The organism is Bradyrhizobium sp. CCBAU 11357 (genome assembly GCF_028128865.1).
Classification (GTDB): domain Bacteria; phylum Pseudomonadota; class Alphaproteobacteria; order Rhizobiales; family Xanthobacteraceae; genus Bradyrhizobium.
Genome location: NZ_LBJW01000111.1, coordinates 1 through 111,277 on the forward strand (window position 1 = coordinate 1; position 111,277 = coordinate 111,277).

Annotated in this window: 110 protein-coding genes and 2 tRNA genes (1 of these 112 cut by a window edge); 78 read left to right on the plus strand and 34 right to left on the minus strand. The window is 65.1% G+C overall.

Translation table 11 applies throughout. The features are described from left to right. Positions 1-802: 802 nt before the first annotated feature. Entirely contained in the window at positions 803-2,824 is a 2,022-nt protein-coding gene (locus XI05_RS32055; RefSeq protein WP_271509393.1) for a YgiQ family radical SAM protein, read from the minus strand. A 225-nt stretch (positions 2,825-3,049) separates the two neighbouring features. Between XI05_RS32055 and XI05_RS32060 the strand changes: the two genes are divergently transcribed. Beyond that, complete coding sequence (locus tag XI05_RS32060; protein ID WP_172784656.1) at positions 3,050-3,187, plus strand: hypothetical protein; 138 nt, start codon at positions 3,050-3,052, stop codon at positions 3,185-3,187. Here the strand turns inward: XI05_RS32060 and XI05_RS32065 are convergent. Together XI05_RS32065 and XI05_RS32070 are read right to left on the minus strand one after the other, a co-directional pair. Further along, entirely contained in the window at positions 3,184-3,858 is a 675-nt protein-coding gene (locus tag XI05_RS32065) for a GntR family transcriptional regulator (RefSeq protein ID WP_271509395.1), read from the minus strand. The genes XI05_RS32060 and XI05_RS32065 overlap by 4 nt on opposite strands. Positions 3,859-3,865: 7 nt before the next feature. After that, positions 3,866-5,278, minus strand: coding sequence for an FAD-binding oxidoreductase (locus XI05_RS32070; protein ID WP_271509397.1), 1,413 nt, complete (start codon positions 5,276-5,278; stop codon positions 3,866-3,868). A 178-nt stretch (positions 5,279-5,456) separates the two neighbouring features. On the opposite strand from XI05_RS32070, the gene XI05_RS32075 reads away from it, so the two are divergent. The 7 genes from XI05_RS32075 to XI05_RS32105 all read left to right on the plus strand — a co-directional run bounded on the left by XI05_RS32075 (position 5,457) and on the right by XI05_RS32105 (position 15,515). Further along, positions 5,457-6,341 carry a dihydrodipicolinate synthase family protein gene (locus XI05_RS32075; RefSeq protein WP_271509399.1) on the plus strand — a complete coding sequence of 295 codons (885 nt, stop codon included), beginning with the start codon at positions 5,457-5,459 and terminating at the stop codon, positions 6,339-6,341. A gap of 181 nt (positions 6,342-6,522) precedes the next feature. Next, entirely contained in the window at positions 6,523-8,862 is a 2,340-nt protein-coding gene (locus XI05_RS32080) for a TonB-dependent siderophore receptor (RefSeq protein ID WP_442869343.1), read from the plus strand. 2 nt (positions 8,863-8,864) lie between these two features. Further along, the gene (locus XI05_RS32085; protein ID WP_271509402.1) at positions 8,865-10,061 is read left to right on the plus strand and encodes a PepSY-associated TM helix domain-containing protein; all 1,197 of its coding nucleotides are present in this window, start codon (positions 8,865-8,867) and stop codon (positions 10,059-10,061) included. 76 nt (positions 10,062-10,137) lie between these two features. Beyond that, a complete protein-coding gene (locus tag XI05_RS32090) occupies positions 10,138-11,370 on the plus strand; it encodes a rhodanese-like domain-containing protein (RefSeq protein WP_271509404.1) in 1,233 nt (410 codons plus the stop codon). Between the two features lie 303 nt (positions 11,371-11,673). Then, entirely contained in the window at positions 11,674-12,918 is a 1,245-nt protein-coding gene (gene serA, locus XI05_RS32095; protein ID WP_271509406.1) for a phosphoglycerate dehydrogenase, read from the plus strand. Positions 12,919-13,028: 110 nt separating this feature from the next. Continuing rightward, on the plus strand, positions 13,029-14,048 hold the full coding sequence (locus tag XI05_RS32100) for a patatin-like phospholipase family protein (RefSeq protein ID WP_271509408.1): 1,020 nt from the start codon (positions 13,029-13,031) through the stop codon (positions 14,046-14,048). A gap of 3 nt (positions 14,049-14,051) precedes the next feature. After that, the gene (locus tag XI05_RS32105; RefSeq protein WP_271509409.1) at positions 14,052-15,515 is read left to right on the plus strand and encodes a GntP family permease; all 1,464 of its coding nucleotides are present in this window, start codon (positions 14,052-14,054) and stop codon (positions 15,513-15,515) included. Positions 15,516-15,711: 196 nt separating this feature from the next. On the opposite strand, the gene XI05_RS32110 is transcribed toward XI05_RS32105, so the two are convergent. The 3 genes from XI05_RS32110 to XI05_RS32120 all read right to left on the minus strand — a co-directional run bounded on the left by XI05_RS32110 (position 15,712) and on the right by XI05_RS32120 (position 20,357). Further along, positions 15,712-17,433: an ATP-dependent Clp protease adaptor ClpS gene (locus XI05_RS32110; RefSeq protein WP_271509410.1), complete on the minus strand. Its 1,722-nt coding sequence runs from the start codon at positions 17,431-17,433 to the stop codon at positions 15,712-15,714. Between the two features lie 109 nt (positions 17,434-17,542). Next, positions 17,543-19,165: a DHA2 family efflux MFS transporter permease subunit gene (locus XI05_RS32115; protein ID WP_271509412.1), complete on the minus strand. Its 1,623-nt coding sequence runs from the start codon at positions 19,163-19,165 to the stop codon at positions 17,543-17,545. Next, complete coding sequence (locus XI05_RS32120; RefSeq protein ID WP_271509414.1) at positions 19,107-20,357, minus strand: HlyD family secretion protein; 1,251 nt, start codon at positions 20,355-20,357, stop codon at positions 19,107-19,109. The genes XI05_RS32115 and XI05_RS32120 overlap by 59 nt, the downstream gene beginning before the upstream one ends. Positions 20,358-20,498: 141 nt before the next feature. On the opposite strand from XI05_RS32120, the gene XI05_RS32125 reads away from it, so the two are divergent. The 7 genes from XI05_RS32125 (at position 20,499) to XI05_RS32155 (ending at position 28,213) form a co-directional block, all read left to right on the plus strand. Further along, positions 20,499-21,107, plus strand: coding sequence for a TetR/AcrR family transcriptional regulator (locus XI05_RS32125; RefSeq protein WP_271509416.1), 609 nt, complete (start codon positions 20,499-20,501; stop codon positions 21,105-21,107). A gap of 45 nt (positions 21,108-21,152) precedes the next feature. Beyond that, a complete protein-coding gene (locus XI05_RS32130) occupies positions 21,153-21,620 on the plus strand; it encodes a MarR family winged helix-turn-helix transcriptional regulator (RefSeq protein WP_271509418.1) in 468 nt (155 codons plus the stop codon). Continuing rightward, positions 21,617-22,387: an enoyl-CoA hydratase gene (locus XI05_RS32135; protein WP_271509419.1), complete on the plus strand. Its 771-nt coding sequence runs from the start codon at positions 21,617-21,619 to the stop codon at positions 22,385-22,387. The genes XI05_RS32130 and XI05_RS32135 overlap by 4 nt, the downstream gene beginning before the upstream one ends. A 121-nt stretch (positions 22,388-22,508) precedes the next feature. Beyond that, positions 22,509-24,590, plus strand: coding sequence for a methyl-accepting chemotaxis protein (locus XI05_RS32140; RefSeq protein WP_271509421.1), 2,082 nt, complete (start codon positions 22,509-22,511; stop codon positions 24,588-24,590). 127 nt (positions 24,591-24,717) lie between these two features. After that, positions 24,718-25,656, plus strand: coding sequence for a dihydrodipicolinate synthase family protein (locus XI05_RS32145; RefSeq protein ID WP_271509424.1), 939 nt, complete (start codon positions 24,718-24,720; stop codon positions 25,654-25,656). Between the two features lie 479 nt (positions 25,657-26,135). Next, on the plus strand, positions 26,136-27,536 hold the full coding sequence (locus XI05_RS32150) for a selenium-binding protein SBP56-related protein (protein ID WP_271509426.1): 1,401 nt from the start codon (positions 26,136-26,138) through the stop codon (positions 27,534-27,536). An 83-nt stretch (positions 27,537-27,619) separates the two neighbouring features. Then, positions 27,620-28,213 (plus strand): hypothetical protein, encoded by a 594-nt coding sequence (locus XI05_RS32155; RefSeq protein WP_271509428.1) that lies wholly within the window; start codon positions 27,620-27,622, stop codon positions 28,211-28,213. Between the two features lie 123 nt (positions 28,214-28,336). Here XI05_RS32155 and XI05_RS32160 read toward each other — a convergent pair whose 3' ends face one another. Genes XI05_RS32160 through XI05_RS32170 form a run of 3 tightly spaced genes read right to left on the minus strand, consistent with a single transcriptional unit; the run spans position 28,337 to position 30,915 of the window. Next, positions 28,337-29,035: a DUF1045 domain-containing protein gene (locus tag XI05_RS32160; RefSeq protein ID WP_271509430.1), complete on the minus strand. Its 699-nt coding sequence runs from the start codon at positions 29,033-29,035 to the stop codon at positions 28,337-28,339. 18 nt (positions 29,036-29,053) lie between these two features. Beyond that, positions 29,054-30,247: an alpha-D-ribose 1-methylphosphonate 5-triphosphate diphosphatase gene (locus tag XI05_RS32165; protein ID WP_271509432.1), complete on the minus strand. Its 1,194-nt coding sequence runs from the start codon at positions 30,245-30,247 to the stop codon at positions 29,054-29,056. After that, complete coding sequence (locus tag XI05_RS32170; protein WP_271509433.1) at positions 30,244-30,915, minus strand: chloramphenicol acetyltransferase; 672 nt, start codon at positions 30,913-30,915, stop codon at positions 30,244-30,246. The genes XI05_RS32165 and XI05_RS32170 overlap by 4 nt, the downstream gene beginning before the upstream one ends. 175 nt (positions 30,916-31,090) lie before the next feature. Between XI05_RS32170 and phnC the strand changes: the two genes are divergently transcribed. From phnC to phnE (XI05_RS32190), 4 genes are all read left to right on the plus strand, one after another. Continuing rightward, on the plus strand, positions 31,091-31,900 hold the full coding sequence (gene phnC / locus XI05_RS32175) for a phosphonate ABC transporter ATP-binding protein (RefSeq protein WP_271509435.1): 810 nt from the start codon (positions 31,091-31,093) through the stop codon (positions 31,898-31,900). A gap of 65 nt (positions 31,901-31,965) precedes the next feature. Beyond that, positions 31,966-32,901, plus strand: coding sequence for a phosphonate ABC transporter substrate-binding protein (gene phnD / locus XI05_RS32180; RefSeq protein WP_271509437.1), 936 nt, complete (start codon positions 31,966-31,968; stop codon positions 32,899-32,901). 74 nt (positions 32,902-32,975) lie between these two features. Further along, positions 32,976-33,860, plus strand: coding sequence for a phosphonate ABC transporter, permease protein PhnE (gene phnE, locus XI05_RS32185; RefSeq protein WP_271509439.1), 885 nt, complete (start codon positions 32,976-32,978; stop codon positions 33,858-33,860). Next, on the plus strand, positions 33,857-34,702 hold the full coding sequence (gene phnE, locus XI05_RS32190; protein ID WP_271509445.1) for a phosphonate ABC transporter, permease protein PhnE: 846 nt from the start codon (positions 33,857-33,859) through the stop codon (positions 34,700-34,702). Before phnE (XI05_RS32185) ends, phnE (XI05_RS32190) begins: the two co-directional genes overlap by 4 nt. A 136-nt stretch (positions 34,703-34,838) precedes the next feature. Here the strand turns inward: phnE (XI05_RS32190) and phnF are convergent, their stop codons facing one another. Then, positions 34,839-35,567 carry a phosphonate metabolism transcriptional regulator PhnF gene (phnF, locus tag XI05_RS32195; RefSeq protein WP_172785180.1) on the minus strand — a complete coding sequence of 243 codons (729 nt, stop codon included), beginning with the start codon at positions 35,565-35,567 and terminating at the stop codon, positions 34,839-34,841. 119 nt (positions 35,568-35,686) lie between these two features. Between phnF and phnG the strand changes: the two genes are divergently transcribed. The 9 genes from phnG to XI05_RS32240 are packed head-to-tail and all read left to right on the plus strand — an operon-like array spanning position 35,687 to position 42,693. Beyond that, positions 35,687-36,163 carry a phosphonate C-P lyase system protein PhnG gene (phnG, locus tag XI05_RS32200; RefSeq protein WP_271510065.1) on the plus strand — a complete coding sequence of 159 codons (477 nt, stop codon included), beginning with the start codon at positions 35,687-35,689 and terminating at the stop codon, positions 36,161-36,163. Between the two features lie 4 nt (positions 36,164-36,167). Next, on the plus strand, positions 36,168-36,776 hold the full coding sequence (gene phnH / locus XI05_RS32205) for a phosphonate C-P lyase system protein PhnH (protein WP_271509448.1): 609 nt from the start codon (positions 36,168-36,170) through the stop codon (positions 36,774-36,776). A 4-nt stretch (positions 36,777-36,780) separates the two neighbouring features. Further along, positions 36,781-37,896 (plus strand): carbon-phosphorus lyase complex subunit PhnI, encoded by a 1,116-nt coding sequence (locus XI05_RS32210; protein ID WP_271509450.1) that lies wholly within the window; start codon positions 36,781-36,783, stop codon positions 37,894-37,896. Further along, complete coding sequence (locus XI05_RS32215) at positions 37,893-38,789, plus strand: alpha-D-ribose 1-methylphosphonate 5-phosphate C-P-lyase PhnJ (RefSeq protein WP_271509453.1); 897 nt, start codon at positions 37,893-37,895, stop codon at positions 38,787-38,789. The genes XI05_RS32210 and XI05_RS32215 overlap by 4 nt, the downstream gene beginning before the upstream one ends. After that, complete coding sequence (phnK, locus tag XI05_RS32220; protein WP_271509455.1) at positions 38,782-39,579, plus strand: phosphonate C-P lyase system protein PhnK; 798 nt, start codon at positions 38,782-38,784, stop codon at positions 39,577-39,579. The genes XI05_RS32215 and phnK overlap by 8 nt, the downstream gene beginning before the upstream one ends. Before the next feature lie 22 nt (positions 39,580-39,601). Next, positions 39,602-40,300, plus strand: a complete 699-nt coding sequence (gene phnL / locus XI05_RS32225) for a phosphonate C-P lyase system protein PhnL (RefSeq protein WP_271509457.1) — start codon at positions 39,602-39,604, stop codon at positions 40,298-40,300. A gap of 12 nt (positions 40,301-40,312) precedes the next feature. Continuing rightward, positions 40,313-41,461: an alpha-D-ribose 1-methylphosphonate 5-triphosphate diphosphatase gene (locus XI05_RS32230; protein ID WP_271509458.1), complete on the plus strand. Its 1,149-nt coding sequence runs from the start codon at positions 40,313-40,315 to the stop codon at positions 41,459-41,461. Further along, positions 41,458-42,069, plus strand: a complete 612-nt coding sequence (gene phnN, locus XI05_RS32235; protein ID WP_271509460.1) for a phosphonate metabolism protein/1,5-bisphosphokinase (PRPP-forming) PhnN — start codon at positions 41,458-41,460, stop codon at positions 42,067-42,069. The genes XI05_RS32230 and phnN overlap by 4 nt, the downstream gene beginning before the upstream one ends. Before the next feature lie 12 nt (positions 42,070-42,081). After that, a complete protein-coding gene (locus tag XI05_RS32240; protein ID WP_271509462.1) occupies positions 42,082-42,693 on the plus strand; it encodes a pyridoxamine 5'-phosphate oxidase family protein in 612 nt (203 codons plus the stop codon). Positions 42,694-42,892: 199 nt separating this feature from the next. On the opposite strand, the gene XI05_RS32245 is transcribed toward XI05_RS32240, so the two are convergent. Further along, positions 42,893-43,624: an SDR family NAD(P)-dependent oxidoreductase gene (locus XI05_RS32245; protein WP_271509464.1), complete on the minus strand. Its 732-nt coding sequence runs from the start codon at positions 43,622-43,624 to the stop codon at positions 42,893-42,895. 394 nt (positions 43,625-44,018) lie between these two features. Between XI05_RS32245 and XI05_RS32250 the strand changes: the two genes are divergently transcribed. Together XI05_RS32250 and XI05_RS32255 are read left to right on the plus strand one after the other, a co-directional pair. Beyond that, positions 44,019-44,240 carry a hypothetical protein gene (locus XI05_RS32250; RefSeq protein WP_271509466.1) on the plus strand — a complete coding sequence of 74 codons (222 nt, stop codon included), beginning with the start codon at positions 44,019-44,021 and terminating at the stop codon, positions 44,238-44,240. A 21-nt stretch (positions 44,241-44,261) separates the two neighbouring features. Next, positions 44,262-45,215: an aliphatic sulfonate ABC transporter substrate-binding protein gene (locus tag XI05_RS32255; protein ID WP_271509468.1), complete on the plus strand. Its 954-nt coding sequence runs from the start codon at positions 44,262-44,264 to the stop codon at positions 45,213-45,215. Positions 45,216-45,229: 14 nt separating this feature from the next. On the opposite strand, the gene XI05_RS32260 is transcribed toward XI05_RS32255, so the two are convergent. The 4 genes from XI05_RS32260 to XI05_RS32275 form a co-directional block, all read right to left on the minus strand. After that, positions 45,230-45,733 carry a DUF6496 domain-containing protein gene (locus tag XI05_RS32260; RefSeq protein ID WP_271509470.1) on the minus strand — a complete coding sequence of 168 codons (504 nt, stop codon included), beginning with the start codon at positions 45,731-45,733 and terminating at the stop codon, positions 45,230-45,232. Positions 45,734-45,801: 68 nt separating this feature from the next. Continuing rightward, a complete protein-coding gene (locus XI05_RS32265) occupies positions 45,802-46,584 on the minus strand; it encodes an alpha/beta fold hydrolase (protein WP_271509472.1) in 783 nt (260 codons plus the stop codon). Positions 46,585-46,588: 4 nt separating this feature from the next. Next, positions 46,589-47,884, minus strand: coding sequence for an O-acetylhomoserine aminocarboxypropyltransferase (locus XI05_RS32270; protein ID WP_271509474.1), 1,296 nt, complete (start codon positions 47,882-47,884; stop codon positions 46,589-46,591). A 258-nt stretch (positions 47,885-48,142) separates the two neighbouring features. Continuing rightward, the gene (locus XI05_RS32275) at positions 48,143-48,943 is read right to left on the minus strand and encodes an IclR family transcriptional regulator (protein WP_271509476.1); all 801 of its coding nucleotides are present in this window, start codon (positions 48,941-48,943) and stop codon (positions 48,143-48,145) included. Positions 48,944-49,075: 132 nt separating this feature from the next. Here XI05_RS32275 and XI05_RS32280 point away from each other — a divergent pair, with 132 nt between their 5' ends. Genes XI05_RS32280 through XI05_RS32305 form a run of 6 tightly spaced genes read left to right on the plus strand, consistent with a single transcriptional unit; the run spans position 49,076 to position 53,690 of the window. After that, on the plus strand, positions 49,076-50,041 hold the full coding sequence (locus XI05_RS32280) for a Bug family tripartite tricarboxylate transporter substrate binding protein (RefSeq protein WP_271509478.1): 966 nt from the start codon (positions 49,076-49,078) through the stop codon (positions 50,039-50,041). A gap of 3 nt (positions 50,042-50,044) precedes the next feature. Beyond that, positions 50,045-50,662, plus strand: a complete 618-nt coding sequence (locus tag XI05_RS32285) for a flavin reductase family protein (RefSeq protein WP_271509480.1) — start codon at positions 50,045-50,047, stop codon at positions 50,660-50,662. Between the two features lie 52 nt (positions 50,663-50,714). Then, entirely contained in the window at positions 50,715-51,575 is an 861-nt protein-coding gene (locus tag XI05_RS32290) for a fumarylacetoacetate hydrolase family protein (RefSeq protein WP_271509482.1), read from the plus strand. A gap of 3 nt (positions 51,576-51,578) precedes the next feature. Further along, on the plus strand, positions 51,579-52,382 hold the full coding sequence (hpaH, locus tag XI05_RS32295; protein ID WP_271509483.1) for a 2-oxo-hept-4-ene-1,7-dioate hydratase: 804 nt from the start codon (positions 51,579-51,581) through the stop codon (positions 52,380-52,382). Positions 52,383-52,407: 25 nt separating this feature from the next. Then, positions 52,408-52,803, plus strand: coding sequence for a RidA family protein (locus tag XI05_RS32300; protein ID WP_271509484.1), 396 nt, complete (start codon positions 52,408-52,410; stop codon positions 52,801-52,803). A gap of 11 nt (positions 52,804-52,814) precedes the next feature. Next, positions 52,815-53,690, plus strand: coding sequence for an amidohydrolase family protein (locus XI05_RS32305; protein WP_271509485.1), 876 nt, complete (start codon positions 52,815-52,817; stop codon positions 53,688-53,690). A 118-nt stretch (positions 53,691-53,808) separates the two neighbouring features. Here XI05_RS32305 and XI05_RS32310 read toward each other — a convergent pair whose 3' ends face one another. Next, complete coding sequence (locus XI05_RS32310; RefSeq protein ID WP_271509488.1) at positions 53,809-54,816, minus strand: LLM class flavin-dependent oxidoreductase; 1,008 nt, start codon at positions 54,814-54,816, stop codon at positions 53,809-53,811. A gap of 542 nt (positions 54,817-55,358) precedes the next feature. Here XI05_RS32310 and XI05_RS32315 point away from each other — a divergent pair. The 9 genes from XI05_RS32315 (at position 55,359) to XI05_RS32355 (ending at position 62,000) form a co-directional block, all read left to right on the plus strand. Next, the gene (locus XI05_RS32315; RefSeq protein WP_271509490.1) at positions 55,359-56,501 is read left to right on the plus strand and encodes a hypothetical protein; all 1,143 of its coding nucleotides are present in this window, start codon (positions 55,359-55,361) and stop codon (positions 56,499-56,501) included. A 3-nt stretch (positions 56,502-56,504) separates the two neighbouring features. Then, positions 56,505-56,789: a hypothetical protein gene (locus tag XI05_RS32320; RefSeq protein ID WP_271509492.1), complete on the plus strand. Its 285-nt coding sequence runs from the start codon at positions 56,505-56,507 to the stop codon at positions 56,787-56,789. Positions 56,790-56,859: 70 nt separating this feature from the next. Then, positions 56,860-57,405 carry a hypothetical protein gene (locus XI05_RS32325; protein ID WP_271509494.1) on the plus strand — a complete coding sequence of 182 codons (546 nt, stop codon included), beginning with the start codon at positions 56,860-56,862 and terminating at the stop codon, positions 57,403-57,405. Between the two features lie 11 nt (positions 57,406-57,416). Beyond that, a complete protein-coding gene (locus XI05_RS32330) occupies positions 57,417-58,178 on the plus strand; it encodes a metalloprotease (protein WP_172785154.1) in 762 nt (253 codons plus the stop codon). 126 nt (positions 58,179-58,304) lie between these two features. Then, positions 58,305-58,808, plus strand: coding sequence for a Twin-arginine translocation pathway signal (locus XI05_RS32335; RefSeq protein WP_271509496.1), 504 nt, complete (start codon positions 58,305-58,307; stop codon positions 58,806-58,808). A 13-nt stretch (positions 58,809-58,821) separates the two neighbouring features. After that, positions 58,822-59,460, plus strand: coding sequence for a ferric reductase-like transmembrane domain-containing protein (locus XI05_RS32340; protein ID WP_271509498.1), 639 nt, complete (start codon positions 58,822-58,824; stop codon positions 59,458-59,460). Continuing rightward, positions 59,447-60,343 (plus strand): class I SAM-dependent methyltransferase, encoded by an 897-nt coding sequence (locus XI05_RS32345; protein ID WP_271509500.1) that lies wholly within the window; start codon positions 59,447-59,449, stop codon positions 60,341-60,343. Before XI05_RS32340 ends, XI05_RS32345 begins: the two co-directional genes overlap by 14 nt. A 303-nt stretch (positions 60,344-60,646) precedes the next feature. Then, positions 60,647-61,123, plus strand: coding sequence for a Crp/Fnr family transcriptional regulator (locus XI05_RS32350; RefSeq protein WP_271509502.1), 477 nt, complete (start codon positions 60,647-60,649; stop codon positions 61,121-61,123). Positions 61,124-61,748: 625 nt separating this feature from the next. Continuing rightward, a complete protein-coding gene (locus XI05_RS32355; protein WP_271509504.1) occupies positions 61,749-62,000 on the plus strand; it encodes a hypothetical protein in 252 nt (83 codons plus the stop codon). A 256-nt stretch (positions 62,001-62,256) separates the two neighbouring features. Here the strand turns inward: XI05_RS32355 and XI05_RS32360 are convergent, their stop codons facing one another. The 4 genes from XI05_RS32360 to XI05_RS32375 all read right to left on the minus strand — a co-directional run bounded on the left by XI05_RS32360 (position 62,257) and on the right by XI05_RS32375 (position 65,255). Beyond that, entirely contained in the window at positions 62,257-62,607 is a 351-nt protein-coding gene (locus XI05_RS32360) for a RidA family protein (RefSeq protein ID WP_271509506.1), read from the minus strand. A 358-nt stretch (positions 62,608-62,965) separates the two neighbouring features. After that, positions 62,966-64,288 (minus strand): hypothetical protein, encoded by a 1,323-nt coding sequence (locus XI05_RS32365; RefSeq protein ID WP_271509507.1) that lies wholly within the window; start codon positions 64,286-64,288, stop codon positions 62,966-62,968. A gap of 65 nt (positions 64,289-64,353) precedes the next feature. Beyond that, positions 64,354-64,629, minus strand: a complete 276-nt coding sequence (locus XI05_RS32370; RefSeq protein ID WP_271509509.1) for a hypothetical protein — start codon at positions 64,627-64,629, stop codon at positions 64,354-64,356. A 567-nt stretch (positions 64,630-65,196) separates the two neighbouring features. Then, positions 65,197-65,255, minus strand: a tRNA-Thr gene (locus tag XI05_RS32375). Positions 65,256-65,578: 323 nt separating this feature from the next. Here XI05_RS32375 and XI05_RS32380 point away from each other — a divergent pair. From XI05_RS32380 to XI05_RS32470, 19 genes are all read left to right on the plus strand, one after another. After that, positions 65,579-65,767, plus strand: coding sequence for a hypothetical protein (locus XI05_RS32380; protein WP_271509510.1), 189 nt, complete (start codon positions 65,579-65,581; stop codon positions 65,765-65,767). A 38-nt stretch (positions 65,768-65,805) separates the two neighbouring features. Further along, positions 65,806-67,512 (plus strand): FAD-dependent oxidoreductase, encoded by a 1,707-nt coding sequence (locus XI05_RS32385; protein WP_271510066.1) that lies wholly within the window; start codon positions 65,806-65,808, stop codon positions 67,510-67,512. Between the two features lie 137 nt (positions 67,513-67,649). Continuing rightward, positions 67,650-67,958 (plus strand): EthD family reductase, encoded by a 309-nt coding sequence (locus tag XI05_RS32390; protein WP_271509512.1) that lies wholly within the window; start codon positions 67,650-67,652, stop codon positions 67,956-67,958. Between the two features lie 222 nt (positions 67,959-68,180). Beyond that, positions 68,181-68,690 carry a hypothetical protein gene (locus tag XI05_RS32395; RefSeq protein ID WP_271509514.1) on the plus strand — a complete coding sequence of 170 codons (510 nt, stop codon included), beginning with the start codon at positions 68,181-68,183 and terminating at the stop codon, positions 68,688-68,690. Between the two features lie 82 nt (positions 68,691-68,772). After that, positions 68,773-69,597, plus strand: a complete 825-nt coding sequence (locus XI05_RS32400; protein WP_271509516.1) for an alpha/beta fold hydrolase — start codon at positions 68,773-68,775, stop codon at positions 69,595-69,597. Positions 69,598-69,738: 141 nt separating this feature from the next. After that, the gene (locus tag XI05_RS32405; protein ID WP_271509518.1) at positions 69,739-70,182 is read left to right on the plus strand and encodes a DUF2948 family protein; all 444 of its coding nucleotides are present in this window, start codon (positions 69,739-69,741) and stop codon (positions 70,180-70,182) included. A gap of 145 nt (positions 70,183-70,327) precedes the next feature. Beyond that, complete coding sequence (gene hisD / locus XI05_RS32410; protein ID WP_271509520.1) at positions 70,328-71,623, plus strand: histidinol dehydrogenase; 1,296 nt, start codon at positions 70,328-70,330, stop codon at positions 71,621-71,623. Beyond that, positions 71,620-72,117 carry a UPF0262 family protein gene (locus XI05_RS32415; RefSeq protein WP_172785141.1) on the plus strand — a complete coding sequence of 166 codons (498 nt, stop codon included), beginning with the start codon at positions 71,620-71,622 and terminating at the stop codon, positions 72,115-72,117. Before hisD ends, XI05_RS32415 begins: the two co-directional genes overlap by 4 nt. A gap of 6 nt (positions 72,118-72,123) precedes the next feature. Next, a complete protein-coding gene (locus XI05_RS32420) occupies positions 72,124-72,591 on the plus strand; it encodes an arsenate-mycothiol transferase ArsC (protein WP_271509522.1) in 468 nt (155 codons plus the stop codon). 286 nt (positions 72,592-72,877) lie between these two features. Continuing rightward, the gene (locus XI05_RS32425; RefSeq protein ID WP_172785139.1) at positions 72,878-73,507 is read left to right on the plus strand and encodes a Maf-like protein; all 630 of its coding nucleotides are present in this window, start codon (positions 72,878-72,880) and stop codon (positions 73,505-73,507) included. A gap of 156 nt (positions 73,508-73,663) precedes the next feature. Then, entirely contained in the window at positions 73,664-73,846 is a 183-nt protein-coding gene (gene yacG / locus XI05_RS32430; protein ID WP_271509524.1) for a DNA gyrase inhibitor YacG, read from the plus strand. A 187-nt stretch (positions 73,847-74,033) separates the two neighbouring features. After that, a tRNA-Phe gene (locus tag XI05_RS32435) sits at positions 74,034-74,109 on the plus strand. A 250-nt stretch (positions 74,110-74,359) separates the two neighbouring features. After that, positions 74,360-74,992: a DUF1326 domain-containing protein gene (locus XI05_RS32440; RefSeq protein WP_172785138.1), complete on the plus strand. Its 633-nt coding sequence runs from the start codon at positions 74,360-74,362 to the stop codon at positions 74,990-74,992. Positions 74,993-75,051: 59 nt separating this feature from the next. Beyond that, positions 75,052-75,828 (plus strand): DUF2182 domain-containing protein, encoded by a 777-nt coding sequence (locus XI05_RS32445; protein ID WP_271509526.1) that lies wholly within the window; start codon positions 75,052-75,054, stop codon positions 75,826-75,828. A gap of 353 nt (positions 75,829-76,181) precedes the next feature. Further along, on the plus strand, positions 76,182-78,749 hold the full coding sequence (locus tag XI05_RS32450; protein WP_271509528.1) for a bifunctional diguanylate cyclase/phosphodiesterase: 2,568 nt from the start codon (positions 76,182-76,184) through the stop codon (positions 78,747-78,749). Positions 78,750-78,918: 169 nt separating this feature from the next. Next, complete coding sequence (locus XI05_RS32455) at positions 78,919-79,167, plus strand: hypothetical protein (protein WP_271509530.1); 249 nt, start codon at positions 78,919-78,921, stop codon at positions 79,165-79,167. A 191-nt stretch (positions 79,168-79,358) separates the two neighbouring features. Next, positions 79,359-80,021: an FABP family protein gene (locus tag XI05_RS32460; protein ID WP_271509533.1), complete on the plus strand. Its 663-nt coding sequence runs from the start codon at positions 79,359-79,361 to the stop codon at positions 80,019-80,021. 19 nt (positions 80,022-80,040) lie between these two features. After that, positions 80,041-80,748, plus strand: a complete 708-nt coding sequence (locus XI05_RS32465) for a RibD family protein (RefSeq protein ID WP_271509535.1) — start codon at positions 80,041-80,043, stop codon at positions 80,746-80,748. Positions 80,749-80,757: 9 nt separating this feature from the next. After that, on the plus strand, positions 80,758-82,029 hold the full coding sequence (locus XI05_RS32470; RefSeq protein ID WP_271509536.1) for a flavin monoamine oxidase family protein: 1,272 nt from the start codon (positions 80,758-80,760) through the stop codon (positions 82,027-82,029). Between the two features lie 42 nt (positions 82,030-82,071). On the opposite strand, the gene XI05_RS32475 is transcribed toward XI05_RS32470, so the two are convergent. The 6 genes from XI05_RS32475 to XI05_RS32500 form a co-directional block, all read right to left on the minus strand. Next, on the minus strand, positions 82,072-82,365 hold the full coding sequence (locus tag XI05_RS32475; RefSeq protein WP_172785131.1) for a hypothetical protein: 294 nt from the start codon (positions 82,363-82,365) through the stop codon (positions 82,072-82,074). A gap of 319 nt (positions 82,366-82,684) precedes the next feature. Continuing rightward, complete coding sequence (locus XI05_RS32480) at positions 82,685-83,032, minus strand: DUF3088 domain-containing protein (RefSeq protein ID WP_271509537.1); 348 nt, start codon at positions 83,030-83,032, stop codon at positions 82,685-82,687. 55 nt (positions 83,033-83,087) lie between these two features. Continuing rightward, entirely contained in the window at positions 83,088-83,666 is a 579-nt protein-coding gene (locus tag XI05_RS32485; RefSeq protein WP_271509539.1) for a hypothetical protein, read from the minus strand. Between the two features lie 203 nt (positions 83,667-83,869). Continuing rightward, positions 83,870-85,183 (minus strand): tetratricopeptide repeat protein, encoded by a 1,314-nt coding sequence (locus XI05_RS32490; protein WP_271509540.1) that lies wholly within the window; start codon positions 85,181-85,183, stop codon positions 83,870-83,872. Between the two features lie 14 nt (positions 85,184-85,197). After that, positions 85,198-86,220, minus strand: coding sequence for an aldo/keto reductase (locus XI05_RS32495; RefSeq protein ID WP_271509542.1), 1,023 nt, complete (start codon positions 86,218-86,220; stop codon positions 85,198-85,200). 290 nt (positions 86,221-86,510) lie between these two features. Then, on the minus strand, positions 86,511-86,936 hold the full coding sequence (locus XI05_RS32500) for a PaaI family thioesterase (protein ID WP_271509543.1): 426 nt from the start codon (positions 86,934-86,936) through the stop codon (positions 86,511-86,513). 67 nt (positions 86,937-87,003) lie between these two features. Between XI05_RS32500 and XI05_RS32505 the strand changes: the two genes are divergently transcribed. Both XI05_RS32505 and XI05_RS32510 read left to right on the plus strand, forming a co-directional pair. After that, a complete protein-coding gene (locus XI05_RS32505; RefSeq protein ID WP_442869344.1) occupies positions 87,004-87,633 on the plus strand; it encodes an NUDIX hydrolase in 630 nt (209 codons plus the stop codon). A 56-nt stretch (positions 87,634-87,689) separates the two neighbouring features. Further along, on the plus strand, positions 87,690-88,907 hold the full coding sequence (locus XI05_RS32510) for a hypothetical protein (RefSeq protein ID WP_271509545.1): 1,218 nt from the start codon (positions 87,690-87,692) through the stop codon (positions 88,905-88,907). Between the two features lie 138 nt (positions 88,908-89,045). On the opposite strand, the gene XI05_RS32515 is transcribed toward XI05_RS32510, so the two are convergent. Beyond that, entirely contained in the window at positions 89,046-89,348 is a 303-nt protein-coding gene (locus tag XI05_RS32515; RefSeq protein WP_271510068.1) for a hypothetical protein, read from the minus strand. A gap of 208 nt (positions 89,349-89,556) precedes the next feature. On the opposite strand from XI05_RS32515, the gene XI05_RS32520 reads away from it, so the two are divergent. The 5 genes from XI05_RS32520 to XI05_RS32540 all read left to right on the plus strand — a co-directional run bounded on the left by XI05_RS32520 (position 89,557) and on the right by XI05_RS32540 (position 94,832). After that, a complete protein-coding gene (locus XI05_RS32520) occupies positions 89,557-90,036 on the plus strand; it encodes a hypothetical protein (RefSeq protein ID WP_271509547.1) in 480 nt (159 codons plus the stop codon). 354 nt (positions 90,037-90,390) lie between these two features. Further along, a complete protein-coding gene (locus XI05_RS32525; protein WP_212254020.1) occupies positions 90,391-91,338 on the plus strand; it encodes a TAXI family TRAP transporter solute-binding subunit in 948 nt (315 codons plus the stop codon). Positions 91,339-91,485: 147 nt separating this feature from the next. Continuing rightward, entirely contained in the window at positions 91,486-93,594 is a 2,109-nt protein-coding gene (locus tag XI05_RS32530) for a TRAP transporter permease (RefSeq protein WP_271509548.1), read from the plus strand. After that, positions 93,555-93,968, plus strand: a complete 414-nt coding sequence (locus XI05_RS32535) for a DUF1850 domain-containing protein (protein ID WP_271509549.1) — start codon at positions 93,555-93,557, stop codon at positions 93,966-93,968. Before XI05_RS32530 ends, XI05_RS32535 begins: the two co-directional genes overlap by 40 nt. 57 nt (positions 93,969-94,025) lie before the next feature. Beyond that, positions 94,026-94,832: an SDR family NAD(P)-dependent oxidoreductase gene (locus XI05_RS32540; RefSeq protein ID WP_271509550.1), complete on the plus strand. Its 807-nt coding sequence runs from the start codon at positions 94,026-94,028 to the stop codon at positions 94,830-94,832. Positions 94,833-94,997: 165 nt separating this feature from the next. On the opposite strand, the gene XI05_RS32545 is transcribed toward XI05_RS32540, so the two are convergent. Then, positions 94,998-95,768: a hypothetical protein gene (locus tag XI05_RS32545; protein WP_271509552.1), complete on the minus strand. Its 771-nt coding sequence runs from the start codon at positions 95,766-95,768 to the stop codon at positions 94,998-95,000. Between the two features lie 162 nt (positions 95,769-95,930). Next, positions 95,931-97,508: a cation:proton antiporter gene (locus tag XI05_RS32550; protein WP_172785116.1), complete on the minus strand. Its 1,578-nt coding sequence runs from the start codon at positions 97,506-97,508 to the stop codon at positions 95,931-95,933. Positions 97,509-97,615: 107 nt separating this feature from the next. Here XI05_RS32550 and XI05_RS32555 point away from each other — a divergent pair, with 107 nt between their 5' ends. The 4 genes from XI05_RS32555 (at position 97,616) to XI05_RS32570 (ending at position 102,492) form a co-directional block, all read left to right on the plus strand. Next, on the plus strand, positions 97,616-98,374 hold the full coding sequence (locus XI05_RS32555; RefSeq protein ID WP_271509554.1) for a tetratricopeptide repeat protein: 759 nt from the start codon (positions 97,616-97,618) through the stop codon (positions 98,372-98,374). A 129-nt stretch (positions 98,375-98,503) separates the two neighbouring features. Next, the gene (locus XI05_RS32560; RefSeq protein WP_271509556.1) at positions 98,504-99,889 is read left to right on the plus strand and encodes a tetratricopeptide repeat protein; all 1,386 of its coding nucleotides are present in this window, start codon (positions 98,504-98,506) and stop codon (positions 99,887-99,889) included. Between the two features lie 189 nt (positions 99,890-100,078). Continuing rightward, positions 100,079-101,989, plus strand: a complete 1,911-nt coding sequence (locus XI05_RS32565; protein ID WP_271509558.1) for a propionyl-CoA synthetase — start codon at positions 100,079-100,081, stop codon at positions 101,987-101,989. A 233-nt stretch (positions 101,990-102,222) separates the two neighbouring features. Then, on the plus strand, positions 102,223-102,492 hold the full coding sequence (locus XI05_RS32570; protein ID WP_271509560.1) for a hypothetical protein: 270 nt from the start codon (positions 102,223-102,225) through the stop codon (positions 102,490-102,492). A 105-nt stretch (positions 102,493-102,597) separates the two neighbouring features. Here XI05_RS32570 and XI05_RS32575 read toward each other — a convergent pair whose 3' ends face one another. Then, positions 102,598-103,293, minus strand: coding sequence for a DUF1013 domain-containing protein (locus XI05_RS32575; RefSeq protein WP_172785110.1), 696 nt, complete (start codon positions 103,291-103,293; stop codon positions 102,598-102,600). A 266-nt stretch (positions 103,294-103,559) separates the two neighbouring features. On the opposite strand from XI05_RS32575, the gene ispH reads away from it, so the two are divergent. Genes ispH through rnhA form a run of 3 tightly spaced genes read left to right on the plus strand, consistent with a single transcriptional unit; the run spans position 103,560 to position 105,979 of the window. Next, complete coding sequence (ispH, locus tag XI05_RS32580; protein WP_172785109.1) at positions 103,560-104,528, plus strand: 4-hydroxy-3-methylbut-2-enyl diphosphate reductase; 969 nt, start codon at positions 103,560-103,562, stop codon at positions 104,526-104,528. Between the two features lie 6 nt (positions 104,529-104,534). Then, positions 104,535-105,518 (plus strand): homoserine kinase, encoded by a 984-nt coding sequence (locus tag XI05_RS32585; RefSeq protein ID WP_271509562.1) that lies wholly within the window; start codon positions 104,535-104,537, stop codon positions 105,516-105,518. Further along, complete coding sequence (gene rnhA, locus XI05_RS32590) at positions 105,515-105,979, plus strand: ribonuclease HI (RefSeq protein WP_212254030.1); 465 nt, start codon at positions 105,515-105,517, stop codon at positions 105,977-105,979. Before XI05_RS32585 ends, rnhA begins: the two co-directional genes overlap by 4 nt. 153 nt (positions 105,980-106,132) lie before the next feature. Here the strand turns inward: rnhA and XI05_RS32595 are convergent, their stop codons facing one another. From XI05_RS32595 to XI05_RS32610, 4 genes are all read right to left on the minus strand, one after another. Further along, positions 106,133-106,618 (minus strand): peroxiredoxin, encoded by a 486-nt coding sequence (locus tag XI05_RS32595; protein WP_172785106.1) that lies wholly within the window; start codon positions 106,616-106,618, stop codon positions 106,133-106,135. A gap of 265 nt (positions 106,619-106,883) precedes the next feature. Further along, positions 106,884-108,569 carry a long-chain fatty acid--CoA ligase gene (locus tag XI05_RS32600; RefSeq protein ID WP_271509564.1) on the minus strand — a complete coding sequence of 562 codons (1,686 nt, stop codon included), beginning with the start codon at positions 108,567-108,569 and terminating at the stop codon, positions 106,884-106,886. Positions 108,570-108,757: 188 nt separating this feature from the next. After that, complete coding sequence (locus XI05_RS32605; RefSeq protein ID WP_271509565.1) at positions 108,758-110,245, minus strand: D-alanyl-D-alanine carboxypeptidase family protein; 1,488 nt, start codon at positions 110,243-110,245, stop codon at positions 108,758-108,760. A gap of 191 nt (positions 110,246-110,436) precedes the next feature. Further along, on the minus strand, positions 110,437-111,277 hold the end of the coding sequence (locus tag XI05_RS32610) for a glucan ABC transporter ATP-binding protein/ permease (RefSeq protein ID WP_271509567.1). 956 nt of this gene lie beyond the right edge of the window; the window shows 841 of its 1,797 coding nt (coding positions 957-1,797); its start codon lies off the right edge, out of view — the gene reads right to left on this strand; it ends in the stop codon at positions 110,437-110,439.

The window sequence follows — 111,277 nt, forward strand, 5'->3', positions numbered from 1 at the left end:
CTTGTCGTGACAAATCATAGCACGTTGAGAGGAGCGGGGCGATTTTCATTACGTCTATTGGGGGTGGCCGTCGAGGTCTGCTTCGGGTCTTGGCTGTGTGAAAACGCCAACATGCGCAATCGTGATAGAAGAAGTTATTCGTCCAAGACCGCTTTAATCGCTCAACGCGCAAGCGGATTAAACTTAGAGGTGGGACTGGAAAATACCATTCTTCGCCGCGTTGCGATTTTTGAGTTTTCACACAGCCAGGGTCAAAACGTGAAGGACTCAGGTTTGGCAAATCTGGTCCGCTCTGCCGCGATGAGCGGATCTCCGTCAGGCCCCAGGCAACTTCGCAGGTGGGCCACAAGCCGCGAGCACCTTAAGCGCGGTGCGGCTAGGCAAAGCCGGCGGCGGTATCGCAGGCTCTTGTTGGGCTGCCGGTGATCAAGCGATCAGGAGCGGCGCCGCCTGCAGCGCGTCCAGCCAAGGAATGGATTGCGCGACTTAGTCGTGAGCTCGACGACGCCAGCACTGAGCAACGGAAGGGCTCCTCATCGCGGTCCTTCCGATGCTGTCATTCTGCTCCTGTTTTGCCCGACGAAGCAACGGTTTCGTAAAATCAGCTGAATGCGCAGCGGTCGTTCGAAAAGATCGTGCTCAATCAACAGGCTAAGGCGAGGTCATGCCTCATTCGATCGTGTGCCGTGCTAAGCCGTTGATTTCACAGCCCCCGCCTACTGTGCATGGGGTTGTTTTCGACTCTTTTGTTTGGAAGGGCGCGAAAGCCCCGCCGAACCGCGCCTGATCCGGCTCTCGCGCGCTACTTCATCACCCGCAGGCCCTTGGTCGTGAACTTCTGCGTCCTGCCGCCGGGCCGCATTGGACGCTTGGTGCCGGCGGCCTTGCCGGTGCCGGGCGGTTGGTGCGCAGGCACGAGCTGGTGGGGCTGCGAGCCGATCAGGTCGCGGCGGCCCATCTCGATCAGGGCCTCGCGCAGCAGCGGCCAATTGTCGGGATCGTGGTAGCGCAGGAACGCCTTGTGCAGGCGGCGCTGGCGCAGGCCCTTGATCGCGTCGACCTTGTCGCTGCCGCCGTGGCGCACGCCGCGCAAGGGGTTGACGCCGGTGTGATACATCGCGGTCGCGGTCGCCATCGGCGAGGGCAGGAAGGTCTGCACCTGATCGGCGCGGTAGCGGTTCTTCTTCAGCCACAGCGCGAGGTTCATCATGTCCTCGTCCGTCGTGCCCGGATGCGCCGCGATGAAATAGGGGATCAGGTAGTATTTCTTGCCGGCCCGCTCGGCCGCCTCGTCGAACATCCGCTTGAACTTGTTGTAGGCGCCGATGCCCGGCTTCATCATCTTGTCGAGCGGGCCGCGCTCGGTATGTTCAGGCGCGATCTTCAAATATCCGCCGACGTGATGGGTGACGAGCTCCTTGATGTATTCGGGGCTCTCGACCGCGAGGTCGTAGCGCACGCCGGAGGCGACCATCACCTTCTTGATGCCCTTGGTCTCGCGCACCTTGCGATAGAGCCGGATCAGATCGTCATGCGAGGTGTTGAGGTTCGGGCAGATCTCCGGGAAGACGCAGGACGGCCGGCGGCAGGCCGCCTCGACCTTCGGATCCTTGCACGCCATCCGGTACATGTTGGCAGTGGGGCCGCCGATGTCGGAGATGACGCCGGTGAAGCCGGGCGTCTTGTCGCGGATGCGCTCGATCTCGCGCAGGATCGAGCCCTCCGAGCGGTTCTGGATGATGCGGCCCTCGTGCTCCGTGATCGAGCAGAAGGTGCAGCCGCCGAAGCAGCCGCGCATGATCGTCACCGAGAACTTGATCATCTCCCAGGCGGGGATGCGGGCATCGCCATAGGACGGATGCGGCGCGCGCGCGTAGGGCAGATCGTAGACCGCGTCCATCTCTTCCGTGGTGAGCGGGATCGGCGGCGGGTTGAGCCATAGATCGCGGTCGCCATGGCGCTGCACCAGCGGCCGCGCATTGCCGGGATTGCTCTCCCGGTGCAGCACGCGCGAGGCGCGCGCATAGGCTTCCTTGTCCTGCTCGACCTGCTCCAGCGCCGGCAGGCGGATCACGGTCGCACCCTTCTGGCGCGATGCGCCCTCGTCGGCGGAATCGAGATCGTCGGCGTGCAGCTCGGTGTAGCCGTCCGGGACTTTTCGGAACAGCGCCACGCCCCTGATGTCGTCGAGCGTGCGCGGCGCTTCGCCGGCTGCAAGCCGGTGCGCCACCTCGACCACGGCGCGCTCGGCGTTGCCGTAGAGCAGCAAGTCCGCCTTGGCGTCGGCCAGCACCGAGCGGCGCACCTTGTCGGACCAGTAATCGTAATGCGCGATCCGGCGCAGCGAGGCCTCGATGCCGCCGAGCACGATCGGCACATCCTTGAACGCCTCGCGGCAGCGCTGGGCGTAGACGACCGTGCAGCGGTCCGGCCGCTTGCCGCCTTCGCCGCCCGCCGTATAGGCATCATCGCTGCGGATGCGCCGGTCCGCAGTGTAGCGGTTCACCATGGAATCCATGTTGCCGCCGGTGACGCCGAAGAACACCTTTGGCTTGCCGAGCGCCTTGAACGGCTCCGCCGAATGCCAGTCGGGCTGCGCGATGATGCCGACCCGAAAGCCCTGCGCCTCCAGCAGGCGGCCGATGATCGCCATGCCGAAGCTCGGATGGTCGACATAGGCATCCCCGGTCACCAGCACGATGTCGCAGGCGTCCCAGCCGAGCGCATCCATCTCGGCGCGGCTCATCGGGAGGAACGGCGCCGGCTTGCGCGGGCGGGCCTGGGCCATCAGCGGCCTTTCGGCGGTGATCATCTGGGTGTCCATGGCGCCTACGCATAGGGCGAGGGGCGGGCGAATTCAACCGCTCGCTGTCCGATGAGGCGGTTCCGGCGCCGGTCGGACCGGCCGCAGGAACCAACCGTGCCCCGCGTGCATTCTGGTTACGGGTTCGACGCGGGCCCGGGTTGCGCGCGCCTCCATCGTTTCGGCGTCCGTGACGTCGCCTCTGGCGATGGGGGAATCGTGGGTACGGTCATAGAGAACTTGCTGATGCGGAAGCAGAAGCTGGTGGAGCAGCTCGAAGCGGCGCCGTCGGTGGAGGATCGCGACAGAATCGAGCATCAGCTCGAGCAGATCAACACCGCGCTGGATTTTCTGGACAGGCCGGGGTCGAAGGAGGAGCGCTAGACGCGCTCATCCACCTTCAGCGCCTTGGCGTAGACGATTCCCGAATTCGTGATGTGCGTGGTCATCAATTCGCCGAAGGCGGCGAACTCGCCGCGTGCGAACAGATCGAGCAGCTTGCGGTGCTCGTCGAAGGAGGTGCGGGTGCGCACGTCGATCGGCGAGGTCAAGCTGGTGCGGAGGGCGGCGACGCGGCCGGAGACGAGCTGATAGGATTCGGCGAGATAGCGGTTGCCGCAATGGGCGAACAGCGCCTCGTGAAAAGCGGTGTCGGCGCGGCCATAGGCGATGTTGTCCTTTGCCGCTATGGCCGGCTCCATCGCCGCGATCGCGGCGCTCATGGTCGCAAGTGTGCCGTCGCGGTCGTGGCGGAAGGCGAGCTCGGCGGCCTTGGGCTCCAGCGCGATGCGGAAGGTGCAGAGCGCATGGATGTCGTCCGCACTCGGCGTGAAGACGAAGCTGCCGACCTGCGGCCGGATCACGACGAGTCCCTGCGCCTGCAGCTGGCCCATCGCCTCGCGCACCGGCGTGCGGCTGACGCCGAAGGAATTGGCCACCATCTCCTCGGAGATGGCCGCTCCAAGCGCGAACTCGCCGTCGATGATGGCCTGCCGCAGCCGCTGCATCACCCGCTGCGACAGCGATTTCGGCGTATCGAGCTTGAGCGATCGCATGGTGCGCTCAGATCACCTTGCCGGGATTGAGCAGGTGATCGGGGTCGAGCGCCGCCTTGAGCGTCCGCATCAGTGCGATCTCGGCCTCGCTCCTGGCATGGCCCAGCCATTGCTTCTTCAAGGTGCCGATGCCGTGCTCGGCGGAGACGCTGCCGCCGAGCTCGCGGACGAGACCGTAGATGATCGCGTCCATCTCCTCCTTCGGCTGCTGCGCGACGGCAAGGCCCGCGACCCAGGAGACGAGATGCAGATTGCCGTCGCCGATATGGCCGTAATAGACGCTCTCGCAGCCCTTGATGCCGGAAGCCAGCGCCGCCTTGCAGCGTGTGACGAACTCGTCCATGCGTGCCACCGCAAGGCCGATGTCGTAGGAGATGTGCGGCCCCAGAACCTGGCCGAACTCGGCGCAGATGTCGCGCACGCGCCAGAAGCTCAGCGTCTGCGCCAGCGACTGCGCCACCGCGGCATCCGCCAGCAGCCCGCGTTCCATCAACTCCTCGAGCCAGCTCTGGAAGCGCGGCGCATCGACGCTCTCGTCGGTGCCCTGCGCTTCCACCAGCACGTAAAGACCGTGGCCTGCGGCGACCGGCGGCTTCACGCCGGCGCGCGCCGTGATCACGTCCCAATAATCCGGCCACATCACCTCGAAGGCGGACAGCAGCGGGCCGAGCCCCGAACGCGCCGCATCGAGCAGCGCGATCACGGCCGGGTAATCCTTCAGCGCGCACAACGCGGCCATGGTTGAGCGCGGCTTCGGAAACAGCTTCAGCACGACGCGGGTGATGATGCCGAGCGTGCCTTCCGAGCCGATGAACAGATGCTTCAGATCGTAGCCGGCATTGTTCTTCATCAGCTTGTTGAGGCTGGTGATGATGGTGCCGTCGGGCAGCACCACTTCGAGGCCAAGCACCAGCTCGCGCGTCATGCCGTAGCGGATCACGCGGTTGCCGCCGGCATTGGTCGAGAGATTGCCGCCGATCGCGCAGGAGCCGCGCGAGCCGAGATCGAGCGGAAAGAAGAAGCCGGCCTCGTCCGCCGCCTTCTGGATCGTCTCCAGCGGCGTGCCCGCCTTCACCGTCATCGTCGCGGAGGCGCGATCGATCTCCTCGATGCCGGTCATGCGCTCCAGCGAGATCGCGACCCAGCCCGCTTCCGGCGAAGCGCCGCGGCACAGGCCGGTCAAGCCGCCCTGCGGCACGAACGGCAGATGCGCCTGCCGGCAGGTCGCAATCGCATCGGCAACGCCCTGCGCATCGACGGGACGGATCACCGCCAGCGGCGTCTGCGGCAGGCTCGCGCTCCAGTCGTTGCAATTGCGCGCGGGCACATCGGTGCCAACGAGCACCGCGGCCGCGCCGAGCCGGTCGCGCAACGCGCCGAGCAATTGGTCGGGATGCTCAATGGGGCTCACCATGTTCATGCGAGACCTCCTCTAGGATTCGGCTGCGCCGCATGCGCGCCGCGACGTGGAAAGGGTTTGCACCCGCCTTGTATGTAAGGTACAAGATGGAAAGTAAAGCAAAAACAAGGCTACGCCCCGCAGAGAAGATCGTTCGGGATCAGAGGCTTAGCTGGCGGCCGCAACAAAGGGTGGTGTGATGACGGAGGCGATTCGCGGGTTCTGGGTGGCGTCGGCGACGCCGCTGGCAGCGGACGGCAGCGTGGACGCCGCAAGGCTGGCAGCACACGCCAAGCAGCTGTTCAGCAAGGGCGTTGACGGCGTCGTGCTGTTCGGCACCACCGGCGAAGGCACCTCGTTCAATGCCGCCGAACGCATCGCGACCGTTGAAGCCGTCCTCAAGGCCGGCGTGGCGCCGGAGCGCATCGGAATCGGCGGCGGCTTTCCCGCCATCAGCGACAGCATCGCGCTGACGCGCGCCGTGCTCGGGCTCGGCCTGCGCCACGTTCTGTTGCTGCCGCCCTATTTCGACCGCAGCGTCACAGCCGAAGGCATCGAGGACGCCTTCGCTGCGATCATTGACGGCGTCGGCGACGATCGCCTGCGCGCCTATCTTTATCACATTCCGCAGATCTCGGGCGTTGCGATCCCGACCCATGTCGCTGCGAACTTGCGCAAACGTTACGGCAGGGTGGTCGCCGGTCTGAAAGACTCCAGCGGCGACTTCAAGCAGTTCCAGGCGTTCCGTGCCGCCGCGCCGGAGCTTGCCATCACCGTCGGCAACGAAGCCGATATCACCCGCGCGATCGCCGCCGGCGGCGCCGGCACCATCTGCGGCATGGCCAACATTGCGCCGGACCTGGTCAAGGCGATGGTTGACGGCAAGGACGTCGAAGCGCGCATGCAGGCGGCGATCGACATCGTGGTGAAATCGCCGTCTTTCCTCACGACGCTGAAGGCGATCCTTGCGGCGCAGACCGGCGATGCAAGCTGGCTGCGCGTGCGACCGCCGCTCCGCGCCTTGGCGGACGGCACCGCGCTCAAGCGAAGGCTCGACGAACTGGTGACGCCCGCCATCGCGTGAGATCGCGCTGGCGTCCCGACACGTTGCCGCCATCGCTGCGGGGGCAATCGGTGATTGTTGCCCCGCGCTTCACGGTGTTTAGAACGATTCAACACTAGAGCGATTCAAGCTCGGCTACGGTTCTCTTCGATTGCGGCGACTGTTACAGGCGCACACTTCAGCGTTCTTGACTTGAAGTGGAATCAAAGTGCGTGCCTTCGTGGATGGCTGCGTCAGCGGCCATCGAACCCGTGCCGGCAAGAGCCGAGCAGGTCTTCTCATCGGTGCGGCCGTGCTGCTTGCCGAAAGCCCCTCCAACACCACGAGCGCTCAGGCGCAATCGGCTCTGCCGCCGGTGACGGTTGAAGCGCCGGCGCTGCGGCCGAAGCCGGCCCGTGCATCGGATCAGTCGTCGCGCCGCAACCAAGCCGTCGTGCGCCGCCAGCCCAGTCGCAATTCCGCACCCACGGCGCCGACATTGTCGGAGCGCGCCGCCGCCGAAGCCGCCGCGCAACAGGCGGCCAAGCTCGGCTATCGTGCAATGCCGAGCGCGACCACGCTGCGCAGCGGCGCCTCGCCGCTCGACACCTCGCAGTCCGTCAACGTCGTTCCTGCGCAAGTGTTGAAGGACCAGCTCCCGCGCAACATCGACGACGCTCTCGTCAATATATCCGGCATCACCCAGACCAACACGCTCGCCGGCACACAGGACGCCGTGATCCGCCGCGGCTTCGGCGACAACCGCGACGGCTCGATCATGCGCAACGGCATGCCGCTGGTGCAGGGCCGCAGCCTCAATGCCGCGGTCGAGAGCGTCGAGGTGCTGAAGGGGCCGGCCTCGTTGCTCTACGGCATCATGGATCCGGGCGGCATCGTCAACACCATCAGCAAGCGGCCCGAGCTCTATCAGCACGGCTCGGTCACGCTGCTCGGCTCGGCCTACGCGAACAACCGGAACGGAGCCGACGGTACGCTCGACATCACCGGTCCGATCGGCGACGGCGGTCTCGCCTATCGTTTCATCGGTTACGGCGTCAGCGAAGATTATTGGCGCAATTTCGGCCGTCACCGCGAGATGCTGGTGAACCCCTCGCTGGCCTGGTACGGCGACACCACGACGGTCCAGCTCACCTATGAGCACCGCGAGTTCATCTATCCGTTCGACCGCGGCACCGCTTTCGTCAACGGCGCGCCGCTGGCGATCCCGAAGACTCGCCGGCTCGACGAGCCCTTCAACAACATGTGGGGCACCTCCGACCTGATCCAGGGCTCGGTCGAGCAGAAGCTGGACGACAATTGGAAGGTCACGGCGGCCTACAGCTACAACACCGAGACCTACAGCGCCAATCAGCTTCGCATCACCGGCGTCAACGCCAAGACCGGCGTCGAGACCCGCAGCAACGACGGCACCAGGAACTCGCTGAGCAACGCCAGCTACGGCACCTCCTATCTGCAGGGTGACGTCTGGGTGGGTGGCTTCCGCAACGAGATCCTGTTCGGGGGCGAGGCGCTGTATCGCACGATCGACCGCCACGATTTGATCCGCCAGGCGACCCCGAGCTTCAATTTTTACAACCCCGTCTACGGATTGATCACACCGGGCACGACCGTTTCGGCAACGGACAGCGAGCAGACCGACAAGCTCGGCACCCGTGGCTTCTTCGCCCAGGACACGTTCCACGTGACCAGCTGGCTGTCGGTGGTCGGCGGCGTGCGCTGGATGGAATACGAGCAGCTCGCGGGAAGAGGCCGGCCTATGTTCGTCACCAACACCAACCTGTCGGGCGATAAGGTGCTGCCGCTCGGCGGCGTCATCTTCAAGCTGAACGACCAGCTCTCCTACTACGTGAGCTACACGCAGTCGCTGAAGCCGACCTCGACCATCGCGCCCTTCACCGGTGCTCCCATCGGCTTCGTCGTCGACTCCACCATTCTGCCCGAAGAGGGCACCCAATGGGAGACTGGCGTCAAGTTCGATGTCAACAAGCGGCTGTCCGGCACTCTTGCGGTCTACGACATCGAGAAGAAGAACGTGCTGGTCTCCGACCCTTTTACTAGCGGTACGGTCTTGGTACGAACGTCCGCGAAGGCGCGGTCGCGCGGCGTCGAGTTGGACGTGACCGGCAAGCTGAGCGATCAGTGGAGCATGATCGGAAGCTACGGCTATACCGATGCCCGCCTGGAGAACGATCCCATCAACGGCAACGCCAAGTTGCTGAATGCTGCGATGAACACGGCTTCGCTCTATCTCGTCTACGATTTCGGCGATACGCTCCCCGGACGCCTGCGGCTCGGCGGCGGCGCGCACTACGTCGGTGACCGGCCGGGCGACTCCGCCAACAAGTTCTTCTTGCCGGCTTATACCGTCGCAGATGTCTTTGCGACTTACGACACGAAGATCGACAATCTGCCGGTGACCTACCAGTTCAACGTCAAGAACCTGTTCGACAAGGTCTACTATACGTCCAGCACCGGAAACGCGCTCAATGTTGCTATCGGCGATGCGCGCCGGGTGTCTCTCTCGGCTGCGGTGAAGTTCTAGCGATGGCAGTGCGGCCGGGGCACATGATCAAAGCTGTCCTGCTCCAGGTCCATTCCATCGCGGGCCTGGTGCTCGCGCTGCTGCTCGCCCTGATCGCGCTGACCGGCGCGATCATGAGTTTCGAGGACGAGATCGTCGATCATCTCAACACCGGCATCATGCATGTAGCACCGCGCGAGATGCCGGCGCTGATGCCGGACGAGCTGGTCGCGCGGCTGATGGCGGGGCAGGATTTCGGCAAGGTTTCGGCTGTTTCGCTGTCGAGCGATCCGGCCGCCGCCGTGCGCGTCCGCTTCGCGCGCGACGAGCAGGGCGCGCGGCCGAACTCGCTCTATGTCGATCCCTATGATGCGCGCGTGCTGGGTGCGCCGCGCGGTGAGGCGTTTTTCGCGACAGTTCGCAAGCTGCATCGCTGGCTGCTGATATCAGGCGATGCCAAGGGCTGGGGCCGCCAGATCACCGGTGTGGCCGCGCTCGGCCTGATCGTCATGCTGGTCTCGGGTCTCGTGCTGCGCTGGCCACGTCGCGCGCGCAGCGTGAAGATGTGGCTCAAGCCCAATCTCGGTCTCAGCGGGCGCGGGCTGCATCGTTCGCTGCATGCGGTCATCGGCACTTGGGTGCTTCCGGTCTATCTGGTGATGACGCTCACCGGGCTCTGGTACTCGTTTGACTGGTACAAGGACGGCGTCGTCTGGCTGCTGTCGCGTCCAGAAATCTCTGCTGCGAAGATGCAGCCAAAAATGTCCGCGAAGGCGCCGCGTGCGGCGGCCCGTTCCGAGCCGGCCCGGCCGATCGGGTTCGACCTGGCCTGGACGACGTTCCGGCGTGAGGAGGGCGACCGCTTTGCCAGGGCTTTGCTGACGCTGCCGCCCAGCCCGGGCACCGCAATACGGATCCGGTCGTGGGGGAAGGATTCGACGCTCGACACCACGCGCGACGAATTCCGCATCGATGCCGTCACCGGTCAGGTCGCCTCCGCCGAACGTTACGCCGACAAGACGTTCGGCGAGAAGATCATCGCCAACGTGCTCGATATCCATCGCGGCGCGGTGCTGGGCTGGCCCGGCAAGCTCGTCTTCATGATTGCCGCGGCCCTGATGCCGCTGTTCTCGGTCACCGGCATTTTGCTCTATCTGTCGCGCCGCAAGCTGCGGCGCCCGGCGCAGGCGCCGTTGGGCCGGCTCGTTCCGGGCGAGTGAGTTGCTGCCGAAGAGGCTAGCCAACACCTCGACAATCGTTCAAAAGCCCGTGGCACGTCCTTGTCAGGTTCACGCCATGAAGCTTCCCACCGTTACCCCCGCCGATATCCGCCGCGCCTTGCTCTTGCGCAAAGAGATCGCGCTGCTCGATCTCCGATACGAGGCGGCCTTTGCCACCGGCCATCCGCTGTTCGCCGCAAACATGGCTGCGGACCGGATTGCAGTTGAGGCCGAGATGCGGCTGCCGCGCAAGGACGTTGCGATCGTGCTCTATGATGACGGCGAGGGGCTGGTCGCGACCGGTGCCGAGCGTCTGGCTGCACTCGGCTACACGAATGTCAGCGCACTCGACGGCGGGCTGACGGCGTGGCGCGATGCGGGCTTCGAGGTGTTCGAGGACGTCAATTCCTATTCGAAGGCCTTCGGCGAACTGGTCGAGTCGCGTCGTCACACGCCCTCGCTCAGCGCCGACGAGGTGGCAAAGCTGATCGCCGACAAGGCCAACATCGCCATTCTCGACGTCCGCCGCTTCGACGAGTACGCGACCATGAACATCCCGGGCTCGGTCAGCGTCCCCGGCGCGGAGCTGGTGCTGCGGGCAGGCCAGGCCGCGCCTGATCCCGACACCACCATCATCGTCAATTGCGCCGGCCGCACCCGCTCCATCATCGGCACCCAGTCGCTGATCAATGCCGGCGTGCCCAACAAGGTGCGGGCACTGCGCAACGGCACGATCGGCTGGACGCTGGCGCGGCATGCGCTCGATCACGGCGCCGATAGGCGCGGCGCGATCGGCCCGTTCGAGGGCGGGCCGGCCAATGCCCGTGACGTCGCCTATCACGCCGGTGTCCGTCATATCGGCGTGAACGAGATGGCGGCGCTGGTCGCAGAGACCGATCGCACGCTGTATCGCTTCGACGTGCGCGATGCCGAGGACTATGCGGCCGGGCATCTCCCCGGCTTCCGCCACTATCCCGGCGGCCAGCTCGTGCAGGAAACCGACATGGCCGCACCGGTGCGCGGCGCGCGCATGGTCCTGACCGACGACAGATGCGTCCGCGCTGACATGACGGCGTCCTGGCTGGCGCAGATGGGCTGGGAGGTCTATGTGCTCGAGGGCGGCTATGACGGAGCGCTGGAAATCGGTCCACCGCTGGTGATGCCGAAGCCCGATCCGGCCCACCGCTACCGCCGTCCCTATGAAGGCACCGATGTGGCCGAAGCTGCGATGCAGGCCTATCTCGATTGGGAATACGGCCTCGTCGAGCAGCTCCGCCGCGATGGCACGCACGGGTTCTATGTGATTTGACGCTGACGGAGGGGGCGAACCCGTCTCCGTCACCCTGAGGTGGCCGCCTCTTCGGCGGCCTTCGAAGGGCGACGGCCCGGCTGCATCGGGGCGTTCATCCTTCGAGGCTCCCGGCGCGATGCCGGGCATCGCGCCACTCGCACCTCAGGATGACGGGCAGCGTTGGGGATGCGCGGATAACGGGTGTGGTACACCAAGCATATCCATCGCTCCGGCCATCTTCTCCCCGTATCCAAGCCCTATTGTGCTGCGTATCGCCCGCGGTCTATGAGCTGCGGCAAAGCTGCCATTTACGGAGATGCCATGTCCGCCCCAGGCCAAAGCCCTGAGCGAAGCGCCAAGGCGCTGCTGCTCGAAGGCGTCAATGATAGCGCTGTCGATCTTTTCAGGAGCGGGGGCTTCAGCAATGTCGAAAGGCTGACCAAAGCGCTGGACGGCGCGGATCTGCGGCGCGCGCTCGAGGGCGTGTCGCTGCTCGGCATCCGTTCGCGCACCCAGATCACCGATGAGGTGCTGGGGGCGGCCGACCAGCTTCTCGCTGTCGGCTGCTTCAGCGTCGGCACCAACCAGGTCGATCTTTCGGCGGCGCGCAAGCGCGGTATTCCCGTCTTCAACGCGCCGTTCTCCAATACGCGCAGCGTCGCCGAGCTCGTCATCGGCGAGATCGTGATGCTGCTGCGGCGGATCTTTCCGCGCTCGGTGTCGGCGCATTCCGGGGGCTGGGACAAGTCGGCGGCCGGCAGCCGCGAGGTGCGCGGCCGCACGCTCGGCATCGTCGGCTACGGCAATATCGGCTCGCAGCTTTCGACCTTGGCCGAAGCCATGGGCATGCGCGTGATCTATTTCGACCGCACCGACAAGCTTCGCCATGGCAACACCGAGCCGGTCGAGAAGCTGGAAGAGCTGCTGGCGCAGAGCGATGTCGTCAGCCTGCACGTGCCGGAGACGCCGGAGACCGCGGGCATGATCGGCGAGAAGGAGCTCCGGGCGATGAAATCAGGCTCGTTCCTGATCAACAACAGCCGCGGCACCGTCGTCGATCTCGATGCGCTGGCGCGTGCCTTGCGCGATGGCCATCTCGCCGGTGCCGCCGTCGACGTCTTTCCCGTCGAGCCCTCGTCGAACGCCGATCGTTTCAACAGCCCCATTCAGGGCATCGAGAACGTCATCCTTACCCCGCATATCGGCGGCTCCACCGAAGAGGCGCAGGAGCGGATCGGCGGCGAGGTCGCGCGCAAGCTGGTCGACTATTTCATCACCGGCTCGACCATGGGCGCGGTGAACTTCCCGGAAGTGCAGTTGCACTTGCGTCCCTCCGGCGCGCGCTTCAGCCATGTCCATCGCAACGTGCCGGGCATGCTGCGGCGGCTGAACGAGGTCTTCCTCCAGCGCGACATCAACATCGCCGCGCAATATCTGGAGACCGCCGGCGATCTCGGCTACGTCGTGCTCGACGCCGATCTCGGTGGTCAGGACTCGGCGGCGCTGCTCCAGCAGATCCGCGCGCTCGACGGCACGGTCGGCGCGCGGCTGGTATTCGAGCACTAGACTGCCACCACGTTCCGGTTGCATTGTGCGGCCACTGCTCCCACACTGCGGTCGAATTCGACGTGTTCCAATCAGGTCGAATTTGAGCTTCAGTTGCGTGAGTGTCCGCCATGGAACGGGACGCCGTACTGATTGATCTCGCGCTTCAGGGCGGCGGTTCGCACGGCGCCTTCTCCTGGGGTGTGCTTGATCGCCTGCTGGAGGAAAACTGGCTCAGCATCGCCGCAATCTCCGGAACCTCCGCAGGCGCGATGAATGCGGCGGTGCTGGCGGACGGCTGGACCGCCGGCGGCGCCGAGGGCGCGCGTGAGGCGCTCGACCAATACTGGCGCCGTGTTTCGAAGGCCGCGGCCTTCAGCCCGCTGCAACGCTCGCCGCTCGACCGCTTGATGGGGCGCTGGACCCTCGACACGTCGCCCTTCTACATCCTCACCGATTTGATGTCGCGCGTGCTGTCGCCCTACGATCTCAATCCGACCGGCTACAATCCGCTGCGTGCGGTGCTGGCCGAGAGCATCGATTTCGAACGCCTCGTGCGCTCCCCGATCCAGCTGTTCATCACCGCGACGCGGGTGAGCACAGGGCGCGGCCGTATCTTCCGCAACGCGGAGATCACGGCGGATGTGCTGCTGGCATCGGCCTGCCTGCCGACCATGTTCCGCGCCATCGAGATCGACGGCGAGCCCTATTGGGACGGCGGCTTCGCCGGCAACCCGACGATCACGCCGCTGGTCCGCGAAAGCGACGCGCACGACACCATCCTCGTCCAGATCAATCCGACCGAGCGGCTGGAGGAACCGCGGACGGCTGCGGAGATCCTCAACCGGCTCAACGAAATCTCGTTCAACTCGCCGCTGATGAAGGAGCTGCGCATGATCGCGCTGCTGCGCCAGGCCGCCGACCCCGGCAGCGGCGAGGGCGCGCGCTGGGCGAAGATGCGGACACACCGGATCAAGAGCGACATGCTGGCGAAGTTCGGGGCGTCCTCGAAGCTCAACGCGGAGTGGGAGTTCGTCTCGATGCTACGCGCTGAGGGGCGCATGGCCGCGGACGCCTTCCTCTGCGAGCACGGCGCGGATATCGGCCGCCGTTCGACCGCCGATCTCGGCGTCCTCCTGTCGGAGTGTTGAGGCATGGGTCTCCTCGGTCTCCTCGGCCTCCTCGTCGGGCTCGCTCTGCTGGTCCTGTTCGCCTTCCGCGGCTGGAGCGTCCTGCTGCTCGCGCCGTTCGCCGCACTCGTTGCGGCGCTGTTCGGCGGCGAGCCGCTGCTCGCGAACCTGACCCAGGTGTTCATGGTGAACGCAGCGGGATTTCTGGCGCAGTTCTTCCCGATCTTTCTGCTTGGCGCCGTCTTCGGCAAGTTGATGGACGACAGCGGGGCGGTGACGTCCGTCGCCGGCTTCATGGCTGAGCGCCTCGGCGAGCGGCGCGTGATCCTGGCGGTCGTGCTTGCCGGCGCGCTGGTCACCTATGGCGGCGTCAGCCTGTTCGTAGCGTTCTTCGTCATCGTTCCCATGGCCCGTTCGCTGTTTCGCGCCGCTTCGATTCCGCGTCGCCTGATCCCGGCTGCGATCGTGCTGGGAACGTCGACCTTCACGATGTCGGCCATGCCGGGCACGCCGTCGATCCAGAACGCGATCCCGATGCCGTTCTTCGGCACGACGCCGTTTGCAGCACCAGGTCTCGGCATCGTCGCCTCCCTCATCATGCTCGGCGCGGGATTGTGGTGGCTGCATCGCGCCGAAGCATCTGCGCGCCGCACCGGAGAAGGCTACGGCGATGACGTTGAGGACTCGGCCGAGCGCGCAGCCGCCGACGAGCTCGTGCGCGAGCGCGCGACGACCGCCCGCGAGTTCGACCCGGCGGAGCTACAGCACGGTCATCGCAGCAAGCGGCCTTCGCCGGTGCTGAACGCCATCGCGCCGCTGGTCGTCGTCGTGACTGTCAATCTCTTGATGTCGCTCCTGGTGTTGCCGCGGCTCGATGTCAGCTATCTCGCCGAGCAACGCTTTGGTGATACCACGCTTGCAGCTGTTGCAGGCGTCTGGTCGGTCGCGGTTGCGCTGGCTGCCGCCATCGCCACCACCATCGCGCTGAACTGGGCGCGCCTGGCGGCGCTGCGCCGGACCATGGACGCCGGGGCCAATGCGTCGGTCCTGCCCGCGTTCAGCGTCGCCAGCCTCGTCGGGTTCGGCGCCGTCGTCGCCTCGCTGCCGGCATTCACGATCGTGCGCGACTGGGTGCTGGCGATCGAGGGCGGACCGCTGGTCTCGCTCGCCGTCGCGACCAACATCCTGGCCGCGCTGACCGGGTCGGCGTCGGGCGGCCTCACCATCGCCCTCGACGCTCTCGGCCCGACCTATGTCGAACTTGCCGCGCGCAACGGCATCGACCTTGCGTTGATGCATCGCGTGGCGGTGATCGGCGCGGGAACGCTGGACATCCTGCCGCACAATGGTGCGGTGGTCAGCCTGCTCGCGATCTGCGGCCTGACTCACCGCGACAGCTATTTCGACATCGTCATGGTGGGCATCGTGACCTCGCTCCTGGCGCTGACGGCCGTGATTGCCCTCGGCAGTGCGCTGGGGTCGTTCTGACGGAAAGCCGGCGTCAGCGATTGACGGACGGGCGAAGGTTGCACGCGTTCCCTGTCGTCCGCGCGCTGCCACTGTGCCGCTGGCCGGCCTGGCCGCACGACAAGTCGGGACCGGTGACGGAGGCGTCGAGCTATTTCTGCGCGCAGTGACCCTTCACCTCTCCCCGCGAAGACGCGGAGAGGGAGACATGCTCCGATCATCCCGCCGCCATCGCCTGCGCGCCGCCGAGCAGTCGCGCATTGAGCCGGCCGCCGGAGAACAGCATGTCATCGAGGGCTTCGTCGATATCGGCGGAAATGACGGAATTTCCGCCATCGCGCGCGAGGCTCGCTTGTGCCAGGCGCCGCATCAATTCCTTGATGAATGCGCAACTCGTGCCTTCGCTGCGCCTGGCGGCTTCGGTGACGACGGCGTCGTCGAGTGGCAGTCCCTTGCCGTAGAGCCGGACCAGTTTGTTGCGGCCGGTCTCGTCGGGAAGCGGCACTTCGATGGCCTGATCTATGCGACCGGGGCGGCCCGCTAGGGCGCCTTCGAGTTGCTGAGGCCGATTTGTTGTCAGCACGAACAGGATGTCAGCGTCCTGCTTCAAGCCATCCATCTCGTTAAGTAATCGGTTGAGCAGCGGTTCTTCGCAGCCGCTCATGTTCTCGCGCTGCCGCGCGATGAGATCGACGTCTTCGATCACAACCATGGCCGGTTGCAGGAGGCGAGCGAGATTCATATAGGCGCCGAGCAGGCCGATTTGCTCCGCAGTGATGATCAGCGTGGTATGACCGGGCAGATGGGCCGCGAGATAGCGGATGGTGTGAGTCTTGCCCGTGCCGGGTGGGCCGTAGAGTAAGATACCCTTCCGGGTCGACTGTCCGAGGCGGCGCAGCACGTCCCGCGTGCCCACGAAGTTCAGGACGTTACGATCAAGTAGCCGTAACGTCTGTCCAGGCAGGATCACCTCGTCACGACTGACGGAAGGAAGCCGGTGCACTGTGATCCCGCGCGAGCGCCCACGGTAGTCGGAATCGGCATCGAGAGAGAGAATCTTGCCGCGGTAGGTGCGCGCGGCCTGAACGGCGTCCTCCAGCGCGCTGAAGCACTGCTGGACAAGCGCTGAGCCTGCGGCCCCGGCCGGCGCCATGATTTCGATCCGCACGCCGATCTCGCGGCCGTATTCACGATGAATGGCCAGAAGCACCGCGTAGCGGAGACCAGCGGTTGCGCAAAGCCAAAGACCATTGTCGAGGCACTTGGCTGGTGTCGGTTCGCCGATATCGACGTCGTTGTACTGAAGCGGTGCGATCGTCGCCGCGAAACCGTCGTTCTGCATCAATCTCGACATGGATAGCGTCTCGTAGCGGCGGTCCTCGGCGATACCGAATAGCCGGACCGGAGACGCAAATAATCGGTCGATTGCGGCCTGGACGTCTGCCCGCATGTGGCCAGGAAATTGGCGTACCGTGGTCACCAGCTGACTCCGCGGCACATCGGCGAAGTGCCAATTCAAGACACCGAACGTGTAATTGAACTCCTCCGAGGGGAGGTCCTGCGATGCGCTTGCTGCTGCGAGTACGCAATCGGCGCACAGCCACACTGTGCGGTCCACCAATTGTGCTTCCGACTGCGCGATCGGTCGGCCGCAAAGCTCGCAGCAGGGCTTCGACGTTTCGCTTGTGATCAGGAGTGGGTGGCCGGCGGCAGCGACACGACGCCTTGCAGATTCCAGCAGGGCGCCTGCGACCGGTGGTGGGTAGGGACCGCAGGCTGCCGCGCCATGCCTCTCCATGTCGGCAATCACGGAGGCGGCTTCGCTTTCCGACTTGCCGAAGACGCGACGCAACAGGTCAACGATGAATTCACGCGGAGTATCTTCGTCAGCATGCAGCACGAGCTGAGCCGGCACGGCCTCGACCTGAGTATCGCTCATGAAGTGTCCCCTTGAGCAACCTATAATTGATATGAACAAATAGGGAACACAAAAGGACGCGGCCGTCAAGCGTGACGGCCGCGTCGATTTGGTCGTACGTTTTCGAGCTCTAATGCGCGCCACCCCCGCCGGCCGCCTTCACGCGCCGCGTCAGCAGCACCGCGATCGCGGCGAGGACCAGCACCACGCCGATCACGGCAAAGGTGTCGGAATAGCCCATCACCAGCGCCTGGCGCTTCACGGTCTTGCCGAGCGCGATGATGGCCTGCTCGCGTGCGGCGTTGGGGTCGGGGACGCCGTGGGCCATGAAATAGTCCGTCATCTGCGCGATGCGGGCGCGGACCTCCTCGCGGCCGAGCGTGACCGAATGGCCGATGATGTTGGAGTGGAACTGCTCGCGCTTGGTGACGATGGTGGCGAGCACCGCGGTGCCGATGGCGCCGCCGAGGTTGCGCATCATGTTGGAGATGCCGGAGGCCGCCGCCGCATCCTGCGGCGCGACGCTGCCGAGGCTGAGTGCCGAGAGCGGCGCGAGCGTCAGCGCCTGGCCGACCGCACGCACGATGTTGGGCATCAGGAACTGATCGCCAGAATAATCGAGCGACATCTGGATGTTCATGAAGGAGCTCGCGGCGAACAGCAGCAGGCCCACGGTCGCGACATAGCGGCCGTCGAAACGCTGCATCAGCTTCGGCACCAGCGGAATCAGCAGAAGCTGCGGCAGCCCGGTCCAGGCCAGCACGTTGCCGATCTGCTCGGCATTGTAGCCCTGCACTTGGCCGAGATAGGCGGGCAGGAGATAGACCGAGCCGAACAGCGCGAAGCCGAGGAACACCGCCGCGATGGTGCCGATGCCGAAATTCCACTGCGTCAACAGGCGCAGGCGCAGCAGCGGCTTCTCCACCATCAGCTCGTTGACGATGAATAGCGACAGGCTGATCGCGGCGATGACCGCGAGCCGCACGATGAAAGGCGACCCGAACCAGTCGTCCTTGTTGCCTTCTTCGAGCACGGCTTGCAGCGAAGCGAGGCCGATCGCCATGGTCGCAATGCCGAACCAGTCGCCCTCGCGCAGCAAAGCGAGGTTCGGAGGTTGGCGCTCCAGCGTGAAGAACAGCGTGGTGACCATCACCGCCGTGGGCAGCACGTTGACGAAGAAAATGGTCTGCCAGCCGTAATTCTCGGTGAGATAGCCGCCGATGGTCGGCCCGATCGCCGGTGCGAAGGTCACGGCGAGCGAGAACATGGCAAGGCCGATCGGCTGCTGGCCCTTCGGCAGCCTGGTGAAGACCAGCGTGAACGCCATCGGGATCAGCACGCCGCCGAAGAATCCTTGGAGGCCGCGCATCGCGATCATCGACGGCAAATCGTGGGTAAAGGCGCAGGCGACCGAGAAGGCCGCGAACAGGCTCGCGAAACTCAGGATGATGTTGCGGAACGAGAACACCCGCGACAGATAGTCGGTCAACGGAATGACGATGATCTCGCCGATCAGGTACGACGTCGAGATCCAGGATCCGTTGTCGGCGCCGGTGCCGATGCCGCCCTCGATGTTGAGCAGCGAGGCGTTGGTGATCTGGATGTTCAGGATCGCCATGAAGGCGCCGATCATCGCCGCGAACACGGCGATCCAGATCGTGGCGCTGGCCCGATCGGAGTCGGCGGCGACGCGCTCAGGCGTCGCGACCGGAATTGCTTGCGCTGGCGTCGATATTGAGAGGCTGTTTGACATTGCACGACCCTCCGGAAACGGGTTTTGCTTTGGGCGTCGCTGCCGCCTGAGCGGCCGGCGCTGAGCGCGTTGCGATCGTCGGGATCACGGATATGCCGGGCCGCAGCGCGATCGGAGGCGCGGTCCCGGCGTCCAGCGCGATCTTCACGGGAATGCGCTGCACGATCTTGGTGAAATTGCCGGTGGCGTTGTCGGGCGGCAGCAGCGCGAACTCCTGGCCGCTGGCCGGCGCGATGGAATCGACGTGACCATGCACGACTTGGCCCGGGAAGGTGTCGACCTCGATCTCGACGCTCTGACCGGCGCGGACATGCGTGAGCTGGGTCTCCTTGAAATTGGCGACGACATAGGCGCCCGTGGCCGGCACGATCGACATCAACTGCGTGCCCGCCTGCACATACTGGCCGACGCGCAAGGTGCGGTTGCCGACGACGCCGTCGATCGGCGAGACGATCGTGGTGTAGCCGAGATTGAGCTCGGCCTGGTGCTGGACCGCGGCTGCGCGTGCGGCGGCGGCCTTGGCTTGCACGATCTCGGCCTTGAGTAGATCGACCTGCTTCTGTGCGGAGATGAGGTTGGCGTTGTCGCGCGCGATCGCGGCGTCCGCGCCGGCATCGCGCGCCTGCGCCTGCTGCGCATTCTGCACGCTGCCATAACCGGTCCTGGCGAGATCCGTGTAGCGCTTGTTCTCCTGCTGGGCGAAGATCTTCGCGGCGGTGTCGACATCGATGGTCGCTTTCGCGGCGGCGATCACGGCCTCCTGAACTTCGAGCTGGGCCTGCTTGCTCGTCACCGTCGCGTTCGCGGCGGCGACGTCGGCCCTGGCCTGATCGAGCGCGACGCGGAAATCACGATCGTCGATCCGGGCCAGCACCTGGCCTGCCTTCACATGCTCGTTATCGCCGACCTGCACCCGGTCGAGATAGCCGCTGACCTTCGGCGCAATGGTGGTGTTGTCGGCCTTCACATAGGCGTCATCGGTGGAGACGAGGAAGCGCCCGACCGTCCAGTAATCGTAGCCGTACCAGCTCGCGCCGGCGAGCGCGGCGACGGCCGCTCCCGCCAGCAACAGCTTGCGAAAGTTCAGCTTTCGGCGCGGGGCGGGGACCGGCGCGGCGGGCAGGATGCCTTCGGGCGGGTTGGTTGGCACCACGATGGTTTCGCTCTTCGATGGGTTGGTACGCACGGTCATGGCCGGCTCCGTGAATTAGGAAACTTGACGATTTCCAAAATAGGGCTAGCTTGATGACTGTCAATGGAATGACAGGCATCATCTAAAAACATGGCTCAGGCAAAATCGTCATCAGAAGGCCGCCCGCGTGGGCGGCCACCAGTGCGCACCGACGATGAGACGAAGCGCATTGTCATCGAGGCGGCGCGGCACGCCTTCGCAGTCGATGGCTACGCAGCAACCAGCACCGAAGAACTGGCGCGTGACGCCGGCATCTCCACCAAGACTCTCTATCGGCTGTTTCCGGGCAAGGCAGCGCTGTTCGAAGCGATGTGCGCGGACCGGCTCGATCGGTTGCTCTCCGACGTCAATCTTCAGGCCGACAATCAGGCCGACATCGAGACGAGCCTGGCTGCCGTGCTTGTCGCCTGTGCCGATCTCGCCCTCGATCCCGAGGTCGTGGCACTCCAGCGTATGGTCCTGCAGCAATCGGCCACGTTCCCCGACCTTGCCGCGAATTTCTACAGGGATGGCATCTCCCGTACCGTGGCGGCGCTCGCGGGCTGGCTTCGCGATCAAGTCAAGAAGAAGCGCATCACGCTCGATAACGTCGATGAAGCCGCTGGAATGATGATTGGCATGATGGTGTCGGCGCCGCAGCGCGCGGCGATCTACGCCGGCCTGACACTGCCCTCGCGCAAGGAGATCGAGAGGCGGGCGCAGACATGCGCCGCAATTCTGCTCGACGGTTGTCGCGCCGCGTCGGCCTAGCGGTCCTGATTTGACAATCGGGATCCGTTGGGCTAGATATTTCGCATGCGAAATAACGGAGCCACAGCGAGGCACCATCGGCTGATCTACCTGCTGAGTGTCGCCCATCGCCGGCTGCAGCGCTGGATGGCGGCGCGGCCCGAGAGCGAGGTGACGCCGGCGCAGGCCGGGCTGCTCTTTATCCTCGGCAAGCAGGATGGCGCGCTGATGGGCGAGGCGGGTGCGGCACTCGATCTCGGGCCGGCCGGGATTTCCGGCCTCGTCGACCGCAGCGCTGCGGCGAGGCTGGTCGAGCGGCGGGCTGACCGCGAGGATGGCCGTGCCTTTCGCATCTGGTTGACGCCGAAGGGGCGCACCGCGCTGGCGCAGGCGAAGACTGGCGCGGCCGAGATCAATGCGGCGCTGACGGAGGGATTCACGGCCGCGGAGATCGACATCGTCGCGCGCTGGCTGACGAGCATTCAGGACAAGTTTCCAAGAAGTTCAGACGAACAAAACGGAGCAGACCAATGACCGAGCATGTCCGGATCGAGAATAGCGGCGGAATTCTCACCCTCACGCTGGCGCGTCCCGACAAGAAGAACGCGCTGACCGATGCGATGTACGGCAAGCTCGCCGACACGATCGAATCCGCCGAGCGCGACCCGTCCGCCCGCGTGATCCTGATCCGCGGCGAGGGCGACATGTTCACCGCCGGCAACGACGTCGGCGAGTTCGCGGCCGTCGCGGCCGGCAAGTCCGAAGGCAGCCGCAACGTGGTGCGCTTCATCCAGTCGCTGGCGCGCTGCACCCGGCCGCTGGTCGCGGCCGTGCAGGGCCGTGCCGTCGGCGTCGGCACCACGATGCTGCTGCATTGCGACCTCGTCGTGCTCGCCGACAACGCGCAATTGTCGACGCCGTTCGTCAGCCTCGCGCTGGTGCCGGAAGCCGCCTCCAGCCTGTTGATGCCGGCGCGCATCGGCTATGCCCGCGCCTACGAGATGTTCGCGCTCGGCGAGACCGTGCCGGCCACGGCCGCGCTGGAATGGGGCCTCGCCAACCGCGTGGTGCCGCTGGACAAGCTCGATGCCGAGGCGCTTGCGCTGGCGCAGCGTCTCGTCCGCCAGCCGGCCGGGGCCCTCATCGCCACCAAGCGGCTGATGCGCAACGGCGAGGCGCTGGTCGCGCAGATGCAGGCCGAAGGCGAGCAGTTCGCGCAGCGCCTGCGCACCGCCGAGGCGCGCGAGGCGTTTACGGCGTTTGCGGAGCGCCGCCCGCCGGATTTCACGAAGGTGGCGTGAGCCGGCCGCCCCGGACGGGGCCGGCAACTCCAGGGGCGCTTATCATTTGATATAAACCTTAACGAAACTTTGGCATGTGGCCGTGCAAGATGCCCGCTCTCGCGAGTTGGTCTTTGGGTCCATGTCCATTCTTAAGAAATCGGTAAGCACGCTTCTCCTGGTTCTGATGACGCTGCTGGCGGCCGGCGCGCTGACCAGCACGGCCATCCAGATGGTCGGGGCTTTCGGCCGCTATAGCGACAGTCTGGAGACCGAGCGGCTCGCGAATGCCGACAAGTCGATCTTCCATGGCGTGGTTGCCCTGCGCAGCAATCGCGGCGATGCCCAGAGCGCGCTGCTCGGCGAGGACGATCCGCGCGCCAAGCTCGGTGCCGCCGAGAAGGCGGAGCAGGCCGGTTTCGACGCCATCAGCGCCGCGCTCTCCACCGTCGAATTCGCTAGCCGCGACGAGCTCGCCGGCACGCTGAAGCAGCGCTGGAGTGAGGCCGCACCAAAATTCCAGTTGTTCTACGACGAGGCCAAGCTGCCGCGCGCCGAGCGCAAACTGGAGCGCACCGCACCCTGGTACGATGCGGTCACCAAGGTGATCGAGACCGCCAATCTCGCCTCCACCGCGGTGTCGAACCGCGCCTGGATGAACGATCCTTACATCGCCCGCATGATCCAGGCCCGCCGCCTCGCCTGGCAGGTGCGCGACCGTTACGGCATCCAGTGCTCGACCCTGCGGCCGAACGTCAACGCCAGCAGGCCGCTCGACGACACCCAGAAGCAGACCGTGGCCGGATGGAACGGCGTCGTCACCGCCGGCTGGAGCGGCATGGAGGAGCTGCTGGCTGCGCCTGACGTGCCGGCCGAACTCGTCAACACGGCCAAGGAGGCGAGGGCCAAGACTGACGGCGCCCTCAAGCAGATCGGCGAGCTCACCAAGGGCTTCGACGGCAGCGGCCGGCCCGCGATGCCCGCCTCGGAATGGAACGCATTGTGCCAGTCCCCCTTCGGCTCCATCGTCGCGGTCGCGAGCAAGGCGCTCGACCTGTCGATCGCGCGCGCTGAGGCGGTCCAGGCCAAGGCGTTGACCAATCTCATCGTGCAATCCTTCGCGTTCCTGCTCGCGCTGGCCGTGACCCTCGCCGGCGTGTTCGTGGTGCGCAATCGCCTGATGCGGCCGGTGCGCGCCATCCTCGACGCCATCGCCCGCATCAGCGCCCGCGACTATGCGACGCCGGTGCCGCAATCGCGGCATCCCGACGAGTTCGGCACCATGGCGGCTGCGCTCGAGAGCCTGCGCGAGAGCGCGGCGACCGCGGAGCGGCTCGGCCGGGAATGCGAATCGCAGCAGGCGCTTCAGCTCGCCCGCTCCGGCACCGTCGATGCCGCCTGCCGCAGCTTCGACGATACGGTGCAGGCCGTGATCCAGAGCGTTGCGGCCTCGACGCGCGAGCTCGACGCCACCGCAAGCGGCGTGCGCTCGCTGGTCTCGGAATCGAGCAACCAGACCGCGGCGGTCTCCTCCGCCGCCGAGCAGGCCACCAACAATCTCGAGACCATTGCCGCCGCGACCGAGGAGCTCTCCGCTTCCGTGGGCGAGATCTCCGCGCAAGTGCAGTCGAGCGCGCGCGAGGCCCGCGAGGCCGTGGCCCAGGCCGAGCAGACCAATGCGACGGTCGAGATTCTCGATCAGACGGCCAGCCGCATCGGCGAGGTCGTGAAGATGATCAACGCGATCGCCGCCCAGACCAATCTGCTGGCATTGAACGCCACCATCGAAGCCGCGCGCGCGGGCGAGGCCGGCCGCGGCTTCGCCGTGGTCGCGGGCGAGGTCAAGAGCCTCGCGACGCAAACCGCGACCGCGACGGAAGAGATCTCGCGCCAGGTCGAGGAGATCCAGGGCGCCACCGGCCAGGCGGTCGCCGCGATCCGGTCGATCGGCGGGGCCATCGGCGGCATCGACGAGAAGATGACGGCGATTGCCGCCGCGGTCGAAGAGCAGCGCGCGGCGACGACGGAAATCTCACGCAACTTCCAGCAGGCGGCCCAGGGCACCCGCGAGGTCACCGACACGATCGGCAGCGTCGCCAGGCTCAACCAGGAGACCGGCAATGCCGGGACCGTGCTGTCTGAGTCCGTCAAGAAGATGTCGGCGGATGCCGATCGTCTTCGCGTCGCTGTCGAGGGCTTCCTGGGCGCCGTGAAGAGCGCCTGATTTTCGCACTCTTTCCATCGGACGTCGCGCGGGCATTGCCGCAGCCCGGCACTGCGGGTACATCTGTGCCGCCTCGCTCCCGCGAGGGCAGCGACAGACGCAAGACACATCAGGGATGGAGAGTTCGATGCCGGTCACCCCACACAAGGCCCAACGCCCCTATCGCGGCGTGTTCCCGGTCGCGCCCACCATCTTCGACGAGCGCGGCGAGCTCGACCTCGAGGGCCAGCGCCGTTGCATCGATTTCATGATCGATGCCGGCTCGCACGGCATTTGCATCCTCGCCAATTTCTCCGAGCAGTTCGTGCTTACCGATGCCGAGCGCGATACGGTGATGCACACGGTGCTGGAGCATGTGGCCGGCCGGGTTCCCGTGATCGTCACCACCACGCATTTCAGCTCGGCCGTGTGCGCGGCGCGCAGCAAACAGGCCGAGGCGGCCGGCGCCGCCATGGTGATGGTGATGCCGCCCTATCACGGCGCGACCTTCCGCGTCCCCGAGAAAGGCATCGTCGAATTCTTCAAGGTGCTCTCCGGCGCGATCAGTATCCCGATCATGATCCAGGACGCGCCGGTGGCCGGCACGCCGCTGTCGGTCGAGTTACTGGCGCGGCTGTCGCGCGAGTTTGCCAACATCCGCTATTTCAAGATCGAGGTGCCGGGCGCGGCCTCGAAACTCCGCAGCCTGATCGAGGCGGGTGGCAAGGACATCGAAGGCCCCTGGGACGGCGAGGAGGCGATCACGCTGCTCGCCGACCTCGACGCCGGCGCCACCGGCGCCATGACCGGCGGCGGTTATCCCGACGGCATCCGCCAGATCATCGATCCCTATTTCGCCGGAGATCGCGAGAAGGCGAAGGCCGCCTACGAGCGCTGGCTGCCGCTGATCAACTACGAGAACCGCCAATGCGGCCTGATCGCCTGCAAGGCCATGATGCAGGCCGGCGGCGTGATCAAGTCGGAGGCGGTGCGCCATCCGCTGCAGCCGCTGCATCCGGCAACGCGGGCGGGTCTGCTGGAACTGGCCAGGGAGCGCGACGCACTGGCGCTCAGGTGGGGGAAGTAGAGCCACATACCCCGCGGCCGTAGGGTGGGCAAAGCGAAGCGTGCCCACCACCTGTTGCCATCGCGAAAAGTGGTGGGCACGGCGCTCCGCGCCTTTGCCCACCCTACGAACGCTACGCTGGGGGACATAGGTCTCTCCCCGTCATTGCGAGGAGCGAAGCGGCGAAGCAATCCAGACTGTTTCCGCGGAGACAGTCTGGATTGCTTCGCGGAGCTTGTCATCGGGCCGCGCTTCGCGCGGACCCGTTGGCTCGCAATGACGGGGGCGCTCATTTCGCCTGAAGGCGTCGAATTAACGCAATTCCGCCAGTTTCCCATAGCCCGGCGATGGCATATTGTACGCTCGCCAACCGGCTCTGCGGAGAATCCCAAGACATCGCGTAACAAGACATCGCGTAACAAGCCATCGCGCAACAGCTCTTCTTTTGCCACTATCCCGAGCCAGGTTGGTGCAAACCGACAGAACAGGGAGGCAGTGCCATGACGATGAGGCCGGATCCCACCTTTCACGCATCGCCCAAGCTTGCGATGGAGGCGCCTGCGGAGAACTTTGCTTACACCTTGCTGCTCAGTCCGGATTTCTCAAAGCCGGACGCTCTCGCGGTCATCGACGTCAAGCCGGGATCGCCGACCTATAGCCAGATCGTCCACACCGTCACGATGCCCAACAAGGGCGATGAGTTTCATCACTTCGGCTGGAATGCCTGCTCCTCCGCTCTGTCGCCGCTCGCCGGACACGCCTTCATCGAGCGGCGCTATCTCATCATCCCCGGGCTGCGCTCGTCGCGGATCTACGTCATCGACACCAAGCCCGATCCGACCCAAGCCAAGATCCACAAGATCATCGAGCCAGAGGAGGTCTTCAAGAAGACCGGCTACTCGCGGCCGCACACGATCCATTGCGGGCCGGACGGCATTTACGTGAGCACGCTGGGCGGCGGCGGCAAGGACGGCACCAATGGACCTCCGGGTGTCTTCATCATGGATTGCGAGACGTTCGAAGTGCTTGGACGATGGGAGATCGACCGTGGCCCGCAGACGCTGCATTATGATTTCTGGTGGAATCTGCCGCGCGACTACATGGTGACGAGCGAATGGGCGTTGCCGCCGCAGTTCGAGAACGGGATCGTCCCGGAAGATCTGCTTGCGAACAAATATGGCCATCGTCTCCACTTCTGGGACCTTCGCGCCCGCCGCAACGTCCAGACCATCGACCTCGGCGCCAATCATCAGATGGCGCTGGAGGTGCGGCCGGCGCACGATCCGGTTCGCGAGTACGGCTTCGTCGGTGTCGTGGTCGACACCACCAACCTCGAAGCATCGATCTGGACCTGGTGGCGCGAGGACGGAAAATTCCATGCCGAGAAGACGGCGACGATCCCTCCCGAACCCGCCCCCAAGGAGAAGCTGCCGCCGCTGCTGCAGGGATTTGGCGCCGTGCCGCCGCTGGTGACGGACATCGACCTGTCGATGGATGACCGGTTTCTGTATGTCTCGTGCTGGGGGACGGGTGAGATGCGCCAGTACGACGTCAGCGATCCCAGAAAGCCGAAGCTTGCGGGCTCAGTCCACATCGGCGGCATCGCGCGGCGCACGCCCCATCCGAACGGCAAGGCCTTTGCGGCAGGTCCGCAGATGGTCGAGATCAGCCGCGACGGCCGGCGCGTGTACTGGACCAATTCGCTCTATTCCACCTGGGACGACCAGTTCTATCCCGACGGGGTTCCGGGCGTGGAAGTCATGGCGAATGTCGGTCGCAACGGTGGCCTCGAGCTCGACAAGAACTATTTCGTGAGTTTCCCCGACGGATATCGTGCGCACCAGATCAGGCTCGAGGGCGGCGACTGTTCGACGGACTCCTTTTGCTACCCGTCGGTCTAGATGGGACGCATGCGAGCCCGGCTCTTGGCTGGCTGTGGCTCGCGCTTGTTGCGAGCGGTCTCTACCACGGAGTCAATCCCGGAATGGGATGGCCGCTCGCCGTTTCGGCCGGGCTCCTGGACAAGAGCCCGCGCGCGCTCTTCCATGCATTATGGGCTCTGGCGGCCGGGCATCTGCTGGCAACACTTCTGGTGCTGCTGCCGTTCGCCTTCCTGCTCGTGCTGGCCGCGTGGCAGCGCCCGATCCAGATCGTCGCGAGCCTTCTCGTCATCGGCTTTGGCGTCTATCGGCTGATCGACCGGCGTCATCCGCGCACGCTGGCACGAATTCCGCCGACGCAATTGGCGCTCTGGTCATTTGCCGTCGCCATCGCTCACGGCGCCGCCTTGATGCTCGTGCCGATCTATCTCGGGCTCTGCCAGGCCTTCGAGCTCGATGCCGGCCATGAGGCGGCGGGCGCGCTGATGAAGGCAAATCTCGGGATGGCGGTGCTGGTGTCCCTGGTGCACGTTGCCGCCATGGTCGGCGCCGGCGGATGTCTGGCGTGGCTGGTCTACCGTCATCTGGGATTGAGGTTCGTCTCGCGAAGCTGGTTCAACCTGGATGCAGTCTGGGCGACCAGCCTCGTTGTGGTTGGCGCGGTGGCGCTCGCTTTCAATCTTGCGAGCTGGCGCTAAATTAGGCTGAGTATGTCTTTCCAACGTCATTGCGAGCGAAGCGAAGCAATCCAGACTTTCCCTCTGGTAACAGTCTGGATTGCTTCGTCGCTTCGCTCCTCGCAATGACGGGGGAAGTAGTGACTATCTCGCTAACGCCCACTCGCCGATGATGCGGAAGCGCGCCTTCGCGTTGTCTTGCTTGAACAGCGCGATGCGGTCGACCGTCAGCGCGTCGAGCTTCAGCGCCGCAAAACGCTCCCGCAGCATCTGCAGGATCGGCCCGCGCCGTTCCGCATCAAGTCGCCCCGTCAGCGTCATGTGGAAACGGAATTCTTCCATCACATAGGGATAGCCCCAGCGGTCGAGATAGTCGCGCTGCCGCTCGCTGAGCTTCTCCGGCTTGCGCCGGGCGCGATCTTCCGCCGTCAGCGCGGCGCGAAACGGGTCGAACTCGCGAACGCAATCGGCGGCAAGCTGCGGCAGAGCGTCGACCGGCGCGGCCGGAATAACAGCAATGAAGCCGCTGATGGAATCCACAATTGGCGAGATCACGGGATGCGGCCGCGCCTCGGCGGCGAAGGCCGCGCAGGCAGCCTTCAGATCGGCTTCGGTCTTGCCAGGCGACAGCGCCATCGGCGCCTTCAGCGTGGCGTGAAAGCCGTATTTGCGGGGATCGGCGCTGACCTCGCGCCAGTCCGTCGCGACATGCAGCGCTTGTTGCGGAAACGGCAGCTCGTCTCCGGTGTAAGCGTCATAGCCGAGCAGTTCGGCGCCAAAGCGGCAGAGGGCGCTGTCGCTGCCGGCGGCAAAATAGATCGCGTAGCGGGGGAAACCTGTCATTACCTCAGCATAACCAATTCATGCCGCAACGATAGCCTCGCGCGGCGTTGCTGCCGTGGTGAGCAGCCGCGTCGCGTCGGTGAGATGCACGAGCTTGCCGCCTGAGATCACCGCGATCAGCCGGGGCCGCAGCTCCACGCTGTCGTCGACGAGGAGAATGTCAGCGCGGCGTCCCTCCGCGAGCAGGCCGCGATCGGTGAGGCCGGTTGCGTGCGCCGGACCGGCGGAGACCAGATCCCAGGCCTGAGCCAGCGGTACCACGCCATCGGCGGCCAATCGGAACGCGGCGAGCAGCTGCGCCGGATAGTAATAGTCCGACGCCAGCACCGAGCAGAGCCCTTTGGCGATCATGTCGGAGGCCCTGGTCCAGCCGGTGTGGCTGCCGCCGCGCACGACGTTCGGGGCGCCATAGACGATGGCATCGCCGTGGCTGGCCGCAGCCCGCGCCGTTTCCTCGTTGATCGGAAATTCCGCGATCAAGGCGCCGAGCTCGCGAAAGTCCCGGCGCATCGCCGGGCTCGCGTCGTCATGCGAGAGCATCCGCACCTCGGCTGCGCGGGCAAAAGCGGCCAGCCGTGATACCGAAGCCGGCACCTCGGCGGCGCGCGAGACCACACGCTCGACCAGCTTGTCAAAATCCTCGCTCGACAGCCCGGTGCGCTCCACCATGCGGTTGCGCTTGCGCGGCTTGGCCATGTCGGCGACCGTGCCGTCCATGTGATCATTGAAAGCGAACAGGTCGACGCGGCCCTCGCTGAGCCATTGTGCGATCTCGGCCTCGGCATCGAGATTGTAGGTCTCGTGCCGCAGGTGGAAGCGGGTATCGGCGGCGAATTGCGGGCGCTGCCGCTCGATCGCCTCCATCAGGCCGCGCGCATTGTCGGCGCTGCGCAGGCCCGGCTCCCAGGAGCAGGTCGTGGCGTGAAACACGGTGGTGATGCCATTGCTGATCGCCTGGCGGTCGCTGTCGGCGAGCGCAACGTCGATCGGAAAGTCGACGCCGGCGCGCGGCATCATCTGCCGCTCGAAGGCATCGCCATGCAGATCGACGATGCCGGGCAGCACCAGCAGGTTACGGGCATCGAGCGCCAGCCGCGCCCGGCTGCGAGAGGCATCGAGCTCCGCAATGTCCGTTCCGGAGACGAGAAGAGAGGTTTCGGCGAGCTCGGCGCCGATCAAGGCCCGGCCGCCTTCGATGAATATGTCTGTCACGCGACCGCGCTTCGTTTGCTGGCAGGGGAATTGGCGAGTGAGCTTGCCCGTGCTTCGTATGTCGAGAGGAAATCTTCAATCCCGAGCTTGCGGAAATGGGGCAGCGCCTCGCGCAATTTGTCGTGATCCCAGTCCCACCAGGCAAGCTTTGCAAGGCGTCCGGCGATCTCCTCCGAGAACCGCCGCCGCACGATACGAGCTGGATTGCCGGCGACGATGGTGTAGGCCGGCACGTCCTTGGTGACGATCGCGCCGGCGGCGATCACCGCGCCGGTGCCGATGTTGCGGCCCGGCAGCACGATCGCGCCATGGCCGATCCAGACGTCATGGCCGATATGAACGTGATGATGGCGCCGCCAGTCGAAGAACTCGACATCGTCGCTCTCACCCTCGAAATAGGCGCTGGAGCGGTAGGTGAAGTGCGCCTGCGTGGCGCGATGCATCGGATGGTTGCCGGGATTGATCCGGGTCATCGCCGCGATCGAGCAGAATTTTCCGATGGTGGTGTAGGTGATCTGCGCGTCGTTCACGACATAGGAGTAATCGCCCATCGCCACTTCATGCAGGATGGTGCGGGCGCCGACCTCGGTATAGGCGCCGAGCCTGGTCTCGTGCAGCTTGGCCGAGGGATCGACGGTCGGCTGAACCGAAAGAGCTTTGGCGGCCATGTTGCATCCGAAGTGCGAGGGCGGGGCGTTTTTCTTCGAGTGGCTGGATGACGATGTCATGACAACGAGATGACAGGGGATGACGTGCGTAGCATCGCCGCACCGCAGCGCGTGTGTCACACAAGTGTTAAGCACGGGCGTTAGCGGTTGGCTCCAGCTACTCTGGAGCCCCTGTATGCTGGTGGTTGAAGGCCTGACGTGTCGCTTCGGCGCGAAAGCCGCGGTGGACGACGCTTCGTTTCAAGTTTCCCCCGGCGGCTTCGTCGGTGTGATCGGGCGATCCGGCGCCGGCAAGTCGACGTTGCTGCGGGCCATCAATCGCCTCGTGACGCCGACCGGCGGACGCATCCTGTTCGACGGCGTCGACGTCACCTTGCTGCGCGGCAGGGAGCTGCGGCAGTGGCGCGCCCGCTCGGCGATGATCTTCCAGCAGTTCAACCTGGTCGGCCGCCTCGACGTGCTCACCAATGTTCTGATGGGTCGTCTCGCGACGATGCCCGCCTGGCGCTCGCTGTCGCAGGCCTGGCCCGAGCAGGACAAGGCGCTGGCGATGTCGGCGCTCGAGCAGTTCGATATCGCTTCGCTCGCTGCCCAGCGCGCCGACCAGCTCTCCGGCGGCCAGCAGCAGCGCGTCGCGATCGCCCGCGCGCTGGTGCAGCAGCCCGACATCATCCTCGCCGACGAGCCGATCGCCTCGCTCGATCCGCGCAACACCAAGATCGTGATGGATGCGCTTTTGCGCATCAACAAGCATTTCGGCATCACGGTGCTCTGCAATCTGCATTCGCTCGATCTCGCCCGCACCTATTGCGACCGCCTGATCGGCATGGCCGCGGGGCGCGTGGTATTCGACGGCGCGCCGGCCGCGCTGACCGATCACGTCGCGCGCGAGCTCTACGATCTCGAAGCTGCCGACGTCGTGGGTGGCCTGCCTGTCCCGGCGCCCGAGGGCGTGCCGGCGCTCGGAACCGCCGCGGCCGCTTAAAGCGGCGTCGCACCTGTTCAATTGCCAGTTTGCGTCAACCGACCCCAACCGATGAAGAGGGTATCATGATCACTCGCAGATTAATCCTGGCCGGCGCCGCTGTGCTCGCTTTCACCGCCTCCGCCTCGGCCGACGACTGGAAGGCCAAATACCCCGAGCTGACCTTTGCGGTCGTTCCGGCCGAGAACGCGTCGGGCGTCACCGAGCGCTGGGCACCGTTCATGACTTATCTATCGAAAGAACTCGGCGTGAAGGTCACGCTGCGCATCGCCAACGACTATGCCGCGGTGATCGAAGGCCAGCGCGCCGGCAATATCCACATCGCCAGCTACGGCTCGGCCGCGTTCGCGCGTGCCCGCCTGACCGGCGTCAAGTCCGAGGCCTTCGCCAACGACATCAACGCCGACGGCTCGACCGGCTACTACTCCGTGTTCTTCGTCAAGGCAAGCAGCGCCTACAAGAAGATCGACGACCTGAAGGGCAAGAATCTCGGCCTCGTCGACCCGAACTCGACCTCCGGCAACAACGTGCCGCGCTTCGAGCTCGACAAGATGGGCATCCACGATGCCGACGCCTATTTCGGCAAGGTCGTCTTCACCGGCAGCCACGAGAACGCGATGCTGGCGCTGGCGCAGGGCACGGTCGAAGTCGCTGCCAACCAGTGGACCAGCGACGACGATTCCACGCTGGCGCAGATGCTGACCAAGGGCATGCTGAAGAACGCCGACGGCTCGGCGATGAAGAAGGACGATTTCCGCATCGTCCACAAATCCGCGCCGATCATCAACGGCCCCTATGCCTACAATTCCGACCTGCCGGAAGACGCCAAGACGGCCATCGCCAAGGCGTTCTTCGACGCGCCGGCCAAGGACAAGGCCGCGTTCGACCGTCTCTCCGACGGCCAGAAGAAGGGCTTTCATCCCGCCACCACCAAGGACTGGGATGGCACGATCGAGCTGATCAAGTTCGTCGACGCACTGCGTAAGAAGAAGGCGTCCTGAGTCTTCGGGACGATGCACCCTGGGCCGGGTCCCAAAGACCCGGCTCTTTCTTTGACGGGACCTGTTTCGACCTCATGACGACAGCGGTTTCGATCCTCCCCGAGCAGCAGCTCGCAGCGCTCAACGCGGCCTATCGACAGGCGGTTTCGCGCAGGCGGCTTCGTCTCCTGTTGGGAGCGGGCGTGTTTGCCGCCGCGCTGGCTCTCGCCGCGGTCGGCGCCGAAGTGAATTTGCGCACGCTGTTCACCTATTTCGGCAACTTCGTCAGCTATTTCGACCGCATCCTCACGCTCGACAGCGGTCAGCGGGTCTGGACCGATGTCGGCGAGTGGTTCTGGGGCTGGCGCAAATGGCTGAAGATGCTGGCTGAGACGCTGCTGATCTCCTATGTCGGCACGCTGATCGGCGCGACCTTCGCTTTCGCCCTCAACTTCTTAGCGGCCGAGAACACCTCGCCCGCGCCCTGGCTGCGCTTTACCGTGCGGCGCCTGCTCGAATTCGCCCGCACCGTTCCCGGCATCGTCTTCGCGCTGGTCTTCGTCATCGCCTTCGGGCTCGGGCCGATGGCGGGCGTGCTGGCGATTGCGATCCACTCCACCGGCGCGCTCGGAAAACTGTTCTCGGAGATCGTCGAGAATGCCGACATGAAGCCGGTCGAGGGCATCCGCTCGACCGGCGCGAGCTGGCTCTCCTGCATGCGCTTTGCCATCGTGCCACAGGTCACCGCCGGCTACGCCAGCTACGCGCTGCTGCGCTTCGAGATCAATGTCCGCGAAGCCTCCGTCATGGGCTTCGTCGGCGCCGGCGGCATCGGCCAGGAGCTCGTCGTCGCCATCCGCAAGTTCTACTATTCGGACGTCAGCGCCATCCTGCTCACCATCGTCGTCACCGTCTTCATCATCGACATCACCACCGGCTGGCTGCGCGGCCGTCTGTTCGGCAAGGAGGCTCGGACGTGACGCCGCAGGAGGTCGACACCGCGCAGATTCGTGCGCGCTATCCCGATGTGTTCGATCGGCCGGCCTCGGCGCGGCTCGCGGCGCCCGCGATGATCGTCGCGGCACTCGCGATCCTGATTTACGGTCTCGTCGATCTCGATTTCTCGCCGTCGCGCTTCTTCGCCGGCCTCAGCCAGCTCGGCTGGATCAGCCTGATGATGATCCCGCCGGATCCCGGCTCCTCGCTGCCCGTCTATCTGAAGGCGCTCGGGGAGACGCTCTCGATCGCGCTGCTCGGAACCACACTGGCGGCGGTGTTCGCGCTGCCGGTGAGCTTGCTGGCCGCGCGCAACATCGTGCCGTCGAGCATCCTGCGCTTTCCTGTCAGGCGCTTGCTGGATTCGATCCGCGGCGTCGACACGCTGATCTGGGCGCTGGTGTGGATCAACGTCGTCGGCCTCGGCCCGTTCGCCGGCGTGCTCGCCATCGCGGTGTCGGATTTCGGCGCCTTCGGCAAGCTGTTCTCGGAGGCGATCGAGGGCGCCGACCAAAAGCAGGTCGAAGGCATCCGCGCCTCCGGCGGCAGCGCGCTGCACGAGATCCGCTTCGGCCTGCTGCCGCAGGTGCTGCCCGTGATTGCCGGGCAGGTGCTCTATTTCATCGAATCCAACACGCGCTCGGCGACCATCATCGGCATCGTCGGCGCCGGCGGCATCGGCCTCCAGCTCGCCGAGCAGATCCGCGTGCTGGAATGGCAGAAAGTGTCGTTCCTGATCCTGATGATCCTGGTCGCGGTCGCCGCGATCGATTTCATCTCGGGCAAGCTGCGCTTTGCGATTATTGGGCGGCGAGCTGTCGCCTGATCGCAGGTCTCGTAGGGTGGGCAAAGGCGCGTCAGCGCCGTGCCCACGAACTTTCTCCGACCTGGTGAAAAATCGTGGGCACGGCGCAAGTGCGCCTTTGCCCACCCTACGGCTCCGGTGTCGTGGAGAGGGTCCCCTACGACTCCACCAAAAACTCCACCCGCTCCGCCGCAAACCGCGAATGCTTGGTCACCAGCGGCCTGCCCGTGAGATCGTGGTCGGTGGCGTCCACCACCAGGATCGGCCGCCCCAGCGCTAGATCGAGACGTGCCGCATCGGTCGCGTCCACGATGCCCGCGGTGATTCGGGTTGCGCCGCGGCGATAGTCGCGGACGCCGAAATGCTCCAGCAGCTTCGTCATCGAGCGCGTCGCCGCGAACACGGCGCCGGCACCCGGGAACAGGTCCGCCGACAGCCAGGTCGTGGAAACGCAAATCGGCGTACGGTCGGCAAGGCGGATCGCCTCGATCCGCACCAGGGGCGCGCCGGTCTTCAATCCCAGCTCCCGCGCGAGCTCGCGCGTCGCGACGTCATCGGTCGCCTCGATCAACCGGCCATGCGGCTCGCGGCCATCCGCGCCGACGATCTCGGAGAAGCGCGTGCGCGAGCGCAAGGGATAGGCGAGCTTCTGCGCCTCGACATAGGTTCCGCTGCCGCGCTCGGCGCGCACCAGGCCGCGCTCGGCAAGGGCGGCCAGCGCGCGCCGCACGGTGTGGCGATTGACGCGATAGGTTTCGGCGATCTCCATCTCGCCCGGCAATTTGTCGCCGGCCGCAAAGCGGCCGTCGGCGATGCCGCGCTCGATGCCGTCGGCAACGAGGCGCCATAGCGCGACGCCCGACGAGGCTGTGTCCTGCATGCTCATGTCGCGGGAAACCTACTCCAGAAATCACAGCATTGTCACGAAACAGTCATGGCGCGTCCTTATGAAGTTGTCTATTATCATAGACAACTTCGATGCGGCAAGTTCTGTCAAAAGGTTCGGTGGACCAGGTGACCCAGCACAACAACCAGCAAGCCCAGCGCAAGGCCGCAATGGCGGTGCTGGCGCACGCGGAGGCGGGCGAGATCGCCGCTCGCCTCCGCGACTTGGCCTCGGACCTGCCTTTGCCGGACCATCAGGATCTGCGCACGCCGGAGAGCGGCCTCGTCATGCTGCGCGGGCGGGTTGGCGGCGACGGCGCGCCGTTCAATCTCGGCGAAGCCACGGTGTCGCGCGCCGCGGTGCGGCTTGCGAGCGGCGAGGTCGGGTTCGGCTACACGCTCGGCCGCGATAGTGAGAAGGCGCGGTTGATCGCACTGTGCGATGCGCTGGTGCAGTCCCGCGATTTCGGCGGAGCGGTGGAGCGCAACGTTATCGCGCCGTTGCGCGAGCAGCTTATGGTCAGGCGCAAGCAGGCGGCGGAAGCGACCGCTGCGACGAAGGTTGATTTCTACACCATGGTGCGCGGTGAGGGGTGAGATCATGACCACGATTGCGGAACTGCCGCCGGGTTTCGCCGACAAGGTGCTGTCGGCGCAATCGACCTTTCGCTCGGTCATGGACGCCATGGCGCGGCCGGGCTCGGTCCAGCGCATCGTGCCGATGGCCGGGACGCCTGATACGATGATGCGCGGCACCGCCGCGATCGCGCTGACGCTGTTCGACCACGACACGCCGCTCTGGCTCGATGCGCGGATGGCGGAGAGCGCGGACGTGACGACGTGGCTCAAGTTCCACACCGGCGCGCCGGTCGTGCAGGATTCATCGATCGCCTCGTTCGCGCTCATCGGCGAGGGCGGTGCGCTGCCTTCGCTCGAGCGCTTCGCGCTCGGCACGAGCGAGTATCCGGACCGTTCGACGACCGTGATCATCCAGGTCGACAGCCTCGCCTCCGGGCGGAGCTTCGAGCTGCGCGGCCCCGGCATCGATGGGGTCGCCACGCTGCGGGCGTCGATCAAGCCTTTCGACCTGTTCGAGCGCCTGCATATGAACGAAGCGCTGTTTCCGCGCGGCATCGATGTGGTGCTGGTCGCCGATGACGCCGTGGTCGCGATCCCCCGCACCACGCGCGTCGTGAGCAAGGGAAGCTGAAAGCATGTATGTCGCAGTCAAAGGCGGCGAACGCGCCATCGAGAACGCCCATCGCCTGCTCGCGCATAAGCGGCGCGGCGACCAAGACGTTGCGGAAATCTCCCTCGATCAGATCGCGGAGCAGCTCGGCCTTGCCGTCGATCGCGTCATGAGCGAAGGCTCGCTCTATGACCGCGAGCTCGCTTCGCTTGCGATCAAGCAGGCGCGCGGCGATTTGATCGAGGCGATCTTTCTGGTTCGCGCCTTTCGCGCCACGCTGCCGCGTTTCGGTGCCAGCGAGCCCGTCGACACCGGCGCGATGCGGGTGCAGCGGCGGGTGTCGGCGACCTTCAAGGACATTCCCGGCGGGCAGATTCTGGGTCCGACCTTCGATTACACGCACCGCCTGCTCGATCCCTCGCTCGCCGAAGGCTTTGTGCCGGAAGCTCCAGCGATAGCCGAAGCCTCGACTGCGCCGACCCCGCGCGTGACCGACATTCTCGGCCGCGACGGGCTGATCGAATCATCGCCTGAGGCCGCGGACGGCGCCAGCGTCGGCGATCTCACCCGCGAGCCGCTGAATTTCCCCGCGGATCGCGATTTGCGTTTGCAAAATCTTGCGCGCGGTGACGAAGGCTTTCTGCTCGCGATGGGCTATTCCACCCAGCGCGGCTACGGCCGCAACCACCCCTTTGTCGGCGAGATCCGCTTCGGTGAGGTCGAGGTCGACTTTGTCGCGGAAGACGTCGGCTTCGCCGTGCCGCTCGGCGCGATCGAGCTGACCGAGTGCCAGATGGTCAACCAGTTCAAGGGCTCCGCGATCGAGGCGCCGTGCTTCACCCGCGGCTATGGCCTCGCCTTCGGCCAGAGCGAGCGCAAGACCATGTCGATGGCGCTGGTCGATCGCGCGTTGCGCGCCCGTGAGCTCGGCGAGGAGGCGCTTGCCCCCGCGCAGGACGAAGAGTTCGTGATGTCGCATTCGGACAATGTCCAGGCGACCGGCTTCGTCGAGCACCTGAAGCTGCCGCACTATGTCGACTTCCAGTCCGAGCTCGGCCTCTTGCGCAAGCTGCGCCAAGAGTTCTCTAAAGCGTTCGCCGAGGCCAACACGCCCGATGCCATGAAGGAGGCCGCGGAATGAACGCGCCCGCCTACAACTTTGCCTATCTCGACGAGCAGACCAAGCGCATGATCCGCCGCGCGATCCTGAAGGCGATCGCGATCCCCGGCTATCAGGTGCCGTTCGCCAGCCGCGAAATGCCGATGCCCTACGGCTGGGGCACCGGCGGCGTGCAGGTCACCGCCGCGATCCTCGGGCCCCAGGACGTGCTGAAGGTGATCGACCAGGGTTCGGACGACACCACCAACGCGATCTCGATCCGCAAATTCTTCGCCAAGACCGCGGGCGTTGCGACGACCACGGCGACGGACGAGGCAACCGTGATCCAGACCCGCCACCGCATCCCGGAGACGGCGCTGAACGCGAACCAGGTGCTGGTCTACCAGGTGCCGATCCCGGAGCCGTTGCGCTTCCTCGAGCCGCGCGAGACCGAGACCCGGCGCATGCACGCGCTCGCCGAATACGGCCTGATGCATGTGAAGCTCTACGAGGACATCGCCCGCTTCGGCCATATCGCCACCGCCTATGCCTATCCGGTGAAGGTCAATGCGCGCTACGTGATGGACCCGTCGCCGACGCCGAAATTCGACAATCCCAAGATGGACAATAGCCCGGCGCTGCAATTGTTCGGCGCCGGCCGCGAGAAACGCATCTACGCGATCCCGCCCTACACCCAGGTGGTGTCGCTCGATTTCGAGGATCACCCGTTCGAGCCCTACCGCTTCAATGCGCCCTGCGCGCTGTGCGGGGCGGAGAATTCGTATCTCGACGAGATCGTGACCGACGACAAGGGCGGCCGCATGTTCGTCTGCTCGGACACCGATTATTGCGAGGGCCGCCAGGCCGCTGGCCACCACGGCAGCCTCAGTGCCGCGCCGTACAAGGAGAAGGCACAGGAGGCCGCGAATGGCTAATCAGGATTTGCTCGACAACGACGAGCCGCTGCTGGTCGCAACATCCCTCAGCAAATCGTTCGGCCGCATCAATGCCTGCCGCGATGTGTCGTTCTCGCTGTATCCCGGCGAGGTGCTGGCAATCGTCGGCGAATCCGGCTCGGGCAAGTCGACGCTGCTGCAGATGCTGTCGGGCCAGCTCACGCCGACCGCAGGCCACGTGTCGTACCGGATGCGCGACGGCGTCACCCGCGATCTTGCGACGCTGGGCGAAGCCGAACGGCGCTTCCTGTTCCGCACCGACTGGGGTTTCGTGCACCAGGATCCCGCGCAGGGCCTGCGCATGGCGGTCTCCGCCGGCGCCAATGTCGGCGAGCGGCTGATGGCGGTGGGCTGGAATCATTACGGCCGTATCCGCGACACCGCCTCCGACTGGCTCACCCGCGTCGAGATCGACACAGCGCGCATCGACGATGCGCCGCGCACCTATTCCGGCGGCATGCGCCAGCGCCTGCAGATCGCCCGCAACCTCGTCACCGAGCCGCGGCTCGTGTTCATGGACGAGCCGACCGGCGGACTTGACGTCTCGGTGCAGGCGCGCCTGCTCGACCTGTTGCGCAGCCTCGTCGCCGAGCTGAATCTCGCGGTCGTCATCGTCACCCACGATCTCGCGGTGGCGCGCCTCCTGTCGCACCGCGTGATGGTGATGAAAGGCGGCCGCGTCATCGAGACCGGCCTGACCGATCAGGTGCTCGACGATCCGCGCGAGCCCTATACCCAGCTCCTCGTCTCCTCGATCCTGCCGCCATGAACTTTACGATATGAGCCCTCCAATGACCGCCATGATCGACATCACCGACGCCGGCAAGACCTTCACGATGCACCTGCAGGGCGGCATCGAGCTGCCGGTGGTGCGCGGCGTGACCTTCCAGGTCAATCCCGGCGAGTGCGTCGTGCTGTCGGGCCCATCCGGCGCCGGCAAGTCGTCGATCCTGAAGATGATCTTCGGCAATTACCGCTGCGACAGCGGCCGGATCAGCATCCGCCATCGCGGCAAGGTGGTCGATCTCGCCACCGCCGAGCCGCGTCAGGTGCTCAATATCCGCCGTTCCACGATCGGCTATGTCAGCCAGTTCTTGCGGGCCGTGCCGCGGGTTGCGACCATCGACGTCGTCGCGGAGCCGCTGATCGTGAACGGCATGAGCCGGACTGATGCACAGGCGCGCGCCGGCGAATTGCTGCATCGCCTCAACATCCCCGAGCGACTTTGGCAGCTGCCGCCCGCGACCTTCTCCGGCGGCGAGCAGCAGCGCGTCAACATCGCGCGCGGCTTCATCTCGGACCTGCCGATCCTGCTGCTCGACGAGCCGACGGCCTCGCTGGATGCCGCCAATCGCGCCGTGGTGGTCGAGCTGGTCGCTGAAAAGAAACATCAGGGCGTCGCCATGGTCGCCATTGTCCATGACGACGAAATCCGTCATCTGATTGCCGACCGCATCGTCGACGTCACCAGCTTTGCCGCCGCGGCCTGAAGGAATGGGGAAATGAAGAAGGAATCCGTGATCGCCAATGCCAGGATCGTGCTGGCTGACCGGGTGATCGAGCAGGGCTGGCTCGCGCTTGCCGACGGCCGCATTGCGGAGGTCGGCGAGGGGAGGGCGCCCGCGGGCGCCGAGGATGCCGGCGGCGATCTGATCATGCCCGGCCTGATCGAGCTCCACACCGACCATCTCGAAGCGCATTACGTGCCGCGCCCGAAGGTGTTCTGGAATCCGGTCGCCGCCGTCATCTCCTATGACGGCCAGCTTGCGACCTCGGGCATCACCACCGTGTTCGATTCGCTCCGGGTCTGGCGCGAGGACGGCGCCGAGGAGGTCGACGGCCGCGCCGGCGTGCTCGCCGCCGCGATCACCAATGCGCGCGAGGCCAACCTGCTGCGCGCCGATCACTTCCTGCATCTGCGCTGCGAGATCCCGATGCCGAGCGTGGTCGAGGAGGCCAAGGAGCTGATCGACCGTCCCGACGTCAAGCTGATGTCGCTGATGGACCACACGCCGGGCCAGCGCCAGTTCCGCGACGAGGTCAAGCTGCGTGACTATTACCGCGGCAAGGGCGGCGGCAAGACCGATGCCGAGCTCGACGAATTGTTCGCAAAGCGTTTCGAATATCAGAGGCTCTATGCCGCGGCGAACATGCGCGAGATCGTGGCGCTGGCGCATCAGTACAACATTCCGCTGGCGAGCCACGACGACACCACCGAGGAGAACGTCGCGGACGCCGTGCGCGACCGCGTGTCGGTCGCGGAATTCCCGACCACGCTGGAGGCCGCACGCGGCCTGCACCAGGCCGGCATCGATATCCTGATGGGCGCGCCCAACGTCGTGCGCGGCGGCTCGCACTCCGGCAACATCGCCGCGGTCGATCTCGCCCGCGAAGGCCTGCTCGACATCCTGTCGTCGGATTACATCCCGTCGAGCCTTTTGATGGCCGCGCTGCAATTGCCCGAGCATGTGCCCGCGATCAGCCTTCCGGCAGCGGTTCGCACCGTGACGAAAGCGCCCGCCGAGGCGGTCGGCCTCACCGACCGCGGCGAGGTCGCGACCGGCAAGCGCGCCGATTTGATCCGCGTCCATGTCGCAGGCCACGTTCCCGTGGTCCGCAGCGTCTGGCGCGACGGACACCGCGTGGCATGAGCGAGGCCATGACCACGGCCGAGGGCGAGACGGGCGCGATCGGCCCCGGCCGGCTCGTGCTCGTGGTCGGCCCCAGCGGCGCCGGCAAGGATACCTTGCTGCGGTTGGCGCAAGCAGCCTGCAGCGACGATCCCGACATCGTCTTCCCGCGCCGCATCGTGACGCGTGCGTCCTCGGCCGATGAAGACAATATCGCGGTCAGCCCCGACGAATTCCGCCGCGCGCGCGAGCACGGCGACTTCGCCGTGCACTGGGAGGCGCATGGGCATTCCTACGCGCTGCCGCTGGAGATCAACGACGACATCCGCGCGGGCCGCACCATCGTCGTCAACGTCTCGCGCACCGTGATCGAAGCCTTGCGCCGGGCTTATGCCGAGGTCGTGGTGGTCGCGATCACGGCGCCGCCGGACGTACTGACGCAGCGGCTTGCCGCGCGCGCCCGGAAAAGTGACGGCGACATCGCCGAGCGGCTGTCGCGCAGCGTCGACGACGCGTCGGCGCAGGCGGATGTCACCATCCTCAATGCCGGCAGCGCGGATTATCACAGCCGCCAGCTGGTACGCGTGATCAGGAATCAAGGCTGGCAAGACGAGTTGTCGGCGCGATAGAGAGAGTGTGGAATGACGGTGATCGAAACGATCGAACAGCTGGAAGCCATCTACGGCGCCACCAATGACGCCTCGACCGTGAAAGTCGCCGACCACGTCACCCCGCTCTACCGCATCTTCATCGAGAAGGCTCCGTTCGCCGCGCTCGCCACCATCGGCCCCGAGGGCATCGACTGCTCGCCGCGCGGCGATCTGTCTGGCTTCGTCCGCATCCACGACCCCAAGACGCTGATGCTGCCGGACCGCCGCGGCAACAACCGGGTCGATTCCTTGCGCAATATCGTGCGCGACCCGCGCGTGTCGCTGATGTTCCTGATCCCCGGCTCGGGCAATGCGGTGCGGGCCAACGGCCGCGCGCATCTGTCGATCGATCCGGAGCTGCTGGCCTCGTTCAAGGTCGAAGGGAAGGCGCCGCGCAGCGTCATGGTGATGAACGTGGACGAGATCTACTTCCAATGCGCCCGCGCCATCGTTCGCGCCGATCTCTGGAATCCCGACAAGCGCGTCGATCCGAAGACGTTGCCGACGCCGGGGCAGATTCTTGCGGAGATGAGCGACAACAAGGTCGGCGGTGCGGAGTACGACCGGATCTGGCCCGAGCGCGCCGCCGCGACGATGTGGTGAGCCCGCGCTCTCTCGTCAGGCGGTAGCGGCGAGACGGATGGGCGGCTATTTTTCCGCGAGTCCAAAATCGTAGGGTGGGCAAAGGCGCACTTGCGCCGCGCCCACGAATTCTCACCAATCACACGCGAATGGTGGGCACGCTTCGCTTTGCCCACCCTACGGCACTCCCCGAGCTTTGACGAAAGCGCACGCCACGCCCCTAATTAAACGCCATCCCGCCGCTCAGCGCGATGGTCTGTCCGGTCATGTAGGCATTGTCGACCAGCAGCATCACGGCCTTCGCCACCTCATCCGCCGTGCCGAAGCGGCCGAGGGGGATGCGGCCGACGAGCTGGAGCTGGCCGCTCATCATGTCGGTCTCGATCAGCGATGGCGCCACGGCGTTGACGGTGATGCCCTCCTTCACCAGCCGCGCCGCATAGCCGCGCGTCAGGCCCTCCATGCCTGCCTTTGACGCATTGTAGTGCGGGCCGATCGAGCCGGCACCGCGCGCTGCGCCTGAGGAGATGTTGACGATGCGGCCCCATGTCCGCGCGCGCATCGATGGCAGCACCGCCTGCGTGCACAGGAAAGCGGATTTCAGGTTGACCAGGATGGTGCGGTCGAAATCATCCTCGGTCAGATCGTCGACGCCGCGCGTGATCGCAATGCCGGCATTGTTGACCAGGATGTCGATCGGCCCGAGCCCGGCCGTGACACGCTCGACCATATCAGCCACGGCTTCGCGCTGCGAGACGTCGGCGGCGACCACGATGGCGCGGCCGCCCTGCTTGCCGATCTCGCCCGCCAGCTGCTCGGCTTGCCCGATTCTCTCGCGGCAGTTGATCGCAACCGCTGCACCTGCTTCGGCCAACGCACGACAGACAGCTGCGCCAATGCCGCGCGAGCCGCCGGTCACGAGCGCCGTGCGCCCCTTCAGAGCAACCGCCATGCCTGGAACCTCCCAAATCAGGGCCTTGTGAATGCATCGAGCGTAGCATGCCCGCCTTTCGCGCGCGTTGAACTCATCGCGAGATGAATCCGTCTGTCCGTGCTTGCGGCGGGAGAAGCGCCCGAGCGCGCGCGCCATAAATATGGATAGCCATTTCATTGACCAATCCTGCCGATCGCTCGATATTCGAGGCATCGAAAACTGCTCATCGAGCCTGAAGCCGCATTATGAGAACCGATCGCCAGCGCAATTCCAACGACATGCATGCGTGCATGACGCGGCGCTGTTTCTCGGCGGCCACGGGCGCCTGTTGTTGCTGCTGACCACGTCCTAGCAGCACCCCACACCGAAAATCCCAAGACAGGAAACGCCGAACTTCGGCGAACGAGCAGTCATGTCCCAGATCCAGTCGAACGCCTACATCATCGAGATCCACGACCGCGCCGCCGGCATCATCACGCGCGATGAACGCGGCTTCCGCTTCTTCTCCTCCGAGCGCTTGTTCGACAGCCTCGAAGGCCGCCAGTTCCGTTCGGCCCGCGAGGCCGAGCGCGCCGCCCGTGCGGTGTTCTCCGAGCGTAGCCGTCGCGCGAGCTCGCAACTCTTTCCCAACTGATCCCACCGAAAGGACCGCGTTATGATCAATCGACGACACATTCTGGCAACGACGCTGTTGCTTGCGACGGCCCTGGCTGCACCCGCCCATGCTGAGGACAAGCCGGCCGAGATCCGCATCGGTACGCAGAAGGGCGGCTACTTCCCGGCGGTGCGCCAGCGCCAGACGCTCGAGAACGCCTTCAAGCCGCTCGGCATCGAGATCAAGTGGATCGACTTCCAGTTCGGTCCGCCGCTGCTGGAGGCCATCAATGTCGGCAGCGTCGATTTCGGCTATGTCGGCGACTCCCCGCCGATCTTCGCGCAGGCCGGCGGAGCCAAGATCCGCTACGTCGCCGCGGTGAAGTCGGACGGCAACACCCAGGCGATCATCGTGCCGAAGGATTCGCCGATTCGCTCGCTCGCCGATCTCAAGGGCAAGCGCGTAGCCTTCGGCAAGGGATCGAGCGCGCATAATCTGCTGGTCGCTGCGCTCGAAAAGGCCGGCCTGTCCTGGTCCGACATCACGCCGGCGCCGCTTGCTCCTGCCGATGCGACCGCGGCCTTCGTGAAGGGCTCGGTCGACGCCTGGTCGATCTGGGATCCCTATCTCGCGCTCGCCGAATTGAAGGAGAACGCCCGCGTCATCGCTTTCGACAAGGACGTACACAAGCCGAATGCCTTCTATATCGCCAACACGGATTTCGTCGATAAATATCCTTCGTTGGTCGCGAAGCTCAACACCACCTTCGCCTCCGAAGGCGTCTGGGCCAACGAACACCACGAGGACGTCGCCAAAGCCCAGGCAGACGCGACCGGCGTCGACATCGAGGCCGTCAGGCGTTTCGTGGATCGCTCCAACTTCCGCGTAGTGCCGCTCGACGCCGAGGTGGTCAGGAGCCAGCAGGCGGTCGCCGATCGCTTCGCAAAGCTGGGCCTGATCCCGAAGCCGGTCAACGTCTCCGACATCGTCTGGAAGTGGACGCCGGGTTCTTGAACCGGCGCGACTGATCAGCTCCGGCGGCGCGCCCTGGTGCGCGCCGCCTTCCTGGCGGCAGCGGAGCGGACCTTGGCGCCTTTGGTGCGGCTCGCCTTCCGCGCCGCGGCCGAGCGGGACGCTGCGGTTCGGCGGCTTGCGGCACGTTTGGCCTGTTTCGACAGCGCGCCGCGCGAGGCCGTGGAGCGCGGCTCCTTCTTCAGGACGTTCGTGACGGCGCGCGATACTTTCGGCCGACGCTTCGGCGTGCGTTTGCCCTGGCCGACCTCATAGGCATATTTGGCGCTGCGGCGCGTCGCCTTCTTGGTGCGTCCCTTGCGCGGTGGCGGCAGATCGACGCCGGCCCGGCGCGCCTCGGAGAGGCCGATCGCGATCGCCTGCTTGGTCGAGCGCGCGCCGTGCTTGCCTTTTCGGATCCTGTCGATCTCGTCCTTGACGAATTCGCCGGCCTGCGTGCTGGCCGACTTGCCGGCGCGCTTGTCTTGCCTCGCTTTGCGAATGACTTCCTGTCTCGGCATGGTCGAGTTCCCCTTCTTGAGTGAGAGGGATGTCTGACCGCAACGCGCAAGACAGGAGATCGATCCGTTTAGTTCCGCAGCGCCGCCAGCAACTCGTCCGGCCGCTCGGCCATGATCATGTGGCCGGCGCCGGGCACCACGACGGTCTTTGCATGCGGGATCGCGGCGGCGAGCGCCTTGCCCGCCTTGGCCGGCGTCATCATGTCCTTTTCGCCCAGGATCAGCGTCGTCGGCATCTTCACGCTCGCTGCAGCGGCAAGCGCATTCGCATAGGAGTTGCAGGCCGACAGATCCCTGAACAGCACGCCCGGCTCGCATGCCCTGAGCACCGCCTGCGCGCCGCCATGCATCCATAGGCCCGGCGCCAGGCTGCCGCCGAGCTCCGCGTTGAAGCCGAGGCCCCAGATCGAGACCATGTCGTTGGCATCCTGCGAGTTGGCTTCGGCGGCCTTCAGGAGATCCGGACCCACCGTCATGGTCGCGGCAGTACCGATCAGGCTCAGCGCTGACACCTTGTCCGGATGCCGCGCCGCCGTTTCCAGCGAGATCAGCGAGCCCATGGAGTGGCCGATCAGATGCGCCTTCGCAGCGCCCGCCGCTTCGAGCAGCGCTGCTGTCCAGTCGGCCATCTCCGCGATGCTGCCGAGCGAAGGCCCAGTAGAGCGGCCGTGGCCGGGCAGGTCGGGCGCCAGAACGGAAAAACCGTGATGGGCAAACCAGCGCGTATGCAGCGCCCAGGTCGAATGATCGAAGCCGGCGCCGTGGATGAAGACGACCGCGGGCAGGGATTTGTCAAAGTCGCGGCCGCCGGTTGCGACAAACACGTCGGTGCCGTTGACGGAGAGCTTCATGGTGTCAGGCCTTTTGCGAGATGCGCAGCGCTTGATTGAGGTCGTCGATGATGTCGCTTGCGGTCTCGATGCCGACCGAGAGCCGCACCAGCTCCTCGCCGATGCCGGCGGCCTTGAGCTGCTCGGCATCCATCTGCTGATGCGTGGTCGAGGCCGGATGGATCACCAGCGTCTTGGCGTCGCCGACATTGGCGAGATGGCTGATCATGCGCAGGGACTCGATGAACTTGCGCCCCGCCGGCCGGCCACCCTTGATGCCGAACGAGACGATCGAACCGGCGCCGCACGGCAGCAGCTGCTTTGCCAGTTGATAGTCCGTGTGATCTTCGAGCGAGGGATGCAGCACCCAGTCCACCGCCTTGTTGGCCTTCAGCGCTTCCAACACCAGATGCGTGTTGTGCATATGCCGGTCCATGCGCACGCCGAGCGTCTCGACGCCCTGGAGCAGCTGGAACGCGTTGGTCGGCGACAGGCAGGCCCCGAAATCGCGCAGGCCCTCGGTGCGGGCGCGCATGATGAAGGCGGCTGTGCCGAACTGCTCGTCGAAGACGATGCCGTGATAACCGCCATAGGGTTCCGTCAGCACGCCGAACTTGCCCGATGCGCGCCAGTCGAAGCGGCCGCCGTCGACGATGGCGCCGCCGATCGCGATGCCGTGGCCGCCGATCCATTTCGTCGCCGAATGCATGACGATGTCGGCACCCAGCTCGATCGGGCGGCTGAGATAGGGGGTGGCAAAGGTGTTGTCGATCAGAAGCGGAATCTTTGCCTCATGTGCGATCGCCGCAACCTTCGGAATGTCGAGCACCTCGAGGCCAGGATTGCCGATGGTCTCGCCGATCACGAGCTTCGTGTTCGGCTTGATCGCCGACCGGAATGCGTCGTGATCGCGCGGTTTCACGAACGTCGTGGTGATGCCGAAGCGCGGCAGCGTGTGCGCCAGCAGGTTGATGGTGCCGCCATAGAGCGAGCTCGACGCCACGATGTGGTCGCCGGCATTGAGCAGCGTCGCGATGGCGAGGTGCAGCGCCGCCTGGCCGCTCGCCGTGCAGATGGCGCCGACGCCGCCTTCGAGCGCAGCGAGCCGCTCCTCCAGCACGCCGGTGGTCGGATTGGAGATGCGCGTATAGATGTGGCCGGCGCGCTCCAGATTGAACAGCGCCGCGGCGTGGTCGGAATCCTGGAACACGTAGGACGTGGTCTGGTAGATCGGCACCGCCCGGGCGCCGGTCGTGGGATCCGGATGCTGGCCCGCATGCAGGCTCAGGGTCTCGAAGGCAGGCGGTTTCGGCGCGGGCATGCGTGGCCTCGTTGGTCGGTCGGTGATCGCGGCCGTTGTGCCATAAAACTATGTGCCAAGTCAGCCCATTGACAGCGCGACAGCGGCAGTGCGCCCCCTCGCCCCGCTCTTACGGGGAGAGGGTTGGGGTGAGGGGCTCTCTCCGCGAAAACGGTGGCAGTTAGACTCGCGGAGACTCCCCTCACCCGGAATTCAAGCTTCGCTCGAATTCCGGCCTCTCCCCGCAAGCGGGGAGAGGCGAAGAAGGGGCTCGCAGCGCTAGCCCCCGATCGCCTGCTCGATGATCCGGGCTTCCCGCAGCAAGATCTCCGCGACCTCCTGCTCGCGGCGGGGGCCGAGCCGCGTGCGAACGGCGGAGACTGTCATCGCCGCAGCCGGTTGGCCGTCCGGCGTCTTGATCCAGGTCGATATCGATTTCGTCCCCTGCACCAGGCCGGTCTCTCTCAGGCCGTATCCGAGCCGCCGCGCGGCGGTGACCTCGCCGAGCACGGTCGCGACGTCGGTCCGGTAGGCCTCGAACCGCTTCTCGTTGGCCGCGACGATCTTCCGCGCCTCCTGCGCCGACATCGCGGCGAGGATGGCAACGCCTGCGCTGGAGACGCCGAGCGGCCGCCGCGCGCCGACCTCGATCGACAGCACCTGGATCGGATAGACCCCGATCCGGCGGTCGACGCACAGCGTGTCGTTGCCGGTGCGCACGGTCAGGAACAGCGTGTCGCCGATCTCGGCAGATGCGCGCTGCAGCGACGGAGTTGCCGCGACCAGGAGCCGCGAGGGCCGGGGACGCGCCAGCGCCAGCTCCGGCACCTGGTTGCCGATCGCGTAGCGGCCGCTCCTGCCGTGCCGCTCGACGATGCCTTCCTCGATCAGCACGTGGACGATGCGATGCACGGTCGGGCGGGTGAGGCCCGTGGTGCGGACCACCTCGGCCAATGGCACACCGTCCTCGCGCCCCGCGGCAAGAATGCGCAGCACCGCGAGCGCACGCCGGATCGCCTGCGCGCCTTGTCGCGGTTCCACGGCGCTGCGGGTGGATTTCGTCGCGCGTCTCTTGTCCATAATATGGACAAGAACGCCACAATTCCCTCGACAGGGCAAGCGCGCATCTGGAGATTGCGCTCCGATCGGGGTGCCATGCACGAAAGTCATCGGCGCCCGATATGGAATTGGAAGCGCCGCCGGGAGGTTAACATGCGATTAATCTGGATTGCCATAGCTGCCCTCACTGCGCTGCTGGCCGGGCCCGCCTCTGGCCAGCAATGGCCGGCACGCAACGTTAAGCTGATCGTGCCTTATCCCGCCGGCGGCAATGTCGACAGCGCCGCGCGTATCGTCGCCGACAAGCTCCAGGAAAAGCTCGGCCAGCCCTTTGTCATCGAGAACAAGGCCGGCGCCGGCGGCATGATCGCGGGCGAGGCCTTCGCCAAGTCGGCGCCCGACGGCTACACGCTGTTCGTCGGCGCCAACGGCCCGGTGCTGTTCGCGACCGAGATCAACAAGCGCGACGCCTATAACTGGAAGAAGGATTTCCTTCCGATCTCGACGATCTCGATGACGCCGCTGGTGCTCGAGGTCCATCCGTCGGTGCAGGCGACCACGCTCAAGGAGTTTCTCGATCTCACCAGGCGCGAGCCCGGCAAGCTGACCATGGCCTCGCCCGGCCCCGGCACCACCAACCATCTGCTCAGCGAGCTGATGCAGTCCAGCCTCGGGCTGCAATGGGTCACGGCGCATTACCGCGGCAACGCCCCGGCGATCAACGATCTCCTGGGCGGCCAGGTGCAGTTCGCGTTCGACCAGCTCACGGTCAGTCTCCAGCACATCAAGGCCGGCCTGTTCCGTCCGCTCGCCGTCACCAGCCCGCACCGATTGAAGTCGCTGCCAGATGTGCCGACCTTCGCGGAGCTCGGTTACAAGGACTTCGACGGCCAGACCTTCACCGGCCTGTTCGCGCCATCAGGCACCCCGGCGCCCATAGTCGAGAGGCTGCACGAGACGCTGGTCGCGATTCTCAAGGATCCCGCCGTGATCGACAAGTTCGAAAAGCTCGGCGGCGAAGCCACGCCGATGACGCCGGACGAATTCAAGGCCTATCTCGAGCGCGAGGACGCCAAGTGGATTCCGGTGGTGCGCAAGGCCAATATCAGGGCGGATTGATCGATGCGGATCGACCCCACCGAGCTCGGCGCCGAGCGCATCTACCGTCTGATGACCGGCATCGTGGTGCCGCGCCCGATCGCGTGGGTGACGAGCTTGTCAGCCACGGGCGTGCTCAATCTCGCCCCGTTCAGCGCCTTCACCTTCGTCTCGCAGAAGCCGCCGATGCTCGCCATCAGCGTCGGCCGCAAGGGCGCCGACTACAAGGACACCGCGCACAACATCCTCGATACCGAGGAATATGTGATCCACATCGCCGACACCCCGCTGATGCAGGCCTTGCACGACAGCTCCGTCGAGCATCCGCCTGAGATCAGCGAGGTCGAGCATCTCGGGCTCGAAACGCTCGCTAGCGAGCGCATCAAGGTGCCGCGGCTCGCCGCCGCGCCGGTCGCGATGGAGTGCCGGTTCCGGCAGTGTCTCGAATTCGGTGACGCCAAGAGCCGGCTCATCGTCGGCGAGGTCGTGCTGTTCCATTTGCGCGATGGCCTCGTCAACGACGGCAAGGTCGAGACCAGGGCGCTCGACCCGATCGCGCGCATCGGCGGCCCGCGTTACGCCCGGCTCGGCGAGATCGTGACGCTCAACAGCGTGTTCCAGACTCCCAAATCGAAAGACTGAGCGCGCGGGGCTCATCGCCGGCCGCCGCCCCAAGATCATCGGAGGACATCCAATGCGACTGCTGAGCTATCTCCTGAACGGCGAGGCGCGCTATGGCGCGGCCGTGGACGGCGGCGTGGTCGATCTGACCAGGCGCATCGGCCGCGACTATTCGGACGTGAAGGCGCTGATCGCAGCCAACGCACGCGCCGACGCGCAGGAAGCCGTCGCGGGACAGCAGCCGGACCATGCGCTCGACCAGCTCGTCCTGCTGCCGCCGGTGCTGGCGCCGGAGAAGCTGTGGTGCATCGGCGTCAACTACGCCGAGCGCAATGCGGAATACAAAGACAATTCGGACCTGCCCAAATACCCCAGCCTGTTCGTGCGCAGCATGTCCTCGATGACCGGCTCCAGCCAGCCGATCGAGAAGCCCAAGGTTTCGGACCAGCTCGACTATGAAGGCGAGCTCGTCATCGTGATCGGGCAGGGCGGTCGCCACATTCCGCGCGAAAAAGCGTGGTCGCACATCTTCGGCATGACCCTGTGCAACGAGGGCACGATCCGCGACTGGCTGCGCCACGGCAAGTTCAACGTCACGCAGGGCAAGAACTTCGACCGCTCCGGCAGCATCGGCCCGTGGATCGTCACCGCGGACGAGCTCGACCCGCGTGGTCCCCACGACATCACAACGCGCGTCAACGGCGAGGTGCGGCAGCAGGACACCACCGAGCGGCTGATGTTCCCGTTCGACTTCCTGATCTCCTACCTCTCGACCTTCGCCACCCTCAAGCCCGGCGACATGATCGTGACGGGCACGCCGACCGGCGCGGGCGCGCGCTTCGATCCGCCGCGCTGGCTGAAGGTCGGCGACGTCGTCGAGGTCGAGTCCAGCCGCATCGGCGTACTGCGCAACACCGTCGCGGCGGAGAGCTAAGTGATGCTGGACACTGCCACGATCGAGCGCCTCGCCGCGCGCCTCGATGAAGCCGAGCGCACCAAATCGCTGATCCCGATGTTCACCAAGGAATATCCCGATTTCAGCATCGAGGACGCCTACGCCGTCCAGCGCGCCTGGACCAGACTCCAGCTCGGCCGCGGCCGCATCATCAAGGGCCACAAGATCGGCCTGACCTCGAAGGCGATGCAGAACGCGGTCGGCATCAACGAGCCCGACTACGGCGTGCTGTTCGCCGACATGTTTTACGCCGATGCCACGCCTGTTCCGTTCGACCGCTTCCTCGCGCCGAGGATCGAGGTCGAGCTCGCCTTCGTGCTGAAGGCGCCGCTGCGCGGACCCGACTGCACCATCTTCGACGTGCTCAACGCCACCGACTACGTCACGCCCGCGTTGGAGATTCTGGAGACGCGGATGCACCGCGTCGACCCCGAGACGGGCAAGACGCGCAAGGTCATGGACACGATCTCGGACAACGCTGCGAATGCTGCGCTGGTGCTCGGCGGCCGGCCGATCCGCCCGATGGATGCGGATCTGCGCTGGATCGGCGCGCTGCTGTTCCGCAACGGCGAGGTCGAGGAGACCGGCCTTGCCGCCGGCGTGCTCAATCACCCCGCCAACGGCATCGCCTGGCTCGCCAACCGCCTCGCGCCGCATGACGAGCATCTCAAAGCCGGCGAGGTGGTGCTGGCGGGATCGTTCACGCGTCCGGTCGACATCCGCCGCGGCGACACCTTCCATGCCGACTACGGCGCCTTCGGTTCGGTGTCGTGCCAGTTCGTCTGAAGCAACAACAAGCAGGGAGCGCACCATGAGCGGTCACACGCGGCGCAAGAGCATCCACATCGGCGGCTTCAAGCACGTCAACCCGATTCCGAACGCCTGCCGTATCGGCAATCTCGTGATGTCCGGTGTCATCCTCGGCCGCGATCCCGCGACCAATGCGATGCCCGAAAGCTTAGATGCCCAATGCGCCAACATGTTCGCGCATATGAAGGCGACGGTGGAGGCCGCCGGCGGCACCACGGACGACATCATCAAGATGACGGTGTGGCTGAAGGACCGCTCACAGCGCGGCCCGGTCAATGTCGAATGGCTGAAAATGTTTCCGGACGAGCATTCGCGCCCCGCACGCCACGCGCTGCCGATGGACAACATGGATGGCGGCGCGCTGGTGCAGTGCGATTTCACCGCCGTGATCGACTGAGGAGCGCTTCTATGCCGACCTATCTGCCGTTCGACCCCAACCCGCGCCGTCCGATCAAGGCGCCGCCGCCCAAGACCATCGACAGCCAGTTCCACGTGCTGGGACCGATCGAGAAATATCCGGAGCGTCCCGGCGCTGCCTATCGGATGCCGACCGCGACCTGGGAAGCGGCGCTGCGCATGCACAAGGCGCTCGGCATCGAGCGCGGCATCATCGTGCAGACCACGACCTATGGCGCCGACCACGCCGTCGTGCTGGACGGGCTCAAAGCGATGGGTCCGAACTATCGCGGCTGCGCCAATGCGCTGGTGTTCGCGGAAGCCAGCGACTCCTATCTCGCCAAGCTGCACGACGCCGGCGTGCGCGGCGCCCGCTTCAGCTTCCGCCAGGAGCTCGGCGCCGTGCTGTCGGACGCCGATTTCGCCCGCGCCATCGCCCGCATCCGCGAGCTCGGCTGGTACGTCAAGATCCAGCCGGAGAAGGACGGCATCGTCTCCAGCGTCGCCAAGTACGAGAACCTTGACGTGCCCGTGCTGATCGACCACATGGCGCGGCCTGACCCCGAGGCCGGCAGGAGCGATCCGAACCTGCGCAAGATGCTGGAGCTGCTCGGAAAGGGCAATTTCTGGGTGATGCTCTCGCTCGGCGAGAAGACCTCGAAGGCCGGCGCGCCTTACGACGACGTGATCCCGATCGCGCGTGCCTATATCGAGGCCGCCCCCGATCGCTGCGTCTGGGCCAGCGACTGGCCGCACCCGGTCTCCGTCAAGCAGCCGCCGAACGACGCCGATCTGCTCGAGCTGATGTACCGCTACGCGCCCGACCAGGCGGAGCTGGAGAAGATACTGGTGCACAATCCGGCCAAGCTGTTCGGCTTTGCGGATTAGACCGAACCCCCTCGGTCGTCATTCGAGGAGCTCTTGCGACGAAGCAATCCAGAGGCTTGCTGCGGTGGCAGTCTGGATTGCTTCGCTGCGCTCGCAATGACGGACGCAATTCTCCCGCTCACCCCACCGGCTGCTTCGCCAACCTGTCCCTCACCTCTGCTGCGATCTCGAACGAGCGCAGCCGCGCGGAATGGTCGTAGATCTGCCCCGTCGTCATCAATTCGTCCGCGCCGGTCTCGGCGATCAGCGCCTTCAGCTTCGCTTCGACCATATCGGGCGAGCCGACCGCGGAGCATGACAGCGATTGGCCCACCATGGCCTTCTCAGCCGGCGACCACAGCGCCTCCATGTCGTCCACCGGCGGCGGCAACGGGCCGGGCGTGCCGCGGCGCAGGTTGATGAACTGCTGCTGCAGCGAAGAGAACATCCGCTGCGCCTCCGCGTCGCTCTCGGCCGCGAACACGTTGACGCCGACCATCGCATAGGGCTTGTCGAGCTGCGCCGAGGGCTCGAAGCGCGCGCGATATTCGCGCAGCGCCGGCATCATCATCTGCGGCGCGAAATGCGAGGCAAAGGCGAATGGCAGGCCGAGCATCGCCGCAAGCTGCGCGCCAAACGTGCTCGAGCCCAAAATCCACAGCGGCACCTTGGTCCCCATGCCGGGCACGGCGCGGATCGCCTGGTTCGGCTGCACGTCGCCGAGCAGCGCCTGCAGCTCCAGCACGTCATGCGGAAATTTCTCGGACGTGGTGGCAAGGTCGCGCCGCAGCGCCCGCGCGGTGAACTGGTCGGTGCCCGGCGCCCGCCCGAGCCCGAGATCGATCCGTCCGGGATAGAGAGATTCCAGCGTGCCGAACTGCTCGGCGATGACCAGCGGCGAGTGGTTCGGCAGCATGATCCCGCCGGAGCCGACGCGGATCGTCTTCGTGCCGCCCGCGACGTGTCCGATCACGACCGACGTCGCCGCGCTGGCGATGCCCGTCATGTTGTGATGCTCGGCCAGCCAGAACCGCTTGAACCCCCACCTCTCCGCGTGCTGGGCCAGATCGAGCGAATTGCGGAAGGCCTGCGCCGCGTCGCCGCCTTGGCGAATGGGGGCGAGGTCGAGCACGGAGAAGGGGATCATGGGGAGGGTACCGGTGAGTGGATGCGCATTGGCCCTTCACATCTAGTGCCCGTCCAGGGGAATGTTAGCGCCGCCGCGCAATGGTCGACCATGTCGGTCAAGCATGGATGGATATGGATCGTATTGAAATAGCTGGCGTTTTCAGGCGCCTGGCAAGCGTCCCTGGTGTGGCCGCTGATGCGCGCTGGCCGGGCATAATTGTGGAGCCCCATCTCCCTCTCGCGCAGCAGGAACCTGCAGGCGAGCTACGGCCACGACGACGGTAGGGCCTGCGTGCGTCATTACGACCCGGCCCCCAACCGCGCGGCAGGACCGCCAACTCCGGAATTGTGCGAATTGCCAGTGGCAACCATCGCGAGTTTCATGTTTAGTGACACGTATTGTTTGAAGGCCTGTTTTGTGAACGAAGCCGCATCCTGAGACGCGATTGATTGTCGATGGAGCGGCGATCGTGAGTGAGCACCAGTAAAGCTGGGTTCGCGGAAAATGTTTTGGCAAGGCGTCCTGGCCCCAGGCTGCGCCGCACAATAGAGAGTTGGATCATGGGTGGTCCTCCGGGCGAAGTGGCTCCTCCGGCGAGCGGCACGCCTGCCCCGGCAAGGAACGGTTTCAAGACCTGGACTGTGGTGGCGGGCTTCATCGTTGTGGCAGCCGCGACATTCGCTTTGGTGCGTTGGGCCGAGACTGGCGAGCAGCCCAAGCTCTCGGTCGCAAAGCAATGGAACGAGGCGATCCAGAAACTCGGTTTCGAGCCGGTCTATCCACCCATCGAGGACATCCAGGTCGGCGATGTCTTTGCGATGATCTCCGACGACGCGGTCAGCGATTCGGCGACGGACGAGCCGTTCGCGGGGCGCTCCATCAAATTGCTGCATCTCGATATGACCTCGGAAATCGAGGATGCTTATCGGGCCGTCTATCAATTCCCCGCCACGAATGCCCGCCCTGACCATGACGGACAGGTCTGGCCGCAGACGGTCGCCACCGACTCGCTGTTTAAGCCGCCCGCGACCCGGACCACCCTTCCGCTCGTGCTGTTTCCGCGCTTCACCATCACCAATGTGAAGCGGGCAAGCGGCAGCGCCAGCGCGATGTCCCAGTTGTTGAGCGGCGGATTTGGTGCCGATGCAAGCTCGACCGAAACTGTCGAGGTCAGGTTTTCAGCCACCGAAACCTATGGTGTTCCGGCGGTGCCGGCGGAGCTTCGGCTGCTCGACTTCTGCGAAGATGACGCGACGAAAGGGTTCTGCACGCAGCAAGGGTTGCGCAAACAGCTTTCGATCCTGATCGGCAAGAGGATCGACGACAAGGTGAAGGATCGCAAGACTGGCGTTGAGCGGCCGCGCTTCTCGGTCGAGCTCGCGCTTGTCAGCCGCGTGTTCCTGGCACGCTCGATTCAAACCAGCATGGGCGAGGATGGCGGTACGCGGGGGAACGTGGGGGTGAACCAGCAGGCTGTATTGCCGGCGGCGGCCGCGCAGGCGGCCCCCGTGGCTGCAGGCGCGAGCGGCGACGGCAAGCCGCAATCCCCCGCTCCGGCGCCGCAGGCTGGCCCGAACGGTGCGCCGGGCGGGGCGATCGCGTTCGAGCGCCGCGCGACGTCGAACGTGCTGTTGCCGGATACGCTGCTGCCGCGCCCGGTCGTGGTCGGTTTCAAGAGCGTTCGATTGAAGCCTGTGGAGTGAAGGATGAGCACACGCAAGACACTGATGCTGGCCAGTCTGGCGCTGATCGCGTTTCAGCTGCCTCGCGCTGAGTTGTTCAGCCGGATCGCCGAAGGCTGCAACTGCGACCGAAGCAAGATGGCGTGCAGGATCCAATGCTCCGACATTGGGTCGGGATCCGGTACGGGCGGCGGGTCGAGTACGTTCAGGATTGCTCCTGATGTCGATCGTCCAGTCCCGGAGCGGCCGATCGTCGTGCCCTCGACGGTGCCGGATATCAGGAGTTCGACCGGGCAGATCAACAGGTGATCGGCTCACTGACCGATCGAGATGCCGGTGCATCTGGCGGCTTTGGCTTCGTAGTTTGGGGTGCAGGGGAATGCAGATGATGTCGAAGGGATCGATCCGGTTTTTGATCGCGGCCGTGTTGGCCTGCCTGCTTCAGACGCAGGGGACGCGGACCGCGGCGGCGCAGGCGGACCCGCGGCAAATCCTGACGGCCGTGATCCAGCAATTGCAGACAGGCACGCCGAATTGGAGCTGGTACGGCCCGCAGCTCTGGCAGACGATCGCGATGCAGACGGGCAACAGCGGCGTCTACCCGCAACTGGTCCAACTCGGGCAGGTGACCAATGTCGTGCTGAACGGGCAGACCCAGCTCCCTGCGGGACCGGTCTATTCCTTGGTCGCGCAGCATCAGCAGGGCGTGTCGACCTGGCTCTTGGGCATCAGCCTCTATACCAACCGGATCGAATACGCGAACTTCAACATCGGCTCCACGCCCCAGTCCCTGCCGGCTCCACCCGTGCCGCTCCCGCAAACCGCGGCTCCAACTCCCGGAAGCGTGCCAAATCCGCCGGCGAATGCCCCGCCCCAGACAAGCGGCACCTCGGAGGCCTGTCGAAGATTTCCAAATCTCTGCTAGGGAGACATGCGATGCTGACAAGAAGATGTTGCATCGGCTGCGGCCTTCTTCTCTTCGGCGGCATCGGGGCAGTGGCCGCCGACGCTCGCCACAATCCGGCCTATGGCTGCAGTCTGACCGCGAGCGAAGCCGGCAACATTCTCGGCAACAAGCCTGAGGGGCAGGGCGGCAGCGTGCGCGAGAGGCCGTCAATTCCCAAATCGGGCGACAAAGAATTCGACCGTGCGCTGGCAGAGACGCTGGTCCGGATTTCCGACTGTCTGAACGTCACGCCGAGCTTCGCCTATTTCGACGACTTTGACTCACCGAATGCGTTTGCATTGCGCGAGAAACGCGTGGCCGAGACCGATGGCACGGTGCTGTTCGGCCAACGACTCCTGAAGCAATTGATGGCCGACCCCGAGGCGGGAGATGCGGCGGTCGCCGGCATCTGCGCCCACGAGTTTGGACACGTGCTGCAGTGGAAGGTGGGGGTGGACGAAATTCTCCTGGAGGGGCAGCCCACCGTCAAACGGGTGGAACTGCATGCGGATTTCCTGGCCGGCTACTTCGCAGGCGTTCGCAAGTTGCAGCAATCGAGCTTCAATGCCGCCGCGATTGCGCTGACGCAATTCAACGCGGGCGACAACATGCTCAAGCACCCGAAACACCACGGCACCCCAGAGGAACGCGGCAAGGCGATCGTCAAGGGTTATCAGACCGGACACGACGACAGGAAGTCGCTGTTGGACGCCCTCAATATCGGCGAGAAGTTCGTCAAGAACAACTTCTGACGCGGCTCTATTTGCTTTCACAACAGCGTTATTGCGACCCGGGGCGCCCTTCATCGCAACTGGGCGTCTGGCGTCTGTTGCTGTAGTCTCTTTGGTGCCACTGCACTGCCGCCAGGAGGAACCGACATGACCACGGTCGCACTCACCCGCCGCAATCTCCTCGTCGCTGGCGCCTCCGTCCTGACGACCGGTGTCTTGGCAACCGGCGCTTCCGGCCTCCTGCTGCCGGCCCGTGCCAGCGGCCTCGCGCCGACCGAGTCGATGTCGGGCGGCGCGAACAATTACCGCAAGGGCGCGGCGATCGTGGATCGGATCGGCAAGGGCGGCTTCTGGATGAGCGGCACCGTGCGCCGCGCCGGGGACGGGACTCCGCTGGCCGGGCAGCGCATCCAGATCTGGGCGCACACGGTCGAAGGGCAGGAGCATGAGCCGCAGAGCCACGGCGCCACGCTCACCGACAAGGACGGCAAGTTCCGGCTGGAGATGCCGCAGATCATTCCGATCTTCGGCCAGCCGCACGGTCATCTCGCCTATGACAGCGGCGAGTTCAGGACGGTCTTCCTGCGGCCGGTGATGCGGAGCGCCAAGGAGACCAGCCTCGAGGCGCACTTCGTGCTGCAGCCGGCTTGAACCCGATTTGCAGATGAAGGGATGGAGATCGGCCCGGGCGCCCCTGATCTGGGTCGCCCTTGCCTTGGCGATCGGTGTGCCGGTCGCCGCTGCCGCAGCCAGCGAGCAGCTCGCCTGGCGCGGTCCTGTCTACATCCTCGCCGGTTTCGCCGGGATCATCGCCCTCGGTCTCGTGCTCGTGCAGCCTTTGCTGATCGGCGGCTACCTGCCGGGCTTGTCGGCCTATCGCGGCAGGCGCGTCCATCACTGGATCGGCGGCACGCTTGCCCTGGCGATTCTGGTCCACGTTGCCGGCCTCTGGGTCACCAGCCCCCCCGACATGGTCGATGCGCTGACCTTCTCGTCGCCGACGCCGTTCTCCCCCTTCGGCGTGACCGCGATGTGGGCCATCTTCATCGTTGCGCTCCTGGCTCTGCTGCGAAGGCCATTGGGATTGCGGCCGCGAACCTGGCGCATGATCCATATTCCCCTCGCCATCGTCATCGTCACGGGCAGCGTGATCCATTGCCTCCTGATCGAGGGAACGATGGAAACGATCTCCAAGGCGGCGCTTTGTGCGCTCGTCCTCGCGGCAACGGTGAAAGTCATGATTGACCTGAAGGTGTGGCGAAAGCGGCGGCTGCTGCGCAGCGAGGGCATTGCGCGACAGTAATCCGCCCGATCAGCTCCGGGACTTCCCCCGTCCCATCTCTTGTGTGCAGAATGGCGCGCGCCAGGCATCGTCATCAGGCCGGGAGGATCTCGACATGGCAGAGCAGACCATTCACTTCGACGACGGTGCCGCCTACGAGCAGATGATGGGAATCTGGAGCCGGTTCGCTGGCGAGATATTCCTTGATTGGCTGGCACCTCCTCCCGGCTTGCGGTGGATCGACATCGGTTGCGGCAACGGCGCCTTCACCGAACTCCTGGTCGAGCGCTGTAGCCCCGTCGAGGTCCAGGGCATTGATCCCTCGGCAGAGCAGCTTGCCTTTGCGCGCACGCGACCTGCGGCGCGCGTGGCAAAGTTTCACCAGGGCGATGCGATGGCACTTCCTTTCGCCGATGGCAGCTTCGATGCGGCTGCGATGGCGTTGGTTCTCGTGTTCGTTCCGGATCCCGCCAGGGGCGTCAGCGAAATGGTGCGGGTCGTCGTCCCCGGCGGTACGGTCATGACGTATATGTGGGACATGTTGGGTGGCGGCTTTCCGCTCGACCCGATCTACGACGAGATGAAGGCGATGGGCATTCCGGCAACGCGCCCGCCACGGATGAACGCCTCCCGCATGGACGCGTTGCGCGACCTGTGGCGAGGAGCAGGTCTCGAGGACGTGCAAACGCGAGAGATCACGGTGCAACGGACGTTTTCAGGTTTCGACGACTTCTGGGCAATCAGCCTGAAGTCTCCAGCGCTCCGGCCTGCCGTCGCCGCGATGAAGCCCGCAGACCTCGAGACGCTCATCGCGCGGGTGCGTGCGGCCCTGCCGGCGCATGCGGACGGTCGCATCACCTGCAGTGCGCGCGCACACGCGATCAGGGGGCGCCGGCCCAAATAGCCCGCATTGTGCAGGACGGGTAGAGCACTTCTCGAACTCATCATCTTCGCCACCGAACGAGCCCGATGGGTTTCGCTTCGCGCGGCAGTGGACCAGAGTCGAGAGGTGAAAATCTCTCGCAGCGTTATTGCGAGGAGCCCTTGCGACGAAGCAATCCAGACGGTCTCCGCGAACACATTCCTGGATTGTTTCGCGGAGCCTGTCATCGGGCCGCGCTTCGCGCGGACCCGTTGGCTCGCAATGACGGAACCTGGCTGCGCCGCTTAGCTTGCCGCAGCCATCGACCGGGCGTAACCTCGCGCAATGCTCGTCACGTCCCCCGATCTGAAAGCGTTCCTGCTGGCGACGCCGTTCTTCGGCGGCCTTTCGGACGAAAGCCTCGACCTCTTGATCTCGATGCTGGTCGAGCGCCGCTTCGAGGCCAACGCGACCGTCGTGGCCGAGGGCGAGCCGGGCCGCTCGATGTTCATCGTCAAGTCCGGCCGGCTCGCGGTGAGCAAACGGGACCATGCGGGCGGCGTCATCCCGATATCGCGTTTGGAGCCTGGGGATTTCTTCGGCGAGATGACGCTGATCGAAATGCAGAACCGCTCCGCTACGGTGGTCGCGGAGGCACCGACGGTGCTGTACGAGCTGACGGCCCAAAAGCTCTATGCCTGCTACAAGGCCGACATCCACGCCTATGTGATCGTCCTGCAGAACATCAACCGCGAGCTGTGCCGGCGGCTGCGCCGGGCCGACGATCGCTTCGCGGCACTGCAGAAGAATGGCGATAATTGATAGTCCCGTAGCCCGGATGGAGCGGAGCGCAATCCGGGGCCACTGCCTCGGCGCTGAACGATCCCGGATTACGCTTGCGCTCCATCCGGGCTACGGCACCGCAGAAGAATGGGGACATTGATGGTGCGCAGAAGATAGAGCCGTCGCGAGACCATCATGTTTCGTCACCGAGATCGGCCTGGACGATCTTGGCGTCACGACTTGTCGTGCGCGTACTTCTCCAGGACCAGCCGATTATACTCGTCCCTGACGGCTCGGCGGGAAACATGCCCCTTCCGGTCCTTGGCGATTTTCAGAAGATCAGGGTCGGTCGGTGCCTTTGATTTCCGCCGAAATCTCGCAAAGAGAGGGGTCGTCGGCTCCGACATCCTTCCAAACAGGCGGTCGAACCATCCCATTGTGTCCTCCCGGACAGGGTGCGAGCTGAAAGATTATCACCATGAAATGAGGGGTCAACGTGCCGTGTGACCGCACCTTTCGAAGAGCCGCGACCGCAAACTGATATGGATCGCAATGCTTCTGAGCCGTTGGGCAAAAAAGCAGGCCTTCGGCGCAAGCCCGTCAACCCCTTTCGCGAAATTGTGCTAGAATTCTGCTGGCTTCGATCGACGGAAGAGCATCGACCATGACCCCGAAAGAAACTTATTCGCTCGTCATGGAAAGAGCGAAGCACGGCGCGCTAATAGATCGGCGTGCCCTGACCGTTTACTACATCATCGTGTGGATTGGGATTGTGTGCTCCGTCATCCCAATTCAGTCGGCGTTCTTTCCGCGCGAATATTTCCTGGTCACCGCTGTGGGATTCCCCTTCGTGCCATTGCTGCTAGCATTGGCTATTTGGCAATGGCTCAAGTGGCGGCATCTCCGCCCGACTTGAAACCGAGGCTAGCGACAACTGGGTCGCCCGGGTTTGGGATCCAAAAGCCGGCATCGTGGCGCCTATCAGCCCGTCGGGCAAAACACCACCTCCCGCGCAAACCGCGTCAATCCCATCCCGCGAAAAGATTCCGCTTTCTTCACAGAAGAGGGTCAAGGAACACAGCAAAACTCGGACGCTTGGCGTCGCGAGAGCACGGCTTCATGTGCGAACGCAGGAATGATCGGGCTTGCTCGCTTCGCCCATCGCTCGAGGGTCAGCGGCGGGCGGCGATCGCCGTCAGCTCCAGCTTGACGCCCGGGCCGAGATCCGCAACGCCGATCGCGGCACGCGCCGGCAGATGTTCCGCGGCGAAATAGCGCTTCCACACCTGGTTGAACGCGGCCTTGTCGGCGAGGTCGGCCACGAAGATCGTCACCTGCAGAACGCAGGACAGATCGGAGCCGGCCCCCTCGAGCAGGGTCTTCAACTGGCGCAGCACATCGTCGGCCTGGCCCGCCATGTCGAGCCCGGCATCTTCAGGGACGATGCCGCCGAGATAGAGCACGCCATTATGCTCGACGATCTCGTGGAGCAGTCCTTCATATGGCAGGGAACGTGTGATCACGATGGCATCCGTGGCTGTTGCGGGCGCGCTGGCCAGGCGCAAGGCTTGGTTCAACACGGCTCGCGTCGATGGGGAAAGCTGGTGCTGCCAGACAGGATTGAACTGTCGACCTCTCCATTACCAAGGGGGAGCTTGAGAGTGCAAAAACACTGCTAAAATAAGCCTTTCAGAACTTTGCAGAAAAGCCTTTGCACGAATTTTGTACACCCTAGGGAAGGGTCATGAGTCCACAACGCATTGAAAACAAAAGTAGTTTAAACTGTAGAGCACTCCATTGTCAAAGTCGACTATTTGCGACCGTCGGCCAACCGCTTCGCCAATACCGCGCCCGTAATGTCGAACGCGCGGCTGTTGACTACTAAAAGGGAATGTCGTCGTTTGTGCCGCGCGTGAGATCGCGGGCCACGTACTCACCGCCATGAGTGTTGAGCGTTTCTAGCAACTCCGCTCGGGAGATTTTTTCCGTTTTGTAAATGTGAAGGCAGAAAGCACCGAAGCTGTGCGCGCCCGGAAGATCGGCCTGTTCCGCGACCCTAGCTTTCAGAATGCGCCGAACCTGATCCTGTGTCAGGTCATCGAGGACCGGCTCCAGCGATTGATAATTCGAGTTCGCTATTTCCCAGTTCCTTGAGCTGCAGTACAGGTTGACGCAGGCATCAATGACGATGGGGTGCTTTGTTTGCTGTGCGATGTTTCGCAAGCCGCTCAATGGTAGTCGCCATAGGCGCTCGCGGCTCACTTCTTCCAGGTCCCGCTCCTTGAGCGCGATCGGAATAGCGTGCTCTGCGATGTTGTCGTTCGAGAGACGCACCATTTCTTTCACGCGATTGCGATTGTCGTCTTCGAGCATTTCCCACGTTCGTCCATAGTGCATGAGCAGCCCGAAGAAGTAGAGCAGGTCGGGATCAGATACGCGCCTTCCCATCTTGTTCAAGGCACCCTTGATGCGAGGGCCGCATATATCTGAATGCATTTCGCTCAGCGCGCAAATGGCGCTGAGCGTCCGCCTCAGTCCTTTGAGGTCTGGACCGCCTTCGATGTAGCCATACGTGAGTTGGTCAATGGTGGCGCGGATCACGCTTTCACGGACACGATCTAGACCGATTGATTTGAGCTGCAGCTTTGCGTTGTCTATGTCCAAAGGGAAGTATTGAGAGGTGACAAGCCGCAAGACCTGAGCGGTCGCCGCTCTACCCTGCACCGGCGCCTGTGACAGAACGTGTTGGATCGCGTGCACTAGGTGCGCCCGCGCGAGTTCGCCGCTTGGCGAGTAGGGGGTTTCCATGCCCTGGTAGCTCGGATGCGCACACCTGTTCCGGTCGTCATGCAGCCGCGTCAGGTCCAAGACTTCCATACCCTCAAAGAAGCCGAACTGCGTATTACAAATGTCCACGATACCGCGCTCTAGATCGAGCGACTTTTTAATCGCACCCAGATCGTTCTGAGCGATGAGGGGTTGAAATCGATTTAGGTCGGCGACGATTTGTTGCGCGGCAGGGTCGCCCGACAGCGCGATTTCACGAATCTTGGAAATCAGGTCATAAACTACGGCTACCCAGGTTGCGACGATGCAGGCACGGTACGCCCCTGCCTTGTAGCAGGTTACGGCCTCCACAATGTACTTGCGGCCTTCTTCCGTTCTGCATCGCAAAACGAGCTCATCGAGATCACCCAGACTCATTCCGTAGCAGCCCCAACTAACCGGTTACGTCTCTCAACCTCTCCGAGAGACGCTGTTTTGCAATTCTAAGATGAATCGGAGTGGCCCAGCAGGCCATGTTGCTTGAGAACCTGATGAATTTTTCTAACTTCATCGGGAAAGCGCTGAAGGGCTTCATTCGCGTCGTAGCGAGCCGCCGCCCAGCGGCCAAGATTCTCAGGATAGCAGGCGCCTATACCAACAAAGTCGGCATATACCGCGTGCGCGTTGTCGAATCCGACGACCAAGCGGAGCCAGCCCTTCTGACCCATCTTCTCGTAGTAAAATCCGGGTTCGACTAACGATGGAATCATCTTAGTCAATCTATGGAGTGATCCGCAAAAAAATGGATGACCAATCACAGTGTGCCAAACGTTCGTGTCGCTACACTGCAAATTAGTTAAGTGGTGCTGCCAGACAGGATTGAACTGTCGACCTCTCCATTCATCACACCGATGCTTTCGCACCCGCCTTGCGGCGTTTGTGTGCTGGACCATCCCTTCACCGTCGATCTCGAAAGACCTTTAGGTGCCGCCCGTCTGGCCTCTACACCTTCCCGAATTGCTCGGGCTTGGCTCGGGATTGCCGTCAGTTACCTGGACGGTTTCCCCGAATTTGAGCGGTTACGATTCCGATCGTTTCCAACCGGATGGGCAATAGTTACCAATGGAGTGCTCTACCACTGAGCTACGGCAGCGAGCCACGGGCACCGTCTAACGTGTGACAGCGAGTCTGGCAATAGAGACGCTAGAGGAAAAGAGCGCGGCAAGTACCAATGTTGACTGCACTAATTTTGCACGAGTTTTGATGCGTTTTCATGCTCTGTTCTGCTTTTTTGTGCAGTTTTAGTCAGGAGCGAAAACGAAGAAAGTGCTTATTTTAAAGGGGTTTGAGAGATTCCAAGACTCTCGATAGCTGCATTACCAATGGAGTGCTCTACCACTGAGCTACGGCAGCATGTGCTGGGACAAGAATCGGCCGCCCGAGGGGCCTACCAAGCGGGCCGATATCTGCCACAAGCCCCCCTCCTGTGCAAGCTTGCTAGCCCCGCCAACACGAGAAAATCGGGCCGATATCGGCGCCAAAATGCCCGGTTTCGCCCGAAACGACCGACTTCACGCCGATTCGGGGTCTGATATCCCTGCCCAACTGGTCAGTTGGCCTGGGGCCCGGATTCGATCCATCTCGCGTTTCAAATGGGCGTATCGCGTTGCCTCTTGAGCTGCCACACTTCGATGGCATCCTGCTGCCGGTTGCTGGGATGGAGCCGCGATGGCTGACGAGACTGACAAGAGCGCGAGGCAGGCGAGGGTGTCCCGGGACGACCGGCTGAAATCGGCGCTGCGCGAAAACCTGAAGCGGCGGAAGGTGCAGGCGCGCGAACGCGCCGCAATCACCGACCCCTCGCAGAACGACGATGGTTCCCTAAATGAGGGGGCCGCCGGCAAGACCCGTCGTTGAAGCCGGCTGCTGGAAATTTTGGAGTGCATGCAGTGACCATGGGGCAGGACGAAACACAACGAACCGACCGTGATGCGCAGCTGGTGCGGTTCACCCGCCCCGAGCAGACCTTTCCGGCGCTGACCCCCGCCGAGATCGAACGGATCAGGCACTTCGGCGAAATCCGCACCTATGCGGACGGCGAGTTGCTGTTCGAGACCGGCAAGCCCGGGCCCGGCATGTTCGTCGTGCTCAAGGGCCGTGTCGCCATCAGCCAGCGCGACGGCCTTGGTCACGTCATCCCGGTGATCGACCAGGGGCCGGGGCAATTCCTGGCCGAGCTCAGCCAGCTCTCGGGACAGCCGGCGCTGGTCGACGGCCGCGCCGAGGGCGAGGTCGAGACGCTGCTGCTGCCGCCGGACCGGCTGCGCGCGCTCTTGGTCGCCGAGGCCGACCTTGGCGAGCGCATCATGCGGGCGCTGATCCTGCGCCGGGTCAATCTGATCCAGGGCGGCGTCGGCGGTCCCGTGCTGATCGGACCGTCGAACTCCGTCGGCCTGGTTCGGCTGCAGGGCTTTCTCACCCGCAACGGCCAGCCGCATCATCTGCTCGATCCCGACCGCGAACGCGGCGGCGCCGAATTGATCGCGCGTTATTCGCCCAAGCCCGAAGACTGGCCGCTGGTCGTCACCGCCGATGGCGCGGTGCTGCGCAACCCCAATGAGACCGAGCTTGCGCGCGCCATCGGCATGATCGGCGGCGCCAAGGGCGACCGCATCTACGACGTTGCGGTCGTCGGCTGCGGACCGGCCGGGCTCGCCACCGCGGTCTATGCCGCATCCGAAGGGCTGTCGGTCGCCGTGCTCGATACCCGCGCCTTCGGCGGCCAGGCCGGCGCCAGCGCGCGCATCGAGAACTATCTGGGCTTTCCGACCGGCATTTCCGGCCAGGCCTTGACCGCGCGTGCCTTCACCCAGGCGCAGAAGTTCGGCGCCGACATCATGATTCCCGTCACGGTGAAGTCGCTCGACTGCTCGCGCAAGGACGGCGCATTTTCGGTGGCGTTGGAGGGCAGCGATCCCTTGCGCTCACGTTCGGTGGTGGTCGCGAGCGGCGCACGCTATCGCCGCCCCGACATCGCCAACCTCGACACGTTCGAGGGCCGCGGCGTCTGGTACTGGGCATCGCCCGTGGAGGCACGGCTCTGCGCCGGCGAGGAGGTGGCTCTGGTCGGCGCCGGCAATTCGGCAGGCCAAGCGGCCGTGTTCCTGTCCGGTCACGCGAAGAAGGTGCTGATGATCATCCGCGGCGGAGGCTTGGGTGCCAGCATGTCGCGCTATCTCATCGAGCGCATCGAAGCGACGCCGAACATCGAATTGATGTTCAACACCGAGATCACCGCACTCGAGGGCGACGAGGCGTCGCTGCTGCGGCGCATCCGCTGGAAGAGCCGGCTGTCGGATGACGAGGATTCCGCCGACATCCGCAATCTCTTCCTGTTCGTCGGCGCCGATCCCGCCACGTCCTGGCTCGACGGTTGCGGCGTGACGCTCGATCGCGGCGGTTTCGTCGTGACCGGCGCGCAGTCCGAGCAGAACCAGGGCAAGCTGGTGGCGCCGCTGGAGACCTCCGTGCCCGGCGTCTACGCCGTCGGCGACGTCCGCTCCGGCTCGGTCAAGCGCGTCGGCGGAGCCATCGGCGAGGGTGCGCAGGTCGTCGCCTCCCTGCACGGCTATCTCGGCGACGCCGCAAAACCGGCGCTTTAGGCAAGGACAAGAGCAAGGACAATACAAGGGAATGGCAAGCCGAATCCGGCTTGCCATCTTGCCGACAACTACAGACTATCCCCTCGTCGCGAGGCCAATCGCGCGCGGAAAAAACAAGGATTCAACGGGAGGACTAAATGGCTGAAGTCGTTGTGCTCTACAAGACACCCAAGGATGCTGCCGCCTTCGACAATTACTATGCCGAGACCCACATTCCGCTCGCCAAGAAGCTTCCCGGCCTGAAGAACTACGCCGTCAGCAAGGGGCCGGTCGCCTCTCCCGCGGGTCCTTCCGGAATCCATCTCGTCGCCATCCTCACTTTCGACAGCGTCGCCGACGTTCAGGCGGCCTTCGCCAGCCCGGAAGGCAAGGCGACCGGCGCTGATGTGCCGAAATTCGCCAGCGGCGGCGCCGACATCCTGATCTTCGACACCAAGGACGTGTGAGAGATCGATTCAACTTTCGTTGAATCCTGCAAGCTCCATCCGGGCGACGAACACGAAACTGCCGTCGTTTGTGACAGCGCTGCAAAAAGTTCAGCCATGCGTTTTTCGATTTCGCGCGATGACGCATGGCTGCGCGCCTGCATGTGACGACAACGCAGGTGGCAATCCCATGAGGATCGTAATACTACTCTCGTCACCTCAACGGAGAGTAGGAGAGATGTCATGATCTTTGGGTTGAGTCTGCCCGCCCTCACGCTGATCCATGTCATCATCAGCCTGATTGCCATCATCGCCGGGCTCGTCGTGATGTTCGGCCTGCTCGGCTCGAAGCCGATGCCGGGCCTGACTGCGATCTTCCTGCTGTTCACCATCCTCACCAGCGCCACCGGCTTCCTGTTTCCGTTCAAGGAGCTGCTGCCCTCGCACATCATCGGCATCATCTCGCTGCTGCTGCTCGCCGTCGCCTGCTTTGCGCTCTACGGCATGAAGCTCGCCGGCGTCTGGCGCCCGGTCTACATCGTGACCGCGATGATCTCGCTCTATTTCAACGTCTTCGTGCTGGTGATCCAGTCGTTCCTGAAGGTGCCCGCGCTTGCCGCGCTCGCGCCCGCCGTGCCGCCGGCGCCGCCATCGGGGCCGGTGTTCGCCGTGGTGCAGGGCATCGTGCTGGTGTTTTTCGTCGTGCTGACCATCGGCGCCTGGCGCCGCTACAAGCCCATGGCGTTTGCCTGATTTATCGCGAAGCGCGACGCGCCTTCCGGGTCCGCGCTAACGCGCGTCCCGGAATGATTGGAGCTTAAAAGGAGCCCCCACCATGCCCACCATCACCACCAAGGACGGCGTCGAGATTTTCTACAAGGATTGGGGTTCGGGCCAGCCGATCGTGTTCAGCCATGGCTGGCCGCTGTCGTCGGACGATTGGGACGCGCAGATGATGTATTTCGTCACGCGCGGCTATCGCGTCGTCGCGCACGACCGCCGTGGCCACGGCCGCTCGGCGCAGGTCGCCGACGGCCACGACATGGATCATTATGCCGACGATCTCGCCGCGCTCACCGCGCATCTCGACCTCAAGAACGCCCTCCATGTCGGCCATTCCACCGGCGGCGGCGAGGTCGTGCACTACATCGCCCGCCACGGCGAGAGCCGCGTCGCCAAGGCTGCGATCCTCTCGGCGGTGCCGCCGCTGATGGTGCAGACACCGGCCAATCCCGGCGGCCTGCCCAGAAGCGTGTTCGACGATTTCCAGGCCCAGCTCGCCGCCGGCCGCTCGGCGTTCTACCGCGACATCGCCGCCGGCCCGTTCTACGGCTACAACCGCCCCGGCGCAAAACCGCTGGAAGCCGTAATCGAAAACTGGTGGCGTCAGGGCATGATGGGCGGCGCGAAAGCGCATTACGACGGCATCGTCGCGTTCTCGCAGACCGATTTCACCGAGGATCTGAAGAAGATCAACGTGCCGGTTCTGGTGATGCACGGTGACGACGACCAGATCGTGCCTTACGCGGACTCGGCGCCGCTCTCGGCCAAGCTGCTGAAGAAGGGCATCCTGAAGACCTACAAGGGATTCCCTCACGGCATGCCGACCACGCATGCCGAGACGATCAACGCGGATCTCCTGGCGTTTTTCAAGGAGTGAGGCTTCGCGGACCCTCTCCCCCTCGTTGTGGGGAAAGGGTGGCTCGCCGCGTAGCGGCAAGACGGGCGAGGGCTTAACTTGAGTGGAAATTTCGGGGCTCGCGCGCGTTGAGCCCCATCCACTTCAGGAGAAGCGCCGGCGATGTCGTCCCAGCTCAAACTGATTGCGCTCGACCCCGACGATCTCGCCGTGATCTCGACCCATGTCCAGGACGCCCGTGTCCAGGCATCCGACATCATCTGGCGTCAGAGCGAAAAGCGGCTTGTGGTCGGAATGAGCCGGCTGGACTGGGAGCAGACATTGGAGGGCGAGACCGAGCCGCGCCGGCTGGTCGCCGCACTGCGTTTCGACCGTGTGCTCGCCTGCAAGTCGCGCAACATCGACCTCGCCGCGCCGGACAAGGTGCTGGATCTCGTCGGCATTGAATTTCACCCCCAGGACGGCCGCGCCGAGGAGCCCGGCGGCAGCGCCATGCTTTTGTTCGCCCAGGGCGGCGCCATCCGCCTGGACGTCGAGTGCCTGGAATGCGAGCTGACCGACCTCGGCGCCGACACGCTGGGCACGGGAGTCGAGGGGGAGGGGTGAAGCGGCCGGTATACCAGCGGAATGGGCTCCGGCCCTGGCCGGAACGGCATCTCCCGAGGGTTGACGCAGCTTCCCCGCCGCGCCATTGAGCAGGGACCTGGTGCGCCGACCCGCCCCTCAAGACCAGCCGGAAGCCAAGCGAAACATGCCCGTTCGCCTCGACCGCAGCAGCGCCGATTTTGACCAGCGATTCGCCGCCTTCCTCGCCGCCAAGCGCGAGGCTTCGGCCGATGTGGAGGCCGCCGCGCGCGCGATCGTCGACGATGTGGCCAGGCGCGGCGATGCCGCCCTGCTCGAAGCGACAGCCAAGTTCGACCGCTTGAGGCTGGATGCGTCCTCGTTGCGCGTCTCCGCCGCCGAGATCGAGGCCGCCGTGAAGGCCTGCGAGTCTGCGACGCTGGATGCGCTCAAGCTCGCGCGCGACCGCATCGAGACCTATCACCGCCGCCAGTTGCCGAAAGACGAGCGCTTCACTGATCCGCTCGGCGTCGAGCTCGGCTGGCGTTACACCGCGATCGAATCCGCCGGCCTCTACGTCCCCGGCGGCACGGCCGCCTATCCGTCATCGGTGCTGATGAACGCAGTGCCGGCGAAAGTCGCCGGCGTGTCACGCCTCGTGATGGTGGTGCCCTCGCCGGACGGCAAGCTCAATCCGCTGGTCTTGGCGGCCGCCCATCTCGGCGGCGTCACCGAGATCTACCGTGTCGGCGGTGCGCAGGCGGTCGCTGCGCTCGCGCATGGCACCGCGACCATCGCGCCTGTCGCCAAGATCGTCGGCCCGGGCAATGCCTATGTCGCCGCCGCCAAGCGGCTGGTGTTCGGCAAGGTCGGCATCGACATGATCGCCGGCCCCTCGGAGGTGCTCGTCGTCGCCGATGACACCGGCAATGCCGACTGGATCGCCGCCGACCTGCTGGCGCAGGCCGAGCACGACGCCAGCGCGCAGTCGATCCTGATCACGGACTCGGCACGCCTCGCCGCCGAGGTCGAAAAGGCGGTGGAGGCGCAGCTGAAGACGCTGCCGCGCGCCGCGATCGCCAGCGCGTCCTGGGCCGATTTCGGCGCCGTCATCATGGTGAAGAACCTCGCCGAGGCCATCCCGCTCGCGGACGCCATCGCGGCCGAGCATCTCGAGATCATGACCGTCGATCCCGACGCGCTCGCCGCGAAGATCCGCAATGCCGGCGCGGTGTTCCTCGGACCGCACACGCCCGAAGCGATCGGCGATTATGTCGGCGGCTCCAATCACGTGCTGCCGACGGCGCGCTCGGCGCGGTTTTCCTCCGGCCTCTCGGTGCACGACTTCATGAAGCGCACCTCGATCCTGAAATGCGGGCCCGACCAATTGCGTGCGCTGGGTCCGGCCGCGATGACGCTCGGCAAGGCGGAGGGGCTGGACGCCCATTCGCGCTCGATTGGATTGCGCCTCAATCTGTCATGACAAAGCCGCCCGAACAGGACGACTCGACCAATCGCATCGTCGGCGTCACGCTCGACGAGGACTCGATCGGCCGTTCCGGGCCCGACATCGAGCACGAGCGCGCGATCGCGATCTACGATCTGATCGAGCAGAACCTGTTCGCGCCCGAGGGTGCGGAGGGCAAGGGCCCGTTCACGCTGCATATCGGCATCACCGGCAACCGGCTGATGTTCGACATCCGCCGCGAGGATGGTACGCCTGTCGTGGCGCATCTATTGTCGCTGACGCCGTTCCGGCGGATCGTGAAGGACTATTTCATGATCTGCGACAGCTACTACCAGGCGATCCGCACCGCGACGCCGGACAAGATCGAAGCCATCGACATGGGCCGCCGCGGCATCCATGACGAAGGATCGCGCACGCTGCAGGAGCGGCTGAAAGGCAAGGTGCGGGTCGACTTCGAGACCTCGCGCCGCCTGTTCACGCTCATTACCGTCCTTCATTGGAAGGGCTGATCACGGATGGCTGCGCCCCAACGCGCACGCGATCCGCAATCGGTGCTGTTCGCCTGTGCGATGAACAGCGTGCGCTCGCCCATGGCCGAGAGCCTGTTGCAGCACATGTTTCCGCAAGGCCTCTACGTGAAGTCGGCCGGCGCCAGGAAGGGCGATCTCGATCCCTTCGCGGTCGTCGTGATGGGGGAGCTCGGCCAGGACATCTCGGCCCACAAACCGCAGACCTTCGAGGAGCTGGAGGATTGGGAGGGGCTGAATTTCGACCTCATCATCACGCTCTCGCCCGAGGCGCATCACAAGGCGCTGGAGCTGACGCGAACGCTCGCCGCCGAGGTCGAATACTGGCCGACGCAGGATCCCACCACCATCGAAGGCAGCCGCGACCAGAAGTTAGCTGCCTATCGCGAGGTCTGCGATCAGCTCCTGATGCGCATCCGGCGGCGCTTCGCCAAGGTCGGCGCGGCGAGCGGGTGATCTCGTGCCCCGGACGCAGTGCAGCGCACCTTCGCGATGCGCTGCAGAGCCGGGGCCCATCTCATCGCATGTGCAAGACCGTGGGTCCGGCTCAGCGTCGCAACATTTCATGCCGCGCCGCGTCCGGGACACGAGATCCTCCGTAACACCGGCGTCACAGACCGAGGGCACACGCTTGTCGGAAACCTCGAATCAGCAAAGTCCGGGTTCCCGGGTTGTGAAATCAGCCCCCTTCCGATAGGTTCCGCGCGCAATTTCACCCCTGCCTCATCCCCCAAATCACCTGATGCTCGGCCGCCCCAAATTCGTACTTGCCTCCGGTTCGCCGCGTCGGCTGTCGCTGCTCAACCAGGCCGGCATCGAGCCGGACGCGCTCCGCCCGGCCGACGTCGACGAGACGCCGAAGCGGGGTGAGCTGCCGCGCGCCTGCGCCAACCGGCTGGCAAGGGCCAAGGCCGACGCCGCGCTGAAGTCCGTGCAGCTCGACGACGAGTTGCGCGGCGCCTTCATCCTCGCCGCCGACACGGTGGTGGCGGTCGGCCGCCGCATCCTGCCCAAGGCGAACCTCGTGGACGAAGCCGCGCAATGCCTGCGGCTGCTGTCGGGCCGCAACCACCGCGTCTACACCGCGATTTGCCTCGTCACGCCGCGTGAGGCCTTCCGCCAGCGCCTGGTCGAGACCCGCGTCCGCTTCAAGCGCCTCTCCGAGGACGACATCCAGGCCTATATCGGTTCCGGCGAATGGCGCGGCAAAGCCGGCGGCTATGCCGTGCAGGGCATAGCCGGATCCTTCGTGGTCAAGATGGTCGGGTCCTACACCAACGTGGTCGGCCTGCCGCTCTACGAGACCACGACACTGCTCGGCGGCGAGGGTTTCCCGATCCGTTTCGGCTGGCTCAACTCCACCGCGGTCTGAGCCCAGACGACGCGCCGACAAAAACCTCGAAAACAACCCCATGCACAGTAGAATGGCCCCGCCGGGTCCGCGCAGCGGCGCATGTGCGGCTGCGCCAGGAACCCGTTTCCCGACAGACTCTTGAACCCCGCCACCTCGCGTAAGCTGCCGACACCCATGGACGATCAGGTCACCAAGCCCACCGGCTCGCTCAGAACCTGCCCGATCTGCGGCAAGCCGCAGACGCAGGCCACCCGCCCGTTCTGCTCCTCGCGCTGCCGCGACGTCGATCTGAATCGCTGGCTGAAGGGCTCCTACGTCATCCCCGGCCGCGACGACGAGACGGACGACGTCGAATAATCGACCTATATCAATGCCTTAATGGCCTCACTGAGGCGCCCCGCACCAGCCGCAGCAACCCCCGCCCGATCTTGTGCACAGAAGGGCCGCGCCCGGCGCAGCCACTTGGCGAAGCCGGGTGGACAGGCCGCTCTCGGCCCACTATAAACCGCCCGCTCGATGGGCTTTGGCCCCTCTCTTGGAGCACGCCCAGGTAGCTCAGTTGGTAGAGCATGCGACTGAAAATCGCAGTGTCGGTGGTTCGATTCCGCCCCTGGGCACCATGCCTCTGACGTCGGATATCCCCGAGATGTGGCTGCCCCTGAGGCACTACCCTCGTTCGGTATACGTGGCCGGTGGCCGCTGATATGATCCTCGGACGGTAAACGGCAGCTCGCCACCATTACTTTTTCTGCGATGCCGGCCTTCTGATCGGATCTCGATCCCGCTCGCGCCTTTCGCCTTGCCTCGACAAGAACGCTGAACAAATTCGTCAACGGCTGCCGCGTCCCCGCTCACATCAGGAGATGTGCCATGGCTGCATCGGACTGGCGTCTCGAAGGCGAATGGATGAAGAACTGCAGCTGCGCGTTTGGCTGCCCCTGCGATTTCAACGCACGGCCGACCCAAGGCTATTGCAAGGGATTGGTCGCCATGCGGATCGCCAAGGGACATTTCGAAGGGACCAGGCTCGATGGTCTCTGCTTTGCGATCACGGTCGATTTCCCTGGGCCGCTGCATGAGGGCAACGGGACAATCCAGCCCATCATCGACGAACGCGCCACGGCGGAGCAGCGTCAGGCGTTGTTCGATATCTTTTCCGGCAAGCATTCGGCCGAAGGCACGCTTTTCCAGATCGTCAGCATGATCGTCACCAAGATCCACGATCCGGTGTTCGTGCCGTTCGAGTTCTCCTTCGACAAGGACGGACGCATCGCAAGACTCCTCGCCAGGGGCGTGCTCGAGACCGATGTCGAGCCGATCAAGAATCCGGTGACCGGTGATCCGCACCGCATCCAGGTGGTCATGCCCGAGGGGTTCGAACATCGGGCGGCCGAGGTCGCATCCGCCAACATCCGCTCGACCGGCGCGATCCCGTTCGAGACCCGCGGTACGCATAGCTCGCTCGCCAATGTCGTGCAGACGCCGGAGGGCGTTGCGGCATGATGCGGCGCTGACACCGACACAAACCTCGGTGTCGGCTCCTCATCGCTATGGACAAGTCGATGCGGCGCTCGGTACTGGAACGCTTGCTCCACCGCGACCGGCTGATCGTCGCGATCGGGACCGCCGCAGTGGTGGCGCTCGCCTGGGCCTACCTCGCTGCGGGCGCCGGCATGGACACCGAGATGATGGCCGACATGCCGGACATGGCGCCGATGCCGTGGACGCCATTCTATGGCGTGCTGCTGTTCGTGATGTGGTGGGTGATGATGGTCGCGATGATGGCGCCGAGCGCGGTGCCCACCGTTCTCTTGTATGCGACCGTCAAGCGCAGGCAAGAGACTGCCTCCCGCGCCGCAACCGATAGCTGGACCTTCCTCGCCGGCTATCTCGTCACCTGGGCCGGGTTCAGTCTCGCTGCCGTCCTGGTGCAAGGAGCGTTCGAACGCTTCGGGTTGCTGTCGATGGCGATGGCGAGCACCAGCGCGATGCTGGGGGGCGGCGTTCTGATTGCAGCAGGGCTCTATCAGTTCACGCCGCTCAAACAGGCCTGCCTGCGCTATTGCGAGAGCCCGCTGTTGTTTCTCAGCCGACATTGGCGGCCCGGCACGCGCGGCGCATTCCGGATGGGACTTCGCCACGGCAGCTACTGCGTCGGCTGCTGCTGGTTTCTGATGGTATTGCTGTTCGTCGGCGGCGTGATGAACCTCGCCTGGATCATCGGCATCGCGCTCTATGTCGCCGGCGAGAAACTGCTGCCGTTCGGCCAACGACTGAGTTATGCGGCAGGCGTGCTCCTCATCCTGTCCGGCACGATCGTCGTTGCGCGCGCGATGTGAAAAGCGGTCCAAAGACGGTTAAAATGTGCGCTTTTGACATGCCCATGTGCCTGATTGCTCAAAACCGGCCGACCTCCGTGATGATACGGATGATTTGAGCTGAAGAATTGAGCTAGGTCCAAACAGAAACTTAAGGCTGTTTCAGCTACCTTTGCGCCATGAACGGCACCCGCGCGCCGCCTTCGGCCGCGGGTGTCCCTGTGCAGTCGAGGCGGAGACAAGGCGATGCCAATACTGCGAGCGAGCGCAGTTCTGCCCTGGCGGCCGGAGCGGGGGCGCGCGTCGTGATTCCCGCAGGAACAGTCCACAAAGCCGGAAGAACGATCCTGCGGAATGGTCCGCTGCAGATCGCATTGTTCTTTCTGCCCCTGGTCTGGATCGGCTATTTCGCAATCACCGCGTCTGAGCGGATGGATGCGATCCAGCAAGCGCGGTCGCACGGCAACAGCGTCGCCGAATTGTTCGAGGAGAACACCGAGCGCATCTTCGAGCGCGTGGATCAGTCGTTGCTGGTGGTACGGGCCCTCTACGCCCAGGATCCGCTGGTCTTCAGCCTGAAGTTCTGGTCCGACAAAGCCCGCATCGCCACCGGCGACGTGGTCCAACTCGCTCTGATCGGATCGGACGGATACATGATCGAGACGACGACGGGCTATTCCGGGCCGCCGCTCTATCTCGGTGATCGCGAGCACTTCGTTCATACCATGTCGCAGGCCGACGATCGCCTTTACGTGGCGAAGCCGGTGTTGGGCCGCGCGTCCAAGAAGTGGACGATACAGCTCGCGAGAAAGCTGTTCGACCTCGCGGGGAATCCGGTCGGCGTGGTCGTCGGCTCGATCAGCGTCGACGTCGTCGGCAGGTTCTACGACACCGCAAAGCTCGGCGTCGGAGGAACGCTGATGCTCAGGAACGCGAGCCACGTCGTGCTCGCCTCCCGAGGCGTGGATCAGGGCTCCGTGCTGGGACAAAACGCGCCGAGCCGCGTCGAGGGCGAACTGGGGGACGGCTTCTATGCGCAATATTGGAACGAGAACCGACCGAACCGGAGCGACCGGCTGATCACGGCGCGCAGGTCGCGCGCGTTTCCGCTCATCTTCACCGTCGGCATTTCGGAGCAGGAGATTTATTCCCGCTCCGCGTTCAGGCAGAAGGTCTATCTCGGCGGCGCGCTGCTGCTTACGTTCATCATCCTCGCCGCGACGACATTCCATTGGCGACGGCAGCAGGCGCTGGATCGCGCCCACCGCGAGCGGCGCGATTTCGCCAGCAAGTTCGAGGATGCGCTCAGGAACCTTCCCCAGGGCTTGAGCATGTTCGACGGCCGTGACCGCCTGATCGCGTTCAACGGGCAATGGCTCGAACTCTATGGCCTCGTGCCGGAAGACATTCGGATCGGTATGGATTTCCGGGAGGTGTTCGCGAAGCAGACCGCGGTGCTCGACGTCGAGGCGTACCTCGTCGATTTGAAGAACCGGCTCGCTCAGTCGGAGCAGATATCAAACACCGTCCAGTTTCCGGACGGGCGGGTCGTCTACATCTCCTACGGCCGGCGCGAGGGCGGCGGCTGGGTTGCCACGCATGAGGACATCACCGAGCGCAAGGCGTCGGCGGACCGCATCGAGCGGCTCGCGCATTACGACAGCCTGACCGGCCTTGCCAATCGCAACCTGTTCAAGGAGCGTATCGACGAAGCGCTGGTCCGCTCGCCCCGGATCGAGCCCGCGTTCGCCGTACTCCTGCTCGATCTCGACAAGTTCAAGTCGGTCAATGATGCGCTCGGCCATCAATGCGGCGACGCGTTGTTGAAGCAGGTCGCCGACCGGATCAAGGCGCAGATCCGCGATGCCGATACGGCGGCGCGAATCGGCGGCGACGAGTTTGCCGTGATCGTGGCAGCGGGCCAGGCCTCGATGCGCGACGGCGCTGCAAGCCTGGCCGCGCGGCTGGTCCAGGCCATTGCCGAGCCCTATCACATCGATGGCCATCCCGTCGTGATCGGCTGTAGCATTGGCGTTGCGCTCGTGCCCGAGCACGGCACGCGGGTCGACGAGATCCTTCGCAATGCCGATCTTGCGCTCTACAGGTCGAAGAATGCCGGCCGCAGCTGCTACCACGTCTATTCAGCGGAGCTCAAGGCGGAAGCCGATCAGCGCAACGTGCTCGAGATCGAGCTGCGTGAAGCGATCTGGCGCGAGGAGATAGAGCTCTATTATCAGCCTGTGATCGAGCTTGGCACCGGTCAGGTCAAATCGGTCGAGGCCCTGGCGCGCTGGCATCACGCCACCAGGGGCTACATCCCTCCGGCAGAGTTCATTGCGGTTGCGGAGGCGGGGGGATTGATCGTCGAGCTCGGCCAACAGGTGCTCGCCAGAGCCTGTCGCGATGCGATGAGCATGCCGGCCGACGTCAAGGTCGCCGTCAATCTCTCCGCCCTGCAATTTGCCAGCGCCAATCTCGTCGACACCGTGACGTTTGCGTTGACGCAGAGCGGGCTTCCGCAAACCCGGCTCGAGCTCGAGATCACCGAGAGCGTATTTCTCGCCGACACCGAGGAGAACCTCAGGACGCTCCAGCGCCTCAAGGCGCTCGGCGTCTCCATCGCCCTCGACGATTTCGGCGTCGGATACTCGTCCTTGTCCTATTTGACGGCCTTTCCTTTCGACAAGGTCAAGATCGACAAATCCTTCATCGACAGGATCGATCGCTGCGAGACTGTCGCCGTGCTGAAATCCATCGTGCAGCTCGCAAAGACGCTGAAGCTGTCGATCGTCGCCGAGGGGGTCGAGTCCTCCGAACAGGTCAGGCTGCTCCAATCACTCGGTATACTGCTCGGCCAGGGATTTCACTTCAGCAAGCCCGTGCCGGTTGCAAACCTCTCCTGGCAAGCCCCGACGGCGCGCCGGAAACGGCGGGTGGCGTGAGCTGAATTCCTCCGGCGTTTGTCATCATGGCCGGCCACTGCAGCCCCTTGGGCCCAAGAGAGTTGCTCAACAGTTGGTCCGGCGCCTCCGCCGTCCTGGCACTCCACTTGCTCAGTCATGACCCAACCCCAGGCCTCGGCGGAGAGGCCGTTTCAGGTTGAGGCAAGTGATGCAGGAAGTGTCCCGTTCTGGTGCTGCTGATGAACTCCGGCTCGACGCGTTGATCGCCGATTTATGGTGGCGCGTTCGGCTGATTAATACCGACATTCTCGAGGAGGAAGCGCGCGCCGGGGTGTTCGACCCGGTTCAGCCGACCTATCCCCTTCTCGCGCTCAACCTTCGCGCGCGGCGCGACAATCTGGTCGCGACGATCGGCGTGCTAGAGCAGCGCGCGAAATCGGTGTCCGAAGCGGCCTGACGACGGCTCGCGGGCGCGCCGGCAGCTCAACGACCTGGTCAACCTGCCGGCTGCAGCGCCCGAGGCGGGCGCGGGATGCAATACGCATCATCGCATGGCTCGAATGCCTCCGGCGCTTTGCCGGTAACAGTTGAATTCAGACCGCCGCCGGCCCGTGTTATTGCTGGTCTCTGCAACTCCGCGAGGCCTCCATGCTCCCCATTCCCGCCGATATCTTCACCGAACCCGAGGACGTCTCACCCGACGGCCTGGCCAATCTCGGCCCGCTTCGGCGTCTTGCCGGCACCTGGCAGGCGGACAAGGGCATCGACATCAATCCGAAGGCGGAAGGGCCGGAGCGCCGGACCTTCATCGAGCGCATCCGCATGGACCCGATCGATCCGCAGGCCAATGGGCCGCAGCTGCTGTACGGGCTGCGCTATCACATCCACATCAACACGCCCGAGGAAGACATCACCTTCCACGACCAGGTCGGCTACTGGCTGTGGGAGCCGGCGACCGGGCTGATCATGCAGACCCTGGCGATCCCGCGCGGGCAGGTGCTGCTGGCCTCGGGCAAGGCCGGACCGGATGACAGGGCGATCTCGGTCACCGCCAAGCGCGGCGACACCGCCTACGGGATCTGCTCGACCGATTTTCTGGAGCAGGCCTTCCGCACCGACTCTTATCGCTGCGACATCACCTTCAACGACGACGGCAGCTGGACCTATCTGGTCCAGACCGAGTTGTTCGTGCGCGGCGCGCCGTTCAATCACCACGACACCAACACGCTCCAGCTGGTGGCGCCGCCCAGGCTCAATCCGCTGGCGGCGATCGTGCACGGTCGTGCTGCAGGCGATGGACCCGCGGCCTGAGCGCTGCCCGGAGGATTGCATGAAACCGTACGTCATCTGCCTGATGCACTCCAGCCTCGACGGCCGCACGCATCCCAGCCGCTGGCGTCCGAAAGGCGCGGGCACGGACTGGTTCGAGAAGATCCATGAAGAGCTCGGCGGTGATGCCTGGGTGATCGGCCGCGTCACCGGGTCGGAGTTCGCCAAGGGCAAGCCCTATCCCGCGACGGACGCGACATTTCCACGCGAGAGCTGGTTCGCCCGGCGCGATGCGAAGACCTACGGTGTCGTGCTCGATGCAGAGGGCAAGATCGGCTGGGGACGCACGGAGATCGGCGGCGATCCGATCGTCGTCGTGCTGACCGAGAACGTCCCGGATTCGCATCTCGCTGGCCTGCGCGGCGAGGGCGTGTCCTACATCTTTGCCGGCAAATCCGAGATCGACCTCGCCCTGACGCTGGACATTCTCAGCCGCGAGCTCGGCGTGAAGCGTCTGCTGGTCGAGGGTGGTGGCGTCGCCAACGGCGCCTTCCTGCGCGCCGGCCTCATCGACGAATTCAATCTGATCCTCAGCCCCGCGATCGACGGCGCAAAAGGCGCCCCCTTCGTGTTCGATTCGACGGAGGCGGACGGCGATCGGCGCGCGCCGCTCACCGCGATGACGCTGGAGAGCACGCGCGAGCTCGGCGGCGGCGTCCTGCTGCTGCGCTATCTGATCCAGAACGATCCGCAAGCCGCGAGCCGGTAAGGCGCGGCCATGGCCGACACATCCGAGCATATCGTCATCGTCGGTGCCGGCGCGGCCGGCCTGATGGCGGCGCGCGAACTGGCGCGTGCCAGCCGCAAGGTAACGATCCTGGAGGCGCGCCAGCGCTGTGGCGGCCGCATTCATCCGCTGCCGGCCTCGGAGTTCGGCTATGCCGCCGATGGCGGCGCCGAGTTCGTTCATGGCGAGGCGCCGGTCACGCGCGCATTGCTGCGCGAGGCTGGCCTGGCGCTTCAGGAGATCGAAGGCGAGCAGTGGCGCTTTGACGGGACGAAGCTCACGCGCGCGGCGCGCGACGATTCCCATGAGGCGGAGCTTCAGGCCGTGCTGGGCGATTTGAAGGACGACCTCACGGTCGCCGACTTCCTGCGCCTGCATTTTGCAGGCGACAACTACGCGCCGATGCGCCATTCGATCGAGCGGATGGTCGAAGGCTATGACGCAGCCGATCCCGAACGCGCCTCCACGCTGGCGCTACGCGCGGAATGGATGGACGGCGGACACGCTCCGCAGGCGCGCATCGCCGGCGGCTACTGTGCGATGATCGAATGGATGGCGGCCGACTGCCGCAGGCACGGCGTCACCATCCGCCTCGGCTGCGTCGTGTCGGCCATTGCGGAGGAGGGCGGCGCGGTGATGGTTCGCTGCGCCGGCGGCGATGTGCAGACCTGCAACCGCGCGATCATCACCGTGCCGCTGCCGCTGCTGCGCGACATCGCGCTGCCGGCAGGCGCGCGGGCGAAGCTTGCGGCTGCCAACGACATCGGCTTCGGCAACGTCATCAAGATCCTGCTGCGCTTCGCGCGGCCATGGTGGCGCGAGCGCAAGGCAGACCTTGCCGACATGACCTTCCTGCTGTCGGATGAGGCGATCCCGGTGTGGTGGACGCGCTACCCCGAGCAGCATCCCGTGCTCACGGGCTGGTTCGGCGGGCCGCGCACGGCGGAGCTGGAAAGCCTCGACGCGCAAGCCCTGATCGATGCCGGGCTCGGCTCGCTCGCCGCCGTCTTCGGCCTGCCGCGCGATCACATCGCGCGCGAGCTGGTGGCGTCTGCTGCGACCAATTGGGCGCATGATCGCTTCGCCCGCGGCGCCTATTCGTGGGCGACGCCGCGCGCCCGCGAGGCACAGGCGATCCTCGCGCGTGCCGACGGCTTGGTGCTGTTTTCGGGTGAAGCGCTCTATCGCGGCCGCGACATGGGCACAGTCGAGGCGGCGCTGGCGAGTGGCCTGGAGACGGCGGCCGCGATCCTGCAGAGATAACAAAAGAGGCCCGCATCTCTGCGGGCCTCTCGTCTGTCCCTCTTACCAGCGACCGCCGCCGAAGCTGAACGTCACGCCGGGGCCTCCGCCGTAGTACCCATAGGGGCCACCGCCGTAATAGCTATGGCGCGGGTAGTAGCCGTAGCTTCTGTAATAGGGCCGATAATAGCCGTGATGGTGGTGACCGTGCCAGCGGTAGTGCCTGCGGTGCGCGCTGATGTCGGTGGATTGGCTTTCCTGCGCGGTTTGCTTGGCGCTTACGCTGCCGGCCGCGTTCGCCGATCCGCCGGCCAACGCCGCAGCACCGAGGGCGATCGCGGCAATGAGATATTTCATGTCATCACTCCAGTTGAATGTCGTGTGACAACACATGAGCATCCCGCGCGTTCCGGCCGGTGCGGGCGTCGAAACGACGCAGATATCAGTTCCGATGAACGCTCGTTAACGTTTGTGAACGATCGAAGGGCGCGCGTTCTATCGTCGCATGACGAGGCCTCGCCTGCCGACTGGTGCCCCGGACGCAGCGCAGCGTCTCTTCGACGATGCGCTGCTGGTGGGCCCGCTGTAATGGGTCCCGGCTCTGCGCAGCAGCGCAAGGAGCGCTGCAGCGCGTCCGGGACACGAGAGTGGGGCATACAGATTTTCGCACACACTATCACGGATGAGGATCGGGAAAGCCGTGCCGCTCGGAGAGCGCGGCGAGGATCGCGTCCTTGTCTGCGATGAAGGCGCGGCCATGATGGCTGCCGGTCTGGTGCGGCGAAGTCGCCCCAGTCGCGAGCACGAGCAGCGGCAGCGACTGATTCTCCTCGCCGACCAGCGCGATCACGGCTTGCCGCGGCCGTGGCCAGGGGATCCGCTCGACGTCGAGCTTTTCGGCCAGCTGTGGAAACGAGGCCAGCACGCCCTCGATCAGCGCGCAGTGCCAGCAATAGAAGCGTTGGCCCGGAAAGGCCGGATCCTCGAAGCCGGGACGCAGCAGAAACAGGCGGTCACGTTTCATGGGTTGCTCCGTGGCGGCATCGCCATCGTACACGTTGACGCCAGCGGACACGGAGCTACTTGAACGGATCCTGGATCGACGGCGACGATTGACGGATGCGGCGCACGCTGACCGGGGTGCCGTCGGAGACGAACAGGAGCTCGTATTTGCGGCCCTGGCTGTCGGTCGCCGAGCAGGTGACGTCGTTCACCTTCCTGGCGGCGAAGTTGCCGGTCTGGCGGCAGATCCCGGTCGAGGTCTGCTCGGCCGGCACCGGCAGGCCATCGACCTTGGGGCGGTCCTTGGAGTTGAGCAGCACGCGGTCGATTGGGAGCTCATAGGAATTGTCGTCGGCGCGCTTGCCGTTCTCGCCGGAGAACGACACCACATGACTGTCATCGGAGGGATCGTCGACTGCGACCGCGAAATTGACCCGGCCCGTGTCGCCATGGGCATAGGCCACCGTCTTGCACGGCAGGGTGCGGCCTGCGACCTTGAACGTCTTGCAGTGGCCGGACATCAGCGCCAGGAGATCGATGAAGGCGTTCTGCTGCGCCGGCGGATTGTTGACCGGAATGGGCTTGGAAGTCTCGGCAAAACAAGGACTTGCCGAGACCACGAGCAACGCGGCGAGAACCAATCGGCGAAGGCGCATCGTCGGGCTCACGTGCCAGGGGGCCATGGCGGCGGAACAGTTCCGCACCATAACTATCGAACCGCAAATTGGTTGCGATCCCGTTTGTGCTGCAAGTCCCGCCTGGAATACCACTGCGTCAACCCCGACGGCGATTCGTCAAAATCGCCCGATCCGTCCCTGCGGGCACATGCCATCAGGGCGGTGTTTTTTTCGTGGCGGCGCTAGCCCACCGCCGCCTGCCAGCGCTGATCGCGGAAGGAGGGGCGGCGGTGGAGGCGGGCGTCCAGCGCGGCGCGGGCGCGGGGCAGCTCGCCGCTGCGCATGAGCGCGACGATATAGGTGTCCTCGATCAGCTCGCGCTGGGCGTGGCTGCCGCCGATGCGCACGACCTCACCGAGGACGGGCGCGAGCAAGCGTACGCAAGCCGCATAGTCCTCCTCGGCAAAGGCCGCCAGCGCGCGGCAGATCGCGGGGACCACAGGGCCGGCCGGCAGCTTGCCGTCGGCGAGGCGCTGCTCGATGGCGGCAAGGCGCGTTTGGAGCGCCTTCGGCTCGTCACTCGCGGCCGCGAACAAGGCCATGTGGACGTCGACGAAAGGAAGGCTGGATTTCGGAAACAGGCCTTGCGCGACAGCATCAGCTTCCGACCAGAGACGCTTCGGCACGGTATGGCCATAGGCGGAGAGCCGCCATAACAGAGAGGCGATGTCGGTGACCATATTAAGCGGCGCCGCCTTCGTTATGGAGGGGTGCAGTACGTCGGCGTAGATCGCCAGCGCGCGTGGCGCGTCGTCCTTTTCCAGCGCGACCAATGCCTGGTGCCAGCGCAGATGGCTGTAGAGGAGCCCGGAGCGGTCGTAGTCCGGAATCCATTGCTCCACGAATCGGTCGGCTTCCTCGATCGAGCCATCCTCGAACATCGCGTGCAGCACGGTATGTGCACCATGGGCGTTCTCCCGTCGCAAGGCGAATCCGCGCTCGGTGATCGCGCGGCCGCGCGAGACGTTGCCGTTCTCGGTCAGTGTCCAGCCGTGCGTGGTGAGAAACCACCAGTCCTCATCATAGTGACGCGCTACACTGTCGCAGAAATCTTGCCGCGCACGATCGTGGTCGGCCATGCCGGAGAAGGCGAACAGGCCGAAGGCGCCGAGCGGCAGCGACAGCACCACGGCATCGCGGGGCCAGGTGTCGATATGCTTCAATGTCGCGGCAATCGCTTCGGGAAGGCGTCCTTCGACCGCGAGTGCAAGCGTCTCGACATGGGACCGCTCGCGCATCGAGCCACGCCCTGCGACGAGTTCGCGCGCTATCGCTGCCTTCTTCCGCGCGAGATCGCCCTGCTGATAGAAGGAATGCACGCGCGCGCGGGCGATATGCGCCAGTGCAAAATCCGGATCGGCGTCTATGGCGCGCTCGAAAGCCTCGGCCGTCCCCTGCCAGCTCGCGAGCAGGAGGTCGACGCCCTCGCGGTAGGCATCCGCCGCTTCGTCCGATGACGTTGTGAAGGCATTCCCGTAGCGATCTTCATGCATCATCGAGGTCTCCGTCCTCACGCCGTCCGCGCGCGACGGCCTTCGATCGGATAGGCCGGGTCGTTATAGCCCGGCGTCGAGGGATGGCCCGGCGTCACCAGGCGGTCGATCAGCGCCTCGTCCTCCGCGGTGAAACGATAGTCGAGCGCGCGGATGTAGCCGTCCCATTGCTCCTCGGTACGGGGGCCGGCAATCACCGACGAGACGAAGGCGGAGTTGAGCACCCAGCCGACCGCGAACTGGCCGGCGGTGATGCCTTTCTTCTCGGCGCGGGCCTTGATCTCCTGCGCAAGCTGGAGCGATTCCGGCCGCCATTCCGTTTGCATCATGCGGGTGTCGTTGCGGCCGGCGCGCGTCTCCTTGTCGGGCGCCGCATCCACCTTGTACTTGCCGGTGAGCACGCCGCGCGCCAGCGGGCTGTAGGGCACGATGCCGAGGCCGTAATAGGCGCAGGCCGGAAAGTGCTCGACCTCCGGCATGCGGTTCATGGCGTTGTAATAAGGCTGGCTCACCGCGGGCCGGTCGATGCCGAGGCGGTCGCAGATGTTGCAGATCTCGGCGACGCGCCAGGCGCGGTAGTTGGAGACGCCGAAATAGCGCACCTTGCCTGATCGAATCAGGTCACCCATCGCGCGCACGGTCTCCTCCAGCGGCGTGGCATGATCTTCCTTGTGCAGATAGTAGATGTCGATGTGATCGGTGCCGAGCCGCATCAAGCTCTCGTCCGCCGCCTGCAGCACCCAGCGCCGCGACAGCCCGCCGCGATTGGGATCATCGCCCAATTCGCTATTCATGGGGTTTGCGAGCTTTGTGGCGAGTACCCAGGCTTGGCGGTTGCGCGCGATGGCGCGGCCGACGACCTCCTCCGAGCCGCCTTTCGAATAGGCGTCCGCGGTATCGATGAAATTGATGCCGGCGTCGTAGGCCTTATCGATGATCCGCGTTGATGTGGCTTCGTCGGTCGGCCCGCCGAACATCATGGTGCCCAGGCAAATCGGCGACACTTTCAGGCCGCTGCGGCCGAGCTGACGGTATTGCATGAGCGGGTCCTCGATGTTGGCGAACGGCAGCATAGCCAGCAACGCCCGTCATTGCGAGCGCACCGAAGCAATCCAGAAATGTGTCTGCGGAGGCATGCTGGATTGCTTCGCTGCGCTCGCAATGACGTGGGGGCACGCTTGCGCCTTATTCAGTGTCATCGCCCGCGAAGGCGGGCGATCCAGTACTCCGAGACAGTCGTGATCGATCAAGGGGTCGCGGCGTACTGGATTCCCCGCCTTCGCGGGGAATGACAGCTGGGTGTGGCGCATAGCAGCGTCGGCCGGAACAGCTACCCCGGCCCCTTCAGGATCTTGAACACGCCGTTCGCCATCACGATGCAGCGGTCGTCCACCGTCAACTCGGTGCTCATGAAGATCAGGCTGCGGGTCGAGCGCACCACGCGGGGGCGGGAGATCAGGACGTCGCCGATCTGGCCGGCCTCGACGAAATGGGTGTCGAGCTGCACCGTCGCCAAGTACTCCTTGCCGGAGACGTGGCGGGCCGTGATGCCGCAGGTGCGATCGGCGAACGTCATCATCACGCCGCCCTGGACCATGCCGCGGCGGTTGTGGTGCTTGTCTTCGGTCGCGAGCGCGAACTCGTAATGGCCGTCGACCTTGCGCTCCCACAAGGGGCCGATCAGGTGCAGGAAGCCCGTGGTCTCCAGGATGCTCCAGCCCTCTGATTTCAGCCTTGCGGCGGCCTTGCTGGTCATGTCGTCGTCCATCCTTGCAACGCGATCTCTCCTCGTTTCATCAGATGCGGTCCTGGTGTAGTCAAGCATCATGAGAGCGTTCGACGATGCCACCAGACGGAATATCGCGGAGGCCTGCGCGGCCTTCGCGCGGCTGCCCGAGATAGCCGAGACGTCGGCGCTGAAGCGCGCCGCGGTGGTGCTGGCGCTGACTGAATCCGACGACGGTGGCGACACCGCTTTCCTGCTCACCAGGCGCGCATCGCACCTGCGCGCCCATCGCGGCCAATGGGCGCTGCCCGGCGGACGCTGCGATGCCGGCGAGACGCCGGTCGAGGCCGCGTTGCGCGAGCTCGACGAAGAGCTCGCGCTCGGGCTTTCAGCCGACGCGGTGCTCGGCCTGCTCGACGATTATCCGACGCGCTCGGGCTATCTGATCACGCCGGTCGTGGTCTGGGCGGCCGTCAGTGCTGCGATCCGCCCGAACCCGGACGAGGTCGCCTCCGTCCATCGCATCGCGCTCGACACGATCGAGCGCGACGATGCCTTCGATTTCACTGAGATTCCCGAGAGCAGCCGCCGCGTCATCCGCTTCCATCACCAGATGAGCCTGATCCACGCCCCGACCGCGGCGCTGATCTACCAGTTCCGCGAGGTGCTGGCGGGGCGGCACAGCCGCGTCACCGACCTGGAACAGCCGGTATTTGCCTGGAGGTGACGATGGTAAACGGCGCGTTAACGTGACGGTTACCGGATGCCTGCTAAGAAGGCAGCATGCATCATTCGATTCGAAACAAATTGGCGCTGGTTCCGCTCGCGCTCGTCCTGATCTCGCCCGCGGCGCGCGGCGCCGAGGCCGACGCGCTGCCGCCCGCCGTTCGCAATGCCAACGCCCAGCTGCTGTCGCAGTTTTTCGCGCAAGGCGCGGGGGCCTCGCCCGCGGTGCTCGAATATCGCCGCAAGCTCGCGGAATATCAGGCTGCGCGCGCGGCCTTCGATGCGGAGGCCGGCGCCTATTGGAGCCAGATCTCCGAGAAGCGGAAGACGCGGAACGCCAAGCGGCGCAGCGGGCAGCAGATCACGCTCGATGATTACGTTCTGGAGCATCCGCCGCTCTATGCCGGGCCGAAGAAGCCGGTGAACCCGGAGCCGGAGGAAACCCCGGACCGGCCGCCCAAGAAGCCCATCCCCGTGGTCGCCGATCTGCTGCGCGCGGCGCAGGAGCACTACCAGTTCACGCCGCAGCGCCCCTCCAGCGAGCTCGAGTTCAAGCGCGCCTATGCGCGCTACGCGCTGGCCTCGGGGCTGACGCGCGAGCAGGCGGTGCGGGTCTATTCGTTCGAGACCGGCGGCACCGGCAGTTACGACGTGCAGGCGGGCATCGAGCATGGCGGCAAGCGCGCGATCTCGACCGCGATGGGCTACAACCAGCTGCTCACCACCAACAGCGTGGAGCTGCTCGCCGAGCAGGGCCACGAATTCATTCGTGCGCTGTCCGAGAAGGTGGCGCGGAGCTCGGGGCCGGCGCGCCAGGCGCTCGAGCACAAGCTCGCCGTGCTCAAGAAGATGGTGGCGCATGCGAAGTCGGTGCCCGACACCTGGTCGGAGCACGAGAAGATCGGCAACACGACGCAGGGCTGGGCCATGCATGCCATGGTGCTGGACATCGACATCGGCCCGATGCTGCAGACCCACAAGCTGCTGACGTCGGTGCTGTTCGCCCGCGCCAAGGGCTTCACCCGCCCGCTGTCGGCGGCCGAGCTCGAGATGATGAATCTCACCGGCGACGGCACCGGCCTCGACATGGTGACGATGCCGCAGGCGATGCGCGAGCAGGTGCCGACCTCGAATTTCTTCCAGCGTGGCGGCTACGAGCGCAACCCGGTCGCGATCCGCCACAACACGGTGGCGAAGCTGCTGGCCGTGACGGACGAGCGCATGGACTTCAACAGCAGCAAAGCCGGCGCAAGAGAGCTGGCAGGGGCGTTTTAGGACACGGCGAGATGCCGTAGGGTGGGCAAAGCGCAGCGTGTCCAGCATTTCGATCAGAACGCGGTGCGAAATGGTGGGCACGGCGCTAATGCGCCTTTGCCCACCCTACGGCAGCTTCTTTGTGGCGAGAGCCGAACCCTACTGATCCGGCCCGAACTTGAACCTGCCGTCGCCCTCCAGATACGGGCCGGTGCGCATGTAGAGCTGGCCGTTGTGGCCGAGGAAGAACAGCGTGCCCCTGGGCACCTTCTTGGCGCCCTTCAAGAGCTCTCCGGCATTGCTGGTGCCCATCTTGTAGGAATAGGTCTTGCCGTCCTTGTCATAGGCGTAGCCGGTGTCGGGCTTGAGCTCCCAGGGCGTCGCTGCGGTTTGCGCCAATGCGGGCCCTGCCAATGCGCCGAGCACGGCTGCGATTGCAAATGTCTTGATTGAAAATGCCATTGAAAATGCCGTCATCCCATCCTCCCAAGGTCGGGACATTCCAGGCTTGAACAAATCACGAACGATGCGTCCCGGTCAATTTGCGAAAGCGCCGCAGCGCATCACGTCTTGCCCAGCAGTTTGTGATTTTCCCTTCGTCCCCTCGCGACTATGTTCCGCTTTCCGTCTAGAACGCAACTCGACAAAAATATTGGTGGGGGTGATTCGAATGAACCTTGTCGTTAAAGCCTGCTCGGCTGCCGCGCTGCTGCTTGCCGCGCTGGCGCCGGCCGCCCAAGCCGATGACTACCAGCTCAGCCACAACCAGCGGATTTCGTGCAGCCGCGGCCTTGCCCCGGGCAAGCTGAACACGGCGACCTGCAAGTCCTACACCTATCTCTTCAACACCAAGACGTCGGAATATTTCCGCTGCCAGGTCTCCCTGGCGCTGACCCGCGACAACAAGGAAGTCATCAACGTCCAGACCGACGGCGGCTGCACCAAGAAGCCGCGCATTTTCGAGACCGACGGCAAGTATGATTTCGACGCCACCGAGACCGAGCCGCCGAACACCAATTCGTTCTTCGGCCCCGGCGGCTATTCGGTCTGGGCCGCCGACGTCGGCGCGCAGAAGGTGCGCGGCTGCATCATCATCTCCTCCGGCCTCGGCTCCGACATCTCCAAATGCCTGGACATGACGTTCCAGTAGCATTGCTGCTGAGGGTGTGCTCGATCATCGCTTCATAGAAGTGTGCTCCCTCGCCCGCTTGCGGGAGAGGGTTGGGGAGAGGGTGTCTCCGCACCGGGACACTCCCCTAGAGGAGAAAACCCTCACCCGCGCCTTCGGCGCGACCTCTCCCGCAAGCGGGAGAGGTGACCAAGCAAGCCGCTCCGACTCGAACCTAAAGCGACTCCAGTCCCACAGCGCCACCTCGCCGCAGCAGGTTCCCGAAAAAATCAGCGGGAACGGCCCTTTGCCGCAGTCCTGTTTTGCCTTTTGGATGGGTTGACCCGCATCCCTCATCCGGCCAATTTCGCCGCCGGTTTGGGGAGAACAACAACTATGAAACGGACCATTTTCGGCGCGGCCGCGGCTCTTGCTCTGGCGGCCTCGGCACCTTGCGCGCAGGCGCAATCCTTCGTCAACGTGCTGACCGGCGGCACCTCGGGCGTCTATTATCCGCTCGGGGTCGCGATCGGAAAGATCTACGGCGACAAGATTCCCAACGTGAAGACGCAGGTGCAAGCCACCAAGGCGTCGGTCGAGAACCTGATCCTGTTGCAGCAGGGCCGCGGCGAGCTGGCGTTCACGCTGGGCGATTCGCTGAAGGCCGCCTGGGACGGCGAGGAGGAAGCGGGCTTCAAGACCAAGCTCGACAAGCTGCGCACGATCGGCGCGATCTATCCGAACTACATCCAGATCGTCGCGACCGCTGAATCCGGCATCAAGACGCTGGCCGACCTCAAGGGCAAGAGCCTGTCGGTCGGCGCGCCGAAGTCGGGCACCGAGCTGAACTCGCGCGCGATCCTGGCCGCTGCCGGCATGAGCTACAAGGATCTCGGCAAGGTCGAATATCTGCCCTTTGCCGAATCGGTCGATCTCATGAAGAATCGGCAGCTCAACGCCACGCTGCAATCGGCCGGGCTCGGCGTCGCCTCGCTGAAGGACCTCTCGACCTCGAGCCCGATCACCGTGGTGTCGGTGCCGAAGGAGACGGTCGACAAGATCGGCCCGCCCTTCGTCTCCGCGATCATTCCGGCCAACACCTATACCGGCCAGGACAAGGACGTGCCGACCGCGGCCGTGATCAATTATCTCGTCACGAGTTCCGCGGTGTCGGACGATCTCGCCTATCAAATGACAAAACTGATCTACGAGTCCCTGCCGGAATTGCAGAATGCGCATGCGGCCGGCAAGGAGATCAAGCTCGAGACGGCAGCCACCGGCAGCCCGGTTCCGCTGCACCCTGGCGCGATCCGCTATTACAAGGAAAAAGGGCTGATCAAGTAATCAGCTTCATCCGTCATTCCGGGTTCGGCTCTGACGAGCCGCCCCGGAATGACGGAGTGAGAGTGGATGCCCGGGGCATAGGCGAGCGGAAGCGACGCCGTCCTTCTATGCCCGGGCAGGACGATTTCAGGGCGCGGGGACATATCGATGTTACAGGCTGAGGGCACTCAAGAGCCCATCAAGGTCGAGTTCGACAATTTCGAGCACGGTTTTCCGGAAGGGTTCGGCCCGGGCTGGTGGGGCCAGCTCGCCTATTGGATCGGCATAGGGTTCGCGACTTTCCAGCTCTACGTCGCCGCGTTTAACTATCTGCCGAGCCAGGTGGTACGCGGCGTCCATGTCGGCTTCCTGCTCCTGCTCACCTTCGGCCTGATCGCCAACTTCACTGCGAAGAGCGATTTCGGCCGTGCGCTCGGCTGGGTGATCGGCGGCGCCGGCTTCTTCTGCGGTCTCTACCAATGGATCTTCTATGCCGACCTGATCGCGCGCGACGGCGATCCGACCAGGCTCGATCTCGCCGTCGGCACGCTGCTCGCGGTGCTGATCTTCGAGGGCACGCGGCGACTGATGGGCGCGGCGCTGCCGCTGATGTGCGGCGCGTGTCTCCTCTATTGGTTTTTCGGGCAGTACCTGCCGTCGCCGCTGAACCATCGCGGCTATGATTTCGACCAGATCGTCACGCATCTGTCGTTCGGCACCGAAGGCTTCTACGGCGTGCCAGTCTACGTCTCGGCGACCTACATCTTCCTGTTCATTCTGTTCGGCTCGTTCCTGGAGCGCGCCGGCATGATCCAGCTGTTCACCGATGTCTCGCTCGGCCTGTTCGGCCGCACCCGCGGCGGACCTGCCAAGGTCGCGGTGTTCGCCTCGGGCATGATGGGCACCATCTCCGGCTCGGGCGTCGCCAACGTCGTCACCGTCGGCCAGTTCACGATCCCCTTGATGATCAAGTTCGGCTACCGCCGCGCCTTCGCCGCCGGCGTCGAGGCTACGGCCTCGATGGGCGGACAGATCATGCCGCCGGTGATGGGTGCGGTCGCCTTCATCATGGCCGAGACGCTCGGCGTGCAATATTCGGAGATCGTGAAGGCGGCCGCTATCCCTGCGATCCTCTATTTCGCCTCCGCGTTCTGGATGGTGCATCTGGAAGCTGGCAAGCACGGCCTCGTCGGCATGAAGCGTTCGGAGATCCCGAGCGCCTGGAAGGCGCTGGTGACGCGCTGGTACCTCGTGCTGCCGCTCGCGGCGCTGGTCTACATGCTGTTCGAGGGTTTTACGCCACTCTATGCCGGCAGCATGGGCCTTGCGCTGACGGTGACGCTGATCCTCGGCACCGCCATCACGACGGGCGCCTCCTCGAACGTGATCCGCACCATCTTCTGGGTCGGGCTCGCGCTCGTCGTCGCGGCATTGTCGCGCGACGGCCTCCAGATCGTGCCGGTCGCGACCGTCGTGGTCGGGCTGATCGCGATCACGGCGTTCGTGCGCGGAGGCTTTGCGGCGTTGCGCGCCTGCCGCGATGCGCTCGCCGAGAGCGCGAAATCCGCCATCACCGTCGGCATGGCCTGCGCCATCGTCGGCGTCATCATCGGCATGATGTCGCAGACCGGCGTCGGCACCATCTTCGGCGGCTGGGTGATCGGTCTCGGCGAGAAGAGCCTGTTCCTGGCGCTGGTCATGACCATGCTGCTGTCGATCCTGCTCGGCACCGGCATCCCGACCATCCCGACCTACATCATCACCGCGGCGCTCGCAGCGCCCGCGCTGGCCAAACTCGGCGTGCCCTTGATCGCGAGCCACATGTTCGCATTCTATTACGGCATCATGGCCGACCTCTCACCGCCGGTGGCGCTCGCCGCGCTTGCGGCCGCGCCGATCGCCAAGGAGAACCCGGACAAGATCGGCTGGGAGGCGATGCGCATCGCGCTCGCCGGCTACGTCATTCCCTTCATCTTCGTCTATTCGCCGGCCTTGATGCTGCAGGCCGGCGATCCCATGGCGGCCAAGCTCGGCTTCTACGGCGCGGTGGCGTTGGCGAGCTTGAAGGCGCTGGTGGCGATCGGCCTGTTCGGCATGGTCGCGATCGGCTTCCTGTTCACGCGGCTGACGCTGATCGAGCGTCTGGTCGCGCTCGGCGGCGCACTCTGTCTGCTCGGCGAATTCCCGTTCAGCGACACCGCCGGCTTCGTGCTCGCCGCCGCGCTCGTGCTGTGGCAATGGCGGCAGCGTCCGCCTGCAACGGTCGAGGCGGTGTGAGTCTCTGTCTTGCGACGGCCGGCGGCGTGAAGGCGCTGGCGCTGTCCGCCTTCACGCTTGTCTGGACGCATTCGATCGCGAAGGTCGAATGGCAGGAAGACTGGCGCCTCACGCCCGCCGGCCTCGAGCTGGTGCAGGCCCGCGTCAAGGGCACCGGGCCCGGCATGGAGCCGCCGCCCGAGGCGCGGCTAGTCGATGGCTGGTTTCAATGGCGACCGCAGCGGGCGCCGATGCCGGAGGTGGTGCTCGGCAATTCCGGTGCGGCGGGGCAATGGCGATTGTGCCGCGGCGGGACGTGCCGGACGTTGTCGGAGATTGTCGGGCATGCCGTTGGTGCTAACGTCACAAGCATGAGCGTCTGCAAAGAACCGTAGCCCGGATTGCGCTGCGCTCCATCCAGGCTACAAGAACAACAAACAGGGAGACACGCGATGGATCGGCTCAAGGGCAAGGTTGCGATGGTGGTGGGGGCCGGCTCGATCGGACCCGGCTGGGGCAACGGCAAGGCGACCGCGGTGGCCTTTGCGCGCGAGGGCGCGCAGGTGTTTTGCGTCGATCGCAATGGTGCCGCGGCCGAGGAGACGGCGAAGATCATCACGGGCGAAGGCGGCAAGGCGACGGCATTCACGGCCGACGTGTCGCGCGCCAGCGAGATCGAGGCGATGGTCGCGGCGTGCCTGCAGGCCTATGGCCGCATCGACGTGCTCGACAACAATGTCGGCATCGCCGAGATGGGCAGCGTGGTCGAGGTGAGCGAGGACAGCTGGGACCGCGTCTTCAGCGTCAACCTCAAGAGCGCCTATCTCGCCATGAAGCACGTCATCCCGATCATGGTGAAGCAGGGCGGCGGCTCGATCATCAACATCTCCTCGATCGCCTCGATCCGCCACATGGGCATCTCCTACGTCACCTATGGGACCTCGAAGGCGGCGATGAACCAGATGACGCGCACCACGGCGATCGAGTTCGCGCGCCATCATGTCCGGGTCAACGCGATCCTGCCCGGCCTGATGAAGACGCCGATGGTCGAGCACTCCGCCGGCCTCGCCGCCAGCTACGCCAAGGGCGATGTCGAAGCGATGTGGCGCGCGCGCGACGCGCAGGTGCCGATGGGCCACATGGGCGATGCATGGGACGTCGCCAACGCCGCGCTGTTTTTGGCGTCGGACGACTCGAAATACGTGACCGGGATCGAGCTCGTTGTAGACGGCGGGATCACGTGCAAGGCGGGGGCTTGATACGCAGTTGTTAAACCCGTCATCCTGAGCCGCTCCTGGCGCGATGCGTTGCATCGCGCCAGGAGCCTCGAAGGATGAGCGGCCCCGCTGCTGCAGCCGGGCCATCGCCCTTCGAGGGCCGCTGAGAAGCGGCCACCTCAGGGTGACGGAAGTCGCATGGGCAGCCTACTGCGCCAGTGCAAGAATCCCGCCGGCGAATGCGTGCCACGCCGCCGTTTCGCTGACCGGCCAGTTCAGCACCTTCACCGCCAAAAGCGCGAGCGTGCCGGTGATGTAGACCGGATGCACGCGCCCTTCGGTGCGCCAGTCGCGCACCATGGCGACGACGAGCAGAAGGGAGGCGACGACAGCCGGCGCGATCGTCACGGGCACCGGCGGCGGGCCGGGCGGTCCGGGAGGCGCGAGGAAGGTCAGGAACCAGCGCGCGATCGCGGCGTCGAGGATCGAGACCGCCGCGAGCAGCATCAGGCGCTTGTGAACCTCGGGCCTGCGCGTGTTCACGATCGCCAGCACGAACACCACGGCGAAGAACGCGATTCCGCTCATCGGCACGATCGAGAAGGCGATGCCGGCGTCCTTCTGCCCGAGCGCGGCGGAATGCTGCATCACGTGGACCGAGGCGAGGAAACCGAAAATCGTCATCGCGGTCGCGAGCGATACGCCGGCAATGCCGAGCGAGCGGTGGTTGACCACGCGGCCGGAGGCCGCGAGCCAGGTCTGGAGCACGAAATACAGCGACCAGGTGAAGAACAAGAGTCCATGAAAATGAATCACCGGGCTTGCGGAGAATGTCCGGTGAGCGAGCGGCACCCAATAGGTCGGTGCGAAGCCGAGAAAGGCGGTGGCGGCGCAGGCCAGCGCCATGTGGAAATAAAAGTATCGTGCGGGCGACGCATCACGCGCGCGTACACGACGATCGTCGATCAAGGTCGTCATCAGGAGTGAGTCTGGGAAAGCGGGGTCCGGTTCAAACTCCGGGACGCTGTGTGTGACGAGGCGCACGTTGCTGAACGCACCAAACTCGCCGTCGTGCCGGATCTGCGCGTCCCTGGGGCGCGCTCGTCCGGGACGCCCCCGAGTTTGTGTCGCGGAGCTGCCTCATCCGCCCGCGCTCAACTCTGCGCGATCGAGCTCCTCCTCGAGCCGGTGAAACGCGTCGTCGCCGATCACCTCGGTGGCGCGCAGATCGAAGATCGCCTTGCGCGCGGCCTCGATGGCGCGGCGGCGGAGGGGATCGGCGGGAAGTTCGCCGTTGCTGATGCCGCCGTTCGGATCGGTCTCGGTCTGCATCAGGATGGCGCGATATTCGAGCCGCAGGATTTCCGCCTCCTCCGACGGATCGCTCTCGATCGCATCGAGCGCAGCGCGATAGGCGACCGCGCGGCCGCGGGCGACCTCGATACCGACGGGATCGTCGTCCTTGAGGTTGAAAGCGAGGATCAGCGGCCGCAGCGTCAGGCCCTGGATCACCAGCGAGCCCAGCACCACCGCAAAGGCGATGAAGACAATGAAGTCGCGATAGGGAAAGTTTTCCGGCAGGGCAAAGGCGGTGGCGAGCGTGACGAGACCGCGCATGCCGCACCAGGAGATGATGAGCCCGCCCTTGGGCGAGGCCATCTGCTTCGGATCCTTAGGGCGATAGAGTCCCTGCGCGATCAGCACCCGGAGACTTGTGCGATAGAACGTCACCCAGAACAGGCGCACCAGGATCACCGTGAGCAGGATCCAGGCGGCGGCCACGCAATATTCCCAGCGCACGTCCGCGTCCAGCCGAGTCCAGATCGGCCGCATCTGCATGCCGATCAGCATGAAGGCGAGCACGTTGAGCACGAACACGGTCGTGTCCCACACGGCATAGGACGGCACCCGCAGCCGCGCCGGGATGCGTGCCGGCGCGGTCCGTGCGACCGTGATGGCATAGACCACGATCGTGAGGATGCCGGAGAGGCCGAGATGCTCGGCGGCGATCCACACTAGGAAAGTGGTGGCGAACTGCACGATGATGGCGCTCGGCGCCTCCGTCACCCGCTCCATGAACAGCGGAATGATGCGGCCTGCGGCCAGACCCGCGATGACGCTGCCGACCAGCGCCAGCGCCATGGTCGGCGCGACCTGACTCCAGGTCAGATGCTCTGTGGCGACCGCGCCGACGGCGATGCGATAGATCAGCAGCGCGCTGGCGTCGTTGAGCAGGCTTTCGCCTTCCAGCACCTTGACCATGCGATGGGGCAGCTTGACCTGGCTCAGGATCGCGACCGCGGCGGCCGCATCCGGCGGCGCCACGATGGCGCCGAGCGCGACCGCGGCGGCCCAGGGCATGTCGGGCATCAGCCGGTGCGCGACATAGGCGACGCCCGCCGTGGTCAAGCCGACCGCGGCGACGACCAGAGTCGAGACCGGAACCCAGTTGTTGCGAAGGTCGCGCAACGACGTGTCGAAAGCGGCATCGAGTAGGACCGGTGCGACAAAAAGCGCCAAGGCCAGGTCCGGCTCCAGCGCCCAGGACGGGCTCGACGGCACGAAGGCGATCAGCGCTCCGCCGATGGCGAGAAAGGTCGGGTAGGGCACCTTGATCCGCCGCGCCAGCGCCGATAAGCCAACGGCGCCGAGCAGCAGCGCGATGATCCATTCGAATGTCGACACGATGATCCCCGAAGCCGATCTGAGCGGTGCCACAAGCTAGCACCAATCCTGCCGTATGATGGATAGTACGGCTTCAAGGCAAGACCTCTTCAAGACAACATCTTAAGAGGATGGACGGCAAGGTTTCGACCGCAACGAGCATGCGTTTTCTCATCCACCTGTTCGGCGCCGGGCTGCTCTGCGCACTCTCGCTCGCCCCGGCCGATGCCGCGACCGGCGGCGAGCCGGTGGCCGTGACGCCGGTCGATGTCGCGCCCTGCCTCGCGGCGGCCGCAGCCGACGACATGGACAAGGCGGCCACGGTCTGCGACGCCGTGATCGACAACGAGAAGACGGTGAAGGGCGACCTGATCAAGGCGCTGATCGCGCGCGGCGCGCTCTATGCGCGGCACGATCAGGTCGACCGCGCCATCGCCGACGACAGCCGCGCTCTTCTGCTCGACCCCGGCCTTGCGGACATCTTGAACGCGCGTGGCGAGCTCTGGCTGAAGAAGGGCGACAAGCCGAAGGCGGTGCAGGATTTCGGCGCAGCGCTCAGGATCGATCCGAATCACGAGAAGGCCAAGGCCAATCACAAGGCGATGGCACGCGAGATCGAGCGGATCGGCGCGCAGATGGCGGTCGCCGGCAAGCCCAGCTTCAATTGCGCGCGAGCGCGTCTGGCGGTGGAAAGGGCGATCTGCGGCAATCGCGAGCTCGCCGATCTCGATCGCGAGGTCTTTGCCTCCAATGCCCGTGCGATCCGTGAAGCGCGCAATACGGCCGAGGCCAAGGCGCTCCAGCGTGAGCAGGACGCGTTCATCGCGCGCCGCAATGCCGATTTCGGCCGGCCGGGGTACGACCTGAAGAAGGCGATGCAGGAGCGCTTGCAGCGGCTGAACGGGGTGGATGGGTATTGAGTCCTTCGCCTCTCCCCGCGTGCGGGGCGAGGGAGAGCCGGCACTGGCCGTCCCTGCCAGGCCCGGTTTGAACCCATCCCTTGCCAGCTGCGACAACGGTGAGAACCCGACGTCACGGAGCCCTATGTCATGTGCGGCACTCAAGCCTCCGCGCTAACGCTTTCGCCTGCCAAGATCTCGCTTCGCGCCCTTTTTCTCGGCGCGGCAATCAGTTTCGCTCTCGCCGCCCCCGCCGCGGCGAGCACCGAGTGCGTGCTGGGGAGCAAGGCTGACCCGGCCGAGCTGATTCCGGCATGCAGCGCCATCATCGACCAGACCGCCAATCCGGCCGCCGAACGCAGCGCGGCGCTCGTTGCGCGCGCGGACGCCAATGCACGGACCTCCGGAGGCCAGTCCCAGGCGCTGCGGGATCTGGACCGCGCCATCGCGCTCGACGGCAAGAACGCGAAGGCCTGGCGCGTGCGCGGCGACCTCCTGCGCGAGGCCGGCGGCGACCTCAACCGCGCCGCGGCGGATCTGACCAAGGCGATCGAGCTCGACCCTCGGGATGCCGAAGCTTACGAGCTGCGCGGCGTCGTCTACACCAATCAGCGCCGGCTCGACCGCGCGCTCGCCGATTACGACCAGGCGATCAAGCTGAAGCCGGACGATGCGCAAGCCTGGTCCGACCGCGGCGTGGCCTATTATCTCGGCGGCGACAACGAGAAGGCGATCAGGAATTTCGACGAGGCGCTGCGGCTCGATCCAAACCGCGCGCGCACCTACACCAATCGCGGCGCGGCCTACAAGAAGCTCGGCCAGCTCGACAAGGCGGTCGCCGACGACGGCGAGGCGATCAGGCTCGATCCGAAGGTGCCGGAATATTACGACAACCGCGGCCTGACTTATGCTGCGATGGGCGAGTACGACAAGGCGATCGCCGATTACGACCAGGCGATACGACGGGAGCAGCGCGCCAATTTCCTGACCAACCGCGGCGATTCATACCAGTTCAAGGGCGAGCTCGGGGCCGCGCTGAGCGACTACGAGGCTGCGCTCAAGCTCGATCCGAATTTCGCGAAGACCTACAACAACCGCGCCGTGCTCTACAAGAAGATGGGCGAGCGGAAGAAGGCGCTGGCCGATTATGAGACGGCGCTGAAGCTGGATCCCGGCAACGAGAATGCGGCGAACGGCCGCCGGGTCATGATCGCCGAGATCGCGAAGTTCGGCGCCGAGCCCCCGCGTGCCCTGAATGCAGAGGCGGGCAACGGCCCGTCCTTCGATTGCGCCACTGCCAAGCGCGAGGTCGAGAAGGTGATCTGCGCCGATGCTCAGCTCGGCGTGCTCGATCGCCAGATTGCCGAGACCTATGAACGCGTGCTGAGGGCTTCCAAAGGACGTTCCGCCAGCGACCTGCGCAAGACCCAGCGCGAGTTCCTCACCACGCGCAATGCAAGCTTCCGCCGCCCCGGCTACGATCTGAAGAAGATCATGCAGGACCGCTTGCAGCGGCTGAACGCGATGGAGAGCTGAAAGCCCGTTCTTCGCCCTTGCCCTGCAAGAGCGGGGACAGGGAGAAGACGCGTTCTTTTCGGCTTGAACCGCGGTCCGTTCCCGGGAAAATACCCGTCAAACAAGGCCGGCATTGATCCTGGTCATGGCGGGACGCTCGTCCTGTCGTCAGGTCAGGGCCAGGCGAACAAAGGGAACGGGAGCGCGGGCATGAACGTCCAGGGCAAAAGCAGCTATCACGAGGTCCACGCGCGTTCGCTGGCGGATCCGGAAGGGTTCTGGGCCGAGGCAGCCAAGGACATCGACTGGATCGAGCCTGCGAAACGGATCTTCGATCCCTCGCAAGGAACCTACGGCCGCTGGTTTGCGGGCGGCGTCGTCAACACCTGCTACAACGCCCTCGACCGCCACGTCGAACGCGGACGTGCCGACCAGGTCGCGCTGATCCATGATTCGCCGCTGACGGGTTCGGTCACCAAGCTCACCTATGCCGAACTGCTGAACGAGGTCCAGGCGCTCGCCGCAATCATGCAGGATTTCGGCGTCGCCAAGGGCGACCGCGTCATCCTCTATATACCGATGGTGCCGGAGGCGGTGGTCGCGATGCTCGCCTGCGCGCGGCTCGGTGCGGTGCACTCGGTGGTGTTCGGCGGCTTTGCCGCGAAGGAGCTTGCCACCCGCATCGACGATGCGCAGCCCAAGCTGATCCTGTCCGCCAGCTGCGGCATCGAGCCCGGCCGCATCGTGCAGTACAAGCCGCTGCTCGACGAGGCGATCAGGCTCGCCGGCAGCAAGCCGAAGGCCTGCATCGTGTTGCAACGCCCGCAGCTCACCTGCGAGATGACGCCGAGCCGCGATTACGACTGGGCCAGCCTGCGCCGCAAGGCGCTGAACGACGGCAAGCGCGCCGCTTGCGTGCCTGTCGCCGCGACCGATCCGCTCTACATCCTCTACACGTCGGGCACGACCGGCGTGCCGAAGGGTGTCGTGCGCGACAATGGCGGGCATCTCGTCGCGGTGAAATGGTCGATGTTCAACCTCTATGGCGTCAAGCCGGGCGAGGTCTGGTGGTGCGGCTCCGACATCGGCTGGGTGGTCGGCCACAGCTACATCGTCTACGGCCCGCTGCTGCACGGCGCGACCACGATCATGTACGAGGGCAAGCCGGTCGGCACGCCCGACGCCGGCGCGTTCTGGCGCGTGATCTCAGAGCACAAGGCGGTCGCCTTCTTCACCGCTCCGACGGCCTTCCGCGCCATCCGCAAGGACGACCCGGAAGGAAAATTCATCCGGCAGTACGATCTCTCGAAATTCCGCACGCTGTTCCTCGCCGGCGAGCGTGCCGATCCGCCGACCGTGGAATGGGCGGAGCAGCAGCTGAAGGTGCCTGTCATCGACCATTGGTGGCAGACCGAGACCGGCTGGTGCATCGCCGGCAATCCGGTCGGCCTCGGCATGCTGCCGGTGAAGCACGGCTCGCCGACGGTGCCGATGCCGGGCTACCAGATCGATGTCGTCGATGAAGCGGCAAAGCCGGTCGGCCCCAACACCATGGGCTCGATCGTCATCAAGCTGCCGATGCCGCCGGGCTGCCTGCCGACGCTGTGGAATCAGGACGCGCGCTTCAAGGAAGCCTACTTGAGCGAATTCCCCGGCTATTACAAAACCTCCGATGCCGGCTACAAGGACGAGGACGGCTATGTCTTCGTGATGGGCCGCACCGACGACATCATCAACGTCGCCGGCCATCGTCTCTCCACCGGCGGCATGGAGGAGATCCTGGCCTCGCATCCCGATGTCGCCGAATGCGCCGTGCTCGGCGTCAAGGACGCAATCAAGGGCGAGGTGCCCTGCGGTTTCCTGGTGCTGAAGGCGGGCGTGAAGCGGCCGCCGGCCGAGATCGAGAAGGAGATCATCGCGCTGGTGCGCGACAAGCTCGGCCCGGTCGCCGCGTTCAAGCTCGCCATCACCGTCGGCCGCCTGCCCAAGACGCGCTCCGGAAAGATCCTGCGCGGGACCATCAAGAAGATCGCCGATGGCGAATCCTGGACCATGCCGGCGACGATCGAGGATCCCAAGGCGCTCGACGAGATCGGCGAGGCGCTGAAGGGAAGGGTGTGAGGTGAAGGGTCTTCCCGGGGGCTGGAAGGGCGTTGCTTCGCCACCGTCGACCGTCATCGCCCGCGCAGGCGGGCGATCCATTACACCGCGGCGCCAATTGCGTGACCAATGACCGCCGCGGCGTACTGGATTCCCCGCCTGCGCGGGGAATGACAGCGAGCGTGGAACGGTGTCCAGGGACTTACAATCTCCTCATTCCGCGCTAAACAGGGTCGGTCAACAAGGGACCCTCGATGCCACTTGCCGCCGCGCCACGCCTGCTGACCGCCTTAGCTCTCGCCATCGCTCTCTCCGCCTGCTCGGCGCGCTACCAGAATCCGGTGGCGATGGGCGGCGATGATGACGACGCGGTGTGCCAGAGCCGCGGCTACGCCCAGGGCTCGCCGGAATACGTGGCCTGCCGCAAGGATCGCGACGTTCAGCGCAACGCCGCCACCGCGCGCGCCGATCGCCGCCAGCGCGATCTCGGCGAGTACATGTTGAACAATCCACAGCGGCCGTAGGCGCAGCTCGGTCCGTAGCCGGATGCATTGCTGACGAAACAAAAACGCGGCAGGTTTTCCTGCCGCGTTTTGCTTTGTGTTCGATCGCGAACGAAGAGCGGAGTCTTACTCCTCCTCTTGGTCCTGCTTCTTTCCGCCGAGCGTCTTCAGCTTGGCGAACACGGCGTCGACGTTGAGGTCGTCGCTCGATCGCTCGGCAGGCTCGAACTCGTCTTTCTTGGTGGTCTCGGACGCCGGCAGCAGGGTGGCGCCGCCATAGGCTGCGTCGATCGGCTTTTCCTTCGCCGCGCGCTGCACCTCGAAATCGAGCTCGATCTGCGAGCACAGGCCGAGGGTGACCGGGTCGATCGGGGTCAGCGACGAGGTGTTCCAGTGGGTACGGTCGCGCACGCTGGCGATCGTGCTCTTGGTGGTGCCGACCAGGCGCATGATCTGGGCGTCCTTGAGCTCCGGATGGTTGCGCAGCAGCCAGAGGATGGCGCTCGGGCGCTCATGGCGGCGCGAGACCGGGGTGTAGCGCGGGCCCTTGCGCTTGGGCTGGGGCGGCAGCACCACCTTGCTCTCCTGGAGGCGGAGCCGGTAGTCCGGGTTCTTCTCGCCCTTCTCGATCTCCTCGCGGGTCAGCTGGCCGTTGGAGAGGGGATCCATGCCCTTGATGCCCTGGGCGGCGTCGCCGTCGGCGATGGCGCGCACCTCGAGGGGATGCATCTTGGTGAAATCGGCGACCTGGTCGAAGGTCAGCGCGGTGTTGTCGAGCAGCCAAACGGCGGTCGCCTTGGGCATCAGAGGTGCGTTGCTCATGGCAAATCTCCTTTGTGCTTCGCCCACCCCTCTGGAGGCGAAACCGGTGGTCATCAGCGATGACAGGGAATTCGCGCTATATAAGCCCGGAGGGGGTAGCCATGCAATGGTTCTGCTATAGATAGTGCCTTGACACCGCCCGAAAGGGGGCCCAATTCCCTTTGAACCGCTGTAGGGTTCAAGCCGACAGTTTTAAGCCTAATTCCCAATCCATCGACCGCCCCCGCCAGAAGGCGAAACGGGTGATTCGGTCCCGAGATCGCTCAATGTCAGCCAAACCAGACCTCAAGATCGTGCTTTGTTCTCCCCGCGGCTTTTGTGCCGGGGTGGTCCGGGCGATCGACACCGTGGAACGGGCGCTCGATAAATACGGTGCCCCCGTCTATGTTCGCCACGAGATTGTGCACAACAAGTACGTCGTCGATGGGTTGAAGAAGAAGGGCGCCATCTTCGTCGAGGAGCTCGCCGAAATCCCCGAAAACACCACCGCCCCGGTGGTGTTCTCGGCCCATGGCGTGCCGAAGTCGGTTCCGGCCGACGCCCAGTCCCGCAACCTGTTCTCGCTGGATGCAACCTGCCCGCTCGTGACCAAGGTGCATCGCGAGGCCGCGATCCACTTCAAGCGCGGCCGCGAGATCTTCCTGATCGGCCATTCCCACCATCCCGAGGTGGTCGGCACGCTCGGCCAGCTGCCGCCCGGCGCCGTGACCCTGATCGAGACCGCCGAGGATGCCAAGACCATCACGCCGAAGGATCCCAACAACCTCGCCTTCGTGACCCAGACCACGCTGTCGATCGACGACACCGCGGAGATCGTCGCACTCCTCAAGGAGCGCTTCCCGAACATCAACGGGCCGCACAAGGAAGACATCTGCTACGCCACCACCAACCGCCAGCTCGCGGTGAAGAAGGTGGCGCCGGTGGTGGACGCGCTCATCGTCGTCGGTGCCCCCAATTCGTCGAACTCGCAGCGCCTGCGCGAGGTTGCCGAGCGCGAGGGCTGCAAGATCGCGGTGCTGGCGCAGCGCGCCGCCGACCTCGACTGGGGCAGGTTCGGCAACATCAAGAGTCTCGGCATCACGGCGGGCGCGTCCGCGCCGGAGGTGATCGTCGAGGAGATCATGGACGCCTTCGCCGAGCGCTACACGCTGCACGTGGAGACGGTCTCGGCCGCGGAGGAGAACGAGTTCTTCCCGCTGCCGCGTCAGGTGCGCCCCGAAGCTGCCGCCGAGTAGACCTTTATGGCGGTCTACACCGACGTCGCCGCCGACGAGCTTGCGGATTTCCTGAAGCAATACGATCTCGGCGAATTGCTCTCCTACAAGGGCATCGCCGAGGGCGTCGAAAACTCCAACTTCCTGCTGCACACGAGCAAAGGCTCGTTCATCCTCACGCTCTACGAAAAGCGCGTGGCGAAGAACGATCTGCCGTTCTTCCTCGGACTGATGACGCACCTCGCCGAGCACGGCGTCAATTGTCCGCTGCCCGTGCGGGGACGCGACGGCGAGACGTTGCGCGAGCTCGCAGGCCGGCCCGCCGCGATCATCACCTTTCTCGAAGGCGTCTGGCCGCGCAAGCCGAACGCGACCCATTGCGCCGGGGTCGGCGAGGGGCTGGCCCGGATGCATCTGGCCGGCGCCAATTTCGCGGTTCGGCGCGCCAATGCGCTGTCGGTCGCGGGCTGGCGGCCGCTGTTCGATGCGGCTTCGAACCGTGCCGACGAGGTGCAGCCGGGGCTGCGCGCCTTCCTCGCCGCCGAGCTCGAGCATCTCTCGAGCGGGATCTGGCCGAGCAACCTGCCCGAAGGCGTGATCCATGCCGACCTCTTCAACGACAACGTCTTCTTCCTCGGCGACAAGCTCTCGGGGATCATCGACTTCACCTTCGCCTGCTACGACATGCTGGCCTATGACGTCGCGATCTGCCTCAACGCCTGGTGCTTCGAGCCGGATCATTCCTTCAACGTCACCAAGGCGCGCGCCTTCCTCAACGCCTATGGCCGCGTGCGCCAGCTGAGCGAAGCCGAAGAGGCCGCGCTGCCGCTGTTGGCGCGCGGCGCCGCCATCCGCTTCCTGCTGACGCGGCTGGTCGACTGGCTCAACGTGCCGCCGGGCGCGCTGGTCAAGCCGAAGGACCCGCTGGAATATGTTCGCAAGCTGCGCTTCCACCAGAGTGTTACGAGCGTGCGCGACTACGGGCTGACGCCGTCGGGGCTGGTGGCGTGAGCGAGCTTCCCAATGTCACGATCTATACCGACGGCGCTTGCTCGGGAAATCCCGGGCCGGGCGGCTGGGGCGCGATCCTGAAGTTCGGCGACAAGGAGAAGGAGCTGAACGGCGGCCAGCCGCACACCACCAACAACCAGATGGAATTGATGGCGGCGATCTCGGCGCTCGAAGCGTTGAAGAGGCCGTGCACGGTCGATCTCTATACCGACAGCCAGTATGTCCGGCAGGGCATCACCGGCTGGATCTTCGGCTGGAAGCGCAACGGCTGGCGCACCGCCGACAAGAAGCCGGTGAAGAACGTCGAGCTATGGCAACGCCTCGACGCCGCGCTGAAGCAGCACGAAGTCCGCTGGCATTGGGTCAAGGGCCACGCTGGCCACCCCGAGAACGAGCGCGCCGATCAGCTCGCTCGCGACGGTATCGCCATGGCGCGGTTGCAGCAGCGGGTGAGGGAGTAGGGGGCTGTCGTCGCCTCATTCTCAACTGTCATCGCCCGGCTTGACCGGGCGATCCAGTACTCCGAGACGCTTGTATCAGCCGAGAGGCTTCGGCGTACTGGATGCCCCGCTTTCGCGGGGCATGACAGTTTCATATGTGGCTAGGAGCTAGGCTCACAGCTGCCCGAGCAGCGTATCGCCGCCCGACACCTCGACTTTGCCGGGCATTGCCTCGAGGTTCAGCTTCTTGACCACGCCGTCCTCGATCAGCATCGAATAGCGCTTGGAGCGGATGCCGAGGCCGTTGGCGGAGGCGTCCAGCTCCATGCCGATCGCCTTGGTGAAGTCGGCATTGCCGTCGGCGAGGAAGATCGCCTCGTCGCGCTGGTCGGTGTCGCGCTTCCAGGCGTTCATGACGAAGGCGTCGTTGACCGAGACGATGGCGATGGTGTCGACGCCCTTGTCCTTCATGGCATAGGCGTTGAGGAAGATGCTCGGCAGATGCATCTTGTGGCAGGTGCCGGTATAGGCGCCGGGCACCGCGAACAGCGCCACCTTCTTGCCCTTGAAGACGTCGTCGGTGGTCTTCACCTGCGGGCCTTCCGCCGTCATCACGCGGAATTTCGCCTCGGGCAGCTTGTCGCCAATCTGGATCGCCATCGTCGTTTCTCCATGGAAATGGGCCGGGGGCTGTTCTAGAGCATTTTACCGCCGGAGGGAAACGGCTTCACCGCGCTGTGATGAGGCGACGGTCGCAATTTTCTCGTCATTGCGAGGAGCTCTTGCGACGAAGCAATCCAGACTGTCTCTGCGGAAATAACTCTGGATTGCTTCCGCCTTCGCCAAAGGCTTCGGCGGACAAGTCGCTACGCTCGCAATGACGATGGGGCGCTGGGCGCGCCCCATCAAGCCGAGAGGCGCGCCTTTAAGCCGCTTCCGCCTTCTTCTCGTCGCGGAGCTGCCGGCGCAGGATCTTGCCGACATTGGTCTTCGGCAGGTCGTTGCGGAATTCGATGTGCTTGGGCACCTTGTAGCCGGTGAGCTGCTCGTGACAGAACTTGATCACGGCTTCGGCGGTGAGGTTCGGGTCCTTCTTCACGACGAAGGCCTTCACCGCTTCGCCGGACTTGGAATCGGGGATGCCGATCACGGCGCATTCGAGCACGCCCGGATGGCTCGCGATCACTTCCTCGATCTCGTTCGGATAGACGTTGAAGCCCGAGACCAGGATCATGTCCTTCTTGCGGTCGACGATCTTGGTGTAGCCCTTCTCGTCCAGCACGCCGATGTCGCCGGTGCGGAAAAAGCCGTCCGCGGTCATCACCTTGGCGGTCTCCTCCGGCCTGTTCCAGTAGCCGGACATCACCTGCGGGCCCTTGGCGCAGATCTCGCCGGCCTGGCCGAGCGGGACTTCGTTGCCGTCATCGTCGCGGATCGAGATGTAGGTCGAGGGCACCGGGATGCCGATCGTCCCGGTGAACTCGGTTGCCGTCGCCGGGTTGCAGGTCAGCGTCGGCGAGGTCTCCGACAGGCCGTAGCCTTCGGCGATGAAGCAGCCGGTGATCGCCTTCCATTGGTCGGCCACGGGGCGCTGCACCGCCATGCCGCCGCCGTTGGAGATCTTCAGCTTGGAGAAGTCGAGCTTCTTGAAGTCGGGATGGTGCATCAAGCCGTTGTAGAGCGTGTTCACGGCCGGGAAGCTGTTGACCTGGTATTTCGCCAGCTCCTTGACGAAGCCGGGGATGTCGCGCGGGTTCGGGATCAGCAGGTTGCAGCCGCCGGCGCGCACCGCAAGCAGATAACAGGCCGTCAGCGCGAAGATGTGATAGAGCGGCAGCGCGCAGACGATCATGAGCTGCTCGACATGCGGCGGCGCATTGAGCGCCGGCTGCAGCCAGGCGTCGTTCTGCAGGACGTTCGCGACGATGTTGCGATGAAGCAGCGTGGCGCCCTTGGAGACGCCGGTGGTGCCGCCGGTATATTGCAGGAAGGCGACGTCACCCGGCGACAGCTTCGGCTTGTTGAACGTCATGCCGCGGCCGGCGGATAGCGCGTCGTTGAAGGAGACCGAGCCTGGCAGCGACCAGGCCGGGACCATCTTCTTGACCCGGCGGACGACGAGGTTGACGATCACGCCCTTGAAGCCGAGCAGGTCGCCCATGCTGGCGACGATGACGTGCTTCACCTGCGTTCTCGCGATCACCTGCTCGACGGTGTGAGCGAAGTTCTCCAACACGATGATGGCTTCGGCGCCGGAATCCTTGAGCTGGTGCTCGAGCTCGCGCGGGGTATAGAGCGGGTTGACGTTGACCACCGCGAAACCGGCGCGCAGCACGGCGGCGGTTGCGACCGGATATTGCAGCACGTTCGGCATCATGATGGCGACACGCGCGCCGCGCTGCAGCCCGCGGCCTTGCAAGTACGCGGCGAGCGCGACCGACATCTGGTCGAGGTCGCGATAGCTGATCGACTTGTCCATGCAGATGAACGCCTTGCGGTCGGCGAACTTGGTGAAGCTCTCCTCCAGCAGGTCGACCAGCGATGCGTATTGCGTCGGCTCGATATCGGCGGGCACGCCGGGCGGATATTGCTTGAGCCAGATGCGCTCCATGGAAGACTCCCCTCATTGACCAGGGCCCGTTGTCCTCGGGCTTGCCTCGTTGCCGCCAGTATCCAGCTTGCCGGAACGGGTGGCAAGCCATCGTGGCTTAGGGCAAAGGTCGGGGTGTCGCTACTGGAATCGTCGCAAAACCGCGCTGCCGCAGGTGCGAAGCGCGGGCTGGCTCAATCCGGGAGGCGTTAACTGTTGTTCGCCGGCTTGGCGGCAGCGGCCGGCTTCGCAGCCTTGGGCTTGGCGGGCTTGGCGGCCTGATCGCCGCTTGCAGGCCTCTCGGCAGGTTTGGCCGCATCGGGCTTGGCCGCAGCATGCTTGGCGCCGGCCGGCTTGGCAGCGGCCGGTTTGGCTGCGGTTTTGCCGTCGCCCCTGCCGTCAGCCTGCTTGGCGTCGGGCTTCGCCGCCGCGGTCTTCGTACCGGCGTCCTTGTTGCTGTCTTTGGGCTTGTCGGCGGCATCCGGCTTCTTGGCGACGCGCGACTTCTTGCCACGCGGCTTGGACGCGGCCTGCTGGTCGGCATCGGCCGCGACCGCGGCGATCAGGGCCGTGCCGGTGCGGGTCGGGCCGGTATAGACCTGCACGGGCTCTGTGGCCGCGGGGGCCGAGGCCATCAGCTCGGAAGCCTTCATCAGCGGCGGCTGCAGGCCGGCCGTGAAGAAGGTGAACTGGGCGGCGCCGCCGGTGGCGGAGGCGGATCCGGTCGCGCCGCCATTGGCCGCAATCAGCGCATCGTCGTCGTCGCTGGCCGGCCGCTTGCGGTTGGGTCCGCACATCTCGTCGCGCAGGTTCGGCGGCGTGGCATCGACCGGCACGAGATTGTCGACGGTGCCGAGCGAGGGGCGCAGCCAGGTGAGGTTGTCCTGAGCGAAGCCGCGCTCCAGCAGCTGCGCCGCCTTCACCGCGCGCGCCGTGCCGGAATTGGCGCCGAGCACCACCGCGATCAGCCGGCGGCCGTTGCGCGTGGCCGAGGCGACAAGGTTGTAGCCGGAGGCGCAGATGAAGCCGGTCTTGAACCCATCGGCGCCGGGATAGCGGCCGATCAGCTTGTTGAAATTGCCGGTGACGCGCTTGCCGAAGCGGATCGCCGGGATGTGCACGAAGTACTCGTATTCCGGCAGGTCGCGCAGGAACGAGCGCGCCAGAATGCCGAGGTCGCGCGCCGAGGTGACCTGGCCTTCGGCGGGCAGGCCGTTCGGATTGACGTAGCTCGTCTGCGTCATGCCGAGCTTCCTCGCGGTGTCGTTCATCACCGCGGAGAAGCCGTCGACCGAGCCGCCGACGCCTTCGGCGAGCACCACGGCCATGTCGTTCGCCGACTTGACCATCATCATCTTCAGCGCGTTGTCGACGGTGACCTGCGTTCCCGGGCGGAACCCCATCTTCGAGGGCGATTGCGAGGCCGCGGTCGGCGACACCGTGAGCAGCGTGTCGAGCGTCAGCCTGCCGTCCTTGACCGCCTTCAGCGTCACATAGGCTGTCATGATCTTGGTGACGGAGGCCGGATACCAGGGAATGGTCGCGTTTTCGGCCTGCAACACCTTGCCGCTGTCGGCCTCGATCAGCAGGAGCGCTTCGGCGTCCGCCGCGCGCGGTGCGAGCAACGCGGCACAGGCGAGGGTCGCAGCGACCAGGTTGAACAGGGATTTGCGAAGCAGCGGGCGAAGGGCGTGCACTATCCGATTCCGGTCCTTGGAGATCCGCGCCCGAGAGGGTCGGTTCTCGTGATCTGATTGTCGGTTCTGAAATCCAGCGCCGCCGCTTGCGGCGTCGCAAACCTATACCGGCTGGTGCGTCGAGAATAGGGGCTTCGGGCGGGTATTCCGCAACGAAGTAGGCCGAATTTCGACGGTCCTCTCGGGACTTGCTAGGGGGATTTGGCAGCTGTCGCGGCAGCCTCGGCGGCCGTCACGCTGGCCCGTGCGTTCTCCTGCACCATGAACTGGGCCTTGGCCATCTCGGCAAAATGGCCGCCTTTGGCCACGAGTTCATCGAAAGTTCCGGTTTCGATCACGCGTCCATTCTCGAACACCAGGATCCGGGTGGCGTTGCGGATGGTGGAGAGGCGATGGGCGATCACGAAGGTGGTGCGGCCCCTCATCACTTCGTCGAGAGCGGCATTCACCTTCACCTCGGTGACGGCGTCGAGCGCGGAGGTCGCCTCGTCCAGGATCAGGATCGGCGGGTCCTTCAGCAGGGCGCGGGCGATCGACAGCCGCTGCCGTTCGCCGCCGGAGAGCATGCGGCCGCGCTCGCCGGCATTGGTCTCGAAACCGCCGCTGCGCTCGATGAATTCCAGCGCCTGCGCGCGCTCCGCCGCCTTGCGCATCTCGGCCTCGGTCGCATCCGGCTTGCCGACGCGCAGATTCTCCGCGATCGAGCGGTTGAACAGCAGTGCTTCCTGGAACACCACGCCGATGTTCCGCCGCAGCGAGGTCAGCGTGACGCCGCGCACGTCCATGCCGTCGATCTTGATGACGCCGGATTGCGGATCGAAGGCGCGATGCAGGAGCGCAATCGCGGTCGACTTGCCGGCGCCAGTTGGGCCGACCAGGGCAATGGTTTGGCCCGGCAGCGCGGTGAAGGTGAGGTCCTCGATCGCCGGCCGCTTGCCGTCATAGGAGAACGTGACGTCGTTGAACTCGACGAGGCCCGACAGCCTGCCGGCATCGATTGCGTCGGGCCGGTCGTGCACCGCGGGCACGGCG

Excerpts from the sequence above, each read along its gene's own strand:
- XI05_RS32055 (WP_271509393.1), bottom strand. The coding sequence starts at position 2,824 with ATGGACACCCAGATGATCACCGCCGAAAGGCCGCTGATGGCCCAGGCC.
- XI05_RS32060 (WP_172784656.1), top strand. The coding sequence starts at position 3,050 with ATGCGGAAGCAGAAGCTGGTGGAGCAGCTCGAAGCGGCGCCGTCGGTG.
- XI05_RS32065 (WP_271509395.1), bottom strand. The coding sequence starts at position 3,858 with ATGCGATCGCTCAAGCTCGATACGCCGAAATCGCTGTCGCAGCGGGTG.
- XI05_RS32070 (WP_271509397.1), bottom strand. The coding sequence starts at position 5,278 with ATGAACATGGTGAGCCCCATTGAGCATCCCGACCAATTGCTCGGCGCG.
- XI05_RS32075 (WP_271509399.1), top strand. The coding sequence starts at position 5,457 with ATGACGGAGGCGATTCGCGGGTTCTGGGTGGCGTCGGCGACGCCGCTG.
- XI05_RS32085 (WP_271509402.1), top strand. The coding sequence starts at position 8,865 with ATGGCAGTGCGGCCGGGGCACATGATCAAAGCTGTCCTGCTCCAGGTC.
- XI05_RS32090 (WP_271509404.1), top strand. The coding sequence starts at position 10,138 with ATGAAGCTTCCCACCGTTACCCCCGCCGATATCCGCCGCGCCTTGCTC.
- serA (WP_271509406.1), top strand. The coding sequence starts at position 11,674 with ATGTCCGCCCCAGGCCAAAGCCCTGAGCGAAGCGCCAAGGCGCTGCTG.
- XI05_RS32100 (WP_271509408.1), top strand. The coding sequence starts at position 13,029 with ATGGAACGGGACGCCGTACTGATTGATCTCGCGCTTCAGGGCGGCGGT.
- XI05_RS32105 (WP_271509409.1), top strand. The coding sequence starts at position 14,052 with ATGGGTCTCCTCGGTCTCCTCGGCCTCCTCGTCGGGCTCGCTCTGCTG.
- XI05_RS32110 (WP_271509410.1), bottom strand. The coding sequence starts at position 17,433 with ATGAGCGATACTCAGGTCGAGGCCGTGCCGGCTCAGCTCGTGCTGCAT.
- XI05_RS32115 (WP_271509412.1), bottom strand. The coding sequence starts at position 19,165 with ATGTCAAACAGCCTCTCAATATCGACGCCAGCGCAAGCAATTCCGGTC.
- XI05_RS32120 (WP_271509414.1), bottom strand. The coding sequence starts at position 20,357 with ATGACCGTGCGTACCAACCCATCGAAGAGCGAAACCATCGTGGTGCCA.
- XI05_RS32130 (WP_271509418.1), top strand. The coding sequence starts at position 21,153 with ATGCGAAATAACGGAGCCACAGCGAGGCACCATCGGCTGATCTACCTG.
- XI05_RS32135 (WP_271509419.1), top strand. The coding sequence starts at position 21,617 with ATGACCGAGCATGTCCGGATCGAGAATAGCGGCGGAATTCTCACCCTC.
- XI05_RS32140 (WP_271509421.1), top strand. The coding sequence starts at position 22,509 with ATGTCCATTCTTAAGAAATCGGTAAGCACGCTTCTCCTGGTTCTGATG.
- XI05_RS32145 (WP_271509424.1), top strand. The coding sequence starts at position 24,718 with ATGCCGGTCACCCCACACAAGGCCCAACGCCCCTATCGCGGCGTGTTC.
- XI05_RS32150 (WP_271509426.1), top strand. The coding sequence starts at position 26,136 with ATGACGATGAGGCCGGATCCCACCTTTCACGCATCGCCCAAGCTTGCG.
- XI05_RS32155 (WP_271509428.1), top strand. The coding sequence starts at position 27,620 with ATGGGATGGCCGCTCGCCGTTTCGGCCGGGCTCCTGGACAAGAGCCCG.
- XI05_RS32160 (WP_271509430.1), bottom strand. The coding sequence starts at position 29,035 with ATGACAGGTTTCCCCCGCTACGCGATCTATTTTGCCGCCGGCAGCGAC.
- XI05_RS32170 (WP_271509433.1), bottom strand. The coding sequence starts at position 30,915 with ATGGCCGCCAAAGCTCTTTCGGTTCAGCCGACCGTCGATCCCTCGGCC.
- phnC (WP_271509435.1), top strand. The coding sequence starts at position 31,091 with ATGCTGGTGGTTGAAGGCCTGACGTGTCGCTTCGGCGCGAAAGCCGCG.
- phnD (WP_271509437.1), top strand. The coding sequence starts at position 31,966 with ATGATCACTCGCAGATTAATCCTGGCCGGCGCCGCTGTGCTCGCTTTC.
- phnE (WP_271509439.1), top strand. The coding sequence starts at position 32,976 with ATGACGACAGCGGTTTCGATCCTCCCCGAGCAGCAGCTCGCAGCGCTC.
- phnF (WP_172785180.1), bottom strand. The coding sequence starts at position 35,567 with ATGAGCATGCAGGACACAGCCTCGTCGGGCGTCGCGCTATGGCGCCTC.
- phnH (WP_271509448.1), top strand. The coding sequence starts at position 36,168 with ATGACCACGATTGCGGAACTGCCGCCGGGTTTCGCCGACAAGGTGCTG.
- XI05_RS32210 (WP_271509450.1), top strand. The coding sequence starts at position 36,781 with ATGTATGTCGCAGTCAAAGGCGGCGAACGCGCCATCGAGAACGCCCAT.
- XI05_RS32215 (WP_271509453.1), top strand. The coding sequence starts at position 37,893 with ATGAACGCGCCCGCCTACAACTTTGCCTATCTCGACGAGCAGACCAAG.
- phnK (WP_271509455.1), top strand. The coding sequence starts at position 38,782 with ATGGCTAATCAGGATTTGCTCGACAACGACGAGCCGCTGCTGGTCGCA.
- phnL (WP_271509457.1), top strand. The coding sequence starts at position 39,602 with ATGACCGCCATGATCGACATCACCGACGCCGGCAAGACCTTCACGATG.
- XI05_RS32230 (WP_271509458.1), top strand. The coding sequence starts at position 40,313 with ATGAAGAAGGAATCCGTGATCGCCAATGCCAGGATCGTGCTGGCTGAC.
- phnN (WP_271509460.1), top strand. The coding sequence starts at position 41,458 with ATGAGCGAGGCCATGACCACGGCCGAGGGCGAGACGGGCGCGATCGGC.
- XI05_RS32240 (WP_271509462.1), top strand. The coding sequence starts at position 42,082 with ATGACGGTGATCGAAACGATCGAACAGCTGGAAGCCATCTACGGCGCC.
- XI05_RS32245 (WP_271509464.1), bottom strand. The coding sequence starts at position 43,624 with ATGGCGGTTGCTCTGAAGGGGCGCACGGCGCTCGTGACCGGCGGCTCG.
- XI05_RS32250 (WP_271509466.1), top strand. The coding sequence starts at position 44,019 with ATGTCCCAGATCCAGTCGAACGCCTACATCATCGAGATCCACGACCGC.
- XI05_RS32255 (WP_271509468.1), top strand. The coding sequence starts at position 44,262 with ATGATCAATCGACGACACATTCTGGCAACGACGCTGTTGCTTGCGACG.
- XI05_RS32260 (WP_271509470.1), bottom strand. The coding sequence starts at position 45,733 with ATGCCGAGACAGGAAGTCATTCGCAAAGCGAGGCAAGACAAGCGCGCC.
- XI05_RS32265 (WP_271509472.1), bottom strand. The coding sequence starts at position 46,584 with ATGAAGCTCTCCGTCAACGGCACCGACGTGTTTGTCGCAACCGGCGGC.
- XI05_RS32270 (WP_271509474.1), bottom strand. The coding sequence starts at position 47,884 with ATGCCCGCGCCGAAACCGCCTGCCTTCGAGACCCTGAGCCTGCATGCG.
- XI05_RS32275 (WP_271509476.1), bottom strand. The coding sequence starts at position 48,943 with ATGGACAAGAGACGCGCGACGAAATCCACCCGCAGCGCCGTGGAACCG.
- XI05_RS32280 (WP_271509478.1), top strand. The coding sequence starts at position 49,076 with ATGCGATTAATCTGGATTGCCATAGCTGCCCTCACTGCGCTGCTGGCC.
- XI05_RS32285 (WP_271509480.1), top strand. The coding sequence starts at position 50,045 with ATGCGGATCGACCCCACCGAGCTCGGCGCCGAGCGCATCTACCGTCTG.
- XI05_RS32290 (WP_271509482.1), top strand. The coding sequence starts at position 50,715 with ATGCGACTGCTGAGCTATCTCCTGAACGGCGAGGCGCGCTATGGCGCG.
- hpaH (WP_271509483.1), top strand. The coding sequence starts at position 51,579 with ATGCTGGACACTGCCACGATCGAGCGCCTCGCCGCGCGCCTCGATGAA.
- XI05_RS32300 (WP_271509484.1), top strand. The coding sequence starts at position 52,408 with ATGAGCGGTCACACGCGGCGCAAGAGCATCCACATCGGCGGCTTCAAG.
- XI05_RS32305 (WP_271509485.1), top strand. The coding sequence starts at position 52,815 with ATGCCGACCTATCTGCCGTTCGACCCCAACCCGCGCCGTCCGATCAAG.
- XI05_RS32310 (WP_271509488.1), bottom strand. The coding sequence starts at position 54,816 with ATGATCCCCTTCTCCGTGCTCGACCTCGCCCCCATTCGCCAAGGCGGC.
- XI05_RS32315 (WP_271509490.1), top strand. The coding sequence starts at position 55,359 with ATGGGTGGTCCTCCGGGCGAAGTGGCTCCTCCGGCGAGCGGCACGCCT.
- XI05_RS32320 (WP_271509492.1), top strand. The coding sequence starts at position 56,505 with ATGAGCACACGCAAGACACTGATGCTGGCCAGTCTGGCGCTGATCGCG.
- XI05_RS32325 (WP_271509494.1), top strand. The coding sequence starts at position 56,860 with ATGCAGATGATGTCGAAGGGATCGATCCGGTTTTTGATCGCGGCCGTG.
- XI05_RS32330 (WP_172785154.1), top strand. The coding sequence starts at position 57,417 with ATGCTGACAAGAAGATGTTGCATCGGCTGCGGCCTTCTTCTCTTCGGC.
- XI05_RS32335 (WP_271509496.1), top strand. The coding sequence starts at position 58,305 with ATGACCACGGTCGCACTCACCCGCCGCAATCTCCTCGTCGCTGGCGCC.
- XI05_RS32340 (WP_271509498.1), top strand. The coding sequence starts at position 58,822 with ATGAAGGGATGGAGATCGGCCCGGGCGCCCCTGATCTGGGTCGCCCTT.
- XI05_RS32350 (WP_271509502.1), top strand. The coding sequence starts at position 60,647 with ATGCTCGTCACGTCCCCCGATCTGAAAGCGTTCCTGCTGGCGACGCCG.
- XI05_RS32355 (WP_271509504.1), top strand. The coding sequence starts at position 61,749 with ATGACCCCGAAAGAAACTTATTCGCTCGTCATGGAAAGAGCGAAGCAC.
- XI05_RS32365 (WP_271509507.1), bottom strand. The coding sequence starts at position 64,288 with ATGAGTCTGGGTGATCTCGATGAGCTCGTTTTGCGATGCAGAACGGAA.
- XI05_RS32380 (WP_271509510.1), top strand. The coding sequence starts at position 65,579 with ATGGCTGACGAGACTGACAAGAGCGCGAGGCAGGCGAGGGTGTCCCGG.
- XI05_RS32385 (WP_271510066.1), top strand. The coding sequence starts at position 65,806 with ATGGGGCAGGACGAAACACAACGAACCGACCGTGATGCGCAGCTGGTG.
- XI05_RS32390 (WP_271509512.1), top strand. The coding sequence starts at position 67,650 with ATGGCTGAAGTCGTTGTGCTCTACAAGACACCCAAGGATGCTGCCGCC.
- XI05_RS32395 (WP_271509514.1), top strand. The coding sequence starts at position 68,181 with ATGATCTTTGGGTTGAGTCTGCCCGCCCTCACGCTGATCCATGTCATC.
- XI05_RS32400 (WP_271509516.1), top strand. The coding sequence starts at position 68,773 with ATGCCCACCATCACCACCAAGGACGGCGTCGAGATTTTCTACAAGGAT.
- XI05_RS32405 (WP_271509518.1), top strand. The coding sequence starts at position 69,739 with ATGTCGTCCCAGCTCAAACTGATTGCGCTCGACCCCGACGATCTCGCC.
- hisD (WP_271509520.1), top strand. The coding sequence starts at position 70,328 with ATGCCCGTTCGCCTCGACCGCAGCAGCGCCGATTTTGACCAGCGATTC.
- XI05_RS32415 (WP_172785141.1), top strand. The coding sequence starts at position 71,620 with ATGACAAAGCCGCCCGAACAGGACGACTCGACCAATCGCATCGTCGGC.
- XI05_RS32420 (WP_271509522.1), top strand. The coding sequence starts at position 72,124 with ATGGCTGCGCCCCAACGCGCACGCGATCCGCAATCGGTGCTGTTCGCC.
- XI05_RS32425 (WP_172785139.1), top strand. The coding sequence starts at position 72,878 with ATGCTCGGCCGCCCCAAATTCGTACTTGCCTCCGGTTCGCCGCGTCGG.
- yacG (WP_271509524.1), top strand. The coding sequence starts at position 73,664 with ATGGACGATCAGGTCACCAAGCCCACCGGCTCGCTCAGAACCTGCCCG.
- XI05_RS32440 (WP_172785138.1), top strand. The coding sequence starts at position 74,360 with ATGGCTGCATCGGACTGGCGTCTCGAAGGCGAATGGATGAAGAACTGC.
- XI05_RS32445 (WP_271509526.1), top strand. The coding sequence starts at position 75,052 with ATGCGGCGCTCGGTACTGGAACGCTTGCTCCACCGCGACCGGCTGATC.
- XI05_RS32455 (WP_271509530.1), top strand. The coding sequence starts at position 78,919 with ATGCAGGAAGTGTCCCGTTCTGGTGCTGCTGATGAACTCCGGCTCGAC.
- XI05_RS32460 (WP_271509533.1), top strand. The coding sequence starts at position 79,359 with ATGCTCCCCATTCCCGCCGATATCTTCACCGAACCCGAGGACGTCTCA.
- XI05_RS32465 (WP_271509535.1), top strand. The coding sequence starts at position 80,041 with ATGAAACCGTACGTCATCTGCCTGATGCACTCCAGCCTCGACGGCCGC.
- XI05_RS32470 (WP_271509536.1), top strand. The coding sequence starts at position 80,758 with ATGGCCGACACATCCGAGCATATCGTCATCGTCGGTGCCGGCGCGGCC.
- XI05_RS32475 (WP_172785131.1), bottom strand. The coding sequence starts at position 82,365 with ATGAAATATCTCATTGCCGCGATCGCCCTCGGTGCTGCGGCGTTGGCC.
- XI05_RS32480 (WP_271509537.1), bottom strand. The coding sequence starts at position 83,032 with ATGAAACGTGACCGCCTGTTTCTGCTGCGTCCCGGCTTCGAGGATCCG.
- XI05_RS32485 (WP_271509539.1), bottom strand. The coding sequence starts at position 83,666 with ATGCGCCTTCGCCGATTGGTTCTCGCCGCGTTGCTCGTGGTCTCGGCA.
- XI05_RS32490 (WP_271509540.1), bottom strand. The coding sequence starts at position 85,183 with ATGATGCATGAAGATCGCTACGGGAATGCCTTCACAACGTCATCGGAC.
- XI05_RS32495 (WP_271509542.1), bottom strand. The coding sequence starts at position 86,220 with ATGCAATACCGTCAGCTCGGCCGCAGCGGCCTGAAAGTGTCGCCGATT.
- XI05_RS32500 (WP_271509543.1), bottom strand. The coding sequence starts at position 86,936 with ATGACCAGCAAGGCCGCCGCAAGGCTGAAATCAGAGGGCTGGAGCATC.
- XI05_RS32510 (WP_271509545.1), top strand. The coding sequence starts at position 87,690 with ATGCATCATTCGATTCGAAACAAATTGGCGCTGGTTCCGCTCGCGCTC.
- XI05_RS32515 (WP_271510068.1), bottom strand. The coding sequence starts at position 89,348 with ATGGCATTTTCAATCAAGACATTTGCAATCGCAGCCGTGCTCGGCGCA.
- XI05_RS32520 (WP_271509547.1), top strand. The coding sequence starts at position 89,557 with ATGAACCTTGTCGTTAAAGCCTGCTCGGCTGCCGCGCTGCTGCTTGCC.
- XI05_RS32525 (WP_212254020.1), top strand. The coding sequence starts at position 90,391 with ATGAAACGGACCATTTTCGGCGCGGCCGCGGCTCTTGCTCTGGCGGCC.
- XI05_RS32530 (WP_271509548.1), top strand. The coding sequence starts at position 91,486 with ATGTTACAGGCTGAGGGCACTCAAGAGCCCATCAAGGTCGAGTTCGAC.
- XI05_RS32535 (WP_271509549.1), top strand. The coding sequence starts at position 93,555 with ATGGCGGCAGCGTCCGCCTGCAACGGTCGAGGCGGTGTGAGTCTCTGT.
- XI05_RS32540 (WP_271509550.1), top strand. The coding sequence starts at position 94,026 with ATGGATCGGCTCAAGGGCAAGGTTGCGATGGTGGTGGGGGCCGGCTCG.
- XI05_RS32545 (WP_271509552.1), bottom strand. The coding sequence starts at position 95,768 with ATGACGACCTTGATCGACGATCGTCGTGTACGCGCGCGTGATGCGTCG.
- XI05_RS32555 (WP_271509554.1), top strand. The coding sequence starts at position 97,616 with ATGCGTTTTCTCATCCACCTGTTCGGCGCCGGGCTGCTCTGCGCACTC.
- XI05_RS32560 (WP_271509556.1), top strand. The coding sequence starts at position 98,504 with ATGTGCGGCACTCAAGCCTCCGCGCTAACGCTTTCGCCTGCCAAGATC.
- XI05_RS32565 (WP_271509558.1), top strand. The coding sequence starts at position 100,079 with ATGAACGTCCAGGGCAAAAGCAGCTATCACGAGGTCCACGCGCGTTCG.
- XI05_RS32570 (WP_271509560.1), top strand. The coding sequence starts at position 102,223 with ATGCCACTTGCCGCCGCGCCACGCCTGCTGACCGCCTTAGCTCTCGCC.
- XI05_RS32575 (WP_172785110.1), bottom strand. The coding sequence starts at position 103,293 with ATGAGCAACGCACCTCTGATGCCCAAGGCGACCGCCGTTTGGCTGCTC.
- ispH (WP_172785109.1), top strand. The coding sequence starts at position 103,560 with ATGTCAGCCAAACCAGACCTCAAGATCGTGCTTTGTTCTCCCCGCGGC.
- XI05_RS32585 (WP_271509562.1), top strand. The coding sequence starts at position 104,535 with ATGGCGGTCTACACCGACGTCGCCGCCGACGAGCTTGCGGATTTCCTG.
- XI05_RS32595 (WP_172785106.1), bottom strand. The coding sequence starts at position 106,618 with ATGGCGATCCAGATTGGCGACAAGCTGCCCGAGGCGAAATTCCGCGTG.
- XI05_RS32600 (WP_271509564.1), bottom strand. The coding sequence starts at position 108,569 with ATGGAGCGCATCTGGCTCAAGCAATATCCGCCCGGCGTGCCCGCCGAT.